94 protein-coding genes and 3 tRNA genes (2 of these 97 running past the window's edge) are annotated in these 115,343 nt (G+C 58.8%); 36 read left to right on the top strand and 61 right to left on the bottom strand.

Annotated elements, in window-relative coordinates:
• From ACZZ0G_RS16290 to mreB, 6 genes are all read right to left on the bottom strand, one after another.
• On the bottom strand, positions 1–2,895 hold the 5' portion of the coding sequence (locus ACZZ0G_RS16290) for a YhdP family protein (protein ID WP_463556807.1). Its footprint begins 912 nt before the window's first position; 2,895 of the gene's 3,807 nt are visible here — the first part of the coding sequence; it begins with the start codon at positions 2,893–2,895; its stop codon lies beyond the left edge, outside the window.
• A gap of 75 nt (positions 2,896–2,970) precedes the next feature.
• Positions 2,971–4,428 (bottom strand): ribonuclease G, encoded by a 1,458-nt coding sequence (gene rng, locus ACZZ0G_RS16285; RefSeq protein ID WP_034154470.1) that lies wholly within the window; start codon positions 4,426–4,428, stop codon positions 2,971–2,973.
• Between the two features lie 58 nt (positions 4,429–4,486).
• Positions 4,487–5,083, bottom strand: a complete 597-nt coding sequence (locus ACZZ0G_RS16280; RefSeq protein WP_463556806.1) for a Maf family protein — start codon at positions 5,081–5,083, stop codon at positions 4,487–4,489.
• 37 nt (positions 5,084–5,120) lie between these two features.
• Positions 5,121–5,612, bottom strand: a complete 492-nt coding sequence (gene mreD, locus ACZZ0G_RS16275; RefSeq protein WP_122597927.1) for a rod shape-determining protein MreD — start codon at positions 5,610–5,612, stop codon at positions 5,121–5,123.
• A complete protein-coding gene (mreC, locus tag ACZZ0G_RS16270) occupies positions 5,612–6,739 on the bottom strand; it encodes a rod shape-determining protein MreC (RefSeq protein WP_122597926.1) in 1,128 nt (375 codons plus the stop codon). The genes mreD and mreC overlap by 1 nt, the downstream gene beginning before the upstream one ends.
• Positions 6,740–6,880: 141 nt before the next feature.
• Positions 6,881–7,918, bottom strand: coding sequence for a rod shape-determining protein MreB (mreB, locus tag ACZZ0G_RS16265; protein ID WP_002555108.1), 1,038 nt, complete (start codon positions 7,916–7,918; stop codon positions 6,881–6,883).
• A gap of 211 nt (positions 7,919–8,129) precedes the next feature.
• Between mreB and gatC the strand changes: the two genes are divergently transcribed.
• The 6 genes from gatC to ACZZ0G_RS16235 all read left to right on the top strand — a co-directional run bounded on the left by gatC (position 8,130) and on the right by ACZZ0G_RS16235 (position 13,343).
• Positions 8,130–8,417, top strand: a complete 288-nt coding sequence (gene gatC, locus ACZZ0G_RS16260; RefSeq protein WP_007915356.1) for an Asp-tRNA(Asn)/Glu-tRNA(Gln) amidotransferase subunit GatC — start codon at positions 8,130–8,132, stop codon at positions 8,415–8,417.
• 16 nt (positions 8,418–8,433) lie between these two features.
• A complete protein-coding gene (gatA, locus tag ACZZ0G_RS16255; protein ID WP_463556805.1) occupies positions 8,434–9,885 on the top strand; it encodes an Asp-tRNA(Asn)/Glu-tRNA(Gln) amidotransferase subunit GatA in 1,452 nt (483 codons plus the stop codon).
• Positions 9,886–9,895: 10 nt separating this feature from the next.
• Positions 9,896–11,341, top strand: a complete 1,446-nt coding sequence (gene gatB / locus ACZZ0G_RS16250; RefSeq protein ID WP_201235380.1) for an Asp-tRNA(Asn)/Glu-tRNA(Gln) amidotransferase subunit GatB — start codon at positions 9,896–9,898, stop codon at positions 11,339–11,341.
• Positions 11,342–11,486: 145 nt separating this feature from the next.
• The gene (locus ACZZ0G_RS16245; protein WP_463556804.1) at positions 11,487–11,858 is read left to right on the top strand and encodes a septal ring lytic transglycosylase RlpA family protein; all 372 of its coding nucleotides are present in this window, start codon (positions 11,487–11,489) and stop codon (positions 11,856–11,858) included.
• A gap of 46 nt (positions 11,859–11,904) precedes the next feature.
• Entirely contained in the window at positions 11,905–12,966 is a 1,062-nt protein-coding gene (locus tag ACZZ0G_RS16240) for a calcium/sodium antiporter (RefSeq protein ID WP_463556803.1), read from the top strand.
• Entirely contained in the window at positions 12,963–13,343 is a 381-nt protein-coding gene (locus tag ACZZ0G_RS16235) for a carboxymuconolactone decarboxylase family protein (RefSeq protein ID WP_016984177.1), read from the top strand. The genes ACZZ0G_RS16240 and ACZZ0G_RS16235 overlap by 4 nt, the downstream gene beginning before the upstream one ends.
• A gap of 117 nt (positions 13,344–13,460) precedes the next feature.
• On the opposite strand, the gene ACZZ0G_RS16230 is transcribed toward ACZZ0G_RS16235, so the two are convergent.
• The 5 genes from ACZZ0G_RS16230 to kdgD form a co-directional block, all read right to left on the bottom strand.
• Complete coding sequence (locus tag ACZZ0G_RS16230) at positions 13,461–14,402, bottom strand: AEC family transporter (RefSeq protein WP_463397677.1); 942 nt, start codon at positions 14,400–14,402, stop codon at positions 13,461–13,463.
• 612 nt (positions 14,403–15,014) lie between these two features.
• The gene (gene garD, locus ACZZ0G_RS16225; RefSeq protein WP_236427649.1) at positions 15,015–16,568 is read right to left on the bottom strand and encodes a galactarate dehydratase; all 1,554 of its coding nucleotides are present in this window, start codon (positions 16,566–16,568) and stop codon (positions 15,015–15,017) included.
• Positions 16,569–16,579: 11 nt separating this feature from the next.
• Positions 16,580–17,944, bottom strand: a complete 1,365-nt coding sequence (locus ACZZ0G_RS16220; RefSeq protein ID WP_463556802.1) for an MFS transporter — start codon at positions 17,942–17,944, stop codon at positions 16,580–16,582.
• Between the two features lie 99 nt (positions 17,945–18,043).
• On the bottom strand, positions 18,044–19,489 hold the full coding sequence (locus ACZZ0G_RS16215; protein ID WP_463556801.1) for an aldehyde dehydrogenase family protein: 1,446 nt from the start codon (positions 19,487–19,489) through the stop codon (positions 18,044–18,046).
• A gap of 75 nt (positions 19,490–19,564) precedes the next feature.
• Positions 19,565–20,476 (bottom strand): 5-dehydro-4-deoxyglucarate dehydratase, encoded by a 912-nt coding sequence (gene kdgD / locus ACZZ0G_RS16210; protein WP_016984321.1) that lies wholly within the window; start codon positions 20,474–20,476, stop codon positions 19,565–19,567.
• A gap of 297 nt (positions 20,477–20,773) precedes the next feature.
• Between kdgD and ACZZ0G_RS16205 the strand changes: the two genes are divergently transcribed.
• On the top strand, positions 20,774–21,154 hold the full coding sequence (locus ACZZ0G_RS16205; protein WP_463556800.1) for a hypothetical protein: 381 nt from the start codon (positions 20,774–20,776) through the stop codon (positions 21,152–21,154).
• Positions 21,155–21,326: 172 nt separating this feature from the next.
• A complete protein-coding gene (locus ACZZ0G_RS16200) occupies positions 21,327–21,674 on the top strand; it encodes a hypothetical protein (RefSeq protein WP_463556799.1) in 348 nt (115 codons plus the stop codon).
• Between the two features lie 7 nt (positions 21,675–21,681).
• On the opposite strand, the gene ACZZ0G_RS16195 is transcribed toward ACZZ0G_RS16200, so the two are convergent.
• The 4 genes from ACZZ0G_RS16195 to ACZZ0G_RS16180 all read right to left on the bottom strand — a co-directional run bounded on the left by ACZZ0G_RS16195 (position 21,682) and on the right by ACZZ0G_RS16180 (position 26,258).
• Complete coding sequence (locus ACZZ0G_RS16195) at positions 21,682–22,428, bottom strand: FadR/GntR family transcriptional regulator (protein WP_422606927.1); 747 nt, start codon at positions 22,426–22,428, stop codon at positions 21,682–21,684.
• 190 nt (positions 22,429–22,618) lie between these two features.
• Positions 22,619–24,346 carry an ABC transporter ATP-binding protein/permease gene (locus ACZZ0G_RS16190; RefSeq protein ID WP_463556798.1) on the bottom strand — a complete coding sequence of 576 codons (1,728 nt, stop codon included), beginning with the start codon at positions 24,344–24,346 and terminating at the stop codon, positions 22,619–22,621.
• Positions 24,347–24,442: 96 nt separating this feature from the next.
• Complete coding sequence (locus tag ACZZ0G_RS16185; RefSeq protein ID WP_003221630.1) at positions 24,443–25,003, bottom strand: response regulator transcription factor; 561 nt, start codon at positions 25,001–25,003, stop codon at positions 24,443–24,445.
• Positions 24,996–26,258, bottom strand: coding sequence for an ATP-binding protein (locus tag ACZZ0G_RS16180; protein ID WP_463556797.1), 1,263 nt, complete (start codon positions 26,256–26,258; stop codon positions 24,996–24,998). The genes ACZZ0G_RS16185 and ACZZ0G_RS16180 overlap by 8 nt, the downstream gene beginning before the upstream one ends.
• A 237-nt stretch (positions 26,259–26,495) precedes the next feature.
• Here ACZZ0G_RS16180 and ACZZ0G_RS16175 point away from each other — a divergent pair, with 237 nt between their 5' ends.
• Positions 26,496–27,212 carry an SIMPL domain-containing protein gene (locus ACZZ0G_RS16175; RefSeq protein WP_463556796.1) on the top strand — a complete coding sequence of 239 codons (717 nt, stop codon included), beginning with the start codon at positions 26,496–26,498 and terminating at the stop codon, positions 27,210–27,212.
• Positions 27,213–27,392: 180 nt separating this feature from the next.
• Here ACZZ0G_RS16175 and ACZZ0G_RS16170 read toward each other — a convergent pair whose 3' ends face one another.
• Complete coding sequence (locus ACZZ0G_RS16170) at positions 27,393–27,749, bottom strand: DUF6124 family protein (protein ID WP_150650068.1); 357 nt, start codon at positions 27,747–27,749, stop codon at positions 27,393–27,395.
• Between the two features lie 1,306 nt (positions 27,750–29,055).
• On the opposite strand from ACZZ0G_RS16170, the gene ACZZ0G_RS16165 reads away from it, so the two are divergent.
• The 9 genes from ACZZ0G_RS16165 to ACZZ0G_RS16125 all read left to right on the top strand — a co-directional run bounded on the left by ACZZ0G_RS16165 (position 29,056) and on the right by ACZZ0G_RS16125 (position 41,687).
• The gene (locus ACZZ0G_RS16165) at positions 29,056–30,657 is read left to right on the top strand and encodes an ABC transporter substrate-binding protein (RefSeq protein ID WP_463556795.1); all 1,602 of its coding nucleotides are present in this window, start codon (positions 29,056–29,058) and stop codon (positions 30,655–30,657) included.
• 260 nt (positions 30,658–30,917) lie between these two features.
• A complete protein-coding gene (locus tag ACZZ0G_RS16160; RefSeq protein WP_463556794.1) occupies positions 30,918–32,543 on the top strand; it encodes an ABC transporter substrate-binding protein in 1,626 nt (541 codons plus the stop codon).
• A gap of 300 nt (positions 32,544–32,843) precedes the next feature.
• Positions 32,844–34,442, top strand: coding sequence for an ABC transporter substrate-binding protein (locus ACZZ0G_RS16155; RefSeq protein WP_463556793.1), 1,599 nt, complete (start codon positions 32,844–32,846; stop codon positions 34,440–34,442).
• Positions 34,443–34,617: 175 nt separating this feature from the next.
• Positions 34,618–36,033, top strand: a complete 1,416-nt coding sequence (locus ACZZ0G_RS16150; protein WP_463556792.1) for an OprD family porin — start codon at positions 34,618–34,620, stop codon at positions 36,031–36,033.
• A 78-nt stretch (positions 36,034–36,111) separates the two neighbouring features.
• Positions 36,112–37,707, top strand: a complete 1,596-nt coding sequence (locus tag ACZZ0G_RS16145) for an ABC transporter substrate-binding protein (protein WP_463556791.1) — start codon at positions 36,112–36,114, stop codon at positions 37,705–37,707.
• A 73-nt stretch (positions 37,708–37,780) separates the two neighbouring features.
• Positions 37,781–38,791 carry an ABC transporter permease subunit gene (locus ACZZ0G_RS16140; protein ID WP_007917620.1) on the top strand — a complete coding sequence of 337 codons (1,011 nt, stop codon included), beginning with the start codon at positions 37,781–37,783 and terminating at the stop codon, positions 38,789–38,791.
• Between the two features lie 10 nt (positions 38,792–38,801).
• Complete coding sequence (locus ACZZ0G_RS16135) at positions 38,802–39,728, top strand: ABC transporter permease subunit (RefSeq protein WP_277760565.1); 927 nt, start codon at positions 38,802–38,804, stop codon at positions 39,726–39,728.
• 10 nt (positions 39,729–39,738) lie between these two features.
• The gene (locus ACZZ0G_RS16130) at positions 39,739–40,707 is read left to right on the top strand and encodes an ABC transporter ATP-binding protein (RefSeq protein WP_463397690.1); all 969 of its coding nucleotides are present in this window, start codon (positions 39,739–39,741) and stop codon (positions 40,705–40,707) included.
• Positions 40,707–41,687 (top strand): peptide ABC transporter ATP-binding protein, encoded by a 981-nt coding sequence (locus ACZZ0G_RS16125; protein ID WP_007917625.1) that lies wholly within the window; start codon positions 40,707–40,709, stop codon positions 41,685–41,687. The genes ACZZ0G_RS16130 and ACZZ0G_RS16125 overlap by 1 nt, the downstream gene beginning before the upstream one ends.
• 214 nt (positions 41,688–41,901) lie before the next feature.
• Here ACZZ0G_RS16125 and ACZZ0G_RS16120 read toward each other — a convergent pair whose 3' ends face one another.
• The 4 genes from ACZZ0G_RS16120 to ACZZ0G_RS16105 form a co-directional block, all read right to left on the bottom strand.
• Positions 41,902–42,165 (bottom strand): hypothetical protein, encoded by a 264-nt coding sequence (locus tag ACZZ0G_RS16120; RefSeq protein WP_463556790.1) that lies wholly within the window; start codon positions 42,163–42,165, stop codon positions 41,902–41,904.
• Positions 42,166–42,321: 156 nt separating this feature from the next.
• On the bottom strand, positions 42,322–43,515 hold the full coding sequence (locus ACZZ0G_RS16115) for an MFS transporter (protein ID WP_463556789.1): 1,194 nt from the start codon (positions 43,513–43,515) through the stop codon (positions 42,322–42,324).
• Positions 43,516–44,167: 652 nt separating this feature from the next.
• Entirely contained in the window at positions 44,168–44,638 is a 471-nt protein-coding gene (locus tag ACZZ0G_RS16110; RefSeq protein WP_463556788.1) for a hypothetical protein, read from the bottom strand.
• 304 nt (positions 44,639–44,942) lie between these two features.
• Positions 44,943–46,526: a peptide chain release factor 3 gene (locus ACZZ0G_RS16105; protein ID WP_095049730.1), complete on the bottom strand. Its 1,584-nt coding sequence runs from the start codon at positions 46,524–46,526 to the stop codon at positions 44,943–44,945.
• A 357-nt stretch (positions 46,527–46,883) separates the two neighbouring features.
• Here ACZZ0G_RS16105 and ACZZ0G_RS16100 point away from each other — a divergent pair, with 357 nt between their 5' ends.
• The 5 genes from ACZZ0G_RS16100 to ACZZ0G_RS16080 all read left to right on the top strand — a co-directional run bounded on the left by ACZZ0G_RS16100 (position 46,884) and on the right by ACZZ0G_RS16080 (position 52,121).
• The gene (locus ACZZ0G_RS16100; RefSeq protein WP_172667905.1) at positions 46,884–47,573 is read left to right on the top strand and encodes an ABC transporter permease; all 690 of its coding nucleotides are present in this window, start codon (positions 46,884–46,886) and stop codon (positions 47,571–47,573) included.
• 21 nt (positions 47,574–47,594) lie between these two features.
• Entirely contained in the window at positions 47,595–48,500 is a 906-nt protein-coding gene (locus tag ACZZ0G_RS16095; RefSeq protein ID WP_463556787.1) for a glycine betaine ABC transporter substrate-binding protein, read from the top strand.
• 13 nt (positions 48,501–48,513) lie between these two features.
• Positions 48,514–49,167: an ABC transporter permease gene (locus ACZZ0G_RS16090; RefSeq protein WP_463556786.1), complete on the top strand. Its 654-nt coding sequence runs from the start codon at positions 48,514–48,516 to the stop codon at positions 49,165–49,167.
• A complete protein-coding gene (locus ACZZ0G_RS16085; protein WP_463556785.1) occupies positions 49,164–50,321 on the top strand; it encodes an osmoprotectant ABC transporter ATP-binding protein OsmV in 1,158 nt (385 codons plus the stop codon). The genes ACZZ0G_RS16090 and ACZZ0G_RS16085 overlap by 4 nt, the downstream gene beginning before the upstream one ends.
• Before the next feature lie 636 nt (positions 50,322–50,957).
• Complete coding sequence (locus ACZZ0G_RS16080) at positions 50,958–52,121, top strand: type III PLP-dependent enzyme (protein WP_010213203.1); 1,164 nt, start codon at positions 50,958–50,960, stop codon at positions 52,119–52,121.
• A gap of 270 nt (positions 52,122–52,391) precedes the next feature.
• Here ACZZ0G_RS16080 and ACZZ0G_RS16075 read toward each other — a convergent pair whose 3' ends face one another.
• Both ACZZ0G_RS16075 and ACZZ0G_RS16070 read right to left on the bottom strand, forming a co-directional pair.
• Positions 52,392–53,147, bottom strand: a complete 756-nt coding sequence (locus tag ACZZ0G_RS16075; protein WP_463556784.1) for a tetratricopeptide repeat protein — start codon at positions 53,145–53,147, stop codon at positions 52,392–52,394.
• Positions 53,144–53,824 (bottom strand): Fe2+-dependent dioxygenase, encoded by a 681-nt coding sequence (locus ACZZ0G_RS16070; protein ID WP_463556783.1) that lies wholly within the window; start codon positions 53,822–53,824, stop codon positions 53,144–53,146. Before ACZZ0G_RS16070 ends, ACZZ0G_RS16075 begins: the two co-directional genes overlap by 4 nt.
• A 207-nt stretch (positions 53,825–54,031) precedes the next feature.
• Between ACZZ0G_RS16070 and ACZZ0G_RS16065 the strand changes: the two genes are divergently transcribed.
• Positions 54,032–56,347, top strand: a complete 2,316-nt coding sequence (locus tag ACZZ0G_RS16065; protein WP_463556782.1) for a TonB-dependent receptor — start codon at positions 54,032–54,034, stop codon at positions 56,345–56,347.
• 235 nt (positions 56,348–56,582) lie between these two features.
• Positions 56,583–59,111 carry a PepSY domain-containing protein gene (locus ACZZ0G_RS16060; protein WP_463558862.1) on the top strand — a complete coding sequence of 843 codons (2,529 nt, stop codon included), beginning with the start codon at positions 56,583–56,585 and terminating at the stop codon, positions 59,109–59,111.
• Between the two features lie 224 nt (positions 59,112–59,335).
• Here ACZZ0G_RS16060 and ACZZ0G_RS16055 read toward each other — a convergent pair whose 3' ends face one another.
• The 4 genes from ACZZ0G_RS16055 to ptsP form a co-directional block, all read right to left on the bottom strand.
• A complete protein-coding gene (locus ACZZ0G_RS16055) occupies positions 59,336–60,877 on the bottom strand; it encodes an alkaline phosphatase D family protein (protein WP_463556781.1) in 1,542 nt (513 codons plus the stop codon).
• 185 nt (positions 60,878–61,062) lie between these two features.
• Entirely contained in the window at positions 61,063–62,796 is a 1,734-nt protein-coding gene (locus tag ACZZ0G_RS16050; protein WP_463556780.1) for a PTS fructose-like transporter subunit IIB, read from the bottom strand.
• Between the two features lie 11 nt (positions 62,797–62,807).
• The gene (pfkB, locus tag ACZZ0G_RS16045) at positions 62,808–63,749 is read right to left on the bottom strand and encodes a 1-phosphofructokinase (protein ID WP_463556779.1); all 942 of its coding nucleotides are present in this window, start codon (positions 63,747–63,749) and stop codon (positions 62,808–62,810) included.
• Entirely contained in the window at positions 63,749–66,610 is a 2,862-nt protein-coding gene (gene ptsP, locus ACZZ0G_RS16040; RefSeq protein WP_463556778.1) for a phosphoenolpyruvate--protein phosphotransferase, read from the bottom strand. The genes pfkB and ptsP overlap by 1 nt, the downstream gene beginning before the upstream one ends.
• A 308-nt stretch (positions 66,611–66,918) precedes the next feature.
• On the opposite strand from ptsP, the gene cra reads away from it, so the two are divergent.
• The gene (cra, locus tag ACZZ0G_RS16035) at positions 66,919–67,914 is read left to right on the top strand and encodes a catabolite repressor/activator (protein ID WP_095119519.1); all 996 of its coding nucleotides are present in this window, start codon (positions 66,919–66,921) and stop codon (positions 67,912–67,914) included.
• Positions 67,915–67,917: 3 nt separating this feature from the next.
• Positions 67,918–68,694 (top strand): TatD family hydrolase, encoded by a 777-nt coding sequence (locus ACZZ0G_RS16030; protein ID WP_463556777.1) that lies wholly within the window; start codon positions 67,918–67,920, stop codon positions 68,692–68,694.
• A gap of 116 nt (positions 68,695–68,810) precedes the next feature.
• Here the strand turns inward: ACZZ0G_RS16030 and ACZZ0G_RS16025 are convergent, their stop codons facing one another.
• From ACZZ0G_RS16025 to ACZZ0G_RS16010, 4 genes are all read right to left on the bottom strand, one after another.
• Entirely contained in the window at positions 68,811–70,841 is a 2,031-nt protein-coding gene (locus tag ACZZ0G_RS16025) for a methyl-accepting chemotaxis protein (protein WP_463556776.1), read from the bottom strand.
• Positions 70,842–71,038: 197 nt separating this feature from the next.
• Entirely contained in the window at positions 71,039–71,878 is an 840-nt protein-coding gene (gene ampE, locus ACZZ0G_RS16020) for a regulatory signaling modulator protein AmpE (RefSeq protein WP_116029442.1), read from the bottom strand.
• A complete protein-coding gene (gene ampD / locus ACZZ0G_RS16015; protein ID WP_463556775.1) occupies positions 71,875–72,435 on the bottom strand; it encodes a 1,6-anhydro-N-acetylmuramyl-L-alanine amidase AmpD in 561 nt (186 codons plus the stop codon). The genes ampE and ampD overlap by 4 nt, the downstream gene beginning before the upstream one ends.
• 64 nt (positions 72,436–72,499) lie before the next feature.
• On the bottom strand, positions 72,500–74,680 hold the full coding sequence (locus ACZZ0G_RS16010; protein ID WP_463556774.1) for a DUF1631 domain-containing protein: 2,181 nt from the start codon (positions 74,678–74,680) through the stop codon (positions 72,500–72,502).
• 386 nt (positions 74,681–75,066) lie between these two features.
• Here ACZZ0G_RS16010 and nadC point away from each other — a divergent pair, with 386 nt between their 5' ends.
• Positions 75,067–75,915 carry a carboxylating nicotinate-nucleotide diphosphorylase gene (gene nadC, locus ACZZ0G_RS16005; RefSeq protein ID WP_463556773.1) on the top strand — a complete coding sequence of 283 codons (849 nt, stop codon included), beginning with the start codon at positions 75,067–75,069 and terminating at the stop codon, positions 75,913–75,915.
• An 89-nt stretch (positions 75,916–76,004) separates the two neighbouring features.
• Here nadC and ACZZ0G_RS16000 read toward each other — a convergent pair whose 3' ends face one another.
• On the bottom strand, positions 76,005–76,304 hold the full coding sequence (locus ACZZ0G_RS16000) for a DUF6388 family protein (RefSeq protein WP_463556772.1): 300 nt from the start codon (positions 76,302–76,304) through the stop codon (positions 76,005–76,007).
• A 277-nt stretch (positions 76,305–76,581) separates the two neighbouring features.
• Between ACZZ0G_RS16000 and ACZZ0G_RS15995 the strand changes: the two genes are divergently transcribed.
• The gene (locus ACZZ0G_RS15995) at positions 76,582–77,076 is read left to right on the top strand and encodes a hypothetical protein (RefSeq protein ID WP_463397709.1); all 495 of its coding nucleotides are present in this window, start codon (positions 76,582–76,584) and stop codon (positions 77,074–77,076) included.
• Positions 77,077–77,214: 138 nt separating this feature from the next.
• Here the strand turns inward: ACZZ0G_RS15995 and ACZZ0G_RS15990 are convergent, their stop codons facing one another.
• The 17 genes from ACZZ0G_RS15990 to rlmE form a co-directional block, all read right to left on the bottom strand.
• Positions 77,215–78,360, bottom strand: a complete 1,146-nt coding sequence (locus ACZZ0G_RS15990) for an acyltransferase family protein (protein ID WP_463556771.1) — start codon at positions 78,358–78,360, stop codon at positions 77,215–77,217.
• Positions 78,361–78,672: 312 nt separating this feature from the next.
• Positions 78,673–78,748: transfer RNA gene (locus ACZZ0G_RS15985), tRNA-Thr, on the bottom strand.
• Between the two features lie 129 nt (positions 78,749–78,877).
• Positions 78,878–80,983: a polyribonucleotide nucleotidyltransferase gene (gene pnp / locus ACZZ0G_RS15980; protein ID WP_007915263.1), complete on the bottom strand. Its 2,106-nt coding sequence runs from the start codon at positions 80,981–80,983 to the stop codon at positions 78,878–78,880.
• Between the two features lie 193 nt (positions 80,984–81,176).
• A complete protein-coding gene (rpsO, locus tag ACZZ0G_RS15975; protein WP_003177875.1) occupies positions 81,177–81,446 on the bottom strand; it encodes a 30S ribosomal protein S15 in 270 nt (89 codons plus the stop codon).
• Between the two features lie 142 nt (positions 81,447–81,588).
• A complete protein-coding gene (truB, locus tag ACZZ0G_RS15970) occupies positions 81,589–82,506 on the bottom strand; it encodes a tRNA pseudouridine(55) synthase TruB (protein ID WP_008088346.1) in 918 nt (305 codons plus the stop codon).
• A gap of 4 nt (positions 82,507–82,510) precedes the next feature.
• Positions 82,511–82,912, bottom strand: coding sequence for a 30S ribosome-binding factor RbfA (gene rbfA / locus ACZZ0G_RS15965; RefSeq protein WP_008088344.1), 402 nt, complete (start codon positions 82,910–82,912; stop codon positions 82,511–82,513).
• 160 nt (positions 82,913–83,072) lie between these two features.
• A complete protein-coding gene (infB, locus tag ACZZ0G_RS15960; protein WP_463556770.1) occupies positions 83,073–85,601 on the bottom strand; it encodes a translation initiation factor IF-2 in 2,529 nt (842 codons plus the stop codon).
• Between the two features lie 27 nt (positions 85,602–85,628).
• Entirely contained in the window at positions 85,629–87,110 is a 1,482-nt protein-coding gene (nusA, locus tag ACZZ0G_RS15955) for a transcription termination factor NusA (protein WP_463556769.1), read from the bottom strand.
• Between the two features lie 47 nt (positions 87,111–87,157).
• Entirely contained in the window at positions 87,158–87,616 is a 459-nt protein-coding gene (rimP, locus tag ACZZ0G_RS15950) for a ribosome maturation factor RimP (protein WP_007915250.1), read from the bottom strand.
• 139 nt (positions 87,617–87,755) lie between these two features.
• Positions 87,756–87,832 (bottom strand) — tRNA-Met (locus tag ACZZ0G_RS15945).
• A gap of 97 nt (positions 87,833–87,929) precedes the next feature.
• Positions 87,930–88,015: transfer RNA gene (locus tag ACZZ0G_RS15940), tRNA-Leu, on the bottom strand.
• 22 nt (positions 88,016–88,037) lie between these two features.
• Complete coding sequence (gene secG / locus ACZZ0G_RS15935) at positions 88,038–88,424, bottom strand: preprotein translocase subunit SecG (RefSeq protein WP_027610782.1); 387 nt, start codon at positions 88,422–88,424, stop codon at positions 88,038–88,040.
• Between the two features lie 4 nt (positions 88,425–88,428).
• Complete coding sequence (tpiA, locus tag ACZZ0G_RS15930) at positions 88,429–89,184, bottom strand: triose-phosphate isomerase (protein WP_016986498.1); 756 nt, start codon at positions 89,182–89,184, stop codon at positions 88,429–88,431.
• A gap of 65 nt (positions 89,185–89,249) precedes the next feature.
• Complete coding sequence (gene glmM / locus ACZZ0G_RS15925) at positions 89,250–90,587, bottom strand: phosphoglucosamine mutase (RefSeq protein WP_064119464.1); 1,338 nt, start codon at positions 90,585–90,587, stop codon at positions 89,250–89,252.
• A gap of 16 nt (positions 90,588–90,603) precedes the next feature.
• On the bottom strand, positions 90,604–91,455 hold the full coding sequence (gene folP / locus ACZZ0G_RS15920) for a dihydropteroate synthase (RefSeq protein ID WP_463397711.1): 852 nt from the start codon (positions 91,453–91,455) through the stop codon (positions 90,604–90,606).
• 8 nt (positions 91,456–91,463) lie between these two features.
• Entirely contained in the window at positions 91,464–93,371 is a 1,908-nt protein-coding gene (gene ftsH / locus ACZZ0G_RS15915; protein ID WP_016986501.1) for an ATP-dependent zinc metalloprotease FtsH, read from the bottom strand.
• A gap of 202 nt (positions 93,372–93,573) precedes the next feature.
• Complete coding sequence (gene rlmE, locus ACZZ0G_RS15910; protein ID WP_008088328.1) at positions 93,574–94,203, bottom strand: 23S rRNA (uridine(2552)-2'-O)-methyltransferase RlmE; 630 nt, start codon at positions 94,201–94,203, stop codon at positions 93,574–93,576.
• 101 nt (positions 94,204–94,304) lie between these two features.
• On the opposite strand from rlmE, the gene ACZZ0G_RS15905 reads away from it, so the two are divergent.
• Positions 94,305–94,613, top strand: a complete 309-nt coding sequence (locus ACZZ0G_RS15905; protein WP_122595207.1) for a YhbY family RNA-binding protein — start codon at positions 94,305–94,307, stop codon at positions 94,611–94,613.
• A gap of 9 nt (positions 94,614–94,622) precedes the next feature.
• Here ACZZ0G_RS15905 and ACZZ0G_RS15900 read toward each other — a convergent pair whose 3' ends face one another.
• The 8 genes from ACZZ0G_RS15900 to grpE all read right to left on the bottom strand — a co-directional run bounded on the left by ACZZ0G_RS15900 (position 94,623) and on the right by grpE (position 105,094).
• Positions 94,623–95,027, bottom strand: coding sequence for an MFS transporter (locus ACZZ0G_RS15900; RefSeq protein WP_150749592.1), 405 nt, complete (start codon positions 95,025–95,027; stop codon positions 94,623–94,625).
• A gap of 28 nt (positions 95,028–95,055) precedes the next feature.
• Positions 95,056–95,532: a transcription elongation factor GreA gene (greA, locus tag ACZZ0G_RS15895; RefSeq protein ID WP_064119469.1), complete on the bottom strand. Its 477-nt coding sequence runs from the start codon at positions 95,530–95,532 to the stop codon at positions 95,056–95,058.
• Entirely contained in the window at positions 95,529–98,750 is a 3,222-nt protein-coding gene (carB, locus tag ACZZ0G_RS15890) for a carbamoyl-phosphate synthase large subunit (protein ID WP_126360072.1), read from the bottom strand. The genes greA and carB overlap by 4 nt, the downstream gene beginning before the upstream one ends.
• 126 nt (positions 98,751–98,876) lie before the next feature.
• Positions 98,877–100,013: a glutamine-hydrolyzing carbamoyl-phosphate synthase small subunit gene (carA, locus tag ACZZ0G_RS15885; protein ID WP_007953761.1), complete on the bottom strand. Its 1,137-nt coding sequence runs from the start codon at positions 100,011–100,013 to the stop codon at positions 98,877–98,879.
• A 257-nt stretch (positions 100,014–100,270) separates the two neighbouring features.
• Entirely contained in the window at positions 100,271–101,077 is an 807-nt protein-coding gene (gene dapB / locus ACZZ0G_RS15880; protein ID WP_038357479.1) for a 4-hydroxy-tetrahydrodipicolinate reductase, read from the bottom strand.
• A gap of 9 nt (positions 101,078–101,086) precedes the next feature.
• Complete coding sequence (gene dnaJ, locus ACZZ0G_RS15875; RefSeq protein WP_463556768.1) at positions 101,087–102,211, bottom strand: molecular chaperone DnaJ; 1,125 nt, start codon at positions 102,209–102,211, stop codon at positions 101,087–101,089.
• Positions 102,212–102,508: 297 nt separating this feature from the next.
• Positions 102,509–104,425, bottom strand: a complete 1,917-nt coding sequence (dnaK, locus tag ACZZ0G_RS15870) for a molecular chaperone DnaK (protein ID WP_007915221.1) — start codon at positions 104,423–104,425, stop codon at positions 102,509–102,511.
• A gap of 102 nt (positions 104,426–104,527) precedes the next feature.
• On the bottom strand, positions 104,528–105,094 hold the full coding sequence (gene grpE, locus ACZZ0G_RS15865; protein WP_007915219.1) for a nucleotide exchange factor GrpE: 567 nt from the start codon (positions 105,092–105,094) through the stop codon (positions 104,528–104,530).
• A 240-nt stretch (positions 105,095–105,334) separates the two neighbouring features.
• Here grpE and recN point away from each other — a divergent pair, with 240 nt between their 5' ends.
• A complete protein-coding gene (recN, locus tag ACZZ0G_RS15860) occupies positions 105,335–107,008 on the top strand; it encodes a DNA repair protein RecN (RefSeq protein ID WP_095049706.1) in 1,674 nt (557 codons plus the stop codon).
• Positions 107,009–107,083: 75 nt separating this feature from the next.
• Here the strand turns inward: recN and fur are convergent, their stop codons facing one another.
• Positions 107,084–107,488, bottom strand: coding sequence for a ferric iron uptake transcriptional regulator (gene fur, locus ACZZ0G_RS15855; protein ID WP_064119476.1), 405 nt, complete (start codon positions 107,486–107,488; stop codon positions 107,084–107,086).
• Between the two features lie 97 nt (positions 107,489–107,585).
• Between fur and ACZZ0G_RS15850 the strand changes: the two genes are divergently transcribed.
• The gene (locus ACZZ0G_RS15850; protein ID WP_007915215.1) at positions 107,586–108,113 is read left to right on the top strand and encodes an outer membrane protein assembly factor BamE; all 528 of its coding nucleotides are present in this window, start codon (positions 107,586–107,588) and stop codon (positions 108,111–108,113) included.
• A 60-nt stretch (positions 108,114–108,173) separates the two neighbouring features.
• Here the strand turns inward: ACZZ0G_RS15850 and ACZZ0G_RS15845 are convergent, their stop codons facing one another.
• Genes ACZZ0G_RS15845 through ACZZ0G_RS15835 form a run of 3 tightly spaced genes read right to left on the bottom strand, consistent with a single transcriptional unit; the run spans position 108,174 to position 110,326 of the window.
• Positions 108,174–108,488, bottom strand: a complete 315-nt coding sequence (locus ACZZ0G_RS15845; RefSeq protein WP_463397717.1) for an RnfH family protein — start codon at positions 108,486–108,488, stop codon at positions 108,174–108,176.
• A complete protein-coding gene (locus tag ACZZ0G_RS15840; protein WP_016986510.1) occupies positions 108,481–108,915 on the bottom strand; it encodes a type II toxin-antitoxin system RatA family toxin in 435 nt (144 codons plus the stop codon). The genes ACZZ0G_RS15845 and ACZZ0G_RS15840 overlap by 8 nt, the downstream gene beginning before the upstream one ends.
• 7 nt (positions 108,916–108,922) lie before the next feature.
• Positions 108,923–110,326 (bottom strand): sodium-dependent transporter, encoded by a 1,404-nt coding sequence (locus ACZZ0G_RS15835; protein WP_463397718.1) that lies wholly within the window; start codon positions 110,324–110,326, stop codon positions 108,923–108,925.
• A gap of 119 nt (positions 110,327–110,445) precedes the next feature.
• Between ACZZ0G_RS15835 and smpB the strand changes: the two genes are divergently transcribed.
• A complete protein-coding gene (gene smpB / locus ACZZ0G_RS15830) occupies positions 110,446–110,928 on the top strand; it encodes an SsrA-binding protein SmpB (protein WP_008088297.1) in 483 nt (160 codons plus the stop codon).
• Between the two features lie 134 nt (positions 110,929–111,062).
• On the opposite strand, the gene ACZZ0G_RS15825 is transcribed toward smpB, so the two are convergent.
• Complete coding sequence (locus ACZZ0G_RS15825; protein ID WP_007915207.1) at positions 111,063–111,830, bottom strand: FCD domain-containing protein; 768 nt, start codon at positions 111,828–111,830, stop codon at positions 111,063–111,065.
• Positions 111,831–112,092: 262 nt separating this feature from the next.
• On the opposite strand from ACZZ0G_RS15825, the gene ACZZ0G_RS15820 reads away from it, so the two are divergent.
• From ACZZ0G_RS15820 to ACZZ0G_RS15810, 3 genes are all read left to right on the top strand, one after another.
• Positions 112,093–113,787, top strand: a complete 1,695-nt coding sequence (locus tag ACZZ0G_RS15820; RefSeq protein WP_463556767.1) for a lactate permease LctP family transporter — start codon at positions 112,093–112,095, stop codon at positions 113,785–113,787.
• A 150-nt stretch (positions 113,788–113,937) separates the two neighbouring features.
• Positions 113,938–114,762 carry a (Fe-S)-binding protein gene (locus tag ACZZ0G_RS15815; protein ID WP_463556766.1) on the top strand — a complete coding sequence of 275 codons (825 nt, stop codon included), beginning with the start codon at positions 113,938–113,940 and terminating at the stop codon, positions 114,760–114,762.
• Positions 114,759–115,343, top strand: the 5' portion of a protein-coding gene (locus tag ACZZ0G_RS15810) for a LutB/LldF family L-lactate oxidation iron-sulfur protein (protein ID WP_007915200.1). Its footprint extends 870 nt past the window's final position; only the first 585 of its 1,455 coding nucleotides appear in the window; it begins with the start codon at positions 114,759–114,761; its stop codon lies off the right edge, out of view. Before ACZZ0G_RS15815 ends, ACZZ0G_RS15810 begins: the two co-directional genes overlap by 4 nt.

Here is a 115,343-nt window from a genome sequence, read left to right as displayed (position 1 = left end):
AATCGGCACGCCTTTGGCGTCCGGCAGGCTCGCCGAGCCTTTGGCCTGCTGGCTGTCGAGGGACAGATTCCACGCGCCCGGCTTGCGATTGACCTGAACCGACGCCTGATCCAGCGTGGTTCCGAATGCCGTGAGCTTGCCGACCTTGAAATCAGCACTGTTGAGCAGTTGCTTGGCGCTGCCCCCCGGATCTTGCCCTGCGTACTTGTTAACCAGATCCTGCCACGGCGCGACGTCCAGTTCCGAAAGCACCCCGCGAATCCGCAAGCCTTTGGCGCCCGGCAGCACCGCTTCGCCGACACCGAGGAACAACTCGCCACGGCCCTCGGCAAAATTGCTCGGCGGTGCCGCAAAGGTGAAATTGGCCAGTTGATCGTAATTGACCCAATAACGCCGTTCCTGCCCCTGCAAGGTCATGCGGAACACGGTATCGCGCCCGACATCCGCCGCCATGCCGAACGGTGCTGGCAGATCCACTGCAACGCCTTTGAGATTGGAACTGACCATCAACTGACTGTCGATGCCGTCCAGATTCAATTGCAGCTGATACGGAATCGTCCCTGACACTGGCAATGGTTGCGTCACGCCCAGCCAGTCGGTGAGTTTCTTCACTTCGACCTGCCCGGACGCCGCGACGCGGGTCTTCAGTTTGCCGGGGCTACCATCGGCGAAGATCTGCGCAGTCACCGGCTTGTCGAATGCGCGCGCGGCGATGTTCTGCCCGCTGAGTCCTTTGGCGCTGTCAAAACGGAAATCGCCTTTGAGCTGAGTCAGCTCCAGCTTAGGCTCAGCCAGTTTCAGGCGGGCATTGGCGGTTTTGAAATCGACGAGGATTTTCGGCTGGTCGCCACCCTTGTCCAACGGGATATCGAGCTTGAGCTTGCCTTGCAGATCCCCCGCCCCTTCCCAACCGGCAAAGGTCTCACCGGTACCGATCGGTGCGTCCTGCAGGATTTTCAGGCCATCACCCAGACCGCCGGCAAAGCCGCCATCGAGATACATGTGCGTGTGTTGCCCGGCCGGCACGTGGGGAATATTGACGAAGACATCGCTGACCTGCGTGTCGAGCAACTGGCCCTTGCTGGCCCAGATCCGCACACCACTGTCCTCGATGAAGACGTCACCACTGACCTTGGTCACGTGCGGCCAACCCGGCTGGAACGCCAACTCTGCGTCGTGCACTTTGAAGAACAGGCTGATGCTGCGATCAGCCTCACCGGCATTCTTGTTCAGCGAACCTTGATACTGGAAGAAGCCCTGATCGACCGCGCCCTTGAGAATTGCCGTGCGCAGCCACTCGTCGAGCGCCGGACTGAGCACCTCGGGCAGGTACTTGGCCGTATAGCGGCCATCGCCATCGACCAGACCGACCCGCAGGTCCATGTAGTCTTCCTGGCTATGATCGAAATGCAGGCGAATCAGAAAGTCGCCGGCAATCTTGCCCTCTTCGCCCAGCACCTTCAGGTAAGGAGCGATCAGGGTGAAACCGTCTTTGTCGAGCTTCCAGGTCAGCCGCGCATTGGCCTGAATGTACTGCCATGGCTTGGCGAAAATCGGATCGAGGTGCAGGACAAAGTCCTTGCTGTCCATGCGCAGCTCGCCACCGTCGAGGTTACCGCTGAGGCTGCCGCTGACGTTTCGAGCCGCCGGTGCGCCGTGATAAGCGTCGAAACCGACATTGTCCAGATTGGTGGCGAAACTGAATTTGTTGCCGTCGGTGGCGTTGGGGCGGAAATCCAGCAGTACGTTACGCAGGCCACCGGTGACCTTCAGGTGATCGACGGCCGTGGCGAAACCTTGCGGCAGCGGCCCCAAGGCGTTCAGCAGTGGAGTGATCGGGGTCAGATCGAGACGATCCGCCTGCAAGTGCCAGACCTCTTCCACCTTGTCGGTCGCCCGGGTCTGCTTCAGTTGTACATGCGATTCCCAACGATTTTCGCCGAAATTCATCGCCAGTGAATCGAGGGTGAGGGTCGCGCCCTCGGCGCTGTTCGCGTAATACGCGTTGAGCGCCAGATTGTTGATCTGGATCGGCTTGCGATCGGCATAGGCGCCGATCAGTTGCGGCGCATTCAAACGGATCGTAGCACTTTGCAGCGTGCCTTTGGCCCAATTGACCCAAAGCTCGCCGCCGGCCTTGATCTCGGAAAAATTCCACTGCTGGGTCAGGCGTTCCGGCAACCACTTCGACCAGTCGCTTTGCGGCAGGCTGGCGTAACCGTCCACCACACTGTCCTGCCATTGCTCGGGACGGATCCGCGTGCGCAGGCTCAGTGCAACGGGCTGGCCATCCGGCAAGGTCAAACGCGCATCGAGCCGCTGACGGCTCGCGCCGGTTTTCAGATTGAGGCCGACATAGGTGAGGGTCAGCGGCGCGTGATCCTGAGGCTGCAAGGTCACCTGACTGTCGAGTACCGACAGTTGCTGAATCATCAGTGAACGATTGAACAGTTGCTGCGGATCGAGTGGCTGATCGTTCTGTACTGGCAGACCTTCCAGCGCCCAACTGCCGTCTTCGGCTTCCTTGAGGCTGATTTTCAGACCATTGAGTTCAAGATGCGCAATTCGGACTTCGCGCGCCAACAGGCTGGCCCAAAGATCCGGTACCGCGCGCACCCGGTCGAGACGCAGCGCATTCGCGCCGTCACCGACCATCACATCATGAGCCAACAGAATCGGCGCAAAACCGCTCCAGTTGCCCTCCAGTTCACCGATCTGCAGGGGCATGCCAAGGTCGGCACTGGCCTTGTCTTCAATGTCGGCGCGATATTCGGCCACCAACGGCGTCAGTTCGCGGCCGAGACTGACGTACAACGCCATCAATACCAAAACCAACGCGCACAGGCCCAGCCCCCAGCGGGTGATTGCGGCCAAAATGCGTGTCAGACGCTCCATGTCAGTCGGCTCCCATGGCAAAAATACTGCGAAAAGCTGAGGCCAGCCGCGGTGGAATAAAGGTGACGCAGGGGATCAGAGCAACACCACGTCATATTGTTCCTGGGAATACATGGTTTCCACCTGGAAGCGTATGGTGCGACCGATAAACCCTTCAAGCTCGGCGACGTTACCGGATTCTTCGTCGAGCAAGCGGTCCACCACTTTCTGGTTCGCCAGCACCCGATAACCCTCGGCCTGATAGGCCCGGGCTTCACGCAGGATCTCACGGAAGATCTCGTAACAGATGGTTTCCGCGGTTTTCAGTTTGCCGCGTCCCTGGCAACTGCTGCACGGTTCGCATAGCACTTGCTCCAGACTTTCCCGGGTACGCTTGCGAGTCATCTGCACCAGACCCAACTCGGTGATGCCGATGATGTTGGTTTTGGCGTGATCGCGCTCCAGCTGTTTTTCCAGGGTGCGCAGCACTTGGCGCTGATGCTCCTCATCTTCCATGTCGATGAAGTCGATGATGATGATCCCGCCCAGATTGCGCAGGCGCATTTGCCGGGCAATCGCCGTGGCCGCTTCGAGGTTGGTCTTGAAGATGGTTTCTTCGAGGTTACGATGACCGACGAAAGCCCCGGTGTTCACATCGATGGTGGTCATGGCTTCCGCCGGATCCACCACCAGATAGCCACCGGATTTCAGCGGCACCTTGCGTTCGAGGGCTTTCTGGATTTCGTCTTCGACGCCATACAGGTCGAAAATCGGCCGTTCACCTGGATAGTGCTCCAGACGATCGGCGATTTCCGGCATCAGTTCGGCGACGAACTGCGTGGTTTTCTGGAACGTTTCCCGGGAATCGATACGAATCTTCTCGATCTTCGGGTTGACCAGATCACGCAGCGTGCGCAGCGCCAGACCAAGGTCTTCGTAGATCACGCTCGGCGCGGAGATGGTTTTGATCTGTTCGTTGATCTGATCCCACAGACGACGCAGGTAACGGATGTCCATGAGGATCTCGTCGGCGCCGGCACCCTCGGCGGCGGTGCGCAGAATGAAACCGCCCGCCTCCTTGATGCCTTCTTTGGCCACGCAATCGCTGACCACCTGCTTGAGGCGTTCGCGCTCGGCTTCGTCTTCGATTTTCAGCGAGATGCCAACGTGGGCAGTACGCGGCATATAGACCAGATAGCGCGACGGAATCGACAATTGCGTAGTCAGGCGCGCGCCTTTGGAACCGATCGGATCCTTGGTGACTTGCACCACCAGGCTTTGGCCTTCGTGCACCAGCGCGCTGATACTTTCGACCGCCGGGCCTTCGCGCAGCGAAATTTCGGCAGCGTGAATGAATGCCGCGCGATCCAGACCGATGTCGACGAATGCCGCCTGCATACCCGGCAGCACACGGACGATCTTGCCTTTATAGATGTTGCCGACGATCCCGCGTTTTTGTGTGCGCTCGACGTGGACTTCTTGCAGCACACCGTTTTCGACCACCGCCACGCGCGACTCCATCGGCGTGATGTTGATCAGAATCTCTTCACTCATGGCAGGATCTCGTTCAGGCGTGTTCACGATAATGGCCGCATCTGGATTCGTACGACGCTTATTGCGCGTTCAGGTTTTGCCAACAGGGTATGCCGAAATGGCCTAACAGTTCTGCGGTTTCGCAAACGGGTAACCCGACCACCGCCGAATAGCTGCCATTGAGCCCGGCGACAAACACCGCGCCGAGCCCCTGAATGCCATAGCCGCCGGCCTTGTCCCGCGGTTCGCCGCTGGCCCAGTAGGCAGCAGCCTCATCCGCGCTGATCGGCCGGAACCGCACCAGACTGCGCACCACCCGCGACTCGCAGCGCTCGCCTTCGAGCACGGCGATGGCGGTCAGCACTTCATGCTCCTTGCCGGACAACATCATCAGCATGGCGCATGCGTCGGCTTCGTCCACCGGTTTGCCAAGAATTTTGCCGTCCAGCACCACAGCGGTGTCGGCACCCAGCACGCAGAATGGCTGCGCGGACACGAGCGTGCGACGCCCGGCCTCGGCTTTGCCACGCGCCAGCCGTTCGACATAAGCCGAGGGCGATTCTTCGGGTAATGGGGTTTCGTCGATATCCGCACTGATGGCGGAGAACGGAATGCCGATCTGCGTGAGCAATTCACGGCGACGCGGCGATCCGGAGGCGAGGTAAAGCGGCTTCATCAAAACATCTCCCTGTTCAGTGCCCAGCTTCACCGGCTCAATTGATTTTGTAGCGTCGGCGCAATCCGCGTAGGGCGAAACTGATCCAGGGCCAGAGCAAGGCGCTGACCAGTGCCGGCAGGACCAACGCCAGCGTGGGCTGACGGTTGCCAGTCAAGGCACTGAGCCATAGCTGCGCGAGTTGCGCGAGGCCGAAGATCACCAGGATTACCAGGCACTGCTGCCACATTGGAAACATGCGCAGGCGCTGTTGCAATGACAGGACGAGGAACGTGATCAACGTGAGGATCAGCGCGTTCTGCCCGAACAGATCACCTTTGAGCACGTCCTCGGCCAGCCCCAGGCAGAACGCCGTGACCATGCCGACGGTGTGCGGCATGTACAAAGCCCAGAATGTGAGCAACAAGGCGAGCCACAGTGGACGCAGGATTTCCATGAATTGCGGCAATGGTGACACGCTGAGCAACAAGCCGACGATGAAGGTCAGCCAGACGATCCAGCCGTTCCGCGATGCGGTAGCCCCGACCATTATTCTTGTCTCCCGGTTGTGGCCGGCGCCGTAGCTGGCGGCTTGGCGGGTGGTTTGCCGGTGGCTGGTGCAGAGGCCGGAGGCTTGGTCGCCGCCGGAGCAGTTGCAGGCGGCTTGCTCGCCCCCGGTTTGACCGGCGTCGCGGCGGGCACTGCAGCGGCAGGTGCCTGCTCGGCAGCTGGCGTTGCAGCCGGCGCCGGCATGACCAGCGGTCGCGAAACGTTGACCGGCTGCATCGGGCCGCCGCCATGTGCGTCGAGATGTTCCTGAGCTATCGCCGCATCGTTGGCGCGCTCTTCGGCGGTGCGACTGTCACTGAACACCAGCAACAGGTAGCGGCTACGATTGAGCGCAGCAGTCGGTACCGCTCGAACGATTGCGAACGGCTGGCCGGAATCGTGGATCACTTCCTTGACCGTGGCCACCGGATAACCGGCCGGGAAGCGCTGGCCAAGACCGGAGCTGACCAGCAGATCGCCTTCTTTGATATCGGCCGTATCGGCAACGTGACGCAACTCCAGACGCTCCGGGTTACCGGTGCCGCTGGCAATCGCCCGCAGACCGTTGCGGTTCACCTGTACAGGAATGCTGTGAGTGGTGTCGGTCAACAACAATACACGGGAGGTGTAAGGCATCAACTCGACCACTTGCCCCATCAGACCGCGCGCATCGAGCACCGGCTGCCCCAGCACCACACCGTCGCGCTCACCTTTATTGATGATGATGCGATGGGTAAAGGGGTTGGGGTCCATGCCGATCAACTCGGCCACTTCGACCTTTTCATTGACCAGCGCAGAGGAATTGAGCAACTCGCGCAGCCGAACGTTCTGCTCGGTCAGTGCGGCAAGCTTTTGCATGCGACCCTGATACAGCAGGTTTTCGGTTTTGAGTTTTTCGTTTTCGGCGACAAGTTCGGTGCGACTGCCGAACTGGCTGGCAATACCTTCCCACAGCCGTCCGGGCAGGTCGGTGATCCAGTAGGCGTCCATCAGCACCAGCGACGCTTGTTTGCGCGCGGGTTTGAGCAGGTCGAAGCGGGCATCGACCACCATCAGCGCGACCGACAGCACGGCCAGCACCAACAGGCGCACACCCAACGAAGGGCCTTTGGCGAAAAGCGGTTTAATAAGCCGCTCCTCCCAGGCAAATGTTCTGTTTATTCATACGGCATCAAACCGGCCTGGATGAAGACTGACAGAAGATAAACGCCAACAGGCAGCACTGCAAAGTGCTGCCTGCGCGCTCACCCACGTATTGCACCCGGCGACTTATTCGCTGGAGAGCAGGTCCATGGTGTGCTTATCCATCATTTCCAATGCACGGCCACCGCCGCGAGCAACACAGGTCAGCGGATCTTCGGCAACGATCACTGGCAGACCGGTTTCCTGGGCCAGCAACTTGTCGAGGTCACGCAGCAGCGCGCCACCACCGGTCAGCACCAGGCCACGCTCGGCGATGTCGGAAGCCAGTTCCGGCGGCGATTGCTCCAGTGCGCTTTTCACAGCCTGAACGATAGTGGCCAGAGACTCTTGCAGAGCTTCCAGGACTTCGTTGGAGTTCAGGGTGAATGCACGTGGAACGCCTTCGGCCAGGTTGCGACCGCGAACGTCGACTTCGCGAACTTCGCCACCCGGGTAGGCCGTACCGATTTCCTGCTTGATGCGCTCAGCGGTGGATTCACCGATCAGGCTGCCGTAGTTACGACGCACGTAAGTGATGATCGCTTCGTCGAAGCGGTCGCCGCCAACGCGCACGGATTCGGCATAGACCACACCGTTCAGGGAGATCAGCGCGATTTCAGTGGTACCACCACCGATATCCACGACCATCGAGCCGCGCGCTTCTTCTACCGGCAGGCCGGCACCGATCGCAGCAGCCATTGGCTCTTCGATCAGGAACACTTCACGGGCACCGGCACCAAGGGCCGATTCACGGATGGCACGACGCTCAACCTGAGTGGATTTGCATGGAACGCAGATCAGCACACGAGGGCTAGGCTGCAGAAAGCTGTTTTCGTGAACCTTGTTAATAAAGTATTGCAGCATCTTTTCGCAGACACTGAAGTCGGCGATCACGCCGTCCTTCATCGGACGAATGGCAGCAATGTTGCCCGGCGTACGGCCGAGCATGCGCTTGGCTTCGGTGCCGACAGCGACGACACTTTTCTGGTTACCGTGTGTCCGAATGGCCACAACCGATGGCTCATTCAGGACGATACCGCGCTCGCGCACGTAAATAAGGGTGTTGGCAGTGCCCAGGTCAATGGAAAGATCGCTGGAAAACATGCCACGCAGTTTCTTGAACATGGGAAAGGGACCCTAGGCAACGCGTGGGTAAAAAAGTGCGGCAAACTCTAACAACGACAGGGATTTTGGGCAAGGCGCCAATATGTTAAATTGGCCGCTTTTCTGTGCACCAAGCCCCACAATCGCGGCCTTATGACCGTAGAAGTGCGGTAGTGTTCCGACAATCTAACACACGGACGCCGTCCGTTCTGTTTTCCACAGGAGAATCCCGATGGCGCTAGAACGCTCCGACGTGGAAAAAATCGCTCATCTGGCCTGCCTTGGCCTCAATGATGCCGATCTTCCACACATTACTTCCGCTCTCAACAGCATTCTCGGTCTGGTCGACGAAATGCAGGCTGTTAATACCGACGGAATCGAGCCTCTGGCCCACCCGCTGGAAGCCAGTCAGCGCCTGCGCGCCGACGTCGTGACCGAGAGCAATCACCGCGAGGCCTACCAGTCCATCGCACCAGCGGTCGAAAACGGCCTGTATCTGGTTCCGAAAGTCATCGACTAAAGGGAAAGAGCCTGCAATGCATCAAATGACTCTGGCCGAGATCGCCCGCGGTCTCGCCGATAAAAAGTTTTCCTCCGAAGAGCTGACCAAAGTCCTGCTGGCGCGTATTACCCAGCTCGATCCGCAGCTCAACAGTTTCATCAGCCTCACCGAAGAGCTGGCCCTCGAGCAGGCGAAAGCCGCCGATGCCCGCCGCGCCAACGGTGAGAGCGGCGCCCTGCTCGGTGCGCCGATCGCTCACAAAGACTTGTTCTGCACTCAGGGCATTCGCACCAGCTGCGGCTCGAAGATGCTCGACAACTTCAAAGCCCCGTACGACGCCACCGTGGTCGCGAAGCTGGCTGCTGCCGGCGCCGTGACCCTGGGCAAGACCAACATGGACGAATTCGCCATGGGTTCGGCCAACGAGTCGAGCTGGTACGGCGCGGTGAAAAACCCGTGGAACCTGGAACACGTACCGGGCGGTTCGTCGGGTGGCTCGGCGGCGGCGGTTGCCGCTCGTCTGTTGCCAGCGGCGACGGCCACCGACACCGGTGGTTCGATTCGTCAGCCGGCGGCATTCACCAACCTCACCGGCCTGAAGCCGACCTATGGTCGCGTTTCGCGCTGGGGCATGATCGCTTACGCCTCCAGCCTCGATCAGGGCGGCCCGTTGGCACGTACTGCCGAAGACTGCGCAATTTTGTTGCAAGGTATGGCCGGCTTCGATCAGAACGACTCGACCAGCATCGATGAGCCGGTGCCGGATTACTCCGCCAGCCTTGGCGATTCGCTGCAAGGCCTGCGCATTGGCGTGCCGAAGGAATACTTCAGCGCCGGTCTCGACCCGCGCATCGCCGAGCTGATCCAGAACAGCATTAAAGAGCTGCAGAAGCTCGGTGCCGTGATCAAGGAAATCAGCCTGCCAAACATGCAGCACGCGATTCCTGCGTACTACGTGATCGCCCCGGCAGAAGCCTCTTCCAACCTGTCGCGTTTCGACGGCGTGCGTTTCGGTCATCGCTGCGAGCACCCGAAAGACCTGATCGACCTGTACAAGCGCTCCCGTGGCGAAGGCTTCGGCCCGGAAGTCCAGCGCCGGATCATGGTCGGTGCCTACGCGCTGTCCGCCGGTTACTACGACGCCTACTACCTGAAAGCGCAGAAGATCCGTCGCCTGGTGAAGAACGATTTCATGGCTGCTTTTAATGAAGTCGACATCATCCTCGGCCCAACCACGCCGAACCCGGCCTGGAAGCTTGGCGCGAAGAACAGCGACCCGGTTGCTGCCTATCTGGAAGACGTCTATACCATCACCGCCAACCTCGCCGGCCTGCCGGGCCTGTCGATGCCGGCCGGTTTTGTCGACGGTCTACCGGTTGGCGTGCAGTTGCTTGCGCCGTATTTCCAGGAAGGTCGCCTGTTGAACGTTGCCCACCAGTATCAGCTCAACACTGACTGGCACACCCGCACCCCAACCGGCTTCTGAGGAGACACACATGCAATGGGAAGTCGTGATCGGGCTGGAGATTCACACTCAGCTCACTACCCGGTCGAAAATCTTTTCCGGTAGTTCCACCACGTTCGGTTCCGAGCCGAACACCCAGGCCAGCCTGATCGACCTGGGCATGCCCGGCGTTCTGCCGGTGCTGAACCAGGAAGCGGTGCGTATGGCGGTGATGTTCGGTCTGGCGATTGACGCCGAGATCGGTCAGCACAACGTGTTCGCCCGCAAAAACTATTTCTACCCGGATCTGCCGAAGGGTTACCAGATCAGCCAGATGGAATTGCCGATCGTCGGCAAGGGCCACCTGGACATCGCCCTGGAAGACGGCACTGTCAAACGTGTCGGCATCACCCGCGCGCACCTGGAAGAAGACGCCGGCAAGAGCCTGCACGAAGAATTCAACGGTGCCACCGGCATCGACCTGAACCGTGCCGGCACGCCGCTGCTGGAAATAGTTTCCGAGCCGGACATGCGCAGCGCCAAGGAAGCCGTGGCTTACGTCAAGGCAATCCACGCGCTGGTGCGTTACCTCGGCATCTGCGACGGCAACATGGCCGAAGGTTCGCTGCGTTGCGACTGCAACGTGTCGATCCGTCCGAAAGGCCAGGTCGAGTTCGGCACGCGCTGCGAGATCAAGAACGTCAACTCGTTCCGTTTCATCGAGAAGGCGATCAACTCCGAGATCCAGCGGCAGATCGAGCTGATCGAAGACGGCGGCAAAGTGATCCAGCAGACCCGTCTGTACGATCCGAACAAGGACGAGACCCGTCCGATGCGTTCGAAAGAGGAAGCCAACGACTACCGTTACTTCCCCGATCCGGATCTGCTGCCGGTGATCATCGAAGAGTCGTTCCTCGGCGAGGTGCGTGCCACCCTGCCGGAACTGCCACCGCAAAAACGCGAGCGCTTCCAGAGCCAGTTCGGTCTGTCGGCCTACGACGCCAACGTGCTGGCCACCAGCCGTGAGCAAGCCGACTACTTCGAGAAAGTCGCAGCCATCGGCGGCGACGCCAAACTGGCGGCGAACTGGGTGATGGTCGAGTTGGGCAGCCTGCTCAACAAGCAAGGCCTGGACATCGACGAGTCGCCGGTTTCGGCTGAACTGTTGGGCGGCATGCTGCAGCGCATCAAGGACAACACCATCTCCGGCAAAATCGCCAAAGTGGTGTTCGAAGCGATGGCCAACGGCGAAGGCAGCGCGGACGAGATCATCGAAAAACGCGGCCTGAAGCAAGTAACCGACAGCGGCGCAATCTCGGCGGTGCTGGACGAAATGCTCGCGGCCAACGCCGAGCAAGTTGAACAATACCGTGCGGCGGATGAAGCCAAACGCGGCAAGATGTTCGGCTTCTTTGTCGGTCAGGCGATGAAAGCGTCGAAAGGCAAAGCCAACCCGCAGCAAGTGAACGAACTGCTGAAAAGCAAGCTCGAAGGCTGATTCTAGCCCCGCGCCCGGGGATCGTTCCCACGCTCTGCGTGGGAATGCCGCCCCGGACGCTCCGCGTCCATTGCGGTGTGACGCAGAGCGTCACGGGATGCATTCCCACGCTGGAGCGTGGGAACGATCACTTTGGAGTATTCGAATGAAACGTCTGCTCGGCGCCTGCGCCCTGCTCTCTTTACTGGCCGGTTGCGCCAGCAACGACATCATCGACCCGCACGGTTATGACCAGACCGGCGTCGCCTCCTATTACGGTGCCAAGCACCACGGTAAACGCACCGCCAGTGGCGAGCCGTTCAACCAGAATTCCCTGACCGCCGCCCACCGCCAACTACCCTTCGGCACACGGGTGAAGGTCACCAACCTGAAAAACGATGAATCCGTCGTGGTCCGCATCAATGACCGTGGCCCGCATACCCGTGGACGCCTGATCGACGTGTCCCGCGAGGCCGCCGAACAGCTCGGCATGCTGCGCAGCGGCACCGCACGGGTTCGCGTGCAGGCCCTCGACTGATGGAGCGCTGACCATTTTCGGATTAGCCGATTTACCCCTGATCAGCGTGATCGAACTGCTCGCCGGCTTGTGCCTGCTGATCTTCGGCGCCGAACTGATGGTGCGTGCGGCGGTGCGTCTGGCCGCGCGTCTGCATGTGCGGCCGCTGATCATCGGCCTGACCATCGTCGCCCTCGGCAGCAGTGCGCCGCAAATGGCGGTCAGCCTGCAAGCCGCGCTGGCGCACAACCCGGACATCGCAGTCGGCAGCGTGGTCGGCAGCAGCATTTTCAATATCCTCGTCACCCTCGGCTTGTCAGCACTGATCATTCCTCTGCGCGTCTCGCGGCAACTGGTGCGACTCGATATTCCACTGATGATCGGCGCCAGTCTGCTGGTGTTCGTATTGGCGTGGAACGAAGAGCTCGGTCGTTTCGACGGCATCCTGCTGCTGGCGGCATTGGCGTTGTATCTCGGTTTACTGTTTCGCCAGTCAAAGCGCTCGGCGCGACCGCATTCGGAACAAGCTGAAACGACACAAGCCTCGTGGTTCAGCAGCCTGCTGATGATTGCCATCGGTCTGACGATGTTGGTGTTTGCCGGGCATTTGCTGCTGGGAGCCGCTGTAGTGGTGGCCACTGACCTTGGATTCTCCGAACGGGTGATCGGCCTGACCGTAGTGGCCGTCGGCACGTCGCTGCCGGAACTGGCGACCTCGCTGATCGCCGCACTGCGCGGGCAACGGGATATCGCCGTGGGCAACGTGATCGGTGCCAACCTGTTCAATCTGCTCGGGGTACTCGGCCTGACTGCACTGATCGCGCCGACACCGCTGTCGGTGTCGCCGAACGCACTGGATTTCGACCTGCCGGTGATGCTCGGCGTCGCCGCGTTGTGCCTGCCGGTGTTCTATTCCGGCTATCGGGTAACGCGCGCCGAAGGTTTGTTGCTGCTCGGTTTGTACCTGGCGTACGGGTTGCACGTGGTGTCATTCACCACCGGCATGCCGCTGGCCGGCAAGCTTGAGCGGTTGATGCTGTTTTATGTCTTGCCGACGCTGTTGACGTTTCTGCTGTTCACGTCGATCCGCGCCTGGCGCCGCCAACACCACAAGAGTGATATGCCATGACCGAATCGAAGAAGTCCGGGGTTGAAGTCCGTCGCCAGGTAATGGGTGATGCGTTTGTTGATCGCGCCTTGGGCAACGCCACCGAATTCACTCAGCCATTGCAGGATTTCGTCAATGAACATGCCTGGGGTGGTGTGTGGAATCGCGAAGGTCTGCCATTGAAAACCCGCAGTTTGATTACCCTCGCCGCACTGACGGCGTTGAAGTGCCCGCAAGAGCTGAAGGGCCATGTGCGTGGTGCGCTGAACAATGGCTGTACGGTGGACGAGATTCGCGAGGCGTTGCTGCATTGCGCGGTGTATGCCGGCGTGCCGGCAGCAATTGATGCGTTTCGCGCGGCGCAGGAAGTGATCGACACCTACCAAAAGCCAGAGTGATTCAGTGCTGCTGAAATAGCTTTCGCGAGCAGGCTCAATCCCACATTGGATTGCATTTCAAATGTGGGAGCGAGCCTGCTCGCGAAGAGGCCCTAAGCAACACCGCAACTCTCAATGCTAGATCCACCCACCCCACTGCAAAACAAAAATCCCGACATTGGTGGTAATCGCCGCCATCAACGTAGTCATCACGATAATCGCCGCTGCCAGCTCATGATTGCCCTGCGCCGCCCGCGCCATGACGAAACTCGCCGCCGCCGTCGGGCTGCCGAAATACAGAAACAGAATCCCGAGCTCCGCCCCGCGAAATCCCCACAGCCACGCTCCCAACGTCGCCAGCACTGGCAGACCGACCATCTTCACCAGACTGGAGCTGAGCGCCATGTTGCCACTCTTGCGCAACGCCGCCAGCGACAAGGTTCCGCCAATACAGATCAGCGCCAGTGGCAAGGTGGTCTGCGCCAGATATTGCCCGGACGTCTCCAGCCACCCCGGCAAACCAATCTTGAAATAGGCAAATGGCGCCGCCGCTATCACGCTGATGATCAGCGGATTGCTGAACACGCTTTTGCAGATGCTCCACGGATCGGACTTGATCACCGGGCTGTATACCGCCAGCACGATGGTCGATAACGTGTTGTAGAACAGGATGACCAGCGCCGCGAGAATCGCCCCGAGGGAAATCCCGTAGTCGCCGTACATGCTCGCGGCCAGTGCCAGACCGATCACACCGTTGTTGCCACGAAACGCGCCTTGGGTGTAGATGCCGCGATCTTCACGCGGACATTTGAAAATCGCCCAGCCCCAGGCCACGGCGAAGCTCACCAGCGTGGCGAGGGAGAAGTAGATCAGCAGAGATGGTTGCAGCGCGGCGTGCAGATCGGCATGCAGAATGCCGAGGAACAGCAGCGCCGGCATGGTGACGTTGAACACCAGCGACGAGGCGGTGTGGATGAAGTTGTCGTTGATCCAGTCGATGCGCTTGAGCAGCACACCGAGAAACAGCATGGCAAACACCGGCGCGGTGATGTTCAGGGTTTCGAGGAAGATTGCCAGCATGCCGGGGAGCCTTGGGTGAGCGTCGTTAGGGGGCTAATGATAAGCCAAAAGCTTGAAAAGCCCCTCACCCTAACCCTCTCCCGGAGGGAGAGGGGACCGATCGGGGGATATTCAGTAAATCCACCGACCTGAAAGGGCACCACTGAATCCAGAACTGCTTGTCGAGTCCATAATCAACTCGGTATTTCAGGTCGATGTACAGCGCCAGACAACTCGGTCGCTCCCTCACCCTAGCCCTCTCCCGGAGGGAGAGGGAACTGACCGTGGGATATCATAGAAACTCATCGACCTGAAAGGGCACCACTGAATCCAGAACTGCTTGTCGAGTCCATATCAACTCGGTATTTCAGGTCGATGTACAGCGCCAGACAACTCGGTCGCTCCCTCACCCTCACCCTCACCCTCACCCTCACCCTCTCCCCGAGGGAGAGGGTGAGGGTGAGGGTGAGGGTGAGGTGTCTGGCGGCATACATCGACCTGCAAGACCGAGTCGATTATGGATTCGGCAAAGCACTTTCAGGTCGATGTACCTCCAAAATATTACCGGATCGGCCCCCTCTCCCTATGGGAGAGGGCTGGGGTGAGGGTAGCTTTTGACTCACCCCCGAACCATCAAGTAATCGGCGCCGGGTTGAACAATGTAATGTCGTTATGCAGCTTGTGCTTCTCCGCCCAGGTCTGCTGTTTGCCGCTGGCAACATCCAGATAGTAGTGAAACAACTCCCAGCCCAATTCCTCGATGGTCGCGCGCCCGGTGGCAATCCGCCCGGCGTCGATATCGATCAGATCCGGCCAGCGCTGCGCCAACTCCGTACGGGTCGAAACCTTCACCACCGGCGCCATCGCCAAACCATACGGCGTGCCTCGCCCGGTGGTGAACACATGCAGGTTCATCCCGGCCGCTAACTGCAACGTTCCGCAAACAAAATCACTCGCCGGCGTCGCGCAGAAAATCAAACCCTTCTGCTTGAAACGCTCGCCCGGACCAAGCACGCCGTTGATCGCGCTGCTGCCGGACTTGACGATCGATCCCAGCGACTTCTCGACAATGTTCGACAGCCCGCCCTTCTTGTTGCCCGGCGTGGTATTGGCGCTACGATCCGCTTCGCCCTTGGCCAGGTAACGGTCGTACCAGTCCATCTCGCGCACCAACTCTTCAGCGACGGTCTTGGTTTCGGCGCGCGAAGTCAGCAGATAAATCGCATCGCGCACTTCGGTGACTTCGGAAAACATCACCGTCGCCCCGGCGCGCAGCAGCAAGTCCGAGGCATAGCCCAGCGCCGGGTTGGCGGTGATGCCGGAGAACGCATCGCTGCCACCGCATTGCATGCCGAGGATCAGCTCGGATGCCGGCACGGTTTCGCGGCGACGCTGGTCGAGTTTCTTCAGACGGACTTCAGCCAGTTCCATGATCTGCTCGATCATCTCGGTGAAACCGTGACTGGAATCCTGCAAGCGATACAGCCACGGATCGCTGAGATCCACAGAAGCATCGTCTTCGTGCATGACCTGCCCGGCCTGCAATTTCTCGCAGCCCAGACTGATCACCAGCGCCTCGCCACCCAGGTTCGGGTTGCGCGCCAGATTGCGCACGGTACGAATCGGAATGTAGGCGTCGGTAGCGGTAATCGCCACGCCGCAGCCGTAACTGTGAGTCAGCGCCACCACATCATCGACGTGCGGATACTTCGGCAGCAGCTCTTCCTTGATGCGTTTTACCGCGTGATCAAGCACGCCGGTGACGCACTGCACCGTGGTGGTGATGCCGAGAATATTGCGCGTGCCGACGGTGCCGTCAGCGTTGCGATAGCCCTCGAAGGTGAAACCTTCCAGCGGTGCCTGCGCGTCCGGTACGTCGGTGGACAGCGGCAAGCTGTCCAGCGGCGGCGCGGTCGGCATGCGCAGTTGATCTTCCTTGACCCAACTGCCGCGGCGAATCGGCTGCAACGCGTAGCCAATCACCTGACCGTAACGAATCACCTGACCGCCCTCGGGAATGTCTTCAAGGGTGACCTTGTGGCTCTGCGGCACAAATTCCAGCGTCACCAGGCCATCGGCAAATTCAGTGCCGGCCGGTGCGCCCTGGTCGTTGACCACTACCACCACATTGTCCCGCTCGTGCAGGCGGATGTGGCGCGGCGAGTCGGAATGTTCAATCAACTGCATGACGCCGCTCCTCAGGAATGCGCTTGGGACAATTTACCGCTGGCTTCAACACCACCGTTGGTTGGCGGCTCTTTGAGTACCACACGTTTGATCGGGCCAACGATGACCAGATAGCTGAACACCGCGACCAGTGCGTTGGCACCGACGAACACCAGCGCCCATTTGAACGAACCGGTGGAGCTGATGATGTAGCCAATCACGATCGGCGTGGTAATCGAAGCGATGTTGCCGAAGGTGTTGAACAGGCCACCGCTCAGACCGGCGATCTGTTTTGGCGAGGTGTCGGAGACCACCGCCCAACCGAGTGCGCCAACGCCTTTGCCGAAGAAGGCCAGGGCCATGAAGCCAACGACCATCCATTCCACTTCAACATAGTTACAGGCAACGATGCTGCTGGAAACCAGCAGGCCGGCAATGATCGGCGCTTTGCGGGCGAAGGTCAGCGAGTGACCCTTACGCAGCAGGTAATCGGAAATCACCCCGCCAAGCACGCCACCGATGAAGCCGCAGATTGCCGGCAACGAGGCGATGAAACCAGCCTTGAGAATGGTCATGCCACGCTCTTGCACCAGGTACACCGGGAACCAGGTCAGGAAGAAATAGGTGATGCCGTTGATGCAGTACTGGCCCAGATACACGCCGAGCATCATGCGATTGGTCAGCAACTGACGGATGTAATCCCATTTCGGGCCGTCAGCCTTTTTGCCCTTCTTCACGTCCATGTCGACCATGCCGCCGTTGTCGGCAATGAACTGCACTTCGGCTTCGTTGGCCAGCGGGTGTTGGCGCGGGCTGTGGATAACCTTCAGCCAGATCCCCGAGAAAACGATGCCGAACAGGCCCATGACAATGAACACGTGCTCCCAGCCGAAGGAGTAAACGATCCAGCCCATCAGCGGTGCGAACAACACGGTGGCAAAGTATTGCGCCGAGTTGAAGATCGCCGAAGCGGTGCCGCGTTCGGCGGTCGGGAACCAAGCGGCGACGATGCGCGCGTTACCGGGGAAGGATGGCGCTTCAGCCAGACCGACCAGGAAGCGCAACATGAACAGCGCAACAATGGCGGTGGACATGCCGAACTCACCGACAAAGCCTTGCAGCACGGTGAACAGCGACCAGGTGAAAATGCTCAGGGCATAGACTTTTTTCGAGCCGAAGCGATCGAGCAGCCAGCCGCCGGGGATTTGCCCGGCCACATAGGCCCAACCGAATGCGGAGAAGATATAGCCGAGGGTGACTGCGTCGATGCCCAGATCTTTTTGCAGGCTGGAGCCGGCGATGGCGATCGTGGCGCGGTCGGCGTAGTTGATCGTGGTCACCAGAAACAGCATGAGCAGGATCAAATAGCGGACGTGAGTCGGCTTGGACGATTGCATGTAGATGTACTCCCACTGATTATTTTTATGCGGGTAAAACATTCTTTGGTCTTGTGCCGCGCAGGGCCTCAGGCGAAGGCCCGGCGCGGGTGCAGCGGGTTACGATCCGATGTAGGCAGTTTTTACCACCGTGTAAAACTCTTGCGCATAGCGGCCTTGCTCACGTGATCCATAGGATGAACCTTTACGGCCACCGAACGGAACGTGGTAATCCACGCCAGCCGTCGGCAGGTTGACCATGACCATCCCGGCTTGCGAATGGCGCTTGAAGTGGTTGGCGTACTTCAGCGAAGTCGTTGCGATACCTGCCGACAAACCGAACTCGGTGTCGTTGGCCATCGCCAGCGCCGCATCGTAATCGGCGACACGAACGATGTTCGCCACCGGGCCGAAGATCTCTTCGCGGCTGATGCGCATCGACGCTTCGCTGTCGGCAAACAGGGTTGGGGCGAGGAAGTAGCCTTCAGTATCGCAGGTCACCACACCACCGCCGCTGACCAGACGTGCACCTTCGGACTGGCCGATGTCGATGTAATTCATGTCCTGTTCCAACTGCGCCTGGGAAACCACTGGACCGATGTCGGTGCCGGATTTCAGCGCGTGGCCGACCTTGATCGACTTCATGCGCTCAGCCATGGCCTCAACGAATTTATCGTGAATCCCGGCAGTGACGATCAAACGGCTGGAAGCGGTGCAACGCTGGCCGGTGGAGTAGAACGCGCTCTGCACCGACAACTCGACCGCTTGCTTGAGATCGGCGTCGTCGAGAATGATCTGCGGGTTCTTGCCGCCCATTTCCAGCTGAACCTTGGCCTGGCGCGACACGCAGTTGACCGCGATCTGACGACCCACGCCCACCGAACCGGTGAAGCTGATGCCGTCGACTTTCGGGCTCTGCACCAACGCATCGCCGACCACGCGACCGCTGCCCATGACCAGGTTGAACACGCCGGCCGGGAAGCCTGCGCGGGAGATGATTTCGGCCAGCGCCCAGGCGCAGCCCGGTACCAGATCGGCCGGTTTCAACACCACGCAGTTGCCGTAGGCCAGCGCCGGGGCGATTTTCCACGCCGGAATCGCGATCGGGAAGTTCCACGGGGTGATCAGACCGACCACACCCAGCGCTTCGCGAGTCACTTCAACATTGACGCCCGGACGCACCGACGGCACATAGTCGCCGGACAGACGCAGGCACTCACCGGCGAAGAATTTGAAGATGTTGCCGGCGCGGGTCACTTCGCCGATGGCTTCGGGCAGGGTCTTTCCCTCTTCCCGGGCCAGCAAGGTGCCGAGCTCTTCGCGACGAGCGAGGATTTCCGTACCGACTTTATCCAGCGAATCGTGGCGAGCCTGAATGCCCGAAGTCGAATACGCCGGGAATGCCGCGCGGGCGGCGTCGATGGCGGCGTGAACCTGAGTCAGATCAGCCTTGGCGTAATCGCCGATGGTATCGCTCAGCTCGGACGGGTTGATGTTGGCCGAGTAGTCGGCACCAGCAACCCACTCACCGTTGATGTAGTTGTCGTAGCGTTTTGCAGTTGTCACAGGGGCAGCCCTCAAATCTCAAAGCCTTTACGCAAAAAGCCGCTGATTACTCAGCGGCCGCGTTTTTGTCGGGTGTTACTGCGCACCTTGCTTGTCGATCAGCGCAGCAAGCATTTCGTACTCTTCGCCGGTCAGGTCGGTCAGCGGTGCCCGCACCGGGCCTGCGTCATAGCCGGCGATTTTCGCGCCTGCCTTGACGATACTCACGGCGTAACCGGCCTTGCGGTTGCGGATGTCGAGGTACGGCAGGAAGAAGTCGTCGATGATCTTGCCAACGGTGGCGTGATCTTCACGGGCAATCGCGTGGTAGAAATCCATCGCGGTTTTCGGGATGAAGTTGAACACCGCCGAGGAGTAGACCGGCACGCCCAGCGCCTTGTAGGCAGCGGCGTAGACTTCGGCGGTCGGCAGACCACCCAGGTAGCTGAAGCGATCACCGAGGCGGCGACGGATCGACACCATCAACTCGATATCGCCCAGACCGTCCTTGTAACCGATCAGGTTCGGGCAGCGCTCGGCCAGACGTTCCAGCAGCGGCGCGGTCAAGCGGCAAACGTTGCGGTTATAGACAACCACGCCAATGTTGACCGATTTACACACGGCTTCAACGTGAGCAGCAACACCGTCCTGGCTCGCTTCGGTCAGGTAGTGCGGCAGCAGCAACAGGCCTTTGGCGCCCAGACGCTCGGCTTCCTGAGCGTATTCGATGGCCTGACGGGTCGAACCGCCGACACCGGCCAGAATCGGTACGCTGGTTTCGCAGGTGTCGACCGCAGTCTTGATGATTTCCGAGTATTCGCTGGCAGCCAGGGAGAAGAACTCACCGGTGCCGCCGGCGGCGAACAAGGCCGAAGCGCCATACGGAGCCAGCCATTCCAGGCGTTTGATGTAGCCCGCGCGGTTGAAATCGCCCTGCGCGTTGAAATCGGTCACCGGGAAAGACAGCAGGCCGGCAGAGAGGATGGACTTCAGTTCTTGTGGATTCATTATTCGAACACCCTGGTAGCAACGTTTTTTGTGATTGGTCCGTTCAGCCTTCGCTGAAGTTGTAGGTCATCGTACAACTTAAAAAATAACCGTCAACTGCATTTCATCGTTGTGGGTGTTTTTTTGTCGGACAAAACTGTTTAAGGCTTGGCAGAAGTCTTCGCAAAAGCCCGTGTTTAAAGGGTTCTAGCGCGGAAATGTCTGGTCAAGATTCGTTTACTGAGCAGTGCGGGAACGCCGGTTAAGGTGTGACGACTGCCACGAAGGATCGTGGCGGACCACTCGAAGGAAACCGAAATGTCCCCGAATTACGCTGCTCCGACCCTGTCGCACATTGCCGCTTCGCCTTCCGCCCCACTCACCCTTCAGCTATCGCTGCTGCCGGATGTATTGATCGTACAAGTGCCCGACTCCAGCGATTTCCCGGCGAACTGGAGCCTCTACCCGATTCTGGGAGACGACCCGGAAGAGCCGGAGTGGGTAGGTGAAGAGGTGAACACTGGCACCTGGGACGATGCTGAAGACGAGATGGAGAAACTGACGGGAATCGAATTGCAACTGCCTAAAGAGGCTCTGCGTCCGTACCTGAACAGGGACGTTGAACTGCGCTACAAGTTTTGTGATGAGTCGAGTATGGAGCCGTTTTCGCAGGTGTTGAGATTGCGGATCGAGGGCTGAACCTGGTCGTGCGGGAGCGGTGACCGTTCGTCGGAACTGGTATTTCTTACAGGTGCCAGCTATTTCCGATTACTCATTTAATTACTGAGGAGTAACGAACCGGCTCCGAAAGCGCAAGCCCTCGCTTGCGCCCATACAACGGTCAGAAGAGATAACGAAAAGGAATTTACTCATGACTGCACAAGTAAAAGCGCTCGCTGCACCAGTACTGCAAGAAGCAGTTAAAGGAGTTCTTTATGTCGGGAAGTTAGAGGGAAAAGCTCACGGCGACGTGACCTACGAAAACCCAGCTGTCGGAGACGTAGTTGCGCTGGATGTAGCAACTTCTACCGGCAACAGCTTCAACGATCAAATCACGTTGACTGCAACGACGGTAGGAACGCCACTCGTCTTCGCCATTCCCAAAGATGTTTTTGAGAAAAAACTCGTTCCAGGTGCAAACGCCAAGCTTCACTATAGCGTTACCCGCGCCGGTAGTACTTCGGTGTCGCCAGTGCTGACAGTTCAACTCGAGCGTTAATTACCCGTCATCCCTGCGCCTGCGCCTCTTCATGGGCCTGGCGCAGTCTTTCGCGGCTGTTGGTCAGGTGCAGACGCATCGCCGCACGCGCTGCATCGGAATCCTGGCGGGCAATCGCTTCATAGATTTCTTCGTGCTCTCGACTCAGACGGCTCATGTAATGCTGTTGATCATCGTGGGCCAGGCGCGCCGAGTTCAGCCGCGTACGCGGAATGATGCTGGTGCCCAGGTGGGTCATGATATCGGTGAAGTAGCGGTTGCCGGTGGACAGCGCGATTTCCAGATGAAAAGCAAAGTCCGACGCGACAGCATCGCTGGCGTGCGCTGCGCTTTCGTTGAGCGCATCGAGGGCGGCGCGCATGGTTGCCAGTTGCTCGGCACTGCGGCGTTGCGCGGCAAGGCCGGCAGACTCGACTTCAAGGCTGATGCGTAATTCGAGAATGGCCAGCACATCACGCAGCGTGACGACGGTGGCCGGGTCGATACGGAAACCACTCGGGCTCGGCGTGTCGAGCACGAAAGTGCCGATGCCATGGCGGGTTTCCACCTGGCCCGCAGCCTGCAAACGGGAAATCGCCTCACGCACCACAGTGCGGCTGACGCCGTGGGCTTCCATGATCGCCGACTCGGTAGGCAGTTTGTCACCGCGCTTGAGCAGGCCATCGCGGATCTGCTCACTCAGCACCGTCACCAATTCCTGGGCCAGGCTGCGGCGCTTGCGCGGGAGACGCGGGGTGTCGATCAGGTTTTCCATGGTGTGTACTTTGTCTCGAAAATTCGGCTTGTGGGCATCATAGCTCAAGCGGGTTGTACGATCACTGACCGGTTCACATGGCTTTATGCAGGAGTGAGCCTGCTCGCGATGACGTCCGCACATTCAGCATCAATGTGACCGAACCAAAGCTATCGCGAGCAGGCTCACTCCTACAGAGGTTTAGCGGTGATCAGGCAGTCACGGTTTGTTCAACCAAATGGCCGCTGTCGATCCGCACATGCCGTGGATGGAAGCGTTTCAAACTGCTGCGATGGCCGACACTGACAATGCTCAGCCCCGGCAATTGGTCGATCAGCGCCTGATACAGCGTCGCTTCGTCTTCCTCATCCATCGCCGAAGTCGCCTCGTCCATGTACAACCACTGCGGTGCATAAAGCATTGCTCGAGCGAAGGCCAAACGTTGCTGCTCGCCCGGCGAGAGCATGCGTTGCCAGTGATTGGCCTCGTCCAGCCGCGCGACCAGATGCGGCAAGCGGCAGGTTTCCAGCACTTGTGCATAACGTTCCGGCGCGTAAGTGTCGCCCGGTTGTGGATAACTCAACGCCTCGCGTAGGGTGCCGATCGGCAGATAAGGTTTCTGCGGCAGGAACAAATAGCGAGCCGCCGGCAGGCGAATGTTGCCGTGCCCCGCCGGCCACAAATGCCCCATCGCCCGCAACAATGTCGACTTGCCGCTGCCGGAACGACCGCTGAGCATGACCCGCTCACCCGGTTCCACGATCATGTCGGCATTGGTCAACAGATGACGACCGTCGGCCAGATCCAGTCCGAGGTTGTGCACCTTCAACGCGCCGCCCTGATTCTGCACATCGATGGCCGGCGTGCGCTCTTCGTTGTCAGTCATGGCCTGACGGAAACTCAACAGTCGATCACACGTAGCGCGCCACGCGGCGAGGTCCGAATACGCGCTGATGAACCAACTGAAATTTTCCTGCACGTTGCCGAATGCCGAGTTGATTTGCATCAGCTCACCCAGTTCGATCTTGCCTGCCAGATAACGTGGGGCTGCGACGATGAACGGGAAGATGATTGCGATCTGGCCGTAGCCGGAAGTGAAGAACGTCAGGCGTTTGGACACGCGCATGATGTCCCAGAAGTTGTGCCAGACCAGCCCGAAGCGGCTGCTCAAACGGCGATTCTCGTTCGGCTCGCCGTTGTACAACGCGATGCTTTCGGCGTTTTCACGTACTCGAACCATGGAGAAACGCAAATCAGCTTCGAAGCGTTGTTGTTGGTTGTTCAAGCCGATCAGGCGTCGACCGATCAAGTGCGTCAGCCAACTGCCGACCGCTGCATAAATCAGCGCACACCAGAACATGTAGCCGGGAATCTCGATGCCGAACACCTCGATGCTGCCGGAAACGCCCCACAAAATGATCGAGAACGACACCAGACTGACCACGGTACGAATCAGCCCGAGGCCCAGGCTCAGAGTGTTGGCGGTAAAGGTATTGAGGTCCTCGGAAATCCGCTGGTCGGGGTTATCGGTGTAACCGCCCTGCTCCAGCTGATAGTAGTTCTTGTGGCCGAGCCAGCGCTTGAAGTGGTTCTCGGTCAGCCACGCCCGCCAGCGAATGGTCAGCATCTGCGTCAGATAGAGGCGATACACCGCCCCAAGGATCGCCACCGTGGCAATCCCGCAGAAATACAGAATCAATTGCCAGAACGCCGCCTCGTCCTTCTTCTGCAGCGCGTTGTAAAAATCCTTGTACCAACTGTTGATCCACACCGAGATCGCCACGCTGAACAGCGACAGCGCGATCACGGCAATCAGCAATATCCAGGCCTTGCCCTTCTCTTCGCTGCGCCAGTACGGCGTGATCATCGCCCACGCCTTGCGAAAAAACTGCCCGCGCACAGCATCGTTGACCGCGGAATATTCAGCGTTCTGATTCATGGATAAGGCTCGATATAGAAAAGAACAGACACGCACCGATCATAGATGATCGGTGCGTTTTATCGCGAGGGCTGGCGATGGTCGTTCAGCGCAGGTTCAGCGACGAACCGGGCGCTTCTGCAGTTTGCGCTGCAGGGTGCGGCGGTGCATGCCCAGGGCACGGGCAGTGGCGGAGATGTTGCCTTCGTGCTCGGTGAGCACGCGCTGAATGTGTTCCCATTGCAGGCGGTCAACCGACATCGGGTTTTCCGGCACCAGACTGTCGAGGTCGGCGTGCTCGGACAGCAGCGCGGCCAGCACGTCGTCGGCGTCGGCGGGTTTGCACAGGTAGTTGCAGGCGCCGCGCTTGATCGCTTCGACCGCCGTGGCAATGCTTGAGTAACCGGTAAGGATCACCACGCGCATTTCCGGGTCCAGCTCCAGCAGTTTGGGCAGCAGCACCAGACCGGAGTCGCCGTCCATTTTCAGGTCGAGCGCAGCGTAATCAGGCAGATCGGCCTGGGCGATGGTCAGGCCTTCTTCAGCGGAACCGGCAGTGCTGACGCGAAAGCCACGGCGAGCCATGGCACGGGCCATCACTCGGGTGAAGGTTGCGTCGTCATCGACCAGCAGCAAATGCGGCAGTTCTTCGCCTTCGACTTGGATTTCGTCACTCATGTTGGTCTCCTCGGGCGCCGTGGGGCAGGCGCAGCTCGGTGAGCGTGCCGCCTTCCTCATGACTATAGAGTTTCACTGAGCCGCCGGCGCGTGTCACGCTGGCCTTACTCAAAAACAGGCCCAGGCCGAAACCTTTGCCCTTGGTGGTAAAAAACGGTTTGCCGATCTGTTCGGCGATGGCCAGCGGCACGCCAGCGCCGTGGTCACGAATGCTGATGGTCACGTTCTCGGCGTCCCAGTCGAGGGTCACCTTGAGATTTTCCGGGCAGGCATCGGCGGCGTTGTTGAGCAGATTGAGCAAGGCCTGGGTCAGATCTGGCGGCGGCGCCATGCGCGGCACCGTGCCTTGGCCGAGACGGTGGAAGCGGTAGCTGGCTTCCGGACGCATCAGGTGCCAGCGGTTCAGCGCTTCATCGAGCCAGTTGGTGACGTCCTGCATCTCAACGGCCAGACGCCGGTTGGCTTCGGCGGCGCGAACCAGTTGCTGCAATGTCTCTTTGCACAATTTGACCTGATCCTGCAGCACCTTCAGATCGTCCTGCAACATCGGGTCGGGATGGTCCTGCTGCATCTCCTTGAGCAACACGCTCATGGTCGCCAGCGGTGTGCCGAGTTCATGGGCGGCGCCGGCGGCCTGGGTGGCAACGGCGAGCAATTGCTGGTCACGCAGGCCTTCTTCACGGCGGATCGCGCGTAATTCTTCCTGACGGCGCAGCTCTTCTGCCATGCGCGCCGCGAAGAAGGTGATCACCGCCGCCGCGAGCGCGAAGCTCAGCCACATGCCGTAGATCTGCAGGTTCTCGCGAGCGACCGGCAAAGTTTCCAGCGGATAGAAACGCGTCAGCATCAAGGTGTACAGCGCCAGCGCGATACCCGACAGGATCACCGAATAGCGCCACGGCAGCGTCACCGCAGCGATGGTCAGCGGCACCAGATAATAGGAAACAAACGGGTTGGTCGAACCGCCGGAGAAATACAGCAGTGCACTGTGGATCACCAGATCACAGGCCAGTTGCAGCGCGTATTCGAGTTCGGTCACTGGCCACGAGGTACGCAAACGCACGGCGGTAAACACGCAGAGCAGCGTCGAGCAGCCGAGGGTCATCGCCAGTTGCACCCACGGCAACGGCAGCAGTTGCAGCCAGTAGGCCAGGCCTACAGAGCCGGCCTGCGCGGCGAGCACCAGGGTGCGGATGAAAGTCAGCCGCCAGAGGTTCTGGCGAGTGGCGGAAGTCAGTTGTACGGGGGCGAGCATGAGCTCTCCTGATGAGCGCTCCAGGCGGATCGCACGGAGTATAACCAAGCCGCGCCCCCGAGAGGCGAAAGTGCGGCAAACGACCACACCGCACAAGCTGCAAGTTTCGAGCAGCAAGCTACAAGTAAAAGCTTTTAGCTTGCAGCTCGACGCTTGCAACTTGAAGCTGCTTTATAGAGTCTGATGGTTTCACGCAGGCCCCCGAACCATCACCTGCGCCCTCATCAAGGAGCTTTCATGCACACATTTCGCCGCAGCGCCGCCCTTCTCGCCCTGACCGTCGGCAGCATCGCCAGCCTTCCAGCCCTGGCCGCCGATGAGCTGCACTACAACCAGATTTCCCTGCGCGCCGAAGTCAGCACGGAAGTCGCCCGCGACCTGATGATCGTCACGCTCTACACCGAAGAGCAAAACACTGACCCGGCCAAACTCGCCGCCGACGTCAGCACCACCATGAACAAGGCCCTGGCCCAGGCCAAGCAAGTCAAAGACATCACCCTGCGCCAAGGCAGCCGCAACAGCTACCCGATCTACGACACCAAAGGCCAGAAGATCACCGGCTGGCGTGAACGCGCCGAACTGCGCCTGGAAAGCGCCGACTTCGCCGCCCTGTCCAAACTCACCGGCGAACTGCTGGGCGACCTGAAAATGGGCGGCATGGACTTCGCCATCGCCGACCCGACCCGCAAGGCCAGTGAAGACAAACTCCTCAAGGAAGCCGTCACCGCCTTCAAAAACCGCGCGCAACTGGCCACCGACGCACTCGGCGGCAAGGGCTACAAAATCGTCAACCTGAACCTCAACAGCAACGGTTATCCACAACCGTACCTGCGCGCACCGATGATGATGAAAGCGGCGGCCATGGATTCGGCGCCAGTGACGCCAGAAGTTGAAGCGGGCACCAGCCAGGTCAGCATGACGGCCGATGGCTCGATTGAAGTGTTGATGCAATGATTTGATCTGGGCTGAATGAAAAACCGCCGATCGGTGAATGATCGGCGGTTTTTTTGTGTCTGGGATTTATAGCGAACAATCCGCCGCCTTCGCGAGCAGGCTCGCTCCCACAGGTTGAACGCATACCAATGTGGGAGCGAGCCTGCTCGCGAAGAACGATAACGCGGTGGAGCAGACTGATTATGTCTGTGGATCAACCCGATCCAGCGCTCGATTCACCGCCAGCTCGGCCAGCATGATGATCTGCTGAATCGCCAACGCCGTATTACGCTCGGGCCGGCCCAACTGATCGGCAAAGTTACCCGTCAGCGTGTTCGCCGACGCCAGTGACTCACAGGCATGCGCCAGCAGGCTTTCGGTGTCGATGTTCGGCTGAATCAGGAACATTGTGCTGGGTTGCCGGGGTTTGACCGGGTCGGGGCTGAGGTAGAAATCCAGGGCGCGTTTGATGGCTTCGCGGGTTTTGATTTGATCGTCGGCGCGGATGGCGTCTTCGAGTGGGGTATCGAGGGGTGGGTCAGGTATCAATTTATCCATGGAAAATTTCCTTATGAACTGACGCCATTCATTTCCGATCTCACTCGAGAAATGAGGTGGCAACTATGTACGGAGTGAGATTACCGGTAAGGAAACCAACCCGGCCGGACAAAAGTCCGCCCGTACATAGCCGCCATAAAAACTGCTGACAGCATGAGCTGGCGGCGATTATGGAGGGGCTTGTGCAGGTTTCCAAATTCAATAACCGGGAATCTCACCTCCCGATCGCTGAGTCTTCAGCGACAGCCAAAGACTAGAGAGCCGACGTCCGACGGACAACCTGAAAACCTTGTGGGAAGATTCTGGTTATTCGACACAGATTTAAACAGCCAAAAGCCAACCCTCACCCTAGCCCTCTCCCAGAGGGAGAGGGGACTGACCGTGGTGTTTGGGAGAGTTACGCCGACGTGCGATACCGAGCCGAACTCAGATTCTGAAACAGATCAAAAGCCCCTCACCCTAGCCCTCTCCCAGAGGGAGAGGGGACTGACCGTGGTGTTTGGGAGAGTTACGCCGACGTGCGATTGCCGTGTTGAATTCAGATTCTGAAACAGATCAAAAGCCCCTCACCCTAGCCCTCTCCCGGAGGGAGAGGGGACTGACCGAGGTGTTTGGGAGAGTTACGCCGACGTGCGATTGCCGTGTTGAACTCAGATTCTGAAACAGATCAAAAGCCCCTCACCCTAGCCCTCTCCCGGAAGGAGAGGGGACTGACCGAGGTGTTTGGGGAAGCTACGCCGACGTGCAATACCGCGTGAACTCAGATTTTGAAAGGCCCACAAATCGGCTCCCTCTCCCTCGGGAGAGGGCTGGGGTGAGGGGAAAATCCACCACAAATCCAAAGCCGACCACGCCCCGCTCTTCACCACTCAATAGGCCGAGTGTCAGCTCGCCTGCTTTTGATCTTGATCCACGGGCGACGTCGGAAGGCTGAGTGGAGGGATTGATCCGGGGGTGGGAGCGCAGCGACCGTTTGGCGCAGCCAAACACAGCGAGAGGAGGTGCAGCGAAGCAAACCGTAGACGCTGCGCCCGGATCGATCCCGGAGCGAAGGAACCCCGAGCCCCAGCGAGCGGGCCGTACGTAGGAGCAAGCCTTTTTGGGTACTTTTTCGGCGTCTGGAAAAAGTGCCTCGCCGTAAGGGCGAAACCCTAAGCAGCCGTTACCGCAGCAACGGATATGTACCCGAAAAAAGCCCCCACATATACCGAGTTAGACGCCTCCCCAAGAAAAACGATATTTCCGAAGCCCCCCAAATCCCCGCTACCCTAAAAACATAACCACCTCCAATCTCCCCGGGGCCCCCATGCCAAGATCCACCCTGAAACCGCTCTTGATCTCCCTCGCTCTAACAGCCATAGCCCCGTTAGCAAACGCCGCCACAACCCTGGTCTACTGCTCCGAAGCCAGCCCCGCAGGCTTCGACCCCAGCCAATACACCAGCGGCACCGACTTCGACGCCTCCGCCGAAACCGTCTTCAACCGCCTCACCCAATTCCAACGCGGCGGCACCGACATCGAACCTGGCCTGGCAACAAAATGGGACATCTCCCCGGATGGCCTGCAATACACCTTCCACCTGCGCCAAAACGTAAAATTCCACACCACCGACTACTTCAAACCCACCCGCGACTTCAACGCCGACGACGTCCTCTTCACCTTCCAGCGCCTCCTCGACCCGGAAAATGCCTTCCGCAAGGCCTACCCCGCCGAGTCCCCCTACTTCACCGACATGGGCCTGAACACCACAATCAAATCGGTAGAAAAACTCGACGAGCAAACCGTGCGCTTCAACCTCAACAACGTCGACGCCGCGTTCGTGCAAAACCTCGCCATGAGCTTCGCCTCCGTGCAGTCGGCCGAATACGCCGCCCAACTGTTGAAGGACGGCAAAGCCGCCGATCTCAACCAGAAGCCGATCGGCACCGGCCCATTCGTGTTCAAGCGCTACCAGAAGGACTCGCAAATCCGCTACGCCGCCAACACGGCCTACTGGAAACCCGAAGACGTGAAGATCGACAACCTGATCTTCTCCATCACCCCGGATGCCGCCGTTCGCCTGCAAAAGCTCAAGGCCGGCGAATGCCAGGTCAGCGGCTATCCACGCCCGGCCGACATCGACGTGATGGAAAAAGACCCGAACCTGCGCGTGCTCAAGCAGGCCGGTTTCAACCTCGGTTTCCTCGCCTACAACACCACCCACGCACCTCTCGATCAGCTTAAGGTTCGGCAGGCGCTGGACATGGCCATCGATAAACCGGCGATCATCAAAGCCGTCTACCAAAGTGCCGGCCAGTTGGCGCAAAACGCCTTGCCGCCGGCGCAATGGTCGTATGACCCGAACATCAAGGACGCTCCCTACGACCCGGCCAAAGCACGGGTGCTACTGAAAGAAGCAGGGGTTGCGCCGGGTACAACCATCAACCTTTGGGCGATGACAGTGCAACGCGCCTCGAACCCGAATGCGCGCATGTCGGCGCAGATGATCCAGCAGGACTGGGAGAAAATCGGCATCAAGGCCAACATCGTCAGCTATGAATGGGGCGAGTACATCAAACGCGCAAAAAATGGCGAACACGACGCCATGATCTATGGTTGGACAGGTGACAACGGTGACCCGGACAACTGGCTTGGCGTGCTCTACAGTTGCGCGGCGGTAAAAGGCAGCAACTACGCCAAATGGTGCGATCCGGCCTACGACAAACTGGTGCAACAAGCCAAGTTGTCCACCGACAAAGCGCAGCGGGTAAAACTGTATCAACAGGCGCAACTGATCCTTAAACAGCAGGTGCCGATCACCCCGATTGCCAACTCCACGGTGTTCCAGCCACTGCGCAAGGAAGTCACCGACTTCCGCATCAGCCCGTTCGGTCTAACCCCCTTCTATGGCGTGGGTATAAATAAGTAACACCGAGCCCCAAGGCGGCGCGCACAACGTGACCAATGCACCGTTTTGGGGCTTCATTTGCACCGTAAAAACCACCCGCAAACGGTCAAATGCGTCAGAAGTTATACAGATGCGACATTAAGGTACGTTCGTGCCACGCTTTGAGGCCGGCAGTCACTCTGGATCTTGCAATGGGTATGGCCCCTGCATAAGTATCCGCAGGCACGACTCACGAGGTCGTACCTCACAACTAAAAAATGACAACAAATCATGAGGCCAACATGCTTAAACACGCGGTCATTCCGTTTTTAGTCGGCGCAGGCTTGTTAGCCTCCGCACCTTTCGCATCCGCTGCGACTAACCTGGTGTTCTGCTCCGAAGGCAGCCCGGCCGGTTTCGACCCAGGCCAGTACACCACCGGAACCGACTTCGACGCCTCAGCCGAAACCATGTTCAACCGTCTGACCCAGTTCGAGCGCGGCGGCACCGCCGTGATTCCTGGTCTGGCGACCAAGTGGGACATTTCCGATGACGGCCTGACGTACACCTTCCACCTGCGTGAAGGCGTCAAGTTCCACACCACCCCGTATTTCAAGCCGACTCGTGAGTTCAACGCCGACGACGTGCTGTTCACCTTCAATCGCATGATTAACAAGGATGACCCGTTCCGTAAGGCGTACCCGACCGAATTCCCGTACTTCACCGACATGGGGATGGACACCAACATCACCAAGATCGACAAAGTCGACGACCACACCGTCAAGTTCACTTTGAAAGAAGTGGATGCCGCGTTCATTCAGAACATGGCCATGAGCTTCGCGTCGGTCCAATCCGCAGAGTACGCGGCCCAACTGCTCAAGGACGGCAAGGCTGCCGACATCAACCAGAAGCCGATCGGCACTGGTCCGTTCGTGTTCAAGAGCTATCAGAAAGATTCCAACATCCGTTACACCGGCAACAAGGATTACTGGAAGCCTGAGGATGTGAAGATCGACAACCTGATCTTCGCTATCACCACCGACCCGTCGGTGCGTATTCAGAAGCTGAAAAAGAACGAGTGCCAGGTCACCCTGTTCCCGCGTCCGGCCGACCTGAAAGCGCTGAAAGAAGACAAAACCCTGAAGATGCCTGACCAGGCTGGTTTCAACCTTGGCTACATCGCCTACAACGTGATGGACAAGGTCAAGGGCAGCAACGAGGCCAACCCGCTGGCTGACCTGCGCGTACGTCAGGCGCTGGACATGGCCGTGAACAAGCCACAGATCATCGACTCGGTTTACCAGGGCGCGGGCCAACTGGCCGTCAACGCCATGCCGCCGACCCAATGGTCTTACGACACCACCATCAAAGATGCCAAGTACGATCCTGAGAAAGCCAAACAGCTGCTCAAGGAAGCCGGCGTCAAGGAAGGTACCGAGATCGTGCTGTGGGCGATGCCGGTGCAGCGTCCGTACAACCCGAACGCCAAACTGATGGCTGAAATGCTCCAGTCCGACTGGGCCAAGATCGGCTTGAAAGTGAAGATCACCAGCTACGAATGGGGCGAGTACATCAAGCGCTCCAAAGGTGGCGAGAACCAGGCCATGATCATTGGCTGGAGCGGTGACAATGGTGATCCGGACAACTGGCTGAACGTGCTGTTCGGTTGCGACTCGCTCAGCGGCAACAACTTCTCCAAGTGGTGCGACAAGAAGTTCGACGGCCTCGTCAAAGAAGCCAAGCGCACGACCGACCAGGGCAAGCGCACCGAACTGTACAAACAGGCGCAACACGTCCTCAAAGATGCAGTCCCGATGACACCTATCGCTCACTCGACGGTGTACCAACCCATGCGCGCCAACGTGCAGGACTTCAAGATCAGCCCATTCGGCTTGAACTCCTTCTACGGCGTCAGCGTCAGCAAATAAGGCACTGCAACGGCGACGTTTTTAACGTCGCCGTTGTTTTACCTGCCGGGAAGTTAGGAAATTGCCTACAGCCAATTCCACTGCGGATTACCGCAGCGGTATAGGACGCGTCGCCTTTTCCTACGAGCTTTAAGGCATTTACGCATTTACTGCCAGGACCGCGGCCCCTACCGTCGGGTACTGACCAGCGTCTGCGTGGGCCACCGGTTAGCTGTACGTACTGGATTGAGCTCGATGCAGCCAAAACGTCTCCGGATGAGGCGACGGCGCATCGAACAACACTAAAAAAGAGGGAGCGTCATGCGCCATACCTTGGTTTTTTCCGCATTGCTGGGCGCTGGCCTGTTGGCCGCCTCGTCCGCCAGTTTCGCCGCCAGCAAAAGTCTGGTGTTTTGCTCCGAAGGCAGCCCGGCGGGCTTTGATACCGCGCAATACACGACGGCCACCGATAACGACGCCGCCGAACCGCTGTACAACCGTTTGGTCGAGTTCGAAAAAGGCGCGACCAATGTCGTTCCGGGCCTGGCAACCACGTGGGATATTTCCGAGGATGGGCTCAAGTACACCTTTCACCTGCGTGAAGGTGTGAAGTTTCATACAACGCCTTACTTCAAACCGACCCGCGACATGAACGCCGATGACGTGCTGTTCACGTTTAATCGCATGCTGGATGCCCAACAACCTTTCCGTAAGGCTTATCCCACCGAATTCCCGTACTTCAACGGGATGAGCCTGAACAAGAACATCGCCAAGGTCGAGAAGACCGGGCCGCTGACCGTGGAGTTCACGCTCAACACCGTCGACGCCGCGTTTATCCAGAACATCGCCATGAGCTTCGCCGCCATCCTGTCCGCCGAATACGCCGACAAGCTGCTGGCCGAAGGCAAGCCGAGCGACATCAACCAGAAACCGATCGGCACCGGGCCGTTCGTGTTCAAGAGTTATCAGAAAGACTCGAACATCCGTTACACCGGTAATAAACATTACTGGGATCCGAGCCGGGTCAGACTCGACAACCTGATCTTCGCGATCAACACCGACGCTTCGGTACGCGTGCAGAAGCTCAAGGCGGGCGAATGCCAGATCACCCTGCATCCGCGCCCTGCCGATGTTGAAGCGCTGAAGGCCGACCCGAAACTGCAACTGATCTCCAAGCCGGGTTTCAACCTTGGCTACATCGCCTACAACGTCCGTCACAAGCCTTTCGACCAGCTCGAAGTGCGCCAGGCGCTGGACATGGCGGTGAATAAACAAGGGATTCTCAACGCTGTTTATCAAGGCGCCGGCCAACTGGCTGTCAACGCCATGCCACCGACCCAATGGTCTTACGATGACACCATCAAGGACGCCGCCTACAACCCGGAAAAAGCCAAAGAGCTGCTCAAGGCGGCCGGCGTCAAGGAAGGCACTGAGATCACCCTGTGGGCGATGCCGGTGCAGCGTCCGTACAACCCGAACGCCAAACTGATGGCCGAAATGCTCCAGGCGGACTGGGCGAAAATCGGTCTGAAAGTGAAGATCGTCAGCTATGAATGGGGCGAGTACATCAAGCGCACCAAGAACGGCGAGCACGACATCAGCCTGATCGGTTGGACCGGTGACAATGGCGATCCGGACAACTGGCTCGGCACGCTGTACAGCTGCGACGCCATCGGCGGCAACAACTATTCCATGTGGTGCGATCCGGCTTACGACAAGCTGATCAAAGAGGCCAAGGTCGTCACCGACCGCGACCAGCGCACCATCCTCTACAAACAGGCTCAGCAATTGCTTAAACAGCAAGTGCCGATCACGCCTGTCGCCCACTCGACGGTCAACCAGCCGTTAAGCGCGAGGATCGAGGGCTTCAAAGTCAGCCCGTTCGGTCGCAACGTGTTCTCGGGTGTCGGTATCGATTAAACCAGACGATTAGCCGCAATGCTGAGGGGAGCTGTCTATCCCCTCACGCAAGCGCTTTGCCGAAATTCGCCAATCCGGCCTTTTGCAAACGTTTGCGATGTGTGAATGAGTTCTAAACCAATAACCGGCATACCAAAAAAAGCCGGCATAAAAAGAAAGTAAAGGAGCTTCACCCATGAAACTGAGCAGCACCGCGATACTGGCCCTGGCCATCAGCAGCATCACCGCCACGGCTTATGCGGAAACCCAAAGTCAGGCGTTCACTCCAGTGACCGTCAACGAGAAAAGCGCCCAGGCCGAAGCCACCGGCTTCCTCGAAGGTCAATCGATCAGCGGCTCGACCCGTAACTGGTACGCCAACGAGCAACTCAAGCGCGGCGGCAAGTTCGCCTATCGCAAGAACGGCCAATCGGCCGAAACCGACCGCCGCATCAACTGGGTGCAAGGCACGATCATCAAGTACAACTCGGGCTTCACCGAAGGTACTGTCGGTTTCAGCACCGAAGTCGCAGCCTACAACGCCATCGCTCTTGAGCGTGACCGCGAGAATCTCGCCTCCAACAACGGCGGCGCACCGGGCACTCGTCCAGGCGCAGGCAACAACCGTACCCTGACCCGTGAAGGCGGCGATGCGGTCGGTCAGTGGAGCAAACTGGGCCTGGCCAACGTCAAGGCACGTATCTCCAATACCACCCTGACCGCCGGCCGCATGAACTTCAGCAGCCCGCAGGTCGACGTGATCGGCAACCGTCCGCTGCCGTCGAGCTTCGAAGGTATCGCGATCCACAGCGAAGAGCTGAACAACCTCTCGTTCGACCTGGCCACTTTCGACCGCGTCTCGCCTCGTACCGAAGAGAGCCTCAGCAAGTTCCGCTCCGAATACGGCAACATCGACGCCGAAGCTGACCACGTGAACACCGCCGGTATCTCGTACCAGCCGTTCGCCAGCCTGACCACCAGCCTGTGGGGTACTCAGGCTGAAGACCTGTGGAACCAGTACTACTTCGGCGCCACCCACGTACTGGGTGACAGCTCGATCCTCAGCCTGACCACCGGCCTGAACTACTACAAGACGGTCGACGAAGGTAAAAAACTGCTGGGCGACATCGACAACGACACCTACTCGCTGTCGTTCGGCCTGACGCACCTGGCACACACCCTGACCTTCTCGTATCAGGAAGTGAACGGTAACGAGTACTTCGACTACCTGCACGAAACCAACGGTATCTACCTGGCCAACTCCCTGCTCTCGGACTTCAACGGCCCGAACGAGAAGTCCTTCCAGGTTTCCTACGGCATCAACATGGCCGAATACGGTGTACCGGGCCTGAAGTTCAACATCTACCAGGCGCGCGGCTGGGGCATCGACGGTACCCACTACAAAGGTGGCGGCTACGACGGCGTGCAATCGATGGATGGCGAGCACCACTATGAATACGGCATCGGCGCAACCTATGCCGTGCAGAGCGGGCCACTCAAAGCCACCACGATTCGCGGCACCTACACCGCTCACCGTGCCAGCGAAAACCAGGCTGACGGCAGCATCAACGAGTTCCGTCTCGTGACCACGATTCCATTCAACATCCTGTAAAAAACGCCAACCGACGGCTGACTCATGATGAGTCGGCCGTTCGGTTTTTTGTCTTCAACCGATTGCAGAGGGTTATCGATGAAAATGCTTCCCCTACGTGCGGCCGTCGCTGCCGCCTTGCTGAGTGCCGCTCTCGGCGTCTCGGCCAAACCCTTGGTGGTCTGCACCGAAGCCAGTCCGGAAGGCTTCGATATGGTCCAGTACACAACTGCAGTCACGGCGGACGCTGTGGCCGAAACCATCTTCAACCGCCTGGTGGACTTCAAGCCTGGCACGACGGAAATCGTTCCGGCCCTGGCAGATACCTGGGAAATCAGCGAAGACGGTCTGACGTACACGTTCCACCTGCGCAAAGGCGTCAAGTTTCACACCACCGAATACTTCAAGCCGACTCGCGACATGAACGCCGACGACGTGCTTTGGAGCTTCCAGCGTCAGCTGGACCCGAATCATCCGTGGCACAAACTGTCGAGCGTGGGCTTCCCGTACTTTGAAAGCATGGGCTTCAAAGAACTGCTGAAAAACGTAGAGAAAGTCGACGACTACACGGTCAAGTTCACCCTGACCCGCCGCGAAGCCCCGTTCCTGGCTGACGTCGCGATGCCGTTTACCGCCATTTACTCCGCCGAGTACGCCGATCAGTTGCTCAAGGCCAACAAGACCGGCGACCTGAACAACAAGCCGGTTGGCACCGGCCCGTTCATCTTCCAGCGTTATGCCAAGGATGCGCAGGTACGTTTCAAGGCCAACCCGGAGTACTTCCGTGGCAAGCCACCGGCCGACGCGCTGATTCTGGCGATCGCCACCGACAACAACGTGCGCCTGCAGAAGCTCAAGGCCAACGAGTGCCAGATCGCCCTGTATCCGAAACCGGATGACATCCCGAGCATCAAGAAAGACGACAAGCTCAAGGTCGATGAACTGAATGCGATGACCGTTTCGTACATCGCCATGAACACCCAGCACAAATACATGAGCGACGTGCGAGTGCGTAAGGCGATCGATATCGCCTTCGACAAAGCCGCTTACGTCAACGCGCTGTTTGGCCCGGGCAATGCCACCGTTGCGGTCAACCCGTACCCGGACACGCTGCTGGGCTACAACCACGACCTGAAGAACCCGCCACGCGACCTCGACAAGGCCCGCGCCCTGCTCAAGGAAGCCGGGGTTCCGGAAGGCACCGTGTTTACCCTGTTTACCCGTAACGGCGGTGGCCCGACCAACCCGAACCCGATGCTCGGCGCGCAAATGATGCAGGCTGACCTGGCGAAAGTCGGGATCAAGATCGACATCCGCGTGATGGAATGGGGCGAAATGCTCAAACGCGCCAAGGCCGGTGAACACGATATGGTCTCGGCCGGATGGGCGGGCGACAACGGCGACCCGGATAACTTCCTGACGCCTATGCTCAGTTGCGAAGCAGCAAAAAATGGCGAGAACTACGCTCGCTGGTGCAACGAGAAATTCCAGGCACTGCTGGATGAAGCACGGGCTAAAGTAGATCCGGCCGAACGCGCCGCGCTCTACGAACAGGCACAAGTATTGTTTAATCAGGATCAGCCATGGATCAGCATGGCCCACACCAGGATGTTTACCGCAATGCGCAACAACGTAGAGGGTTATCACATCAGCCCTCTCACCACTAATAACTTCGCCACTACCCAGGTGAAGTAGATAAGAAACTCCCGGCGTCCCTGACCCCAGGGATGCCGGGCACGCCTAACCGGCTGATGAGGTACCACACACGATGTTTAGTTTTATTGCCCGCCGACTGGGGTTGTTGATCCCCACGTTTTTCGGCATCACCTTGCTGACTTTCGCGTTGATTCGCATGATTCCGGGCGACCCCGTGGAAGTGATGATGGGCGAACGTCGGGTCGACCCCGAAATGCACGCTCAGGCAATGGAACGCCTAGGTCTGAACAAACCGCTGTATGCCCAGTATCTGGACTACATCGGCAAACTGGCTCAAGGCGATCTCGGCGAATCCCTGCGTACCCGTGAAAGCGTATGGACCGAGTTCACCTCTCTCTTCCCCGCGACCCTGGAACTGTCCATGGCCGCCCTGCTGTTCGCCGGCATTCTGGGCCTTCTGGCCGGGGTGATCGCGGCACTCAAGCGAGGATCGCTGTTCGACCACGGGGTGATGGGCATCTCCCTCGCGGGCTATTCGATGCCGATCTTCTGGTGGGGCCTGATCCTGATCATGTTCTTCTCGGTGAGCCTGGGCTGGACCCCGGTTTCCGGACGGATCGACCTGCTCTATGACATCGAGCCGCGCACCGGTTTCATGCTGATCGACACGCTGCTGGCCGATGACGTCGGTGCGTTTTTCGATGCGCTGCATCACCTGATCCTGCCGGCCATCGTGCTCGGCACCATCCCGCTGGCAGTGATCGCGCGGATGACCCGTTCGTCGATGCTCGAAGTGCTGCGTGAAGACTACATCCGCACCGCCAAGGCCAAAGGCCTGTCGCCATCGCGCGTGGTGTTCGTCCACGGTCTGCGTAACGCGCTGATTCCGGTACTCACCGTGGTCGGCCTGCAAGTCGGCACCCTGCTGGCCGGTGCGGTTCTGACCGAAACCATTTTCTCCTGGCCCGGCATCGGTAAATGGCTGATCGAAGCCATCGGCGCCCGGGACTACCCGGTTGTGCAAAACGGCATCCTGTTAATCGCCTGCCTGGTGATTCTGGTCAACTTCGTAGTGGACATCCTCTACGGCTTTGCCAACCCACGCATCCGTCATCAGCGCTGAGGTCCATACCATGAGCACTCCAACATCCTCAGTAGCCACGTCCGCCGCAAGCGCGGATCAAAGCCTGCTGTACCCGTCACCGTACAAAGAATTCTGGCAAGCCTTCTCCAAGAACAAAGGCGCGGTTGCCGGCCTGCTGTTCATGCTGCTGATCATCTTCTGCGCGATTTTCGCGCCGTGGGTCGCGCCGCATAACCCGAGCGAGCAATACCGTGACTTCCTGCTGACGCCACCGGCATGGCTGGAAGGCGGGCAGATGCAATTCCTGCTCGGCACCGATGAACTCGGTCGTGACCTGCTGTCGCGTCTGATCCAGGGTTCGCGCCTGTCGCTGCTGATCGGCTTGTCGTCGGTGGTGATGTCGCTGATTCCGGGGATTCTGCTCGGTCTGTTCGCCGGTTTCTTCCCGAAGATGATCGGCCCGACCATCATGCGTCTGATGGACATCATGCTCGCCCTGCCGTCGCTGCTGCTGGCTGTGGCGATCGTCGCCATCCTCGGCCCGGGCCTGATCAACACCGTGATCGCCATTGCTGTGGTTTCGCTGCCGTCCTACGTGCGTCTGACCCGTGCCGCCGTCATGGGCGAACTGAACCGCGACTACGTGACCGCCGCGCGCCTGGCCGGTGCCGGTCTGCCACGTCTGATGTTTATCACCGTGCTGCCGAACTGCATGGCGCCGCTGATCGTTCAAGCGACCTTGAGCTTCTCCTCGGCGATTCTCGACGCTGCGGCACTGGGCTTCCTCGGCCTTGGCGTACAACCGCCAACCCCTGAGTGGGGCACCATGCTGGCTTCGGCCCGCGACTACATCGAACGCGCCTGGTGGGTGGTGAGCCTGCCTGGTTTGACCATTTTGCTCAGCGTGCTGGCAATCAACTTGATGGGCGACGGCCTGCGCGATGCGCTCGACCCGAAACTCAAGAACGCCGCCTGAGGAGATTCCCATGTCACTGCTAGAAATCAAGAATCTCAACGTTCGCTTCGGCGACAAGACCGCGACCCCGGTGGTCGACGGCCTCGACCTGAAAGTCGACAAAGGCGAAGTACTGGCCATCGTTGGCGAATCGGGTTCGGGTAAATCCGTGACCATGATGGCGCTGATGGGGCTGATCGAGCATCCCGGCATCGTCACCGCCGACTCGCTGAGCTTTGACGGCAAAGACATGCTCAAGCTGAGCAACCGTCAGCGTCGGCAGATCGTCGGCAAAGACTTGTCGATGGTGTTCCAGGACCCGATGACCGCGTTGAACCCGAGCTACACCGTCGGTTTCCAGATCGAAGAAGTGCTGCGCCTGCACTTGAAAATGTCCGGCAAGCAAGCGCGCAAACGTGCGATCGAACTGCTGGAAAAAGTCGAAATCCCGGGCGCCGCCAGCCGTATGGACGCCTACCCGCATCAACTGTCCGGCGGTATGAGCCAGCGTGTTGCGATCGCCATGGCGATTGCCGGCGAGCCGAAACTGCTGATCGCCGACGAACCGACCACTGCTTTGGACGTAACCATTCAGGCGCAGATCATGGATCTGCTGCTGGCGTTGCAGAAAGAACAGAACATGGGCCTGGTGCTGATCACTCACGACCTCGCGGTCGTGGCCGAAACCGCTCAGCGCGTCTGCGTGATGTACGCAGGGCAAGCCGTTGAAGTCGGTCAGGTGCCGCAGCTGTTCGACGTCCCGGCGCATCCGTACAGCGAAGCCCTGCTCAAGGCGATTCCCGAGCACAGCCTCGGCGCCTCACGTCTGTCGACCCTGCCGGGCATCGTTCCGGGCCGCTACGACCGTCCGCAGGGTTGCCTGCTGTCGCCGCGCTGCCCGTACGTGCAAGACAGCTGCCGCGCGCAGCGTCCAGGTCTTGATCCGAAAAGCCACAGCCTCGCCCGCTGCTTCTTCCCGCTGAACCAGGAGGTGGCGTAATGGCCGTCGTACTTACCGCCCGCGACCTGACCCGTCACTACGAAGTCTCCCGTGGCCTGTTCAAGGGCCATGCGACCGTGCGCGCACTCAATGGCGTGTCGTTCGAACTGGAAGCCGGCAAGACCCTCGCCGTAGTAGGCGAGTCGGGCTGCGGCAAATCCACCCTCGCCCGTGCGTTGACGCTGATTGAAGATCCGTCTTCCGGCTCGCTAAAAATCGCCGGCCAGGAAGTCGCTGGTGCCGACAAGGCCCAACGCAAGCAACTGCGCAAAGACGTGCAGATGGTCTTCCAAAGCCCGTACGCGTCGTTGAACCCACGGCAGAAAGTCGGTGACCAGCTCGGCGAGCCGCTGCTGATCAACACCAACCTTTCCGCCGCCGAGCGTCGCGAGAAAGTCCAGGCAATGATGAAACAGGTCGGCTTGCGTCCTGAGCACTATCAGCGCTATCCGCACATGTTCTCCGGTGGTCAGCGCCAGCGTATCGCCCTGGCCCGGGCGATGATGTTGCAACCGAAAGTGCTGGTGGCGGATGAACCGACCTCGGCGCTCGACGTGTCGATTCAGGCGCAGGTACTCAACCTGTTCATGGATCTGCAGCAGGAGTTCAACACCGCCTACGTGTTCATCTCGCACAACCTAGCGGTAGTGCAACACGTGGCCGATGACGTGATGGTGATGTACCTCGGTCGCCCGGTGGAGCTGGGCCCGAAGAACGACATCTACGAGCGTCCGTTGCACCCGTACACCCAGGCGCTGCTGTCGGCGACCCCGACCATTCACCCGGACCCGAACAAGCCGAAAATCAAGATCGTCGGCGAACTGCCTAACCCGCTCAATCCGCCGCCAGGCTGTGCCTTCCACAAGCGCTGCCCGTACGCGACCGAACGTTGCAGCACGGAAGAGCCGGCGTTGCGCCAGCTCGACAGCCGGCAGGTGGCTTGCCACTACGCCGAGCAATTCCTCGACGGCGCAGCGTAAACAAATCTGGAGAGCGATACAAAACACTGTGGGAGCGAGCTTGCTCGCGAAGGCGCTGGATCATTCAACATAGATGTCGCCTGATACGCCGCTTTCGCGAGCAAGCTCGCTCCCACAGGGATCGCATTTTCAAACAGAGTGACGTGTTAACCAAACCCCTTCCACCTCGATTGCGCATCAGTCGAGGCAGAAGGGGTTTTCTTTTGCCTGCGATTTATGTCTGGCTATCGCCTTCATCATCCGGATCATCAGAGTCCGGCTCATCGGTGGTCGAGTCGTCATCATCGGCGCTGCCACCCTGCCCCTGATCGCCCGGCTCTGACTCGGATTTCGCGAGCATCAAGCTGACGTGCCCGACCTGTCCGTTGAACGCCTGAGAATCGTGATCCTCGCACTCTGCCCAAGCCGTCGCGGTGCCGAGGGACAGCATGACCATCACTTTCAACAGCAATAAAACCCGTAGCAACCTGCTTTTCATAGCCGACTCCATCCATTTTCAGGTGAGACATTCGTGCCGGACTGGCGCTGTGTGAAATCTAGTTCCGATCAGCCGGGCTCACCAGTTAGGACGCTAACGAGCGCGCAGAAATGCCCTTCGCAAACAGACGGGTTTCGAATAACACCTATAGCAGGATCAGCTAAGCGGACGGGTCGCTTGCCAGGTCAAGGGAATCGACATCAGCACCAACACGGTGCTGGCCAGCCAGACACTGTGGCCTCCGAAATTGCCGTACAACTGACCGCTGAGCACCGGCGACAACAATGCGCTGGCACTCCAGCTCATGAAAAACAGGCCAAAGTACTGACCACTTTTGCCACTCTGCGCAAACTGCATCGCCAGCACATTCAGCGGCGGCATGAACAACGCCTCGCCCAAGGTCCAGATCAGCGTCGACAGACAAACGAACGCTAGCCCGGATCCAAACGGCAACATGCCCAGCCCGCCGGCCAGCAGCAAACTGCCCGCGAGCATTTGCCGGCGCGTGCCCCAGCGCTCCCCCCAGTGCGACAGCGGAATTTGCAGCGCGATCACCAGCAACGCGTTGAGCCCGAACTGCCAGCCGATCGCCTCGGTGCTCAGGTGGTAGTAATCACGCAGATAATTACCCAGGGTGCTGTAGACCGTATCGAAGGCAATGCCGAGCACGGCGGTTGCCGCCAGCAACCACAGGAACGGTTTATCGCGATACGGCGCACCCGATCCACCGGCAGCGGTCGTGGAGAACTCATCAATGATCAGCACCGGACGCTGCCACGTGGTCCGGACAAACCACAGCAGCGCCAGCAACGTCATCGCCGCACTGCCGAAAAATACCCAACGAAAATCCGTCTGCGCCAAAACCCCGCCCGCCACCCCGGCAGCGGCCATGCCGAGATTGCGCGCCACCCGGCTCAAGGCTTGCGCACGCGAACGTTGAGCGACTTCGCAATATTCCATGATCAGGCGTTGGTGCAGAGTGCGAATAGCCCCATCGATGGTGCCGCTGAGCAATAGCAATGCAGCGAGCAACGGCACCTGCGTGACCAGCCCCAGCAGCATCAGCACCCACACCGAAACAAAGAACAACGCCGCCGTCAGCCGCGCCGTACGCACATGGTCACTGAGCCAGCCACCGAGCATCGAACCGACCAGCAAACCCGCACCATACGCCGACAGTAACCAGCCCACCGTCTCGATCGCCAGGCCCAGCTCCTGACGCAGGTACAGCGCCATGAACAGCTTGACCATGCTGCTCAGGCGATTGATGAACAGCAGCGCCGCGAGCACCCAGGCCATCATGCTGAAATAACTGCTGAGGTGCAGCAGGTGAGCCAGTCGACTCGTCATTCCATTGATCTCTCAAAACGACTTGCGTGGAGCTGGAACACTAACGGCCGGCAGGCTGGTTGTCGCGTTCAAGTACATCGAGATCACGAAAAACGGAGTCGTACTACAGCCATTGCGCGCGATAAAACCGTGCCGAAGATCAAAAGCCCCTCACCCTAACCCTCTCCCGGAGGGAGAGGGGACTGACCGCGTGGGCTGGAAGAGATACGCCGACGTGCGATTCCGCGTTGAACTCAGATTTTGAAAAGCACAAAAAATCGGCCCCCTCTCCTTGGGGAGAGGGCTGGGGTGAGGGGTAAATCCACCACAAATCCAAAGCCGAATCCCCGTGCTCTTCGCCACTCACTAGGCCGAGTGTCAGCTCGCCTGCTCTTGATCTTGATCCACGGGCGACGTCGGAAGGCTGAGTGGAGGGATTGATCCGGGCGCGGGAGCGCAGAAACAGTCTGGCGCAGCTAAACGCAGCGGGAATAAGTTTAATCAAGCAAACAGCAAGAAACTGCCCGGAGCTCCGGCGGATTGAAGAAAACCTGCGAGCAGGTCCAGACGTATTCATTGTTAACGGTAAATACCCAACGTTGATGCACTCATACAAGCCTGCGGCTGACCACACTAAGCCGCAGGCATAAAACCGATGAGTTTCTTTCATTGATTATTTCTTACGACGAAAATCTCGCTCGGATGATTTGTTCGCGGGCTCGTTGAACCTGAATTTCATTGATGCTGTTATTTCGCTTTGCCGTTCAGAATTCGCGGCCTTTGCAGTAAATTCAAAGTCCATTTGAACTAAACGCTCTTCCAGATTGATCACGCCTTTGTAATGGCCCGAGACCGCTTCCCATGTCTCCAAAGGATCGTGAGGATTGAAAAACGCGTGGAACTTCGGATCTGTACCAAACTTCCCCTCGACATCTTGACTTTGTTCAATACCATCGAACTCAAAAAAAACAGAATCATCATTTCGAATTCCCCCCCCCACCTGGCCTCGACCATATGGGGCGATTGCAAACCAGCCCGCGCCTACTACTGGATCGTATGCAACTCCATCGATGGTGATTTTCATTTGACCAATTGGTTTAAGATTCAAAGGTAGTTCATTGATGTTAGATGTAGTGACTTTCATGGTGCTTCTCCGGATAGTTTCAGGGGCAATACCCCTAGATGCTTATAAGCGCTATACCGTATCAGCGCCACTGTAAGAGCTGACAGTTGACATCTCATTTGAAACATGCAGAAGGCACTAAATCAAATGCCCGGTTGACTGCTTTATTTTTTGTTTCCACGCTAACTTCAAAGTCGAAAGTTTCTCTTTGGAACACCGATGAAGACCCGCTCTCTGAGGTAGCGGGACAATGCCGCCAAAACCAACAGACAAAAAAACCCCCAAGGCCTACACCTCAGGGGCTTCGATCAAACCAGCTCAGCGCTTAATGATGCTCACGCGTCGCGCGGAATTTCACATCCGGCCAGCGCTCTTCCATCAACGCCAGGTTAACCCGAGTCGGCGCAAGGTAAGTCAGGTGACCACCGCCATCGACCGCCAGGTTCTCCACAGCCTTGTTAGAGAATTCCTCAAGCTTTTTCTTGTCACTGCATTCAATCCAGCGCGCGGAATACACAGTAATCGGCTCATAAGAGCACTCAACCTTGTATTCCTCCTTCAAACGGCTCGCGACCACATCAAACTGCAGCACACCCACAGCGCCAAGAATGATGTCGTTGCTGCGCTCCGGGAAAAACACCTGCGTCGCGCCCTCTTCGGCCAACTGCTGCAGACCCTGACGCAACTGCTTGGACTTCAGCGGATCACGCAGACGCACGCGACGGAACAGTTCCGGGGCGAAGTGCGGGATGCCGGTAAAGCCCAGGGTTTCACCTTCACTGAAGGTGTCGCCGATCTGGATGGTGCCGTGGTTGTGCAGACCGATGATGTCGCCGGCAAAGGCTTCTTCCAGCTGCTCACGCTCGGAGGAGAAGAACGTCAGAGCATCGCCGATGCGCACGTCCTTGCCGGTGCGCACGTGGCGCATCTTCATGCCTTTCTCGTACTTGCCGGAGCAAATGCGCATGAAGGCGATGCGGTCACGGTGTTTCGGGTCCATGTTCGCCTGGATCTTGAAGATGAAGCCCGAGAACTTCTCTTCGACCGGCTCGACGGTACGCTCGTTGGCCACACGGGCCAATGGACGCGGCGCCCAATCAACAACGGCGTCGAGCACGTGGTCAACACCGAAGTTGCCCAATGCCGTACCGAAGAACACCGGAGTCAGCTGACCGTCGAGGAATTCCTGCTGGTTGAATTCATGGCAGGCGCCCTGAACCAGTTCCAGCTGCTCGATGAAGCGGTCGTACTCGTCACCCAAGTGCGCGCGCGCCTCGTCGGAGTCGAGCTTCTCGATGATCTTGGTTTCGGTGCGTTCGTGACCGTGACCGGCGGTGTAGACAATGATGTAGTCGTCGGCCAGGTGGTACACGCCCTTGAAGTCGCGGTAGCAACCGATCGGCCAGGTGATCGGCGCCGCCTTGATCTTAAGAACGGCTTCGATTTCGTCGAGCAGTTCGATCGGGTCGCGGATGTCACGGTCGAGTTTGTTGATGAAGCTGACGATCGGCGTGTCACGCAGACGGCAGACGTCCATCAGCGCAATGGTCCGTGGCTCGACACCTTTACCGCCGTCGAGAACCATCAATGCCGAGTCCACCGCCGTCAGGGTGCGGTAGGTATCTTCGGAGAAGTCTTCGTGGCCCGGGGTGTCGAGCAGGTTGATCATGTGTTCGCGATACGGGAACTGCATGACCGACGTGGTAATGGAAATACCCCGCTGTTTCTCCATCTCCATCCAGTCGGATGTCGCATGGCGATCGGATTTACGGGATTTCACCGTACCGGCCACTGCAATCGCCTTGCCCATCAACAGGAGCTTTTCGGTGATCGTGGTTTTACCGGCATCGGGGTGGGAAATAATGGCGAAAGTGCGGCGTTTCGCGACTTCGGCGGCCTGGTTGGTCATGGGAAATCGCCTGGCGGTGATTCAAAAAAGGGCCGCGATTATAGCCCAACTCGATGCAATAACCGAACCGTTGAGCACATTAGGGGTGGCCAAATGCTGCCTCAGATGGGAACCTTTTAAAGCACGGAGACGTCCATCCCCTGTTACGACATTTCGTCAGGGGCTGAAAAATCAGCAAGTTAGCCTGACGAGGCTGCGCTCATGGCTCGCTTTCAGACCGCTTTTCCGGTCCTGAAAAACGGCTACTTTTCGCGAACGACGCTCTCGGCGGCCAAGGTTTGGCATGCCACTCGGGAGTGCGCTCGCCGACTACAAAAAAGGAGTCCGCCTGTGGCTATCCGCTATGGCAAAGGGCTGATGGGAGGTGCGGTGGTGATCGCGCTCCTGGCCCTGCTGGTCCACTGGATCGGCATCAACACGATCGAACACTACCGCGACGATTTGTTGTTTTACCTGCAAGCTCATCTGATTCTCGTCCTCGCTTCAATGCTGGCCGCCCTTGTCGTGGGCATCCCCGCTGGCATCTTCCTCAGTCGCCCGACCATGGTCGGACGCGCCGAACGCTTCATGCAGATCTTCAACATCGGTAACACCGTGCCTCCGTTGGCCGTGCTCGCGATTGCCCTGGGCATCCTCGGCATCGGCAGTGGCCCGGCGATCTTTGCTTTGTTCCTCGCTTCCTTGTTGCCGATTGTGCGCAACACCTACGAAGGCCTGAAAAATGTCCAGGGCTCGCTGAAAGAAGCGGCCGTCGGCATTGGCATGACCCCGCGCCAAGTGCTGTGGAAAGTCGAATTGCCTAACGCCGTGCCGATCATCGTCGGTGGTGTGCGCGTGGCGTTGGCGATCAACGTCGGCACCGCGCCGCTGGCCTTCCTGATCGGTGCCAACAGCCTCGGCAGCCTGATCTTCCCCGGCATCGCCCTGAACAATCAGCCGCAACTGCTGCTCGGCGCCGCGTGCACCGCGCTGCTGGCCTTGCTGCTCGATGGCGTCGTCACCCTCGCCAGCCGCCTCTGGCTGGAACGTGGTCTGCGCCCGTCTTAAGGCTTTTGTGAAGGAATGAATATGAAACGACTTAGCTTGATCTTAAGCCTGATGCTGAGCAGTGCCCTGCTGTTCGCAGGCATCGCACAAGCCGCTGAAAAACCGGTTATCCGCCTCGGTGCCCGGGTATTTACCGAGCAAACCCTGCTCGCGGAAATCACCGCGCAATACCTGCGCAGCAAAGGTTACGACGCGCAGATCACCGGAGGTCTGGGCAGCAATCTCGCCCGCAGCGCCCACGAAAGTGGACAACTGGACATGCTCTGGGAATACACCGGCGTGTCGCTGGTGGCTTACAACCATGTCACCGAAAAGCTCGACAGCGCCCAGTCCTACGCTCGGGTGAAAGAACTCGACGCGAAAAAAGGCCTGATCTGGCTGACCCCGTCGAAGTTCAGCAACACCTACGCCCTCGCGCTGCCGAAAAAAGTGGCTGAGGAATATCCGCAGATCAACAACATCAGTCAGCTCAATGAAGTGCTGCGCGCTGAAGCCAAGACCAATCATCTGGTCGCTTTGGACACCGAGTTTGCCAACCGTTCCGACGGGCTGATCGGCATGGTCGATCTCTACGACATGAACCTGAGCCGCAAGAACATCCGCCAGATGGACGCGGGCCTGGTCTACACCGCGCTGCGCAACGGTCAGGTGTTTGCCGGTCTGGTCTACACCACCGACGGTCGCCTCAACGCCTTCGGCCTGAAGTTGCTGGAAGACGATAAGCACTACTTCCCCGACTACACCGCCGCGCCGGTGGTGCGTCAGGCAACGCTGGACGCCAACCCGAAACTGGCCGAGCAACTCAAGCCGCTGGCCGAACTGTTCGACGACGAAACCATGCGCCAGCTCAACGCGCGGGTCGATGTCGATCATGAAAGCCCATCGTCCGTTGCCGCCGATTTCCTGCGCCAACATCCGCTGAATTAAAGGAGGAAAAGTCATGGAATTCTTCAACGCCTTTTCCCATCTCGACTGGCAGCAGGTGATGCACCTGACCTGGCAGCACATCACCCTCGTCGGCATCGCCGTGACTCTGGCGATCCTCATCGGTGTGCCGCTGGGCATTCTGATGACACGCTTCCCGAGCCTCGCCGGGCCTTTACAGGCCAGCGCCACGGTGCTGCTGACCGTGCCGTCGATTGCCCTGTTCGGGCTGCTGCTGCCGTTCTACTCCAAGTTCGGCCAAGGCCTTGGCCCGATGCCAGCGATCACAGCGGTGTTCCTTTATTCGCTGCTGCCGATCATGCGCAACACCTACCTCGCCTTGACCGGTGTAGAGCCGGGCATCCGTGAAGCCGCACGCGGCATCGGCATGACCTTCGGCCAGCGCCTGCGCATGGTCGAGTTGCCGATCGCCGTGCCGGTGATCCTCGCCGGTGTGCGCACCGCCGTGGTGATGAACATCGGCGTAATGACCATCGCCGCGACCATCGGCGCCGGCGGCCTCGGTGTGTTGATCCTCGCTTCCATCAGCCGCAGTGACATGTCGATGCTGATCGTCGGCGCGCTGCTGGTCAGTCTTCTGGCCATTTTCGCTGACCTGTTTCTCCAATGGCTGCAACGCTCGTTGACTCCAAAAGGACTCCTCAAATGATCGAACTTCAAAACCTCAGCAAAACTTTCCAAAGCAACGGCAAAGACGTCAAAGCCGTGGACTCGGTAAGCCTGACCGTCAATGAAGGCGAAATCTGTGTGTTCCTCGGGCCATCGGGTTGCGGCAAAAGCACCACGCTGAAAATGATCAACCGCCTGATCAAACCGACCTCGGGCAAGATCCTCATCAACGGCGAAGACACCACCGATCTCGACGAAGTGACCCTGCGTCGCAACATCGGCTATGTCATCCAGCAGATCGGTCTGTTCCCGAACATGACCATCGAAGAGAACATCGTCGTCGTGCCGAAACTGCTCGGCTGGGACAAACAGAAATGCCACGACCGCGCCCGCGAATTGATGAGCATGATCAAGCTGGAGCCCAAACAGTATCTGCATCGTTACCCACGCGAACTGTCCGGTGGCCAGCAACAGCGCATCGGCGTGATCCGCGCACTGGCCGCCGACGCACCGCTGTTGCTGATGGACGAACCGTTCGGTGCGGTCGACCCGATCAACCGCGAGATGATTCAGAACGAATTCTTCGAAATGCAGCGCGCGCTGAACAAGACCGTGATCATGGTCAGCCACGACATCGACGAAGCGATCAAACTCGGCGACAAGATCGCGATCTTCCGCGCCGGCAAACTGTTGCAGATCGATCACCCGGACACCCTGCTGGCGCACCCGGCGGACGACTTTGTCAGCAACTTCGTCGGCCAGGACAGCACGCTCAAGCGCCTGCTGTTGGTGAAAGCCGAAGATGCGGCGGACAACGCGCCGTCGGTGAGCCCGGAAACTTCAGTGGCCGATGCGCTGGAGTTGATGGACGAGCATGACCGCCGTTATGTCGTGGTCACCTGTGCCGAGAACAAGGCGTTAGGCTATGTCCGTCGTCGTGATCTGCATCGCCAGACCGGCACCTGTGCGCAGTTCCTGCGCGAGTTCAACGCCACCGCCGCGTATGACGAGCATTTGCGCATTCTGTTGTCGCGCATGTACGAGTTCAATCGCGCGTGGCTGCCGGTGATGGATGCCGAGCGGGTGTTCCTCGGCGAGGTCACGCAGGAGTCGATTGCGGCGTATCTGAGCTCGGGGCGTTCGCGCGGGATGAAGACCAGTATCGTCTCGCCGGCTGAGGCTGTGGTCGCGTAAAACACGAAACCTGTGGGAGCGAGCTTGCTCGCGAAAGCGGAATATCAGTCAACAACGATGTCGACTGTGAAAAAGCCTTCGCGAGCAAGCTCGCTCCCACAGGGTCGTGGTGATTCTTTGCTCATTCACAGGGCGGAAAAGAATCTCAACACCTGACAACAGCACAGTCTGTCTCAAGCAGCCTGCGTAGCAGCCAAAATCCCCCTCACACCCTCCTCTCGCCGCCAACGTCGCCGATGTTGCCGCCATCACACTTACCCGCGAATTCGCCGACATAATCCGCGAACGTGCAGGTATTTTTAACACTGGAAAATTCTCGGGGAACATCTGCCCGTCATCTCTGTCGGCTACAAAGAGTGCTGAACGCGACGCACGTCAAAAGCGTGCAAAAACGCGACATTTTTAGTTGATCTCACGCCCCTCACGCCCTAAAGTTCGCGCCGAACGTCCATGCTGGAAACGATCCATCCGGCTCAAGTACTGACGACGAGACAGCAAGGCCAAGGGAAGCTTCACACCCGTGGCCTTTTTGCTTTCGGCGACATGCCTTGGGAAGTAGGCGAACCAAAGTGGGGATACGGAGGGCGTTCATTTGCACCCATTGTTTTTACGAGTTTGCCCATAGGAGCTCCCAGCATGTCGATCAATGTCGAAGACTATTTCGCGCGCGCCACTTTTGACAAAATGAAGGCGTTCGCCGACAAACAGGAAACCCCGTTCGTGGTGATCGACACCGCGATGATCAGCCAGGCCTACGATGACCTGCGCGCCGGTTTCGAATTCGCCAAGGTCTACTACGCGGTCAAGGCCAACCCGGCCGTCGAGATCATCGACCTGCTCAAAGAGAAAGGTTCGAGCTTCGACATCGCCTCGATCTACGAGCTGGACAAAGTGATGGATCGTGGCGTCAGCGCCGACCGTATCAGCTACGGCAACACCATCAAGAAATCCAAGGACATCCGCTACTTCTACGAGAAGGGCGTGCGTCTGTTCTCCACCGACTCCGAAGCCGACCTGCGCAACATCGCCAAGGCTGCACCGGGTTCGAAAGTCTATGTGCGCATCCTCACCGAAGGCTCGACCACGGCTGACTGGCCACTGTCGCGCAAATTCGGCTGCCAGACCGACATGGCCATGGACCTGCTGATCCTCGCTCGCGACCTCGGCCTGGTGCCTTACGGCATCTCCTTCCACGTTGGCTCGCAACAACGCGACATCAGCGTCTGGGACGCGGCGATCGCCAAGGTCAAAGTGATCTTCGAGCGTTTGAAAGAAGAAGACGGCATTCACCTCAAGCTGATCAACATGGGCGGTGGCTTCCCGGCCAACTACATCACCCGCACCAACAGCCTGGAAACCTACGCCGAAGAAATCATCCGCTTCCTCAAGGAAGACTTCGGTGATGATCTGCCGGAAATCATTCTCGAGCCGGGCCGTTCGCTGATCGCCAACGCCGGTATTCTGGTCAGCGAAGTGGTACTGGTTGCACGCAAGTCGCGCACTGCCGTCGAGCGTTGGGTGTACACCGATGTGGGCAAGTTCTCCGGCCTGATCGAAACCATGGACGAAGCGATCAAGTTCCCGATCTGGACCGAGAAGAAAGGCGAGATGGAAGAAGTCGTGATCGCCGGCCCGACCTGCGACAGCGCCGACATCATGTACGAGAACTACAAGTACGGTCTGCCGCTGAACCTGGCGATCGGTGATCGTTTGTACTGGTTGTCGACCGGTGCGTACACCACCAGTTACAGCGCGGTTGAGTTCAATGGCTTTCCGCCGTTGAAGTCGTTTTACGTGTAAGAGCAGTTGCGAGTTTCAAGCTGCTAGCTGCAAGTGAAAAGCCCATGACGTGTCATGGGCTTTTTTGTACCTGTGTGTTCGAGAGCCCCTCACCCCGGCCCTCTCCCAAGGGAGAGGGAGCCGACCGAGGTGTCGCGCGTCATTCACCGACCGGAGAGACCGTGTCGATTATGGATTCGGCAAAGCACTTTCAGGTCGGCGTAACTCTTCAATATCCCCCGGTCAGTCCCCTCTCCCTCCGGGAGAGGGTTAGGGTGAGGGCTTGCGAATTCAGACGCGCTGCAAGTCTGTGAATCGAAGCGCGAACCGAGCAGCCATCCCCTTAATCCTGGGATCTGTCGCACCTGACAGCGTCTGACTCGCCACCCGCAAAAAATTCAGATTGCCGCCGGCCAAAGCTCTCTCAAGCCAATCAACCGCCTCATCAATCCGCCCCTCATCCGCTAAAACTGCAGCAAAACTGAACTGCCCACGAAAATCCCCAGCCTCCGCCGAACGCCGATACCAATCGCGCGCCGCAACCGGATCCGCCGGGCACACCTGCCCTTCCTCCAAATAGCGCCCCAGCAGATTCATCGACTTCGCATGACCGATTTCCGCTGCACGCCGATACAACGCCAACGCCTGCAGATGATCCACCGCCACCCCGCGCCCGGTCGCCAGCAGATTGGCGAGGTTGTACATCGCCCAATCCAGCCCGGCATTCGCAGCGATCCGATAATGCTGCGCAGCAATCGTCGCATCCGCCGCAACGCCCCAGCCATGCTCATGACAACGCCCGAGCATGTTGCGCGCCATCAAATGCCCGCGTCCGGCAGCGATGCCGAACCAACGCAGCGCCAGCGCTTGATCCTGGGCGATGCCCTGACCATCCAGAAGAATCTGCCCAAGCAACGCCTGCGCTTCAACTTCACCCTCACCCGCCGCCAGCAAAATCGCCTGCGCCGCGCGTGCCGGGCTTTCTACAAGCATGGCGCTGAGCTGCTCGCCGCTGAGGACTTCCTCGCGACGCAGTAGGAAACTCATACCTCGACCCAGCGCCGCAGCAAGTTGTGATACGTGCCAGTGAGGCGAATCAGTGAAGGATGCTCAGGCATGTCCTGAGTGAGCTGCTGGATCGCCCCGTCCATCTCGAACAGCAACGCACGCTGGCTGTCTTCGCGTACCAGACTTTGCGTCCAGAAGAACGACGCATAGCGCGCACCGCGAGTGACCGCGTTGACTTTATGCAGGCTGGTGCCGGGGTACAACACCATATCCCCGGCCGGCAATTTCACTTGCTGAGTGCCGTAGGTGTCCTGGATCACCAGTTCGCCGCCGTCGTAGTCCTCGGGCTCGCTGAAGAACAACGTCGCCGACAGATCGGTGCGCACCCGCTCGATGCTGCCCTTGGGCTGGCGCACGGCGTTGTCGATATGGAAGTCGAAGCTGCCGCCGGCCGTGTAACAGTTCACTAACGGCGGGAAGACCTTGTGCGGCAGTGCGGCGGACATGAACAGCGGATTTTTCCACAACCGTTCCAGCATCGCCGCGCCGATTTCCTTGGCCAGCGGATGACCTTCAGGCAACTGCAGATTGTGCTTCGCCTTCGCCGACTGAAATCCGGCAGTGATCTTGCCATCAGCCCAATCGGCCTGCTCCAGCGCCTCGCGAATACGCTGCACTTCGTCTTTCGCGAACAGTGCGGGGATGTGCAACAGCATGGCAATGACACCTGATGGCAAAGAGGCGGCAATGGTATTGATTCTTATTGACCGTGTAAAACCCGGGAGACGAATGAACTGGCAAAAACCGTAAGGTTAAATTGTAAAGAATGTAAATTCAGTGCGAATAACAATGTTTCGCAATTGATACGAATACCTGTTTACCCTATATTCCGCCGCCTCAAATCCTTGGGGAGGGGAATAAAAATGGCACGTCAACACACACAATTACCGGTCAGTTCACCACGTCTGCTCGCCTCTGCAATTGGTGTGGCAATCACCGCCGGCTCCGCTGGCCAGATGGTGTTCGCTGCCGAAAAAACCGACAGCAAAGCCACCGGCAATGCCATCGCCCTGGACGCCACCGCCATCACCGGCGAAGCGCAGGACCCAACGTCCTACCAGGTCGAAAAAGCCTCCTCGCCCAAGTACACCGCGCCGCTGGTCGACACGCCGCGCTCGGTCACCGTTATTCCGCAACAGGTTCTGAAAGACACCGGCGCCCTGAACATGCAGGACGCGCTACGTACCGTGCCGGGCATCACCTTCGGTGCCGGTGAAGGTGGTAACCCACAGGGCGACCGTCCGTTCATTCGCGGTTTCGACGCGCAGGGCGACACCTACCTCGACGGCGTGCGCGACACCGGTTCGCAGAGCCGCGAGATCTTCGCCGTGGAAAACATCGAAGTCAGCAAGGGCCCGAACTCCGCCATTGGCGGTCGTGGCGCAGCGGGCGGCAGCATCAACCTGGTGAGCAAGAAAGCGCACTTGGGCAACTCGTTCGATGGTGGTTTCACTTGGGGGTCCGATCAGACCCAGCGTTACACCCTCGACGGCAACTACCAGTTCAGCGACACCGCTGCCGGCCGTCTGAACCTGATGAGCCACGAGAGCAACGTCGCCGGTCGCGACAAAGTCGACTACGACCGTTGGGGTATCGCCCCGTCCCTGGCCTTTGGCCTGGGCACCGATACCCGCGTCAACCTCGACTACTACCATCTCGAAAGCAACGACACCCCGGATTCGGGCGTGCCGTACACCATTCCAGCCGGCGGTTCGGCTGCGCGCACCAAGTCCAACCCGGACAAGCCTTACGCTGGCGGCGACCACAGCAATTTCTACGGTCTGGATCGCGATTTCCGCAAGGGCCGCACCGACACCGCGACCTTCGCCATCGAACACGACCTGAGCGACTCGCTGACGATCAAGAACACCCTGCGCCACGGCACCAGCATGCAGGATTACATCCTGACCCAGCCGGACGACAGCAAGGGCAACGTCAACAACGGTAGTGTCTGGCGTCGTGCCAATACGCGGGTGAGCAACACCGAAACCACCACCAACCAGACTGATCTGTTCGGCAACTTCTACGTTGCCGGCTTCAAGAACAGCTTCTCCACTGGCGTTGAATACACCCGTGAGGAAAGCCAGAAATCTTCGTACAACGTCAACACCGACACCACGCCGCGTACCTCCGCAGCGACCACTAACTGCAACCCGGGCCTGATCGGCGCGGCCAGTGGCTACAACTGCACTTCGCTGTCGAACCCGAACCCGAACGATCCGTGGAACGGCGCGATCTCGCGCAACTACGCCGGCACCGACACCCAGGCCAACACCTACGCACTGTATGTCTTCGACACCCTGGAGCTGAACGAGCAGTGGCTGGTGAACATGGGTCTGCGCTACGACCACTTCGACACCGACTACAAGAGCTACAACGCCGCTGGCACCACCACGTCCAAGGGTGATGACACCAGCGAGTTCGTCACCGGTCAGTTCGGCGTCGTCTACAAGCCTGCGGAAAACGGCAGCATCTACGCCTCCTACGCCACCTCGGCCACACCGCCGGGCAACACGCTGGGTGAAGGTCAGGAAGGCAACCCGTTGGGCGGCACCCCGGATCGCAGCGGCAACCTGTTGAGCAGCGACATGGAGCCGGAAACCACCAAGAACTACGAAATCGGCACCAAATGGGATCTGCTTAACGATCGCCTGTCGCTGACCGCTGACATCTTCCGCACCGAGAAAGAAAACGCTCGCGTGCAAGTCGACACCACCTCGTACGAAAACGCCGGCAAGACCCGCGTGCAAGGTATCGAACTGTCGGCCAGCGGCAAGATCACCGACAAGTGGCAAGTGTTCGCCGGTTACGCCTTCATGGACAGCGAACAAGTCGATGGCGGTCCACTGGGCCGGGCCAACGATGGCAACGAGCTGCCTAACACGCCGAAAAACAGCGCCAGCCTGTGGACCACTTATCAGGTCACGCCGAAGCTGACCATCGGTGGCGGTGCGTTCTACGTCGACGACGTGTACGGCAGCGTGGCCAACACCACCATGGTCGACTCGTACGTTCGTTACGACGCGATGGCAGCGTACAAGCTGACCAAGAACGTCGACCTGCAACTCAACGTGCAGAACCTGACCAACGAAACCTACTACGACAAAGCCTTCTCGACCCACTTCGCCAACCAGGCGGCGGGCCGTACGGCGCTGTTGAGCACCAACTTCCACTTCTGACCGATGTGGGAACCTGTGGGAGCGAGCCTGCTCGCGAAAGCGCTGGGTCAGTTAAGTGGAGGCTGACTGACACGACGCCTTCGCGAGCAGGCTCGCTCCCACAAGGAATGCGCCGCAAGGCTTGGCCCCGTTCATTCAATTGAACGGGGCTTTTGTGCGTAAGAAAGAACGCTTCTCGATAACCCACGGCATAATGCGCGCCGTGAAGACAATTTCCGAACGGACGGCGAGTGACGTGTTGAAGAAAACCCTGTTCCAGTTGCACTGGTTTTTTGGCATCACCGCAGGCCTGGTGCTGGCGTTGATGGGCATCACTGGCGCGGCCTATTCGTTTCAGGACGAGATCCTGCGGGCGCTGAATCCCTCCGTTCTGCAGGTGGAAAAACAGGTGGCCGGGGTGCTGCCGCCCGTCGAACTGGTCGAGCGCATCGAAGCCACGTCGGGAAAAAAAGTCTCGATGCTCTGGGTCGAGACCGACAGCGGCAATGCTGCACGCGTGTACTTCACGCCGCCCAAAGGCGAACGTCGCGGCGAGATGCGCTACTTCGATCCGTACACCGCCAAGTTCATGGGCGATGCCGTCGGCCAGGACTTCTTCGGCCTGATGCTGCAACTGCACCGCTTCCTCGCCATGGGCGATACCGGGCGCAACATCACCGGCGCCTGCACGCTGATTCTGTTGTTCTTCTGCCTCTCCGGTCTGTACCTGCGCTGGCCGCGTCAGTGGAACAGCTGGCGGGTATGGCTGACGCTGGACTGGAAGAAAAAGGGCCGCGCCTTCAATTGGGATCTGCACTCGGTGGCGGGCACCTGGTGTCTGCTGGTGTATCTGCTGCTGGCGCTGACCGGGTTGTCGTGGTCGTACGAGTGGTACAACAAAGGCCTGACCAAGTTGCTCTCCGACGCGCCACAAAACGAGCGCGTGCGCGGCGGTCGTGGCCCGGCGCCAGAAGGCCCGGCACCGACCGCCGATTACGCGGCGATGTGGAGCAGCATCTACAGCGCTGCCGGCCCGGGTCTGGCCGCGTACAACATCCGCATGCCGGCCGTCGCTGGCCAACCGGCAACCGTGTTCTATCTACTCGACAGCTCGCCGCATGACCGGGCGCTGAACCAGATCACCCTCGACCCGGCCACCGGCATCGTCAAACGTGTCGATCGCTACGCCGACAAGAGCTTCAAGGCGCAACTGCTGACCAGCATTTATGCGCTGCACGTCGGCAGTTATTTCGGTCTGGTCGGACGGATCATCATCACCGTTGCGGCGGTGTGCATGCCGCTGTTTTTCATCACCGGATGGCTGCTGTACCTCGATCGTCGGCGCAAGAAAAAGCAGATCAAGGATGCCCGTAAAGGCCTCGAGCAACCGGCCGGCGATGCGTCGGCATGGCTGATCGGTTTCGCCAGCCAGAGCGGTTTCGCCGAGCAACTGGCCTGGCAGACCGCCGGGCAATTGCAGGCCGCCGGACTGCCGGTGAAAGTGCAGCCGCTGGCGAATGTCAGCGAACAGGATCTGCAAGAATCGAACAACGCACTGTTTGTCGTCAGCACCTTTGGCGACGGCGAAGCGCCGGACAGTGCGCGTGGATTCGAACGCAAAGTGTTGAGCAAGGCGGCAACCTTCGACAGTCTGAATTACTCGGTTCTCGGCCTCGGCGATCGTCAATATCAGCACTTCTGCGGCTTCGCCAAGCGCTTGCATCAGTGGCTGAGCGAGCACGGCGGCAAGACCCTGTTCGCGCCCGTAGAAGTCGATAGCGGTGATCCGTACGCCCTGCGTCACTGGCAGACACAACTCGGCCTGCTCACCGGACAAGCCCCCGTCGATACCTGGCAGGCACCAAGCTACGAAAACTGGACGCTGACCCGCCGCGCACTGATGAACCCGGACAGCAGCGGTTCGCCGGTGTATCTGCTGGGCCTGAGCGCACCGAACACCAGCAGTTGGCTGGCCGGTGATCTGGTCGAAGTGCTGCCGCGCAACTGCCCTTGGGCCATCGAACATTTCCTTGATGGCCTCGGTATTCGTGGCGAGACCACGGTGAAAATCAACGGCCTCGACGAGCCGCTGGAAGTCGCGCTGGCCTCACGGCAATTGCCCGAGCACCGCGCACATCTGGTCGGTCTGCATGCGCAATCACTGGTCGACGCGATGGTGCCGTTGGCCATGCGCGAATACTCGATCGCCTCGATTGCCGCCGACGGTGTGCTGGAGTTGATCGTGCGTCAGGAGCAGCATTCGGATGGCAGCCTGGGCATTGGCTCTGGCTGGCTGACCGAACATGCGCCGGTTGGCAGCAGCATCAGTTTGCGCGTGCGGCGCAACAGTGGCTTCCACCTGCCGAACGAACCGCTGCCAATGATTCTGCTGGGCAACGGCACCGGTCTGGCCGGGTTGCGCAGTTTGCTCAAGGCGCGGATTGCCGATGGTCAGCAGCGCCAGTGGTTGCTGTTCGGCGAGCGTAATCGTGAGCACGATTTCCTCTGCCGCGCGGAACTGGAAGAGTGGTTGGTCAATGGTGATCTGGAACGGCTGGATCTGGCGTTTTCGCGGGATCAGGCGGAAAAGGTTTATGTGCAGGATCGCTTGCGTGAGTCGGCGGGAGAGTTGAAGAAATGGTTGGCAGATGGGGCGGTGATTTATATCTGTGGCAGCTTGCAGGGGATGGCTTCGGGGGTTGATCAAGTGCTTAACGACATCCTCGGTGCCGCTGAAGTCGAACGCCTGATTGAGCAGGGCCGCTATCGGCGTGATGTCTATTAAGAGCCCCTCACCCTAGCCCTCTCCCGGAGGGAGAGGGGACTGATTGGGGGATGCTTGAGAAGTACGCCGACCTGAACGTGTGCACCGAATCCAGAATCGAGAGAGGGTTTTGTACCTGATCTCATAATCGACTCGATCTTTCAGGTCGACGTACCTCTTCAGACACCTCCGTCGGCCCCCTCTCCCTCCGGGAGAGGGCTGGGGTGAGGGTCTGCCCTTGATCTTTAAGCGGGCTGCAATTTTTTCTCAAAAACCGCCACCCCATTCAAATCCCGCAACACCACACTCATCTCCCCACTCCCCCCTTCAATATTCACCTCGCCAAAAAACTGAAACCCGGCAAACGGCGACGTGTTCTGCGCCGGCGGCGCCTTCTCGAAGACAACCTCCGGGCCAAAGGTTTTATCCAGCGGATTAGGCCCAAAGCTCCCGGCATTCAACGGCCCGGCAACAAACTCCCAGAACGGTTCGAAATCCTGAAACGCCGCGCGATCCGGGTGATAGTGATGGGCTGCGCAGTAATGCACGTCCGCCGTCAGAAAGACAAAATTGCGTACCTGCTGCGCGCGCAGATAACCGAGCAATTCGGCGATTTCCATCTCGCGCCCCTGCGCCGGTCCCGGATCACCGTTGGCCACCGCTTCCCAACGCGCCACACCCGGGCTGACCTCACCATCCGGCACGCCCAGACCAATCGGCATGTCGGCGGCGATGACCTTCCACTGGGCTTTGGATTTCTTCAAACCGCGCTTGAGCCAGTCCAACTGCTCACGCCCCAGAAACGCTTTCGCCGCGCCGAGGTTGTCGTCATTGGCACCGCGATAACTGCGCATGTCGAGCACGAACACATCGAGCATCGGGCCATAGCTCAACTTGCGATAAATCCTTCCGCCAGCGTCGGCAGCCTGCAAACGCATCGGTGAATATTCCAGCCACGCCTTGCGTGCGCGCCCGACCAGGGTGTGGATATCTTTTTCCTGATAGCGCTCATCGAGCTGCTTGCCCGGTGACCAGTTATTGACCACTTCATGGTCGTCCCACTGCCAGATCTGCGGCACTTCGGCGTTGAAGCGGCGGATGTTTTCGTCCAGCAGGTTGTAGCGGTAGTTGCCGCGATAGTCGTCGAGGGTCTGCGCGACTTTGCTCTTGGCTTCGGTGGTGAGGTTGCGCCAGATGCGGCCGTTTTCCGTGGTGAGCTGAGCAGGCACCGGGCCGTCGGCGTAGATGGTGTCGCCGCTGTGGATAAAGAAGTCCGGCAGGCGCAGGCGCATGGCTTCGTAGATGCGCATGCCGCCGATGTCCGGGTTGATGCCGAAGCCCTGGCCGACGGTGTCGCCGCTCCAGACGAAACGAATATCGCGCCGCGCCGTCGGAGCGCTGCGCAGGTGACCCAGCCACGGTTCGCTGGCGACGCCGCTGCGGGCGTCCTTGAAATACACGCGATAGAAAATCGCCTGATCGGCAGGCAGCCCGGTCAGTTCAACGCGGGCAGTAAAGTCGCTGCGGGCATCGGCGAGGGCCGAGACCAATCGGCGTGGATGGCGAAACTGGCTGCGGGTGTCCCACTCGACCACCATATGCGCGGGGCGATCGCTGCGGCTCCAGATCATTGCGCGATCGCCTTGCAGGTCGCCGGACTGCACGCCATCAGTCAGTTGCGGACGGTCCTTGACCGAGGCAATCACCGCCGGCGCCAGGCTTGGCATCAGCAGACCGGCGCCGACAACCTGCATGACACGCCGGCGACCGGGGTTGAAATCGCTCATGGTGTTCTCCCTGGAAAAAGGAAAACTTAAGCACGCCTATATGAACTCGCCATGACACCAGAAACACCACACAACCAATGTGGGAGCGAGCTTGCTCGCGAATGCGTCCTATCAGTCGAAATCTTCTTCGCTGACACACCGCTTTCGCGAGCAAGCTCGCTCCCACAGGGGCTTTGTGGAGCCAGTTAAGCCTTCGCCGGTTCCAGCGCCAGCTCAACGGCCTCCGGGCGTTTGACCGTCGCGTAGACAACGGCGGTCAAGAGGCTCCCCGCCACAATCGCCAGCAAATACAGCAACGCATGATTGATCGCATTCGGAATCGCCAGCACAAACAAGCCACCGTGTGGCGCCATCAACTTGCAGCCGAAATACATCGACAACGCACCGGTCAATGCACCGCCAGCAATGCTCGCCGGAATCACCCGCAACGGGTCTTTCGCAGCAAACGGAATCGCCCCTTCCGAGATAAAGCACAGCCCCAACACCAGCGCCGCTTTCCCGGCCTCGCGTTCAGTCTGAGCGAACTTTCTCCGCGCAATAAACGTGGCGATGCCAAGCCCGATTGGCGGCACCATGCCCGCCGCCATGGTTGCCGCCATCGGTGCATAACTCTGCGACGCCAGCAGCCCCACCGAAAACGCATACGCGGCTTTGTTGATCGGCCCACCGAGGTCGACGCACATCATGCCGCCAAGCACCACTCCGAGCAGGATCGCGTTGGTGGTGCCCATGCTGTCGAGAAAATTGGTCAGCGCCAACAGCATCCCGGCGACGGGTTTGCCGACCACGTAAATCATCACCAGACCGGTGAACAGACTGGCAAACAACGGGATGATCAGAATCGGTTTCAGCGCTTCAAGGCTTTGCGGCAAGGCGACATAACGGCTGATCGCTTTCGCCGCGTAACCGGCGATAAAACCGGCAACGATACCGCCGATAAATCCGGCGCCCAGCGTGCTCGCCAGCAAACCACCAATCATCCCCGGCGCCAGGCCCGGACGGTCGGCGATCGAATAAGCAATGTAACCGGCCAGCAGCGGCACCATCAGTTTGAACGCGGTCTCGCCGCCGATCTGCATCAGCGCAGCGGCCAGCGTGCCCTCTTCCTTGAACGCAGTGATACCGAACACGAACGACAGCGCGATCATCAAACCGCCGGCCACGACCATCGGCAGCATGAACGACACGCCCGTCAGCAGGTGTTTGTAGACGCCAGTCTTCTCCTGCTTGGCCGGTGCTTTGCCGTCAGCCGCCGCGCTTTCCACAACAGCTTCGGCCAGCGCTTTTTTCAGCGTGGCTTCGGACTGTTTCAACGCGATGCCAGTACCGCAACGATAAATTTTCTTGCCGGCAAAACGCTCGGTGGCGACTTCGATATCCGCCGCCAGCAACACCACGTCGGCCTCGGCAATCGCCGTTGCGCTCAACGGGGTCTTCGCGCCCACCGAGCCTTGGGTTTCTACTTGCAAGTCATAGCCCAGACGCTTGGCGGTTTGCTGCAAGGCTTCGGCGGCCATGAAGGTGTGGGCGACACCGGTCGGGCATGCGGTGATGGCGACGATGCGTGGCGCACGCGGCGCATCAGCAACCGGTTCAGCCGCGCTGGCGACGTAAACTTCAGCCTCTTCAGCGCCACGACGCAGCACCGCTTCGACATCCTGCAGCGCCTGCGCCGGGGCAATCTGGAAAACCCGTTTGCCGACGAAGCGCGTCATGTCGACCGCGCCGGTGGCGACCAGCAAAACCCACTCCGCTGCTGCAATCGTCGCCGCCGACAATTCGCGCTCAGGGTGCGCCGCATCGACCACTTCAACGCTGGTGCTCCAGCCCTGACGCTGCGCCGCCGCATCGAGCAAACGTGCGCACAGCACACTGGTGACCATGCCGTTCGGGCAAGCCGTAACAATGGCTAATTTCATGACAAACCCTCTTATTGTTCTGTCAGGGGACGCACGCGCACGCCCTGTTCGAGCTGCGCCAGTTGCGCAGCATCGTTGATGCCGAAACCGATCTGGGTCACCGCCATCGCCGCAATCGCGGTGGCCGTGCGCAGGGTTTGTTCAGGCGTGTCGGCGCTGAGCAAACCGTGGAGCATGCCGGCCAGCAACGAATCGCCGGCACCGACCGTGCTGGCAACGCTGACCTTCGGCGGCGTGGCGTGCAGCGCCGAACCGACGCTGAACCAGTTCACGCCGTCAGCACCGTGGGAAATCACCACGTGCTCGATGCCTTGCGCATGCAAGCGCGCCGCTGCTTGCGCTTCCGCCGCGTGCGAAACCACGTCGCAACCAAGTGCGTCGGCGAGTTCTTCAGTGTTCGGTTTGATGAGCCATGGACTGGCTTTCAATGCTTCGCGCAACGCTTCGCCGCTGGAGTCGAGGGCGACTTTCAAACCGAGCTGGTTGAGCCGTTCGATCAGTTCACGCAACCACTGCGCCGTGACGCCACGGGGCAAACTGCCGGCGACCACCACGGCGTCGTGACCCGGTGCAATCTGCACCAGTCGATCCAGCAACGCCTGCTGCGCGGCGGCATCGACCACCGGTCCAGGGCCGTTGATGTCGGTGATGCGACCGTCCTGTTCAGCGACCTTGATATTGCTGCGCGTCTCGCCCGGCACGCGGATAAACGCATCGACAAAGCCACGCTTGGCGAACAGAGTTTCGAACGCTTGCAGGTTGTCCTCGCCGAGAAAGCCGCTGACCGTCACCTGATGGCCGAGGTCAGCCAGCACCTGCGCGACGTTCACGCCTTTGCCGGCGGCGTGGGTGTGCATCTCGTCGCTGCGATTGACCTGACCGGCTTCCAGGCGTGGCAGCTCGACAGTGAGGTCGAGCGCCGGGTTGAGGGTCAGGGTAAGAATCTTGGCCATTACAGGGCCTCCACTAATGCGCGCACTTCATTCGCGCTACCCACGGCCAGGGCCTGTTGAGCAAGGGTTTGCGCCTGAGTCAGGCTGAGTTCGCGGATGCGTGCCTTGACTTCGGCAATGCTGCGACCGGACACACTGAGTTCATCGACCCCGAGGCCGACCAGCACCGGCACCGCCAGCGGGTCCGCGGCCAGTTCGCCACAGACGCCGACCCATTTGCCATGGGCATGGGCCGCGCGCACGGTAATGTCGATCAGTTGCAGTACCGCCGGGTGCAAGCCATCCGCCTGCGCCGACAGGGTCGGGTGACCACGGTCGATGGCCAGGGTGTATTGCGTGAGGTCGTTGGTGCCAACGCTGAAGAAATCGACTTCCTTGGCCAGCACCGGCGCGAGTAACGCGGCGGACGGCACTTCGATCATGATCCCCAGTTGCAGATCGGCGACCGGGATTTCCAGCCGTAGACGTTCGGTCATGTCGCGGGCCTGACGCCACTCTTCGACGCTGCCGACCATCGGGAACATGATCCGCAACGGACGGTTATCCGCCGAACGCAGCAACGCGCGCAATTGCGCTTCCATGATCTGTGGGCGCTGCAAGGTCAGGCGAATGCCGCGCACGCCGAGGAACGGGTTTTCTTCCTTGGCGATCGGCCAATACGGCAGCGGTTTGTCGCCGCCAACATCCAGCGTGCGCACCACCAACGGGCGACCGGCTAGGCCGTCGAGGACGCGGCGGTATTCGGCTTCTTGCGTGGCTTCGTCCGGCGCTTGCGGATGGGCCATGAAAATCAGTTCGGTGCGCAGCAGACCGATGCCTTCGGCGCCCTGCTCCACCGCGCTGATCACGCCAGCGCTTTCGCCGATGTTGGCGAACACTTCAACGGCGTGGCCGTCGGTGGTGTGTGCCGGTTGATGACGTTGCTCAGCGGCAATCTTCAGGCGTTGCTCGCGGGTGTCGCGCTCTTCGGCGGCGCGTTGCAGGGTCGCCGCATCGGCGTCAACGTGCAGACGACCGCGCTGGCCGTCGAGCAGCAACGGCGTGCCCGGTTTCAGCAACAACACTGCCGCACCAGCGCCGACCAGCGCCGGAATGCCGAGGGCTCGCGCAACGATTGCACTGTGCGCCGTGGCGCCACCGCGTGCGGTGAGAATCCCCGCCACGCGCGCCGGATCCAGCCGCGCGACGTCAGACGGGCCGACTTCGTCCATCACCAGAATGTATGGCTGCTCAGGCTCGCTCGCGGTCTGCACGCCACACAGTTGCGCCAGCACGCGGCGGCCGATGTCGCGCAAGTCCGCCGCACGCTCGGCGAGCAACGCATCCTGTAGCGATTCCTGTTGTTTCGCCGCCGCTTCGATCACCGCCATCCATGCCGCTTCGGCGCTTTCGCCCTGCTTGAGGCGGGTATCGACTTCGTCGGTGAGTTCCGGGTCGTCGAGCATCTCCTGATGGGTGATGAAGATTTCGCGGATGGCTTTGGCTTTGCTGCGTTCGATCAGGCCTTGAATGTCGTTACGCACATCGCTGAGCGCTTGTTTGAGGCGCTCGCGCTCAACGGCGGCGGACTCGCCACGCAGCGGATAATCGATGGTTTGCTGAACCTGAATATGCGCCGGGCCGATGGCAATGCCGGGTGCCGCCGGGATTGCTTGCAACTGAGTGCCGGCCGCCGGAGCGATGAGCACTTCGGCGATGTCGGCGATGACTTCGCGTTGCTGACTCACTGCTGGCAGCGGTTCGACTTCTTCACCGAGGCCTTCTTCGATAGCAGCCAAGAGTGCCGGCAAGGCATCAGCGGCGATACTTGGTTCAGCGATCAGCTCCAGCACCTGACCACGTCGGGCGCCGAGGCTGAGCAATTTGCTCAGGCTCTTCACCGACACGGCGCTGTCCTGACCGTCAACGATGCGCACGCGAATTTCGCCGTCAAAACTCTTCGCCAGTTGCGCGAGGATCTTCGCCGGGCGCGCATGCAGACCGTGGGCGTTGGCCAAAGCAATGCGCGCACTCGGCCAGTCGGCGGGCAATTCACCGCCAAGGACTTCGAGGACTTTACGACTGCTGGTGGCGCGGCCCAGTTCATGGCCGCGACCTTCGATCAGCAACGCACAAAGACGTTCGAGCAACGCCTGATGCGCTTCGCCAAGACTGGCGAGGCAGAACAGACCGCTGAGCGGCTGACCGAGGTAGCGCATCGGTTTGTCCGGCGTCACGAATGCCAGCCCCGGACGCTTCACGGTTTGTTCGCTGTGCAACCACCACAAACCATCGCCCAGGGGCAGCGCTTCGACTTGTTGCAGCACCGCAGAGAAACCGTTGCTCACACAATCGGCCTGACGCAACAGACGCGCACCACGCCAGACCAGTTCTTCGAAATCATCGGCGGAGACACCGAGGCCAATCATCTGCGCGTCCAGCGCCAGTTCCTGCGGCGCGCCTTGCAGCAATTTCAGCAGCGCCTCAGGTGAACTGGCGCGACGCAGGGCCTGGCCCAGATCGGTCTCGCCGAGGGCACGGGTCAGCAGTTGCAGCAGGCGCAAATGTTCGTCGGATTTGGCGGCGATACCGATCGCCAGATAAACGATCTGACCATCGCCCCAATCCACGCCTTCCGGGAACTGCATCAGGCGCACGCCAGTGGCAAACACCTGATCGCGGGTTTCCGGGGTGCCGTGGGGAATGGCAATACCTTGACCGAGAAAGGTCGAGCCCTGGGCTTCCCGTGCCTGCAATCCGGCGAGGTAGCCGTCGGCGACCAGACCATCGGCCACCAGGTGATTGGCCAGCAGTTGCAGGGCAGCGGGTTTATCCACAGCCGATTGGCCCATGGATATCTGCTCTATAGTGAGCTCGAGCATGCGATCTCCTTTTTGGCGCTGTATGAGTGCCAGGTATTGTTTTGGATGGTTTGCAGCTTAGGCGCTTTACCGCTTTGCTTTTCAGCGGCAGTTTTGGCGGTTTCACGGCAGAACCGGCCAAAGACGTCTAAAACGTAGAAAATACGCTTGCTGAAACGTTTAATCTAGATTGATCGGCACGTTACTCGATAATGTCCCATCCTTGAAGTCCAACTTGTCGGATGCGTTGCGACAATAGTCGCCTGCCCTAATCGGGTAGGATTGGCGAAAATGTTGCGGCAAGCTCGCAAAAACAAGGAAATCCCGGGTTGAAACTCAGTGATATCGCGCGGTTGGCCGGAGTGTCCGTGACCACCGCCAGCTACGTCATCAACGGCAAGGCCGAACAGCAACGCATCAGCACCGCCACCGTCGAGCGGGTGCGGGCAGTGGTCGATCTGCACGGCTTCACGCCAAACCCTCAAGCGGCCGGGCTGCGCAGTCGGCATACGCGCACCCTGGGCTTTATTCTGCCGGATCTGGAAAATCCCAGTTACGCGCGGATCGCCAAACTGCTCGAGCAAGGTGCGCGGGCGCGCGGCTACCAACTGCTGATCGCCAGTTCCGACGATGCACCGGATAGCGAACGGCAACTGCTGCAACTGTTCCGCGCACGGCGTTGCGATGCGCTGATCGTCGCCAGTTGCCTGCCGGCCGGCGATGACAGCTATCGGCAGTTACAGGCCAAAGGTCTGCCGATCATCGCCATCGACCGGGTCATGGAACCCGAGCATTTCTGCTCGGTGATCAGTGACGACCGCGAAGCCAGCCTGCACCTGACCCAGAGCCTGCTCGATCCGCAACCGAAGCAGATCGTATTGCTCGGCGCCCGTCCGGAACTGAGCATCAGCCAGGAACGTGCTGCCGGTTTCAAAGAGGCGCTGGTCGATTTCAAAGGCGAAGTGCTGGTCGAACACGCCGAGTCTTTCAGTCGTGAATGCGGCAAGCAGCTGATGGAAGAACTCCTGCAACGTCTGGGGCATTTGCCCGACGCGCTAGTCACAACTTCCTACGTGCTGTTGCAGGGCGTGTTCGATGCGCTGCATGACTTCCCGCTGAAATCGCGGCCGCTGCGCCTCGGCACCTTTGGCGACACGCAGTTGCTGGATTTCCTGCCGCTGCCGGTCAACGCCATGGCCCAGCAGCACCAATTGATAGCGGACAAGGCGCTGGAACTGGCGCTGGCCGCTGTCGAGCAGTCGGAATACAAGCCCGGCGTGCAGGCCATTGCGCGGACCTTCAAGCAGCGTATTCACCAGGACTGAGCCGTGGAGCTGATCGACAGCCACACCCACCTCGATTTCCCCGACTTCGACGCCGATCGCCCGACATTGCTCGCCGAAAGCCGTGCCCTCGGGGTGCGGCGGATGGTGGTGTTGGGGGTTTATGAAGGTAACTGGCAACGGGTGTGGGATCTGGTGCAGAGCGATGCGGATTTGTACGCGGCGTTTGGTCTGCACCCGGTGTATCTCGATCAGCATCGTCCTGAGGATTTGTCGGCGCTGGGTGATTGGCTGACGCGGCTGCACGGCCACCGGCAGTTGTGCGCGGTGGGCGAAATCGGCCTGGATTACTTCATCGAAACGCTGGACCGCGAGCGGCAACAGGCGCTGTTCGAGGCGCAGTTGCAATTGGCGGCTGACTTTGAATTGCCGGCGCTGATCCATGTGCGGCGCAGTCACGCAGCGGTGATCGCCACGCTTAAACGCTTCAAACTGAAACGCGCGGGCATCATCCACGCCTTCGCCGGTAGCCGTGAAGAAGCGCAGGAATACATCAAACTCGGATTCAAACTGGGCCTGGGCGGCGCACCGACCTGGCCGCAGGCGTTGCGTATGCATCGGGTACTGGCGGAACTGCCGCTGGAGTCGATCGTGCTGGAAACCGACTCACCGGACATGGCGCCTGCGATGTTTCCCGGCGTTCGCAATTCACCGGCGCACTTGCCAGCGATTTGCGCGGCGCTGGCGGAACTGATGAAGATCAGCCCCGAACAACTGGCCGCCACCAGCACCGCCAACAGTTGCGAAGTATTCGGCTGGTAAAAAACAACCATTGTGGGAGCGAGCCTGCTCGCGAAAGCGTTGTGTCAGGTGACAAAGATGTCACTGGCAGATTGCATTCGCGAGCAGGCTCGCTCCCACAGTTTTTCGTGCGTGCTTCAGACGCGGAATGCGCTGATCAACTGCTTAAGCTCGACGACTTGGGCTGACAACGCCCGGCTGGCATCTTCAGTCTGGTGCGCACCTTGCGCCGTGCGCTCTCCGGCGCGGTTGATTTCGACGATGTTCTGATCAATGTCATGGGCCACCGCCGTTTGCTGCTCCACCGCAGCGGCGATCTGCTGGTTCTGATCGACGATCATGCCGACCGCGCCGAGGATGTTTTCCAGCGCCTGCTGAACCTTCTCCGACTGCCCGACCGTGCCGTTGGCCATCTGATGGCTGACACCCATGGCTTTCACCGCCGCGCCGACACCGCCGTGTAACTTGGCGATCATCTGCTCGATTTCTTCGGTCGATTGCTGAGTGCGTTTGGCCAAAGTGCGCACTTCGTCTGCGACCACCGCAAAACCGCGTCCCTGCTCGCCGGCCCGCGCCGCTTCGATCGCGGCATTGAGCGCCAGCAGATTGGTTTGTTCGGCGATGCTTTTGATCACTTCCAGTACGCGGCTGATCGACTGGCTGTCGCTGGCCAACTGGTTGATCACCAGCACCGACTGGTCGATTTCGCTGGCCAGTGCGGCGATGCTGCCCTGTTGCGATTCGACCAGGCCACGGCCACTTATGGTTTCGTCATTCACGCTGTGGGCGCTGCTCACCGCTGCCGCCGCACTGCGCGCGACTTCCAGTGAGGTCGCCGACATCTGGTTCATCGCCGTCGCCACTTGCTCGATCTGCGTGCGTTGCCCGGCGACCGCCTGATTGCTCTGCGCCGAAACGTTTTCAACCTGCCCGGCCTGTCGCTCGACCTCGCTGACGGTCTGGCCTACCCGCTCGATCAAGTCGTGAATCTTGCGCACCGTGCCATTGAACACTTCGCCCAACTCACCCAATTCATCGCGACTGTTGGCCTTGAAGTTGACCGTCATGTCACCGGCCGCAACCTTGTCCATCATCGCGCCCAAGCGTTTAAGCGTGGTGCGGGTCGAGGCATAGAAACCGCCGTAGAGGTAGAAAATCAATACGAACACCACCGACAGGGCCACAGCCTGCAGAACCATGTGTGTGCGGTTCTGCGCCAAACGCTGCTGCAATTGAGTGTCGAGGAATTTCAGCGTGGCTTCGTTGAGCTGGTAAGTCCGGTCGATCAGCCCGGTGACCTGATCGTAAAACGCCTGCCACGGCGCATCGAGGGTGTCGGCCATGACGACCTGCTCTTCGAACAGTTCGCTGGCCTGTTTCAGCGAGGCCTTACTGCTGTCAGCCGCAACGTTGAGCGTATCCCGCGCGGCTTTGCTGGAACCGAGGGCATCCTGCAATTTCAGAGCGTACTCGGCCTGGAGTTTTTCGATCTGCACCAACAGCTCATCGAAACGCGTACTCGAAGAACTGTTGAGAAAACCCTGGCCCAATGAGTACGAGCCCATGGCCCGACCTTCGCCGAGGGTTTGCGTGACGGTTGGGGTGATCAGGGTGACCAGTTCGCTGAGCTGGCGGATGTCGCTCTGGTTGTCGCGGCTCAGCCCGGCCTGACTGGTGATGATCTGGCTGAAAATCTGCGCACTGGCCAGCAGTTTGCCGATCAATGCGCTTTTGCTTTGCAGCGAACTTTCCGTTTGCTGCGCCTTGAATGCGGCGATCATTTCGTCGCGTTTACCATCGAATACCTTGATCTGCTCGGGATCGTCGGTCATCGCTGTCAGCCCTTGCAGGCGGGCCAGTACCGCTTGTTCGAGGGTGGTGATCTGCGCCTCGACATTCCCGGCCTTGCCAGACTGGCCGAGGGTGACGTTGATCTGCACCAGGTTATTCAGGGTTTCCAGATCCCGGCGCAGGGCGAGGCTGCTGCCCAGCAGATCAAGGCTTTGCAGCTCGACGCGGGTGCCCTGGAATTCGCGATAGGAATCGCGCACCAGGTAGAAATTGGTCACCAGCATCGGCACCAGAAACAGCACGCTGATCAGGCTGAACTTCATGCCGAAGCTCAGTCGGTTCATCAGCGAGACGGCGGGATAGAGCAAGCTCTTCACTGGAAGTCTCCCTTGGTTTTTCTTGTTTTTATTGGCAGGCGCAGGGCGACAGCAGATAGCCACTATCGAGCGCCATCTCTGTATAGCTCAAATCGGAGGGAGGTTTTGTAACTTAAGGTTAACGACATCGCAGCCCGCGAAACACAGATCCCCTGTAGGAGCTGTCGCAGACTGCGATCTTTTGATCGTTCCTGAAATCAGTGGATAAGAACTGTCCACAAAGCAAACCCGGCATACCACAGCACCGCCGCACGCAGCAGCAGCTCCCACAGGCAATCGAGGGTGTTGATGCCTTCCGGCCCGACCACGGGAGGTGGAATCTCGCCCGCCGCCAAACCGACCCGATTGATCAGTTGCGCAGCGCTGATGTTCCAGTTCAGCAGTTCATGCAGCATCACCCGGCTGACCGCGACAAAGTTGCCGACCAGCGCCAGACTCGCCGCCAACAAGCGTACCGGCAGCCAGTCAAACGCGTGCCGCAGTTGCGCGGCGCGCTCGACCAGCGCCGGGTTCTGCCCGTGTTCTTGCGCCAGCGCCAACAGGCGATACGCCAACGCCGCCACCGGGCCAAGTACGAAATACCAGAAGATCACCGCAAAAAAGCTCTGATAGGCCTGCCACAGCAGATGGCCCTGCACGCTTTCAAGCAACTGCTCGCCGCTGTCGGCGCAGATATTCAGGTCGCGCTTGGCCACATGGGCCGCTGCTTGCAGGTCCTCACGGCGCCACGCATCACGGAACGGCCCGAGACCGCCGAGCAAGTCGCCGCGCCCCAGGCTGTAAATCACCACCAGCAGGTGCACCGGCAAGGCCAGCAAGCCGTAGGCCACCGGCTCCAGCACCACCAGCAACAGCGCCAGCAAAGCCACCGGAAACAGCACCAGAATGCTTAGCACCAGCCACGGCTGTTTCGCCAGCCGCTCGCTGCTTTCGAGTTTGTTCAGTTCGCGGATCCATCCGCCATCGCGTTGAACCCGATGACGCAGGGCCGAAAACTTCTCGATCCACAGCGCCAGCAGTAACACCAGAAAACTCATTGTCCTTCCTCTTGTGCCAGGGCTGCGCGGTAACGCGCCCAGTCGAATGCCGGGCCAGGATCGGTCTTACGCCCGGGTGCTATGTCGCTGTGCCCGCAAATACGGGCGCCGGTAATGGCCGGAAATGCTGCTTGCAACTGGCGGGTCAGCGCCGTCAACGCTTGATACTGCGCATCGGTGAACGGCAAATCATCGGTGCCTTCGAGCTCGATACCCACGGAAAAATCGTTACAGGTTTCCCGCCCTTCGAACACCGACACGCCTGCATGCCATGCCCGTTCAAGACAGGAGACAAACTGGGTGACCTTGCCGTCACGTTCAATCAGAAAGTGCGCTGAAACGCGCAGGTCGGCAATCCCTGCAAAGTAGGGATGTTCGGTGACATCCAGACGATTCTGGAAAAATTCCTGAACCTTGCCCGTGGCGAACTGCGCCGGCGGCAGGCTGATGTTGTGAATCACCAACAGGGAAATTTCGCCCGCAGGGCGTTCATTGAAGTTGGGCGATGGGCAGACCTGCACCCCGTGACACCACCCGCTAGCGGGATCCAACTGCATACCGATTCCTTCAACGCCGACTGTGTTGGCGCCCAGTATGCCGTGATCGGCCCCCGGCGCGCGATCACTTGGCGCGATTGAGTCGCCGCAGATTGCCCAGCACCGACTCCAGCGCCCGGTCGAACAGCAAGGTGTCATCCAGTGCACGCACCGCCCCGCGCTCGAATTCCAAGGCCAGCGCAACGCGGCTGCGCTCCAGCACCTTCATGCCAGTGCGATCGACAAATACATACTTGCCCGTGGCCTCGATGATCGCCGCCAGTTTGCAGCGCAGGCTATGGTCATCGTCTTCCTGAAACGCCACCCAACTGCCCAGGCGCAGTTGCTCGACCTGGCGCAGACCGACGGCATCGTGTGGCAAGCGTACCGACGCCAACGCCGCGCTGCCCTCATCAGCGGTTTGCAGGATGATCTGTTGCGACACCTCGACCATTGGCAACCCCTGATCGACCTGTTCGGACCGCTCCAGCACTCGCACATGCAGGGCTTCAAGCTCACTGAAAAATTCGCTGGTGGCGAATGGATCGAACGCTGAACTGGTCAGGCCATCACGCAGCGATTTGAGCAAGCCCGGCACCAGTGCCAGCAAGCGCAGGCTGGATTCAGTGTCTTGATGACGCTGCACACTCCAGATCAATTGCTCCATGGTGTGCACATCGGCCTGCCATTCAGCGGACTGGTCGCCATGCTTGAGACAGGTCAGCAGCAGCACTTTGCTCCAGGCATCCTGAACGAAGGTGACTACCGACGGCGGCAAGGTTTTGCCCAGCAGCGCTTGATTCAGCGCCCGCTCGACCCGGCGCCGCGCCAGCTCGGTTTTTGCCCGCCCCTCTTCGGCGTCACGCAAACGTTGCTCAAGCAACTCACTGCGCCGGCGTTCGTCGCTGGTGAACGCGAGAAAATCGGCCAGTAACTCGGAAAAAATCGCCGGATCATCGACAAAATCGCTCAGCAAACGCTGCACCACTTGTTCGATGCGCAGGTACAAGCTGTCGCGCGCCTCACTGTCGCAATCGCCCCAGCCCATGGCCGCCTCGGCGATTTCGTTGAGCAGGCGCCGCGCCGGATGGGTGCTGCGGCTGAAGAAACTCTTGTCGAGTACCGCCACCTTGAGCATCGGAATCTGCAATCGAGCGATCAGAGCCTTGAGCGAATCCGGCACATTGCGGTCTTCAAGAATGCAGTCGAAGACCATCGCGATCAGGTTGATCACGTCTTCATCCGCATCGCCGACGATCCGCGATTTACCACTTCTGACGCTGACCCGGGTCAGCAGTTGTTCAAGCTGATTGCGCAGATCGAAGTCGTCCTGCGCCGTCAGTGCCGGTACGTATTGTTGCAAGTGCGAGAGCAGACGCAGCAGGTCGCGGGTGGAAATCGGTTGCGCCGCAGCACTGGACTCCAGCGTCGGTGCGACGCTGCCGCGCACATGCAAAAGCAACTCCTGCAACGCCGCGAAAACTTCCTGGACACCCTCGTCGACTGGCGCCGGATCGTCGCCTTCCTCGCGGTCGACATCGGCTACCGCACGATCAATGGCGCGACGTGCCGGGGCGGTTTTCAATTCAGGCAACACACCGGTGGCGAGCAACAATTGATTGGCTTCGGCGTAAAGCTGTTCGGTGTCAGCCAGAACATAACGCTCGAACAGTTTCAGCAGGATCAGCTTGACCTTGATCTCCACGCCCAGGTTGCGCCCGGCCTGCAGGAAAAACTCGCAGAGCAGCGCCGGGCCGAGCGGGTTGTGCTGATCATTGAGGGTATTGCCGAGCAGCGCGTTGAGCCGCGCAGTCAGTTGATCGAGGGCGAAGCCGTCACGCTTGAGTACGCGACCGACCATGGTCTCGACCGCCACACTGCGCTCCATGTCGTCGCTGCGCGGAGCGAACTCGTCGTACATGAGGGCGTGCGGCAGTGTGCTGTGCGTGGGATCGTATTGAGTCAGACCGACGAAGGCTTCGAAGAATTGCTCGAGAAAACCGCGTTCGATATTTTTGCGTTTCAGACGCAGGTCGCGCATGGCTTCGAAGAAGATGTTCTGCTCGACGTCGTTGCGCGCCCGGTCGGCCATTTCAAACAGCGTGTCGTCGGCGTTATCGAACAGTTCCTGCAAACCGTGGCGCAGTTGTTGGGCAGCCTTGTCGCGAACCTGAAGCAGAATCACAGGCAGGCGGGCGAGCGGCGAGTGATTTGCCTGATCGGTAGCGCCCTTGTGCAAAGGCACCACTTTCCCGTCGTTGTGCATCCAAGCCTCCTGAAACGGTGATTCGTTCGGTCACTTTCAACGCAAGTCCGCTGTGGGAGCGAGCCTGCTCGCGAAGACGGTCTGTCAGTGACATTGCGGGTAACTGACACTGCGCATTCGCGAGCAGGCTCGCTCCCACAAGTCTCAACAACGTTGGCTGCATTACACGTCAAAGCTATGACGTCAAATGCAAGGCGGATTATCTTTCATAACTTGTCCACGGCGCCATAGTCGTCAGGGTTTCCCCTATGCCCTGTCAGTGACCTTGTACGGGCGCGGTTTGCTCAAAGAAAATCGACCGGATGCAGGCAAGCACGCGCGTTCTCGCCTTGGGTTGGCTCACGCCATGCCCCTATAATCGAACCACTTTGTTTGTGGAGCCCGTTATGCCGAATCTACGTCTCGCCGATTTGACCGCCGAAATCGAAGCCAACGTGCGCCGTGCGTTGCTCGAAGACATCGGCAGCGGCGACATCACCGCGCAATTGATCCCCGCCGAACGTCTGGCCAAAGCCACCATCATCACCCGCGACGCAGCCGTCATCTCTGGCACGGCCTGGGTCGATGCGGTGTTTCGTCAGCTTGATCCGCGGGTCGCGGTGCATTGGCAGGTTGTCGACGGCGAACGGGTGAAACCCAATCAACCGTTGTTTCACCTGGAAGGTCCGGCCCGTTCGCTGCTCACCGGTGAGCGCAGCGCGCTGAACTTCCTGCAACTGCTTTCCGGCGTGGCGACGCGCGCGCAGTACCTGGCCGATTTCGTCGGCGCCACTCAGGTCAAGCTGCTCGACACCCGCAAAACCCTGCCGGGCCTGCGGCTGGCGCAGAAATACGCGGTGACCTGCGGCGGCTGCCACAACCATCGCATCGGTCTGTACGACGCGTTCCTGATCAAGGAAAACCACATCGCCGCCAGCGGTGGGATTGCGCAAGCCATTGCCGCCGCGCACAAGATTGCGCCGGGTAAACCGGTGGAAGTCGAAGTGGAAAGTCTGGATGAGCTGAAGGAAGCTCTAGCCGCCGGCGCCGACATCATCATGCTTGATGAGTTGAGCCTGGACGACATGCGCGAAGCCGTGCGCCTGAACGGCGGCAAGGCAAAGCTGGAAGCCAGCGGTGGCATCAACGAAAGCACGTTGCTGCCGATCGCCGAGACCGGCGTGGATTACATCTCGATTGGTGCGATGACCAAGGATGTCAAAGCGGTGGATCTGTCGATGCGTCTCAGTCTTTAAACAGCAGCGACAAGATGCGAGCTACAAGCTGCAAGCCACAACGCTTTTGCTTTGACTTGCAGCTTGCCGCTTGAAACTCGTAGCTGCTCTTATACGACGAGATTATTCATCTCGCAGTACTCGTCCCACTCGACACCCAGCACTTCGGCCGCCTCTTTGTGCAGCACGAGGCGCTGCGCCTCGAACTCCTCCGGCGTGCTCGTGTACTTGAGTGTCAGCTCCCACGGCTGCAGGCCCTGGGCTTCAGCCTCGTCTTCGAAAGCCCACTGAATCTGATCTTTCTGATCATCGGAACTCAGATCCTTGATCTCTTCCAGCAGCTGCGGCGCGTCGAGTTTGTACTTTTCCAGCGCTTGTTCGTGACGTTGCTCTTGAGTTAATTCGGTCATGGCGTTCTCGCTGATCGTAAGAATGGAGGATGGATCTGGATCATCAAGGATCTCTCTGACGCGGATTTGTCCGGCCTTCGGAACCATTCGGGATCATCTGAAAACTGCTGGGCGATGCTCATGCAGGCTCCGAATATAGGACGTTTGCATGACGAATTACACGGCTCTTTACATCTCTCCCACAAAAAGCTGACCTGCGGAACATAAATAGCAATTTCGAGTCATAGCGATGTGCCACTTCGGCACACCTCTTCGCTGTTCACAAGGATACCCAGTGATGCGCAGCTTCTCGAAAATCTCTTCTGTTGTGTCTGCCACCGCTCTGATCGCCGCTTTGGTTCTGCCGGCCAGTGCAATGGCTGTTGAATTGAGTAACAGCAGCGCTTCCTACGGCGACAAGGTTTCGCTGATTCACAACGACTACGGCAAAGACGTGGTGATCAGAAGCGATGTCAGCATTGATGACCTAAGAAAAATGCGCGATACGATCAGCGAGCAATCGCGCCAGATCGAAGAACTGAAACGCAGCAGCGGTTCGAGCTCAAGCTCCAGTGGCAAGGAAATCGATGATCTGAAAAACAAGGTCAAAGACCAGGACCGTGAACTGGACACGCTCGGTCGTCAGGTCGAAGACCTCAAGCGTAACAGTGGCTCCAGTTCCAACTCGAACAGCAGCGAGATTTCCAATCTGAAGCAGAAAATCAACGATCAGGATCGGGCGATGGATCAGCTCAAACGTACCGTCGAGGATCTGAGCCGCAAGGTAAAGTAGAGAAAATGGTGTTGAGACAGGACCCCAACCCAGACGGAAAACCCCAGCACTATCCTGAATAAATAGAGCTGAGATTTTCTTCTGGCTAAACGATGTACTTTTTGTGAAGTGCTGGCCCTCTTTGCGAGGGCCAGCGGCTCAATTGACAGACTCGGACGGTTTGAGCTTCGGGCGAGTTAAATCGTAGAACCGCATGATCCCCTTCTGGCACGGTTTCTCTACGAACTTCCAGATGAGCGCCGCACAGGCGATGGACGTGATCGCTACAAACCAAAACCGAGTGTAGGGGCCGTAGTCAGACAGTAACTGTTCCTGTGTCGTCAGACGGATTACGACTTGGTGAATCAAGTAAACAGAGAAACTGATTTCGCCAAGGAACACTAGGGGCCGCCACGACAAGGCGCGCGACACGATACCTTTGTCCATATAGAAGCATGTGATGACGGCGGCAAAGAGCAACGCCATCGATGAGTGCCGAAAAAACTCAGATAACGCAATATGCGAAGCCCCAACGATCACAGACGCTGAAGAGCTTAGGAATGGTGTAACAAAGATAATCGACAGAATTGCCAGAATTTCTAGAACAGTAGCCGGACCTTTCTTGACTGCATCCAGTTGGGCACCAGACAAAAGCCGCTGACAAACAATGCCAAGCATGAACTCTTGAATTCGACTAACCGGACTGATGTAAACCAAACCGTGCGATGAAATCTGATTAAGTTTATCTGCTGCGTAATAGACAACGCCGAGCGCGTCCAGCGCGTACGCGAACAACCCGCCAAAAGCTATTGCCGCACAAAGCTTCAACACTGGCTTGCTGGAGAACCACAGCAGCAACAGCGGGAACGCCATGTAAAAGAATATCTCTGTGGAAATACTCCAAGAGACAGCGTTGAACGAGAAGTAGACATCAGGAATTGGAACTGCTGCGTGCAGCATCAACAAGTTCAGAATCAGTGTATAGACGTTATTGGCTGACTCTAACAACTCGCGCTGATAGGGAATGCAGGCCAGTAGCATCAATGTGCAAAATGCATGTGCTGGCCAAAGCCGTGCAAACCGAGCAACATAAAACCTCGACAGTCCTCCGCGAATTCCTTTTTCCGAATAAACGTGAGAAAGAATAAAACCGGACAACACGAAGAAAAAAGTCACTCCAGCATCAAGCGGAAGTCCTGCCAGAAATTCCGGTGGAAAAAAATTCCCTTTGGCGTGGTGAATAAGAATCGCGAATGCCGCAAAAAATCGGAGGGCCGTTAGCCCTCCAATCTGTCTTGTGCTCATTTTGTGACATACCCTGTCGACTGAAATTTTCGGGATACTATCACGATTGCATCTGGCCACTGGTCACTACGCGAACAGGTGCTTGCCTGGGGACCAACCGTTTAGCGATTAGGCTGTGCCGTTGGCACTAGCGCCCAGGCGCGATTTTGCAGGTCGCGGGCTTCCTTAAGGTAATTTCCTGGTAAATGCCTAGCGACATACGGCGCCACTTGCCATGCCGATAGAATCTGAAGAACCAGGACTTGGTGATATTGGTGGCGACGGCATAGGAATGATGGTGTGAAAGTCGCCGAACGCCGACGAACGTTGATGTGGTGCCCGAGACAGGAATCGAACCTGCGACCTTCGCGTTACGAGTGCGCTGCTCTACCGGCTGAGCTACACGGGCGGTGGGCTAAACCTAGCACCGGTTCTGAAGTCCGGCAACTTCGCAGAATGTCTCGATATTTCCCGGTCAAAAAAATGCCCCGCCGTTTTCACGGCGGGGCATTTTTATTGCGCTAACGCTTTGGGCTGATTAAACGCCCGAAGCCTTGGCAGCTGCCACGTCTTTGATAGACAGCTTGATACGGCCGCGGTTGTCCACGTCCAGTACCAGTACTTCCACTTCCTGGCCTTCTTTCAGGATGTCGGTCACTTTCTCTACGCGAGCGTCGCTCAGCATCGAGATGTGCACCAGACCGTCCTTGCCCGGCAGGATGTTGACGAATGCGCCGAAGTCGACGATACGCTCAACTTTACCCACGTAGATCTTGCCGATCTCGGCTTCAGCGGTGATGCCCAGAACGCGCTGACGTGCTGCTTCAGCCGCTTCCTTGGTTTCGCCGAAGATCTTGATCGAACCGTCGTCTTCGATGTCGATCGAAGCCTTGGTTTCTTCGCAGATCGCACGGATGGTCGCGCCACCTTTACCGATAACGTCACGGATCTTGTCGGTGTCGATCTTCATCGCGATCATGGTCGGAGCGTTGGCCGACAGTTCGGTACGCGACTGGCCAATGATCTGGTTCATCTGGCCGAGGATGTTCAGGCGCGCTTCCAGGGCTTGGCCCAGAGCGATTTCCATGATTTCTTCGGTGATGCCCTTGATCTTGATGTCCATCTGCAGCGCAGTAACGCCTTTGGCGGTACCGGCTACTTTGAAGTCCATGTCGCCCAGGTGGTCTTCGTCACCGAGGATGTCGGTCAGGACGGCGAATTTCTCGCCTTCTTTAACCAGACCCATGGCGATACCGGCAACCGGAGCCTTCATCGGCACACCAGCGTCCATCAGGGCCAGGGAAGCGCCGCAAACGGAAGCCATCGAGCTCGAACCGTTGGATTCGGTGATTTCCGAAACCACACGGATGGTGTACGGGAACACGTCAGCGGCTGGCAGCATGGCCGAAACCGAACGACGGGCCAGACGGCCGTGACCGATTTCACGACGACCAGCACCACCCATGCGACCACACTCGCCTACCGAGAACGGCGGGAAGTTGTAGTGCAGCATGAACGGGTCTTTTTTCTCGCCTTCCAGGGTGTCCAGCAGCTGTGCGTCACGGGCGGTACCCAGCGTCGCGACCACCAGTGCCTGGGTTTCACCACGGGTGAACAGCGCCGAACCGTGAGTCTTCGGCAGCACGCCGACTTCGATGTTCAGCGGACGTACGGTTTTGGTGTCGCGACCGTCGATACGTGGCTTGCCGTTGACGATGTTTTCGCGAACGGTGCGGTATTCGATTTCGCCGAAAGCGGCTTTGACTTCGCTGGACGAAGGCTGGCCTTCTTCACCGGACAGCTTGGCAACCACCTGATCCTTCAGCTCACCCAGGCGAGCGTAACGGTCGGCCTTGACGGTGATGGTGTAAGCCTGGGAGATCGCTTCGCCGAACTCGGCACGGATAGCGCCCAGCAGTTCGGTGGCTTCTGGAGCCGGAGCCCAGGTCCAGGTTGGCTTGGCAGCTTCAGCGGCCAGTTCTTTAACGGCGTTGATCACAACCTGGAATTCGTCGTGAGCAAACAGTACCGCGCCCAGCATCTGGTCTTCGGTCAGTTCTTTGGCTTCCGACTCAACCATCAGAACGGCGTCGGAAGTACCGGCCACGACCATGTCCAGGCTCGAAGCAGCTTGCTGCTCGTAAGTCGGGTTCAGCAGGTAGCCGGTGCTTTCGTGGAACGCTACGCGAGCGGCGCCGATCGGGCCGTCGAACGGAATGCCCGAGATGGCCAGGGCAGCCGAGGTACCGATCATCGCAGCGATGTCCGGATCGGTCTTTTTGCTGGTGGAAACGACGGTGCAGACAACCTGCACTTCGTTCATGAAGCCTTCCGGGAACAGCGGACGGATCGGACGGTCGATCAGTCGGGAAGTCAGGGTTTCTTTCTCGGAAGGACGGCCTTCACGCTTGAAGAAACCGCCAGGGATCTTACCGGCAGCGTAAGTCTTTTCCTGGTAGTGAACGGACAGAGGGAAGAAGCCCTTGCCTGGATCAGCCTGTTTTGCACCGACTACAGTCACCAATACGCTGACGTCGTCGTCAACGGTGACCAATACTGCGCCGGAGGCCTGACGGGCGATACGGCCAGTCTCGAGGGTAACGGTCGATTGACCGAACTGGAATTTTTTGATTACCGGGTTCACGGTGTCCTACCTTCTTTGTGGCTCTTGGGGGAACTGGTTTCTTGCGAATTCTTGGGCAATGTCGGGAATCGGCCCAACGCCTGTCCAGGGTAAAACGTGTATCCAGATAAAACTTGAGGCTGGGAGCCTGCAAGGCGCCGGCGGTAAACCGCAGGCGTCCGACAGACAACCAACCTCATAGCGCAATCGCTGATTAGCGACGCAGACCCAGGCGACCGATCAGAGTCTGATAACGACCCAGATCCTTGCCTTTCAGGTAGTCCAGCAGCTTGCGACGCTGGTTTACCATGCGGATCAGACCACGACGGGAGTGGTGATCTTTACCGTTGGCCTTGAAGTGACCTTGCAGCTTGTTGATGTTGTGGGTCAGCAGTGCAACTTGCACTTCTGGCGAACCGGTGTCACCAACAGCTTGCTGATAGTCAGCAACGATTTGAGCTTTTTCTTGAACGTCGAGAGCCATGAGGCAATCCTTTTATCAGGAAACTGTTTCAAGGAAACAGCTTCAACAGGCCAGGGACAAATCCCTGTATCTATAAATGAGTAGTGACCGTGCCTGTTAACAGCCACCCTCGCCAGCCTGCTTTGACACAGACCGGTTTCGGTCATTCCGACCGAATCAGTCGACGTGGCGCGATGCGCCCGTCTTCGCTCACTTCACCGATACCGATGAAGCGACCATTGTGATCCTGTACCCGCACCATGCCGAACTTCGGAGCATCCGGGGCACGCACCGGCTGGCCGTTGAGCCAGTAGAACGCGCTCGCTTCGGAGAAGTGCAGCAGCGGCCAATCCTGCAGGCCGCTGTCCGATGGCATCAGGAAGCGATCAACCGCCTCATTGCCGCCTTCGGCATGTACCGCTTCCAGCTCTTCGAGGGTCACGGTCTGCGCCAGGGTGAAAGGCCCGGCCTGGGTACGGCGCAATTCAGCGACGTACGCACCACAACCGAGTTGCTCACCGATATCCTCCACCAGGGTGCGAATATAGGTGCCCTTGCTGCAATCCACCGCAAGTCGCGCAGTATCGCCTTCGAAGGCCAGTAATTCCAAGCGCGCAATAGTAACAGAACGCGGTTCGCGCTCCACTACTTCGCCTGCACGGGCCAGCTTGTACAGCGGCTGGCCATCACGCTTGAGCGCCGAGTACATCGGCGGTATCTGACTGATTTGCCCGCGAAATTTCGGCAGAGCCGCTTCGACATCGGCGCGACCAACGGTCACCGGGCGTTCCTGCAAAACCTCACCTTCGGCGTCCGCCGTGGTGGTGGTCTTGCCTAGCTGCGCCAGGGTTTCATAGGCCTTGTCGGAATCGAGCAGGTATTGCGAAAACTTGGTCGCCTCGCCAAAGCACAGCGGCAATACGCCGGTGGCCAGCGGATCGAGACTGCCGGTGTGACCGGCCTTCTCGGCATTGAGCAGCCAGCGAACCTTCTGCAACGCAGCGTTGGAGGTGAACCCCAACGGCTTGTCGAGCAGGATGATGCCGCTGACGTTACGACGGATACGTTTGACCTGAGCCACCGAATTACTCCTTGGTGTCTTCAGGTTCAGCAGCGACCGGATGCTGATTGTCTTCAGCAACAGCACGCTCGATCAGCGCCGACAGGTGCGCACCACGCACGACGGATTCGTCGTAGTGGAAGTGCAGTTGCGGCACGCTGCGCAGTTTCATTTCACGGGCCAATTGCATGCGCAGGAAACCTGCGGCGGAATTGAGCACCTTGATGCTTTGCGCGATGTCTTCTGCGTTGTCCTGGCCCATCACGGTGATGAAAATCTTTGCGTGACCGACGTCACGGCTGACTTCCACAGCGGTAATGGTGACCAGACCCACACGTGGATCCTTGACTTCACGACGGATCAGTTGGGCCAGCTCGCGCTGCATCTGATCGCCGATACGTTGGGTACGGCTGTATTCTTTTGCCATGATTTTGTTACCTGTTACTGCCCGACGGTGAAACCCGCCAGGTCTGAAAGCGGCAAACGCCCGGCCTGACAAAAGCCAGACCGGGCGTTGCGTTTAGAGTCCGGGTGATGCGCCACACTGTTGAGTGCGGCCGACCATCACGGCTCCTGAAGTGCGCGAGTTAGAGGCTGCGAGCAACCTGAACCTTCTCGAAGACTTCGATCTTGTCGCCGACTTTGACGTCGTTGTAGCTCTTCACGCCGATACCGCATTCCATGCCGGCACGTACTTCGGAAGCGTCATCCTTGAAGCGGCGCAGGGATTCCAGCTCGCCTTCGAAGATAACGATGTCTTCACGCAGTACACGGATCGGACGGTTACGGTGCACAACACCTTCGATCACCATGCAACCAGCGATCGCGCCAAACTTCGGCGAGCGGAACACGTCACGCACTTCGGCCACACCCAGGATGTTCTCGCGAACATCGCTGCCGAGCATACCGGTCAGGGCTTTCTTGACGTCTTCGATGATGTCGTAGATCACGTTGTAGTAACGCATATCCAGACCTTCCTGCTCGACGATCTTCCGTGCGCCAGCATCGGCACGCACGTTGAAGCCGAACAGTACAGCGTTGGAAGCCAGTGCCAGGTTAGCGTCGGACTCGGTGATACCACCCACGCCGCCGCCGACTACGCGCACTTGTACTTCATCGTTGCCCAGGCCATTCAAGGCACCGTTCAACGCTTCCAGCGAACCACGGACGTCGGATTTGAGGACGATGTTGAGCGTCTTCTTCTCGGCCTGACCCATGTTTTCGAAGATGTTTTCCAGCTTGCCGGCGTGAGCGCGAGCCAGTTTGACTTCGCGGAACTTGCCTTGACGGAACAGAGCCACTTCACGGGCTTTCTTCTCGTCAGCAACCACGCTCATCTCGTCGCCAGCGTCCGGGGTACCGTCCAGGCCGAGGATCTCGACTGGGATGGAAGGACCGGCTTCTTTGATTGGCTTGCCGTTCTCGTCGAGCATGGCGCGCACGCGGCCATAGTTCGAACCGACCAGGACCATGTCGCCTTGGCGCAGGGTACCGTCTTGAACCAGAACGGTTGCCACCGGGCCACGACCTTTGTCGAGACGCGATTCAACCACAACGCCACGGCCAGGAGCCGATGGAGTCGCTTTCAGTTCGAGAACTTCAGCCTGCAGCAGAACGGCTTCGAGCAGCTCGTCGACGCCTGTACCGACTTTCGCCGACACCGGTACGAACGGCGTATCACCGCCCCACTCTTCGGAAGTCACGCCGTGAACCGACAGTTCGCTACGGATGCGATCGAGATCAGCGCCCGGCTTGTCGATTTTGTTCACCGCTACAACCAGTGGAACGCCAGCCGCTACTGCGTGCTGAACAGCTTCAATGGTCTGCGGCATCACGCCGTCGTCCGCTGCAACCACCAGGATCACGATGTCGGTCGCCTTGGCACCACGAGCACGCATTGCGGTAAACGCGGCGTGACCCGGGGTGTCGAGGAAGGTGACCATGCCGCGTTCGGTTTCAACGTGGTATGCACCGATGTGCTGGGTGATACCACCGGCTTCGCCAGCAGCTACCTTGGCACGACGGATGTAGTCGAGCAGGGACGTTTTACCGTGGTCAACGTGGCCCATTACGGTCACGACTGGCGCACGGGAGAACGACTCACCTTCAAACTTCAGGGACTCGGCCAGGGAATCTTCCAGGGCGGTGTCGCTGACCAGGGTCACTTTGTGGCCCAGTTCTTCGGCTACCAGTTGAGCAGTTTCCTGATCAAGCACCTGGTTGATGGTCGCTGGAGTACCCAGTTTGAACATGAACTTGATGATTTCAGCAGCCTTGACCGACATCTGATTGGCGAGATCGCCAACGGTGATGGTCTCGCCGATCTGCACATCACGCACGACAGGGCCGGTTGGGCTCTGGAAACCGTGGGCGTTGCGCTTCTTCAGCTTGGCCTTGCCGCGACCACCGCGACGGAAGCCATCGCTTTCTTCGTCGGTAGTGCGTGGCGCCACACGTGGCGCCGGCGCTTTTTCTTTGACCGAAGCGCGATGCGGAGCGTTTTTGCGCTCGCCATCACCACCACCGCTACGACGATTGTTATCGTCGGCACGTGGCTTGTCCGGACGGCGCTGTTCGTTCTGCTTGTTGCGAACTTCAGCAGACGGTGCTGGAGCAGCAGCCACCGGCGCGCTTTCGCGAACAGGTTCGGCAGCTGCAGCCGGCGCCGCAACGGCGTCGCTGGTCGCGGTCTGCGCAGCAGCAGGCTGGTTACGCGCTTCTACTTCGGCGCGCTGCTTGGCTTCTTCTTCAGCCTTCTGACGAGCAGCATTTTCTACTGCGCGACGCTCATCCAGTTCACGCTTGCGCTCGGCTTCGATTTCTTCCGGGCTACGCTGTACGAAAACTTTCTTTTTGCGAACTTCTACGCTGATGCTTTTGCTACCAGCCACACGCAGGGTGCTGGTGGTTTTACGCTGCAGCGTGATCTTGCGTGGTTCTTCCACTTTCGCCTTGTGGCTGCTTTTCAAGTGAGTCAGCAGGGACTGCTTCTCACTGTCAGTCACATTTTCTTCGGCGGCGGTGTGCGGCAGACCTGCCTCACGCATCTGCTGCAACAGGCGCTCTACCGGTGTTTTGACCTCATCGGCCAGTTGTTTCACCGTGACTTGCGTCATGCACTTCTCTCCTCAGGCCGCGCCTAATTACTCGAACCAGTGGGCTCGGGCGGCCATGATCAACTTGCCGGCACGATCATCGTCAATGCCGTCGATGTCGAGCAGGTCGTCAATAGACTGCTCGGCCAGGTCTTCGCGGGTAATTACGCCGCGCACCGCCAGTTCCATCGCCAAATCCTTGTCCATACCCTCAAGCGAGAGCAGGTCTTCGGCCGGATGGGCGTCTGCCAGCTTTTCCTCAGTAGCGATGGCTTTGGTCAACAAACGATCCTTGGCACGAGCGCGAAGCTCGTTGACGGTATCTTCGTCAAAGCCGTCGATGTTGAGCATTTCTTCCAACGGTACGTAGGCAATCTCTTCCAGGCTGGTGAAGCCTTCATCTACCAGCACCTGTGCAAGGTCTTCGTCGACTTCCAGCTCGTCGATGAAGTTGCGCAGGATGTCGCCGGTTTCTGCTTGCTGCTTAGCCTGGATGTCCGATTCGGTCATCACGTTCAGTGTCCAGCCAGTCAACTGGCTGGCCAGACGCACGTTCTGACCACCGCGACCGATGGCCTGAGCCAGATTGTCTGCGCCAACGGCGATGTCCATGGCGTGGGCATCTTCGTCAACGATAATTGCCGCAACCTCAGCCGGGGACATGGCGTTGATCACGAACTGAGCCGGGTTGTCATCCCAGAGGACGATATCAACACGCTCACCGCCCAACTCACCCGACACTGCCTGGACGCGCGAACCGCGCATACCAATGCAAGCGCCCTGCGGGTCGATGCGTTTGTCCTTGGAGCGGACGGCGATCTTGGCGCGCGAACCCGGATCACGGGACGCTGCCATTACTTCGATCAGGCCTTCGGCAATTTCCGGCACTTCGATACGGAACAGCTCGATCAGCATTTCCGGCGCGGTACGCGACAGGATCAACTGCGGGCCGCGGTTCTCGGTGCGGATTTCCTTGAGCAGCGCACGCAGACGCACGCCGACACGGAAGGTTTCGCGAGAAATGATGTCTTCACGGGCCAGCAACGCTTCAGCGTTGTTACCCAGATCGACGATCACGTTGTCGCGGGTGACTTTCTTCACGGTGCCGGAGATGATTTCCCCCAGGCGCTCGCGATAAGCGTCGACCACTTGAGCGCGCTCGGCTTCACGCACTTTCTGCACAATCACTTGCTTGGCAGTCTGTGCGGCAATGCGGCCGAACTCGATGGATTCGATTTTTTCTTCGACGACGTCGCCAACGTTGGCACCAGGATGCGTTTCGGCAACCTTGCTTGGCCAGGTTTCGATGGCCGGATCGTCGAGATCATTCTCTTCAACGACCGTCCAGCGACGGAAAGTTTCGTATGAACCGGTGTGGCGGTTAATTTCCACACGCAGGTCAACTTCGTCTTCAAAGCGTTTTTTGGTAGCAGTGGCCAAAGCCAGCTCCAGCGCTTCAAAAATTACGCTTGCCGGTACGCCCTTTTCATTGGATACCGACTCAACAACCAGCAGTACTTCTTTGCTCATCGTACGCCTCGCCTTTCGCAAGCCATTGGATCCGCGGGATCCGCGTCTCAGTCAAAACTGGGAATAATGTTGGCCTTGTCGATCATATCGATCGGCAACAGGAATTCATGGTCGTCTACCTGCACCACGACGTCCTGCTCTTCTACACCGCGCAGAAGGCCCTGAAAGTTGCGTCGCCCTTCAAAAGGCGAACGCAGCTTGATCTTCACTTGTTCACCGGCAAACTTTGCAAACTGCTCAAGAGTGAACAGTGGGCGCTCCATGCCAGGCGAGGAAACTTCAAGGGTGTATTCAACGGAGATTGGATCTTCAACATCCAGCACACCGCTGATCTGGCGGCTGACAATGGCGCAATCGTCCACCAGCACGCCGCCCTCTTTATCGATATAAACGCGCAACATCGAGTGACGACCCTGAGCCGAAAACTCGATACCCCAGCATTCATAGCCCAGGGCCACGACCACCGGGGCCAGCAAGGCCTGCAACTCTTCTAGCTTGCTCGACACCTGAACCCCCTAGTGCATGATATGTGCATGCTTTGCAAAATAAAAAAATGGGCATAACGCCCATCCTTGAAACGCCGTCGAACAGCGGCGTTGAAAGTGTCCAGCTAACAAAAAGCCCCTTAAAAGGGGCTCCTTAAACTGGTTGCGGGGGCCGGATTTGAACCGACGACCTTCGGGTTATGAGCCCGACGAGCTACCAGACTGCTCCACCCCGCGACAAAGCTGGGGCGGAAGTATACGACCGATCCCTTATAGGGTCAATGTAACCTTCCACCTGCAAGAAAGCCCGCAACAGCGGGCTCTCCTGACTAATTGGTACCGAGAAGGGGACTCGAACCCCTACACCCTATGGGCACAACCACCTCAAGGTTGCGTGTCTACCAATTCCACCACCTCGGCAAAACTACGTTTGAAACCCTTCTTACTTCTGCTCTTGAGCTGGAGGTACGTCAGTCGCTGGAGTAGCCGACTTTTGCTCTTGAAGCACCGGGACATCATCAGAAGCCGGTTGTTGTTGCTTAGGTACTTCCAACACTGCTGGATCTGGTAATCCTGCTTGAGTCAGCTGATGAGCCTTCTCTTTAGCAAAGTAACCTAACCCCAAGCTGGTTATGAAGAAACCGGCGGCAAGTATAGCAGTAAACTTACTAAGAAAGGTAGAGGAACCTTGGCTTCCGAACACAGTATTTGAAGCACCTGCTCCGAAAGACGCGCCAGCGTCCGCACCCTTACCCTGCTGCAGCAAAACCAGAGCAACTACGCCCAATGCACCCAGCAGATGAAAAACGACTACGACTGTTTCCAGCATTTTTTCAGTTTCCCGCGGCGCGACAAATCGCACCGAACTCATCTGCATTCAGGGAAGCTCCACCAATGAGCCCCCCATCGATATCCGGCATGCCGAACAGTTCGACCGCATTGGCCGCCTTCACGCTGCCGCCGTATAGAAGCCGCACACCTCGTGCGACTTCAGAATTCTCTGCCGCCAGCTGCTCGCGAATGGCTTTATGCACATCCTGAGCTTGCTGCGGCGTCGCAGTCAGTCCGGTACCAATAGCCCAGACCGGCTCGTAAGCTATGACTGCCTTGGCAAAAGCACCGACACCCAGCTCCTCGATGATACTGCCCAGCTGACGCCCGACAACCTCAAGAGTTTTTCCAGCTTCGCGCTGCTCAAGGGTTTCCCCTATACACAACACCGGAATCAAGCCACATGCTTGCGCAGCTGCAAACTTGCGATTCAGCATCCCGTCCCGCTCGCCCATTATCTGGCGGCGCTCGGAGTGCCCGACAAGCACCAGGGAACAGCCTGCATCCACCAACTGACTCGGTGCAATCTCACCGGTCAATGCACCTTGCATGGATTCCACCGCAGAATTCTGCGCACCGACCGAAATCGATTTACCTTTCAAGCCATCAATCACTTGATTGATATACAAGCAAGGCGGGAATACCGCGACATCAACACCGCTTGGCAAGGCCAGATGACGAAGGCCGTTGATCAGCTCAGCGACGCTGGCGCGGGTACCGTGCATCTTCCAGTTACCAGCTACCATAGGGCGACGCATGCTGTACCTCGTCGGTCAAAGTGGGCGCAGATGTTACCCAACACAATCATGGCTTGCAAGCCGTATCAGGCAGAAACTTCAGTTACCAGTTTTGCCAGCTCTTCGGCATAGTTGCGAACCTGGGTTTCGTCCTCGCCTTCGACCATTACGCGCACCAGAGGCTCTGTCCCGGACTTGCGCAAAAGCACGCGACCGCGCCCTGCCATTGCCTGGGTTACACGCGCACTGGCTTCCTTGACAGCCGGGTGTTCCAGCGGACTTTCGCCACCACCGAAACGCACATTGATCAGTACCTGAGGGCACTTGCGCAATGCCTGACGCGTTTGCGCCAAACCTTCATTACGAGTCTTCAGCGCCATCAGCACCTGCAGCGCAGCAATGATCGCATCACCGGTCGTGGTGTGATTGAAGCAAACGATATGCCCCGAATTCTCGCCACCGACCAGCCAATTGCGCTCAAGCAACTCAGCGATCACGTAGCGGTCGCCGACATTGGCACGAATGAACGGGATCGACAGATCCGCCAGCGCGAGTTCCAGCCCCAGATTACTCATCAGAGTGCCGACGACGCCGCCCTGCAATTTGCCACGCTCATGCAGATCACGGGCGATGATGAACAACAACTCATCACCATCGACAATGGCGCCCGTGTGATCGACCATCAAAACCCGATCACCATCACCGTCGAAGGCGATACCCAGATCGGCGTGTTCAGCCAGCACCGCTGCCTGCAACTGCCCCATATGGGTCGAGCCACAATTTTCGTTGATGTTCAGACCATTTGGCTGCGCCGACAGCACAACCACTTCTGCACCCAACTCACGAAAAACGCTCGGAGCAACCTTGTAGGTCGCACCATGCGCACAGTCGATAACGATCTTGAGCCCAGAGAAACTGGTGCCCGTTGGCACGCTGCTTTTGCAGAATTCGATGTATCGGCCCGACGCATCGTTGATTCGCGACACTTTGCCGATCTTGCTCGACTCGACCACGGTCATCGGGGTATCGAGCAACTCTTCGATCATCAACTCCAGCTCATCGGGCAGCTTGGTGCCTTTACCAGAGAAAAACTTGATGCCGTTGTCGTCATGCGGGTTATGCGAAGCACTGATCACGATACCGGCTTCAGCCTGGAACGTGCGCGACAGATAGGCGATCGCCGGCGTCGGCATAGGACCGAGCAGCATCACATCGGCACCCGCCGATGTCAGACCGGCCTCCAGAGCAGACTCGAACATGTAACCGGAAATCCGCGTGTCCTTGCCGACCAGCACCTTGCAGGCGCCCATCTTGCGAAAGGCCATGCCAGCAGCCCAGCCGAGCTTGAGCATGAAGTCAGGAGTAATCGGGTATTCACCGACGCGACCACGAATGCCGTCAGTACCAAAATATTTCTTGCTCATAAGTGCTCCATCATTCTTATTCGGCTGATTCCACTGCCGCGATCATCCGCACCACGTCTACTGTTTCTGCAACATCATGGACGCGCAATATACGCGCACCTTTCACCGATGCCAGCGCCGCCAGCGCCAATCCGCCATGCAGCCGCTCCCCAACAGGACGATTCAAGGCATGCCCGATCATGCTCTTTCGAGAAACACCAACAAGCAGAGGCCGACCTAACGCATGCAGGGCCTCCATGTGCTTGAACAAGCTTAGATTGTGCTGCAGGGTTTTGGCGAAACCGAAGCCCGGATCAAGGATGATGCGCTCAGCGGGAATACCTGCTGATGCACACACCGACATCCGCTCCGCGAGAAATTCACCAACCTCGCGAGTGACATCCTGATATTGCGGATTGTCCTGCATATCGCCTGGCTCACCGAGCATATGCATCAGACATACTGGCAAGCCTGTCGCCGCCGCTGCATCCAGCGCACCATCGCGCTGTAGCGATCGCACATCATTGATCAACCCGGCACCCAATCGCGCGGTTTCGCGCATCACCGCAGGCGTAGAAGTGTCCACCGAGATGATCACATCAAGTTCGCGATTGATCAGCTCGACGATCGGCGCGACGCGCTCAAGCTCCTCCAGCGGAGAAACTGCGCGCGCGCCGGGCCGGGTCGACTCGCCACCAACATCAATCAGTGTTGCACCGGCCGCCACCATGGCTTCGGCGTGGCGCAGGGCCGCGTCGAGCTGGCTGTATCGGCCGCCGTCGGAGAAAGAATCAGGGGTTACATTGAGAATACCCATGACATGCGTCTGGGCCAAATCAAGAACCCGGTTGCCGCAAGGCAACCGGGTCAGGGACTGTACAGAAGTCATTTCAAACCTTAAACGTCAGCAGCCGGACCGCCGATCGGTGTTTCCGGACGCTCGTCCCGCACCACTGGAGGTGGCGGTGTACCTGTGCCACCTGACCAGTCACGGGGCTCGCGAGGCGTACGACCGGCCATGATGTCGTCGATCTGTTCAGCATCGATCGTTTCGTACTTCATCAAGGCATCAGCCATGGCATCAAGCTTGTCACGGTTGTCCGTAAGGATCTGCTTTGCCGTGCCGTAGCACTGGTCAATGATGCTGCGCACTTCGGAGTCGATCAGCTTGGCCGTCTCGCCAGAGAAGCTGGCAGCCTGACCGCCACCGCCGCGACCGAGGAACACTTCACCCTCTTCTTCGGCGTACATCAACGGGCCGAGCTTTTCCGACAGACCCCACTTGGTCACCATGTTCCGCGCAATCTGACTGGCACGCATGATGTCGTTGGAAGCACCGGTGGTGACACCATCGAAGCCCAGTGTCATTTCTTCAGCTATACGGCCGCCATACAGCGAGCAGATCTGGCTGATCAAGGCACGTTTGGACAGGCTGTAGCGATCCTCTTCCGGCAGGAACATCGTCACACCCAGCGCACGACCGCGCGGAATGATCGATACCTTGTAAACCGGATCATGCTCAGGCACGACGCGACCAACGATAGCGTGACCCGCTTCGTGATATGCAGTGTTCTGTTTCTCTTTCTCGGACATGACCATGGATTTGCGCTCGGCACCCATCATGATCTTGTCTTTGGCCAGCTCGAATTCTTTCATTTCAACGATGCGCTTGCCGCTGCGCGCAGCGAACAGAGAAGCCTCGTTGACCAGGTTGGCCAGGTCAGCGCCCGAGAAGCCCGGAGTACCACGTGCAATCACCGCCGGAGCGACGTCGTCACCCATTGGCACTTTACGCATGTGGACCTTGAGAATCTGCTCACGACCACGGATATCCGGCAAACCAACCACAACCTGACGGTCGAAACGGCCCGGACGAAGCAGCGCAGGGTCGAGTACGTCTGGACGGTTGGTTGCAGCGATAACAATGATGCCGTCGTTCATTTCGAAGCCATCCATCTCAACCAGCAACTGGTTGAGAGTCTGCTCGCGCTCGTCGTGACCGCCACCCATGCCAGCGCCACGATGGCGACCAACGGCATCGATTTCGTCGATAAAGATGATGCAAGGCGCGTGCTTCTTCGCCTGCTCGAACATGTCGCGAACACGGCTGGCACCAACGCCGACAAACATCTCGACGAAGTCAGAACCGGAAATAGTGAAGAAAGGTACCTTGGCTTCGCCAGCAATCGCCTTGGCCAGCAAGGTTTTACCGGTACCCGGTGGACCAACCATCAGCACGCCGCGAGGAATGCGGCCGCCCAGACGCTGGAACTTGCCCGGATCACGCAGGAACTCTACCAACTCACCGACTTCTTCCTTGGCTTCGTCGCAACCGGCAACGTCAGCCAATGTGGTTTTCACCTGATCTTCGGAAAGCAGGCGCGCCTTGCTCTTGCCGAAGCTCATCGGTCCGCCCTTGCCGCCGGCACCGCCCTGCATCTGGCGCATGAAGAACATGAACACCGCGATGATCACCAGGATCGGGAAGCTGGCTACCAGCAACTGGGTCCAGATGCTCTGCTGTTCAGGCTGCTTGCCTTCAACCACAACGTGGTTGTCGACCAGATCGCCAATCAGGCCATTGTCCTGAATTGCCGGACGAATGGTCTTGAAGCTGTCGCCATCATTGCGTTTGCCGGTGATTACATAGCCATCAACGGCTACGCGCTCGACCTTGCCATCCTTGACCTGCTGGATGAAGTCGGAATAGTTGAGGGTCTGCGGCTCGTTAGGGCTGGAGAAGTTGTTCATCACCGTCACCAGGACAGCTGCGATGATCAACCACAGGATCAGATTCTTTGCCATATCGTTCAATTAACTACCCTCTGAAGCAAGCTCCGCTACTGGCGCGCGCTTCGCATGATATTCACCGGCCTAACTTACTACATTACCTACAACTCTGGCAGGCGCCGTCTGTAACCCTTTGTGAAACACTTTCTACACAATATTCGTTAATGCTAGCCGGGCGAAATACTAAAAACCTATCACCCCGCACAAAAACCTCGTTTTACTCACTACGCCCGCGATAACCCCAAGCCAGCATGTACTGCTCGCGAGAGCTGCCACGAGAGGAGTCCGGCTTGATCATCTGGATCTTGTCGAACTTCTTGCGGGCATCCTTCAGGTAGACATCAAAGCCTTCGCCCTGAAAAATCTTGATCACGAAATTGCCACCCGGCTTGAGGATCCGCTCTGCCAGATCAAGTGCCAGCTCGCAAAGGAACATGGCTTTGGGCATATCCACTTCAGGCGTACCACTCATATTGGGGGCCATATCGGAAATCACAAGGTCTACCTGCGAATTACCGACGGCTTCCAGGATCTGCGCGAGCACTGCGTCCTCGGTGAAGTCACCTTGAATAAAGGTCACATCAGGGATGCTGTCCATTTCCAGAATGTCCGAAGCGATCAAACGCCCCTGACCGCCAATCAGACGACTGGTGACCTGCGACCAGCCACCGGGCGCTGCACCCAGGTCGACAACGCTCATGCCAGGGCGGATCAGCTTGTATTTCTCCTGAACCTCCAGAAGCTTGTAACTCGCACGCGAGCGGTAACCATCCTTTTGCGCTTGTTTCACATAAGGATCATTGACATGTCTTTTCAGCCAACCAAGGCTTGTCTTGGAACGCGCCATTGGGCACCTCGATGATTAGGGTCGTGATTAATTGGGCGGATCCACGAGCCCTCGGGTAAAATGGCCGCCATTTTATAGAATCCAGACGAAAGGGTCAGATTATGCCGCTCACTCCAGAGCAGAAGAAACAGTACAAATCCATTGGCCACCACCTGAAACCGGTTTTGACGGTGGCTGACAACGGTTTGACTGAAGGTGTCTTAGCCGAACTTGAACGCGCTTTGGCGGATCACGAGCTGATCAAGATCAAGCTCAACATCCTTGATCGCGAGTCGCGCCTGGCGCACATCGCAGAACTGTGCAAGGTTGGCAAAGCGGATCTGGTGCAGGTCATCGGCAAGATGGCACTGGTTTACCGTCGGAACTTCAGCGCCAACAAGCAGCTGTCGAACATTCATCGCTTCAAGTGATGAAAAGGGTCAAGGGTGTGCTTCGCGCACCCTGCCACTCCATCCCGGTACAGGTTGCATCACCAGCACCAGCCCGGAAAATCCCAGAACCAGATAACTGAACACCTGCCAGCGCTGCGCATCCGGCCAGCCGACACGCACTGCGACATACATCGCACACGCATACAACGCCATCAGCAGCACCTGCCCGCGAAAATCCCGCCATAGACTGGCGAGGCCTTCGGCCTGTACCAGCACCAAAGCCTGAAAAATAACGCATGCGGCGGCAAACCCCACCACCAGCACTTCAAATGCACTGGCCACTTCATCGATCAGCAGTGGCGCCAGGCCAATCTTGCCCAGCGCCGGCTGCAAACCGAGATGTATCAGCCATAGACCGCCGACCCAAAGCATCTGGGTCAGCTGCCAAAGCATGGCGCCCGCATGCAGCGGGCGCCCTTTTTCAGATGTGACGGACTTCGACAATCTCGTACTCGATAACGCCGCTCGGCGTTTTCACGGCGACCACATCGCCCTCTTCCTTGCCAATCAAGGCACGGGCCAAAGGCGAGCCGACCGAAATCTTGCCGAGTTTGAAGTCAGCCTCATCCTCACCCACGATGTGGTAAGTGACGCTTTCATCGGTTTCGACGTTAGCGATTTCGACGGTGGTACCGAAAATCACTTTGCCGGTGTGCGGAATCGACGTGACGTCGATGATGACCTGATTCTGAATCCGGCCTTCGATATCGCGAATCCGCGCTTCGACCATGCCCTGCTGTTCGCGGGCGGCATGGTATTCAGCGTTTTCCTTCAAGTCACCCAACTCGCGGGCCGTACCGATGTCCTGGCTGAGCTTCGGACGAACGACCTTGGTCAGGTGAGCGTGTTCTTCTTCCAGGGCTTTAGCGCCCTGGACGGTCATTGGGTATTTGATCATGCCTTCAATCCTGCGTGTAGATCCTGCAAGCGGCGCACGGTCTTTTCCGGACCGAACTTCAGCGCTTCACAGATAGCTTCGCCAGCAGCAATGGTGGTGGTGCAGTAAATCTTGTGCTGCAAGGCATTACGACGAATGGAGTACGAATCGGCGATCGACTGACGGCCTTCGGTGGTGTTGATGATCAGCGTGACTTCGTCATTCTTGATCATGTCGACCACGTGCGGACGACCCTCGGTCACCTTGTTCACACGGCGAACTTTCAGGCCTGCCGCTTCGATCAGCTTGGCAGTACCGGCAGTGGCAACCACTTCGAAGCCCAAGTTGATCAGATCACGGGCCACGCCTGCAACCAGAGGCTTGTCATCGTCACGCACGCTGATGAACGCAGTACCGCCGGTCGGCAGCACTTCGCTGGCGCCCATCTGGGCTTTGGCGAATGCTTCACCGAAGGTGTCACCCACGCCCATCACTTCACCGGTCGACTTCATCTCTGGGCCGAGGATCGGGTCAACGCCAGGGAATTTGGCGAATGGGAATACCGCCTCTTTCACGCTGTAGAAGTTCGGGATGATTTCTTTGGTGAAGCCGATTTCCTTGAGGGTCTTACCAGCCATCACGCGGGCAGCGATCATGGCCAGGGAGACACCGATGCACTTCGACACGAACGGTACGGTACGCGACGCGCGCGGGTTGACTTCGATGACGTAGATGTCTTCGCCTTGCAGCGCCAACTGCACGTTCATCAGGCCGACAACGCCCAGCTCCAGGGCCATTTTCTTGACCTGTTCGCGCATTTCGTCCTGGATGTGCGCCGGCAGCGAGTACGGCGGCAGCGAGCACGCGGAGTCACCGGAGTGAACCCCCGCCTGTTCGATGTGCTGCATGATCGCGCCAATCACCACGTCTTTGCCGTCGCAGACCGCATCCACGTCCATCTCGATGGCGCAGTTGAGGAAGTGGTCGAGCAGCACCGGGCTGTCATTGGACACTTGCACCGCGTCACGCAGGTAACGCTTGAGTTCGTCTTCTTTGTAAACGATTTCCATCGCACGGCCGCCCAGTACATAGGACGGACGCACCACCAGCGGATAACCGATTTTCGCGGCAGCACGAACCGCTTCGTCTTCGCTGCGCACGGTGGCGTTAGGCGGCTGACGCAGGTTCAGACGCTCAACCATTTGCTGGAAACGCTCACGGTCTTCAGCGCGGTCGATTGCGTCAGGGCTGGTGCCGATGATTGGCACGCCAGCGGCTTCCAGAGCACGGGCCAGTTTCAGCGGGGTCTGGCCGCCGTACTGGACGATCACGCCTTTTGGCTTCTCGACGCGGCAGATTTCCAACACGTCTTCCAGGGTTACCGGCTCGAAGTACAGACGGTCGGAAGTGTCGTAGTCAGTGGAAACAGTTTCCGGGTTGCAGTTGACCATGATGGTTTCGTAGCCGTCTTCGCGCAGTGCGAGGGCGGCGTGAACGCAGCAGTAGTCGAACTCGATGCCCTGGCCGATACGGTTCGGACCGCCACCCAGAATCATGATCTTGTCGCGACCCGACGGCGCGGCTTCGCACTCTTCCTCGTAGGTCGAGTAGAGGTAAGCGGTGTCGGTGGCGAACTCGGCGGCGCAGGTATCAACGCGCTTGTAGACCGGGAACACTTCCAGCTTCTGACGGTGCGTACGCAGGTTCTTCTCGGTCACGCCCAGCAGCTTGGCCAGACGCTGATCGGAGAAGCCTTTGCGCTTGAGCTTGAACATCAGGTCGCGGTCGATGGAGGACAGACCGAGGGTCTTGACCTTCTCTTCTTCCTTGATCAGATCTTCGATCTGCACCAGGAACCACGGATCGATCATGTTCATGCCGAAGATGTCTTCGACCGACAGGCCAGCGCGGAAAGCGTCCGCCACGTACCAGATGCGCTCGGCGCCCGGCACGGTCAGTTCACGCTTGAGCACGCTCATGCTTTCCGGGTTACTCAGGTCGAGCTTCTCGTCCAGACCGCAAACGCCCACTTCCAGACCGCGCAGGGCTTTCTGCAGGGATTCCTGGAACGTACGGCCGATGGCCATGACTTCACCGACCGACTTCATTTGAGTGGTCAGACGCGCGTCAGCCTTGGCGAATTTCTCGAAGGCGAAGCGTGGAAGCTTGGTGACTACGTAGTCGATCGATGGCTCGAAGGACGCCGGGGTCTTGCCGCCGGTGATGTCGTTCGACAGTTCGTCGAGGGTGTAACCCACAGCCAGTTTGGCCGCGACTTTGGCGATCGGGAAACCGGTGGCTTTCGAAGCCAGCGCAGAGGAACGCGATACACGCGGGTTCATTTCGATCACGACCATGCGCCCAGTGTTCGGGCAGATACCGAATTGAACGTTGGAACCGCCCGTCTCGACGCCGATCTCGCGCAGTACCGCCAGCGAGGCGTTACGCAGGATCTGATATTCCTTATCGGTCAGGGTTTGTGCTGGAGCCACGGTGATCGAGTCACCGGTGTGCACGCCCATCGGGTCGAAGTTTTCGATCGAGCAGACGATGATGCAGTTGTCCTTTTTGTCGCGGACAACTTCCATTTCATATTCTTTCCAGCCGATCAGCGATTCGTCGATCAGCAGCTCTTTGGTCGGCGACAGGTCCAGACCACGGGCGCAAATTTCTTCGAACTCTTCACGGTTGTACGCGATACCGCCACCGGTGCCGCCCATGGTGAAGGACGGACGGATGATGCACGGGAAGCCCAGGGTTTCGAGAACCGCGTTGGCCTCTTCCATGCTGTGGGCGATACCGGAACGTGGGCACGCCAGGCCGATGGACTTCATCGCCTTGTCGAAGCGCGAACGGTCTTCAGCCTTGTCGATGGTGTCGGCGTTGGCGCCGATCATTTCTACGCCGAACTTCTCCAGAACGCCTTCGCGTTCCAGGTCCAGGGCGCAGTTCAGAGCGGTCTGGCCGCCCATGGTTGGCAGCACCGCGTCCGGACGTTCTTTCTCGATGATCTTGGCAACGGTCTGCCACTTGATCGGCTCGATGTAGGTCGCGTCGGCCATGTCCGGGTCGGTCATGATGGTGGCCGGGTTGGAGTTCACCAGGATGACGCGGTAACCCTCTTCGCGCAGGGCTTTACAGGCCTGGGCGCCGGAGTAGTCGAATTCGCAGGCCTGGCCGATAACGATCGGGCCAGCGCCGAGAATCAGGATGCTTTTAATGTCTGTACGTTTTGGCATGGGTTTGTCACTCAAATCCGCAGGTCAGTCGGCAAGCCGTCTTGATCGATTTCTGAAGTCTCGAAGGGGCCGCCGGTGCCGGGGCCGCCCTCGAGGGGCTTCTCTCTACAGTCTCAAGGCGAACGCTTAGCGTCGCTTGGCCATCTCGTTGATGAAGCGGTCGAACAGTGGCGCGACGTCGTTCGGGCCCGGGCTCGCTTCAGGGTGACCCTGGAAGCTGAACGCGCTCTTGTCGGTGCGCTCGATGCCTTGCAGGGTGCCGTCGAACAGCGATTTGTGGATCGCACGCACGTTGGCTGGCAGGGTTTCTTCGTCTACCGCAAAACCGTGGTTCTGGCTGGTGATCATCACAACGCCAGTGTCCAGATCCTGCACCGGGTGGTTGGCACCGTGGTGGCCATGGCCCATTTTCAGGGTCTTGGCGCCGGATGCCAGGGCCAGCAGTTGGTGACCGAGGCAGATGCCGAATACCGGAATTTCGGTTTCCAGCACTTCCTTGATCGCCTTGATCGCGTAGTCGCATGGCTCCGGATCACCAGGGCCGTTGGACAGGAATACGCCGTCCGGCTTCAGTGCCAGTACATCAGCGGCCGGGGTTTGAGCCGGCACCACGGTGACGCGGCAGCCGCGCTCGACCAGCATGCGCAGGATGTTGACCTTGACGCCGTAGTCGTAGGCAACCACGTGGTAAGGCAGCTCGGAAGCTTCGATGGTCGCGTGGCTGTCGGTCTTCAGATCCCAGACAGTCGAGCGCCATTCGTATTGGGTCTTGGTGCTGACGACTTTCGCCAGATCCATGCCCTTCAGGCCCGGGAAGCCTTGCGCAGCAGCGATTGCGGCTTCCTCGGAGATGTTGTCGCCGGCCATGATGCAGCCGTTCTGTGCGCCTTTTTCACGCAGGATGCGGGTCAGGCGACGGGTGTCGATACCGGCGATTGCCACAACGTTGTTGGCTTTCAGGTAGTCGGAAAGGGACATCGTGTTACGCCAGTTGCTCGCTACCAGCGGCAGGTCACGGATGACCAGGCCAGCGGACCAGACGCGGTCGGACTCGGCATCTTCCGGCGTGGTGCCGGTGTTGCCGATGTGCGGGTAAGTCAGGGTAACGATCTGTTGGGCGTAGGAAGGATCGGTAAGGATTTCCTGATAGCCGGTCATTGCGGTGTTGAACACCACCTCACCAACGGTTTGACCGTCGGCACCAATGGCTTCGCCGCGAAAAATGCTGCCATCAGCAAGGGCAAGTATGGCTGGCTTAGTCAAGAAGACCTCCCGTAAATAACGCATGAAAGGGCGATCGCAGGTTGTAAAAAAGCGGAGTGACGTATGGACACGTCACCCCGCTTCTTCACTGAATTATTCTGCGCGCTTTTAGTGGACACACTAAAGCTGTAGCTTACAGAAAAAGGCTTTTTTGGTCCACCGCTAAAGAGCCTAAAAGGCCGGAGAATGCGACAGGACGTCGCCAAGCGGAGAAAAACCGGCGCAAACAGGGCGTTTGCGCCGGGTTCAGCAGTGAATCAACGCAGGTCGAGCACGTCTTGCATGTCGTACAGACCCGGCTCGCGACCGTCCAGCCACAACGCCGCACGTACCGCGCCCTTGGCGAACGTCATGCGGCTCGACGCCTTGTGCGTGATCTCCAGACGCTCACCTTCGCAGGCAAACAGTACGGTGTGATCACCCACCACATCACCGCCGCGCACGGTTGCAAAACCAATGGTTTCACGCTCACGGGCGCCAGTGTGACCCTCGCGACCGTAGACCGCGACTTTCTGCAAATCACGATCCAGCGCACTGGCGATCACTTCACCCATGCGCAACGCCGTACCCGACGGCGCATCGATCTTATGACGGTGATGCGCTTCGATGATTTCGATATCTGCATCATCACCCAGCACGCGCGCCGCCATATCGAGCAATTTCAGTGACAGATTGACGCCGACACTGAAGTTGGCCGCGAAGACGATAGGAATATCCTTGCCCGCCTCGACCAGCAACTGCTTCTGCGCGGCGTCCAGCCCAGTAGTGCCGATGACCATGGCCTTGCCTGCCTTGCGGCAGAACGCCAGATTCTTCAGCATCACTTCGGGCAGGGTGAAGTCGATCAATACATCGAACTCTTCAGCCACGGCTTCGATATGCCCGGACAACGGCACGCCGATGCGACCCAGCGAGGCCAGCTCACCGGCATCGACGCCGATCAGCGTGCTGCCAGGACGAACCACGGCCGCAGTCAAACCAGTCAGCGGCGCGCGCTGCTGCACGGCCTCGACCAGAATCTTGCCCATGCGCCCAGCAGCGCCCATCACAGCTATACGTCGCATGCCGACTCCTTACAGATCGCCGAAGAAGCGCTTCACACCGTCGAACCAACCGGTGGTTTTTGGCGAATGGCTGTTGTCGTCCGCCAGCAAGCTGCGGAATTCTTCCAGCAGTTCGCGCTGACGACGGTTCAGATTGACCGGAGTCTCGACTGCCACACGACACATCAAGTCACCCGCACCGCCGCCACGCACCGGCGCCACGCCTTTACCGCGAACACGGAACTGCTTGCCGGTCTGAGTGCCTTCGGGGATTTTCAGTTTGACGCGACCGTCGAGGGTCGGAATTTCCAGCTCGCCGCCCAGCGCTGCGTCGACGAAGCTGATCGGCACTTCGCAGAACAGATGCTTACCGTCACGCTGAAAGATGTCGTGCTCGCGGACATTGATGACCACATACAGGTCGCCAGTCGGGCCGCCCTGCGTACCCGCCTCGCCTTCGCCGGACAGACGAATGCGGTCGCCGGTATCGACGCCGGCCGGCACTTTGACCGACAGGGTTTTGTACTCTTCAACGCGGCCGTCACCGTGGCAGGAGTCGCACGGATCGGAAATGATCTTGCCTTGGCCATGGCAACGCGGGCAGGTCTGCTGCACCGAGAAGAAGCCCTGCTGCATGCGCACCTGACCGATGCCGCCACAGGTCGGGCACGTCGATGGCGACGAGCCTTTCTTGGCACCCGAACCGTCGCACGGCTTGCAGTTGACCAGTGTCGGAACGCGGATATTCACCGACGTGCCGCGCACCGCCTCTTCCAGATTCAGCTCAAGGGTGTAGCGCAAGTCGCTGCCACGCTGAGCGCCGCCACGGGAACCGCCGCGACCGCCGCCGAAGAAATCACTGAAGACATCACCGAAGATGTCCGAGAAGTTCTGACCACCGAAACCGGCGCCACCGCCGCCCATGCTCGGGTCGACGCCGGCATGACCGTACTGGTCGTACGCCGCGCGCTTGCTGGAATCGGACAGCACTTCGTAGGCCTCGTTGGCCTCTTTGAACATTTCTTCCGACGCTTTGTCATCGGGATTACGGTCCGGGTGGTGCTTCATCGCCAGACGACGGTAAGCCTTCTTCAGGTCCGCATCGCTTGAGCCGCGCTCAACACCCAACACTTCGTAATAGTCACGCTTTGCCATAAGTCTTCTGCACTCTTGAGGACGTTCGGCAAACCCCTCCTGAGGATGGCCAAACTCGTTGAGCCCCAATACAGGCCCGGACCCAACTCACGTCAATTCAACGATCCTGGTCTTTGTTTCTTGCGGTACTTTCAGCGCGAAAAGCAGGAGCATTCCCGGCCATACCGCCAACACGCGAGGCTTGTCGCATGCTGTATAAATTCGCGTATTCCAGATACGCCAACGCGGGAGCTAGCTCCCGCGCGGCGACATCCTACCAGTCACTGCCTGAAGGCAGTCAACCGGCCGACCAACAACTTACTTGTGGTCTTTGACTTCTTCGAACTCTGCATCGACAACGTCGTCAGCCTTCTCAGCCGATTCGCCTTGCGGGGCTGCGCCATCAGCTGGCTGAGCCTGTTCGGCGTACATCTTCTGAGCAACCGGAGCGGAGACTTTCGACAGCTCTTCAACCTTCGCTTCGATAGCAGCCTTGTCGTCGCCTTTGACAGCGGCTTCCAGAGCAACCACAGCGGCTTCGATCGCAGTCTTCTCTTCGGCGGTGACTTTGTCGCCCGCGTCGGCAATCATCTTGCGAGTCGAGTGAACCAGTGCGTCGCCCTGGTTACGGGCAGCAGCCAGTTCTTCGAACTTGCGATCTTCCTCAGCGTTGGCTTCGGCGTCACGCACCATGCGCTCGATTTCTTCGTCGGACAGACCGGAGTTGGCCTTGATCACGATCGACTGAGTCTTGCCGGTGGCCTTGTCTTTCGCGCCAACGTGCAGAATGCCGTTAGCGTCGATGTCGAAGGTCACTTCGATCTGCGGCACACCACGTGGAGCTGGTGGAATGTCGGCCAGGTCGAACTTGCCCAGGGACTTGTTCTGAGTGGCTTGCTTACGCTCGCCCTGCAGCACGTGAATGGTCACAGCGCCCTGGTTGTCGTCAGCAGTCGAGAACACTTGCGATTTCTTGGTAGGAATCGTGGTGTTTTTCTCGATCAGCGCGGTCATCACGCCACCCATGGTTTCGATACCCAGGGTCAGCGGGCTGACGTCGAGCAGCAGAACGTCTTTCACGTCACCGGCCAGAACAGCGCCCTGAATCGCGGCACCCATGGCAACAGCTTCGTCCGGGTTAACGTCTTTGCGAGCTTCTTTACCGAAGAAATCAGTAACCAGCTTCTGCACCAGCGGCATACGGGTCTGACCACCGACCAGAATCACGTCGTTAATCGCGCCAACGTCCAGACCTGCGTCTTTCATGGCGATGCGGCAAGGCTCGATGGTGCGCTGAACCAGGTCTTCAACCAGTGCTTCGAGCTTGGCACGCGAGATCTTCACGTTCAGGTGCTTAGGACCGGTTGCATCTGCAGTGATGTACGGCAGGTTGACGTCGGTCGACTGAGCGGACGACAGTTCGATCTTGGCTTTCTCAGCGGCTTCTTTCAGGCGCTGCATGGCCAGCGGATCACCTTTAAGGTTCATGCCGCTTTCTTTCTTGAATTCGTCAACGAGGTAGTCGATCAGACGAATATCGAAGTCTTCACCGCCGAGGAACGTGTCACCGTTGGTGGCCAGTACTTCGAATTGGTGCTCACCATCGACTTCAGCGATCTCGATCACGGAAACGTCGAAAGTACCGCCACCCAGGTCATAAACGATCACGGTGTGATCGCCCTTGGCCTTGTCCATACCGTAAGCCAGAGCGGCTGCGGTTGGTTCGTTGATGATACGTTTTACGTCCAGACCGGCGATGCGACCGGCGTCTTTGGTCGCTTGACGCTGGCTGTCGTTGAAGTAGGCCGGAACGGTGATCACCGCTTCAGTCACAGTCTCGCCGAGGTAGTCTTCGGCGGTCTTCTTCATCTTTTTCAGAATTTCAGCCGAGATTTGTGGCGGTGCCATTTTCTGGCCGTTCACTTCTACCCAAGCGTCGTTGTTGTCAGCCTTGACGATCTTGTAAGGGACCATCTGGATGTCTTTCTGCACAACTTCTTCGTCGAAACGACGACCGATCAGACGCTTAACCGCGTACAGAGTGTTGTGCGGGTTGGTCACTGCCTGACGCTTGGCCGACTGACCTACCAGGATTTCGCCATCGTTGGCGTAAGCGATGATCGACGGCGTGGTACGCGCGCCTTCAGCGTTTTCGATAACTTTTGCTTTGCCGTTTTCCAGCACGGAGACGCAGGAGTTGGTGGTCCCCAGGTCGATACCGATAATTTTGCCCATATTAACTCTCCCGAAACTTTGGATTTTTTTGCCGCAGCAGTGGTGGCTAACTGCGGTAATACTTAAACGCTTGACTTCTAAATGGGGGCCTTGCGGCTAATTTCAAGCCTTCTCGTCAATCGAAGGCGAAATCGGCGCAGGCGCCTTGCTGACCACAACCATGGCCGGACGCAACAGGCGACCGTTGAGCTGGTAGCCCTTCTGGAACACCTTCAGAACGCTGTTCGGTTCTACGTCGGCGCTCTCCTGCATGGCCATCGCCTGATGCTGAACGGCATTGAACGGTTCGCCATGCGGGTCGATCGCTTCCAGCTGATAACGCTTGAGGGTGTCGTGGAACATTTTCAGCGTCAGCTCGATGCCTTCACGCATCGGACGGATGCTTTCGTCGTCCGGGTTCGACAGCTCAAGGCCGCGCTCCAGACTGTCGACGATCGGCAGCAAGTCGCCAGCGAATTTTTCCAGGGCAAACTTGTGCGCCTTCTCGACGTCCTGTTCGGCACGGCGACGGACGTTCTGCAGATCGGCAGCAACACGCAGAGATTGATCCTGCGCGGCGGCCAATTGCTCTTCGAGCACTTGTACACGGGTCGCCAGGTCATCACCCGAACCTTCGGGCGCCTGATTGGCTTCTGGGTTTTGCGTATCTACTGTCTGTTCGTCAGCCATAGAATTCTCCTTTCAATTTCGTCCGCGAGCCTGACTCGCGCTTCTGCCCCGATATATGGGGCCGCAAAATCAGGCTTCAAGGGCCTTCAAGCATTAACCCTACAAAAAAGTGCCGCATTGTCATTCCTCGATGCGCTAAGCAGATTTGCCGTTCAAGCAAATCGAGCTAAGGGAGGGCATTGTCAGCCTGAAACAAAACACTGTATAAATAACCAGACCTAAAGCCTGGGAGCGGCCTTTATGCTGGTGCACCTGTCCGTACATAACTACGCCATCGTTGAACATCTCGATCTCGAACTCGATCGCGGGATGAGCGTGATCACAGGGGAAACCGGCGCCGGCAAGTCGATCATGCTCGATGCGCTGGGCCTGACCCTTGGCGATCGTGCCGACAGCGGTGTGGTTCGTCCCGGCGCCGACAAAGCCGATATCCTCGCGACCTTCGATCTGGCCGACATCCCCGAAGCGAGCACATGGTTGGCCGAGCGCGATCTGGAGACTGACGGCCCGTGCATCTTGCGGCGGGTGATCACGTCGGAGGGTCGCTCGCGCGGTTACATCAATGGCACCCCTTGCCCACTCGGTGACCTCAAGTCGCTGGGCGAGTTGTTGATCGATATCCACAGCCAGCACGAACACCAATCCCTGCTGAAGACCGATACCCATCGTCGCCTGTTGGACGAGTACGCCGGCGCTACCGACCTGGCCCGCCAGGTTCAGCTCGCCGCCCAGCGCTGGCGCCAGACTCGCCAGGAACTCGAGCGCCTCTCCAATTCCGGCGACGAACAACGTGCGCGCCATCAATTGCTCAGCTATCAACTAGAAGAGCTGGAAAACCTCGGCCTCGGTGACAACGAACTGGAGCAACTGGAGCAGGAACACAAAAACCTGACCAACGCCGAGACGCTGCTGGGCATTTGCCGGCAAGTGGTCGAGCAATGCAGCGAGAGCGATTCCGGCAATGTTTTGAATGCGCTGACCGCCAGCCTCAATCGCCTATCGAGCGTGAATAACTCCGTCGGCGCTCTGGGCGAAGCCAGCAGCCTGCTGACCAGCGCACAGATTCAGGTTGAAGAGGCCGTTGGCGAACTCAACCGCTTCCTCGACAACTTCGATGCCGATCCGGCACGCCTGCAATATCTGGAAGAACGCCTCGACGCGATCTACACCCTGGCGCGCAAGCACCGGATCCAGCCGACCGAAGTGGGTGAGATGCAGCAGAAGTTGCTGGATGAAATCGAAACCCTCAACGCCAACGACGAATCCATCGAACGCCTCGGTGAAGAACTGGCCTCCTATGCCCGCCACTATCAAGAGAAGGCGCGAGAACTGAGCGATTTGCGTCATCAGGCTGCCGGCAGTCTCGCCAGTGCGGTTGAACAGGAAATTCAGCGTCTGGGCATGCCTGGTGGTCGATTCACCATCGAATTGAAGGCAAACAGCAGTGACGAGCTATTGCCCAACGGGTTGGAACAGGTTGAATTGCTGGTCAGCGCCAACCCGGGCCAGCCGCTGAAGGCACTGGCGAAAGTCGCTTCCGGTGGTGAGCTGTCAAGGATAAGCCTGGCGATTCAGGTGATCACCGCGCAGACATCCCGCGTTCCGACCCTGGTATTCGACGAAGTGGACGTCGGCATTGGTGGCCCGACCGCTGAAATTGTCGGCCAACTGTTGCGCCGTCTCGGGGATCGCGGCCAAGTGCTAACTGTCACGCACTTGCCGCAGGTGGCAGCGCAGGGCCATCAACATCTGTTCGTGCATAAGGTGCGCGGTGAAGAGGCGACTCATACTGCCGTCTCCAAACTGAGCAAGAACGACCGCATAGAAGAAGTGGCGCGGATGCTCGGCGGCATTGATCTGACCAAAGAGTCCCTGGCTCACGCGAAAAAAATGGTCGTCACCGCCAAGGTTTGACGAAAACAGAAAGCACGAAGGCGACCCTTGGGTCGCCTTCGTTCGTTTCGCGAATGTGAAATTCGCGCGACATGCTTACTTTTTCTTGCGGACGTACAGCACCAGGTTGTGATCAACCAACTCGACACCGTGCTCCTCGGCAATTGCCTTCTGGAGCTTTTCGATTTCAATGCTGACGAATTCGACGACTTCACCGGTTTCCACGTTGACCATATGGTCGTGGTGGCCACCGTCAGCCAATTCGAACACCGCGTGGCCACCGTCGAAGTTGTGACGGACCACGAGGCCAGCCGCTTCGAACTGGGTCAGTACACGGTAAACCGTGGCCAGACCGACGTCCTCGCCAGCTTCCATCAACGCCTTGTAGACGTCCTCGGCACTCATGTGACGCTGCTCGGTAGAGTCGAGCATTTGCAGGATCTTGACCCGTGGCAGGGTCACTTTAAGGCCGGCTTTGCGTAGTTCGCTATTTTCAACCATGGTCAGCTTTCTCGCGATGCTGCTTCGCAGCTTCTCTTAATGCGGGTATGATCGGCGTTTACGTTGTCCCAGCCAAGATAGTGGAAGTCGCCCACCGATGCAAAACACCAAGCTCTTGCTAACCAGTTTCACCTTTGTGGGACTGCTCGCACTCGCCGGTTGTTCATTCCCCGGGGTTTACAAAATCGACATCCAGCAGGGCAATGTCGTCACGCAGGACATGATAGACCAGTTACGCCCGGGAATGACCCGGCCGCAAGTACGGTTTATCATGGGCAACCCTCTGCTTGTCGACACGTTCCATGCCGATCGCTGGGATTATCTGTACAGCCTGCAACCGGGTGGCGGTGAACGCCAACAGGAACGCATCAGCGTTATTTTCAACTCAAACGACCAGCTTGTCAGCCTGTCCGGTGACTTTATGCCGGGCGTAAGCCGTGACGAAGCCATTCTCGGCAAGGACAGTGGCACTACGGTGACCGCTCCTGCTGAAAACGCCGAGAAGCCAACACCGGAAAAACCGGTCAAGCCAGGTTCCTTGCTGGATCAGATCCAGAAGGACGTCGATGGTGTAGAAACCGTTCCGGTTCCGACACCAGAGCCGCTGGACACTTCGCCGCAATAATTTGCGACGCAATAAAAAACCCGGAAATTCCGGGTTTTTTATTATCTGCGATTTGGCTCTTTACGCGTTTCGGGCCTTGGCTTCGGCAGCTTTGGCCGCACGCAAGCGTCGAACCTCTTTTGGATCGGCGAGCAATGGGCGGTAAATCTCGATGCGCTCCCCCGCCTGAATTACTCGTGAATCCGCGTCGGCGACCACTTTGCCAAAGATACCCAGCGGAGACTCCGCCAGATTCAGCTCAGGGAATTCGCTACCGATGCCTGACGCCAGAACCGCAGCGCGAACCGTCGCGCCCTGTTTTACGCTGACAGTGCGCAATACCTGACGATCCACGGCCGCGTATACCACCTCTATCTGAATCACCGGCTCAACCATGCATCTGCTTGGCGCGCTGGCAGAATGCGTCCACCAGCGTATTGGCGGCCTGATTGAACAGCGGCCCCAACGTCGCGCGCACCAGCGGCCCGGCATAGTCGAACGACAAATCCAGACTGATCTTGCAGGCCTTCTCGTTCAACACCTTGAACACCCAGACGCCGTGCAACTGATTGAACGGCCCCTCTTCCAGGTTCATCTCGATCGACTGCCCCGGCACCAGCGTATTACGCGTCACGAAATGCTGACTGAGCCCGCCCTTGGCTACGCCAACACTGGCGCGCATATGTTCCGGCGAACTTTCCAGCACTTCAGCGGACGAGCACCATGGCAGAAATTCCGGGTAACGCGCCACGTCGTTGACCAGGTCGTAGAGAAATTGCGCCGGGTACGGCAGCAATGCCGATCGTTGAATATGTGTCGTCATGTGAGCGTTACTTCCAGAGCTGAGCGGCAAACACTACAAGAATGCCGATGGGCGCCACGTAGCGCATCAAGAACAAAGACAGGCCGAACAGTAGCGGATTGCGGATCGACAACTCGTCGCGTACCGCTTCACGCCCCATCACCCATCCGGCAAACAGCACAAAACACAGGCCACCGAGCGGCAACATGATCCGCGAAGTGAAGAAATCGATCACGCCAAAAAAGTCCAGACCGCTCTGCGCACCCCATTGGTAGAGATGGAACATCCCGCCTTCGTTCACGAAAAATTTGGCTTCCTTCCAGATATTGAAAGAGAACACCGTGCCCAGACCGACGAACCAGCAAGTGAAAGCAAGCCAGAAAGTCACCCACGCGCGGCTGACTTTAGTGCGTTCAACCAGATAGGCAACCATCGGTTCCAGCAAGGAAATCGCCGAACTCCAGGCCGCGATCGCCACAAGAACAAAGAACACCACGCCCATCAACTGACCGAACGCCACGTTACCAAAGGCAAATGGCAGGCTGACGAACATCAGGCCAGGCCCTTCGCTAGGGTTCAGGCCTCCGGCAAACACAATCGGGAACAGGGCCAGGCCGGCGACCAACGACACAAAGGTATCGAGCAGTGCCACGCCGACAACCGTGCCGGACAACGACGAACTCTTCGGCATGTAAGCGCCGTAGATCATGATCGAGCCGACACCGACGCTCAGCGAGAAGAACGCGTGCCCCATCGCCGGCAACAGACCGTCGAGGACTTTTTCCGGGTGGAAGTCGAACATGAAATGCACGCCTTCCATGAAATGCCCGGTGGTCATGCTGTAACCCAGCAGCACCAGAATCATCACGAACAGCAGCGGCATCATGATGCGCAGGCTGCGTTCAAGCCCGGCGACCACGCCTTTGGCGATGACGAAGGCCGACAGCAGCATAAAAATCGTATGCCAAAGTGTCAGACGCCATGGATTGGAAATGACATTGCCGAAATACGCACCGACCTGATCGGCCGTCGCCCCCTGGAAGTCACCGCGGCCCATGTCGACGATGTAGTCCAGCGACCAACCGCCGACCACACTATAGAAAGACAGGATCAACAATGCCGTGATCATTCCGGCAAACGCTCCCCACGACCACTTGCCAGAGTGCCCGGCTTCCAGCGCCAGCACCTTCAAGGCGTTCGCCGGGCTTTGCCGAGCGCGCCGGCCGATCAGGGTTTCAGCGAGCATGACCGGGATGCCGATCAACGCGATGCACGCCAGAAACATCAGCACAAAGGCGCCGCCGCCGTAGACCCCGACCATGTAGGGGAACTTCCAGATACTACCCAGTCCCACGGCCGAACCGGTCGCGGCGAGTATGAAAACCCAGCGGCTAGCCCAACTGCCGTGGACAGAAACCTTGTCTGTCGACATCGTTTATCACGCCCAAGCGTTAGAAAAAGAGGCCGCATTGTCCGGGATTCACTCAACCTGCTCAAGCACGCAGCATCACCGTAGCCGACAGCCGTTTATCTCCATATAATGCCGCCCCTATGGCTAAACAGAAGAAACACCCAACAGGGACCATCGCGCAGAACAAAAAGGCGCGACACGATTACTTCATCGAGCACAAGTTCGAGGCTGGTCTGGTCCTGGCCGGCTGGGAAGTAAAAAGTCTGCGGGCAAGCAAGCTACAGCTGGTCGACAGCTATGTCCTGCTCAAGGATGGCGAAGCGTGGTTGCTCGGCAGCCACATCACGCCTCTGATGACCGCAAGCACCCACGTCATCGCCGACCCGGTGCGCACACGCAAATTGCTGCTCAACCGCCGCGAGCTGGAAAAGCTTGCCGCGATGGTGCAGCAAAAGGGTTACGCCTGCGTCTGCCTGTCCTGGTACTGGAGCAAGCACATGGTCAAGTGCGAAATCGCTCTGGGCAAGGGCAAGAAGGAATACGACAAGCGTGACACCGAGCGCGAACGCGACGCCGGTCGTGAACTGCAGCGTGCGGTGCGCAACAAGGGCAAGGAAGATTAATTTCTTCTGCCTTCAAAGCGTATTCGCGAGCAGGTCGAATCGTCGCACCGTCGCTCCCACATTTGGAATGCATTTCAATGTGGGAGCGAGCTTGCTTGCGAAAGCTATTGCCGCATCAATGCAGAAATAACTGATCACATCCCCTTGCGCCGCTCCGCCCGAGCCATGCGCTGAACCTCCTGACGAACCTCTTCCAGCACTTCCTGCACATACAAAATGTGTCGGCTGGAGACTTCCCGCGCCTGCTCCGCGCGACCTTCAATAATCGCCAGATACAATTCCCGATGCTGGGTAATCAGCATGTCGCGAGTTTCCGTGCGCTGTTTGTACATGCCGCCAATGTTGGTCACGACGTTGCGCTTGAGCAAATCGAACAAGCCACGAATGGTGTGCAGCAACACCGCGTTATGGCTGGCCTCGGCAATCGCCAGATGAAATTTCGCATCCGCCGCGCCCTCCTCCGCCCGGCTCACTTCGTCGTGGCGTGAATAGCAATCCTGCAGTTCTTCGAAGGCTGCGGTGAGCCTTTCACGATCGACATCAGTTGCGCGCAATGCAGCGTAATAGGCGCACGATGCCTCCAGAGTGTGTCGAAATTCCAGGAGATCGCGCTGTGCCTCGGGATTGCTTTCGAGCAGTTGTAGCAGCGGATCACTGAACGTCGAACCCAGACTTTCCACCACATAATTGCCGCCACCCTGACGACTGACCAGCAAGCCTTTCGCCGCCAGTTTCTGAATCGCCTCACGTAGCGACGGCCGTGATACGCCAAATTGTTCGGCCAACGTGCGCTCCGCCGGCAGCCGCTCACCGGACTTCAGCGTGCCCTCAAGGATCATCCCCTCAAGTCGCTCGACAATGTCGTCAGACAAACGGCGCTGACGTATCTGATCAAACCCCATAACTCATTTCTCCACGATCCCGACCGCTCGCCGGGCTCTCTATTCTGGCCTATCGGCGCCTTGTCGACACCTACCAGACGCCACTTGCCGAAACCGGATCAGATGCGCTCTGCACCGCTTGTTCGACGAAAGTTTCAGGGCGACAAATTGACACACCGACATCAAGGCTTTTACCCTAGCCAACAGCGATTGTAAATTGGTCTTACCAATTATCCAAGAACGCTGACAGTGCCTGACCAACAACAATTAGGGGCCACCCCATATGCAAACCTGGCAACAGCTCTACAGCCCGCTCGGCAGTCTCGGCGTGTCCGCACTCGCGGCCGTCATCCCCATCGTGTTCTTTTTCCTCGCGCTGGCGGTGTTCCGCCTCAAAGGCCATGTGGCCGGGAGCATCACCCTCGCCCTGTCGATTGCCGTAGCAATCTTCGCGTTTCAGATGCCAGTCGACATGGCCTTCGCCGCCGCCGGGTATGGCTTCGCCTACGGTCTGTGGCCGATTGCCTGGATCATTGTCGCGGCGGTGTTCCTCTACAAACTGACGGTTAAAAGTGGTCAGTTCGAGGTCATCCGCAGTTCGGTGTTATCGATTACTGACGACCAGCGCCTGCAAGTGCTGCTGATCGGCTTCTGCTTCGGTGCGTTTTTGGAAGGTGCCGCCGGTTTCGGCGCACCCGTGGCGATTACCGCCGCACTCCTTGTAGGACTGGGCTTTAATCCGCTGTACGCCGCCGGTCTGTGCCTGATTGCCAACACCGCACCAGTTGCGTTTGGCGCATTGGGGATTCCGATCATTGTTGCCGGTCAAGTGACCGGGATTGACGCGTTCAAGATCGGCGCCATGACCGGCCGCCAACTGCCACTGCTGTCGCTGTTCGTGCCGTTCTGGCTGGTGTTCATGATGGACGGCTTACGCGGCGTGCGTGAAACCTGGCCGGCCGCACTGGTTGCGGGTCTGAGTTTCGCCGTCACTCAGTACTTCACCTCGAACTTCATCGGCCCAGAACTGCCGGACATCACCTCGGCGCTGGCCAGCCTGATTTCCCTGACTCTATTCCTGAAAGTCTGGCAGCCAAAACGCGCCGCCGGCCAACACATCGCCGGTGCCGTTTCCGCCTCGGTGGTGACCGCCAGCGTCGGCGGTTTCGGTCAGAAACGCACCACTGTGGCTTCGCCTTACAGCCTTGGGGAAATTTTCAAAGCCTGGTCGCCGTTCCTGATCCTCACCGTACTGGTGACCATCTGGACGCTGAAGCCTTTCAAAGCGATGTTCGCCGCCGGCGGCTCGATGTATAGCTGGGTGTTCAACTTCGCGATTCCGCACCTTGATCAACTGGTGATCAAGACCGCGCCAATCGTGGCCACTCCGACCGCCATTCCCGCCGTGTTCAAACTCGATCCGATTTCGGCGACCGGCACAGCAATTTTCTTCTCCGCACTGATTTCGATGCTGGTGCTGAAGATCAATTTCAAAACTGGTCTGACCACTTTGAAAGAGACCTTCTACGAACTGCGCTGGCCAATCCTGTCGATCGGCATGGTCTTGGCGTTCGCCTTCGTTACCAACTATTCCGGCATGTCTTCGACCATGGCTCTGGTATTGGCCGGTACGGGCGCGGCGTTTCCGTTCTTCTCGCCCTTCCTCGGCTGGCTGGGCGTGTTCCTCACCGGTTCGGATACTTCCTCCAATGCGCTGTTCAGTTCACTGCAGGCGACCACCGCGCACCAGATCGGCGTCAACGACACCCTGCTGGTCGCAGCGAACACCAGCGGCGGCGTCACCGGCAAAATGATCTCGCCACAATCGATCGCCGTAGCCTGCGCCGCGACCGGTCTGGTAGGCAAGGAATCGGATCTGTTCCGCTTCACCCTCAAGCACAGCCTATTCTTTGCAACGATTGTCGGTCTGATCACCTTGGCCCAGGCCTACTGGTTCACCGGCATGCTGGTGCACTAAACCTACAAGAAACACAGAAAAAACCGACGCCGGTTGGTGATGCCGGCGTCAGTAATTCACAACCCGGTCTGTAAGGCTGCTGAAAGCATTGCTCTCTATATTCAGCAGCCGCAACAGACGGATAACCGGGCCCACCCGGAGACACGCCTGATGAGCGAGCTTTTTTACAACGCTGTGCCAAACGCGACCCGCGTGGCACCGCCACTGCCCGAACCTCGGCAATACCCCAGCGAGAAACCGGCGCGGGTCTATCTGTTCGGGACGTGTGTGGTCGACCTGTTCTACCCCGAAGCCGGGATGGACGCGATCCACTTGCTGGAACGCGAAGGCATCCGGGTCGAGTACCCGCAAGGGCAGAGTTGCTGCGGTCAACCGGCCTACACCTCGGGTTACACCGAGCAGGCGCGGACCGTGGCGCGCTCGCAACTGGCGCTGTTTGCCGGGGATTATCCGGTGGTGGTGCCGTCGGGTTCCTGCGCCGGCATGCTGCGCGAGCATTACGCCGACTTGTTCAAGGACGAGCCGCAAACGCTGAAACAGGTTCAGGCCCTCGCCGCGCGTACCTATGAACTGGCCGAGTTTCTGCTGTTCGTCTGTAAGGTGCAGCTCAAGGACAGCGGCGAACCGGTCAAAGTCGCGCTGCACACCTCGTGTTCGGCACGCCGCGAAATGAACACCCACCTGCACGGCCGCGAGTTGTTGGCGCAGTTGAGCAACGTGGAACGGGTCAACCACGACCACGAAAGCGAGTGCTGTGGCTTCGGCGGAACATTCAGCGTCCGTATGCCAGACATTTCCGGCGCGATGGTGGCTGACAAGACCCAAGCGTTGAAGGATTCCGGCGCGCACAAGGTGTTGAGCGCCGACTGTGGCTGTTTGATGAACATCAACGGCGCATTGGAGAAACAAAAAGAGGCGCTGCGCGGGCAACATCTCGCCAGCTTCTTGTGGCAACGAACCGGAGGTGCGCAATGAGCACTTCCGCGATTATTCCTACGGTCGCCGTAGAAGAAGATTTCCGCACCCGGGCACACAACGCCCTGGGTGATCAGCAACTACGGAACAACTTCCGCACGGCGATGGATTCATTGATGGTCAAGCGGGCAGCGGCTTTCAGCGATGCCCACGAAAGAGAACATTTGCGCGCACTGGGCAATTCGATCAAGGCCCGCGCGCTGTCCAAGTTGCCCGACCTGCTCGAGCAACTGGAACAGAACCTGACCCGCAACGGTGTGACAGTGCACTGGGCGGAAACGGTGGACGAGGCCAATGGCATCGTCTTATCGATCATCCGCGCTCACGAGGCGCGGCAAGTGATCAAGGGCAAATCGATGGTCAGCGAAGAGATGGAGATGAACCATTTCCTCGAGGCTCGGGACATTGAATGTCTGGAGTCCGACATGGGGGAATACATCGTCCAGCTCGACCACGAGAAGCCTTCACACATCATTATGCCGGCGATCCACAAGAATGCCGGTCAGGTCGCGTCCTTGTTCCACGACAAACTTGGCGTGGAATACACCAAGGACGTTGACCAACTCATTCAGATCGGTCGC

The sequence above is a fragment of the Pseudomonas sp. AC169 genome, assembly GCF_979258515.1.
Note: the sequence above shows the minus strand (reverse complement) of the source record. Positions and strands in the feature narration are given on the sequence as shown.

Excerpts from the sequence above, each read along its gene's own strand:
- rng (WP_034154470.1), bottom strand. The coding sequence starts at position 4,428 with ATGAGTGAAGAGATTCTGATCAACATCACGCCGATGGAGTCGCGCGTG.
- ACZZ0G_RS16280 (WP_463556806.1), bottom strand. The coding sequence starts at position 5,083 with ATGAAGCCGCTTTACCTCGCCTCCGGATCGCCGCGTCGCCGTGAATTG.
- mreD (WP_122597927.1), bottom strand. The coding sequence starts at position 5,612 with ATGGTCGGGGCTACCGCATCGCGGAACGGCTGGATCGTCTGGCTGACC.
- mreB (WP_002555108.1), bottom strand. The coding sequence starts at position 7,918 with ATGTTCAAGAAACTGCGTGGCATGTTTTCCAGCGATCTTTCCATTGAC.
- gatC (WP_007915356.1), top strand. The coding sequence starts at position 8,130 with ATGGCGCTAGAACGCTCCGACGTGGAAAAAATCGCTCATCTGGCCTGC.
- gatA (WP_463556805.1), top strand. The coding sequence starts at position 8,434 with ATGCATCAAATGACTCTGGCCGAGATCGCCCGCGGTCTCGCCGATAAA.
- gatB (WP_201235380.1), top strand. The coding sequence starts at position 9,896 with ATGCAATGGGAAGTCGTGATCGGGCTGGAGATTCACACTCAGCTCACT.
- ACZZ0G_RS16245 (WP_463556804.1), top strand. The coding sequence starts at position 11,487 with ATGAAACGTCTGCTCGGCGCCTGCGCCCTGCTCTCTTTACTGGCCGGT.
- ACZZ0G_RS16235 (WP_016984177.1), top strand. The coding sequence starts at position 12,963 with ATGACCGAATCGAAGAAGTCCGGGGTTGAAGTCCGTCGCCAGGTAATG.
- ACZZ0G_RS16230 (WP_463397677.1), bottom strand. The coding sequence starts at position 14,402 with ATGCTGGCAATCTTCCTCGAAACCCTGAACATCACCGCGCCGGTGTTT.
- garD (WP_236427649.1), bottom strand. The coding sequence starts at position 16,568 with ATGCAGTTGATTGAACATTCCGACTCGCCGCGCCACATCCGCCTGCAC.
- ACZZ0G_RS16220 (WP_463556802.1), bottom strand. The coding sequence starts at position 17,944 with ATGCAATCGTCCAAGCCGACTCACGTCCGCTATTTGATCCTGCTCATG.
- kdgD (WP_016984321.1), bottom strand. The coding sequence starts at position 20,476 with ATGAATCCACAAGAACTGAAGTCCATCCTCTCTGCCGGCCTGCTGTCT.
- ACZZ0G_RS16205 (WP_463556800.1), top strand. The coding sequence starts at position 20,774 with ATGTCCCCGAATTACGCTGCTCCGACCCTGTCGCACATTGCCGCTTCG.
- ACZZ0G_RS16200 (WP_463556799.1), top strand. The coding sequence starts at position 21,327 with ATGACTGCACAAGTAAAAGCGCTCGCTGCACCAGTACTGCAAGAAGCA.
- ACZZ0G_RS16195 (WP_422606927.1), bottom strand. The coding sequence starts at position 22,428 with ATGGAAAACCTGATCGACACCCCGCGTCTCCCGCGCAAGCGCCGCAGC.
- ACZZ0G_RS16190 (WP_463556798.1), bottom strand. The coding sequence starts at position 24,346 with ATGAATCAGAACGCTGAATATTCCGCGGTCAACGATGCTGTGCGCGGG.
- ACZZ0G_RS16185 (WP_003221630.1), bottom strand. The coding sequence starts at position 25,003 with ATGAGTGACGAAATCCAAGTCGAAGGCGAAGAACTGCCGCATTTGCTG.
- ACZZ0G_RS16180 (WP_463556797.1), bottom strand. The coding sequence starts at position 26,258 with ATGCTCGCCCCCGTACAACTGACTTCCGCCACTCGCCAGAACCTCTGG.
- ACZZ0G_RS16175 (WP_463556796.1), top strand. The coding sequence starts at position 26,496 with ATGCACACATTTCGCCGCAGCGCCGCCCTTCTCGCCCTGACCGTCGGC.
- ACZZ0G_RS16170 (WP_150650068.1), bottom strand. The coding sequence starts at position 27,749 with ATGGATAAATTGATACCTGACCCACCCCTCGATACCCCACTCGAAGAC.
- ACZZ0G_RS16165 (WP_463556795.1), top strand. The coding sequence starts at position 29,056 with ATGCCAAGATCCACCCTGAAACCGCTCTTGATCTCCCTCGCTCTAACA.
- ACZZ0G_RS16160 (WP_463556794.1), top strand. The coding sequence starts at position 30,918 with ATGCTTAAACACGCGGTCATTCCGTTTTTAGTCGGCGCAGGCTTGTTA.
- ACZZ0G_RS16155 (WP_463556793.1), top strand. The coding sequence starts at position 32,844 with ATGCGCCATACCTTGGTTTTTTCCGCATTGCTGGGCGCTGGCCTGTTG.
- ACZZ0G_RS16150 (WP_463556792.1), top strand. The coding sequence starts at position 34,618 with ATGAAACTGAGCAGCACCGCGATACTGGCCCTGGCCATCAGCAGCATC.
- ACZZ0G_RS16145 (WP_463556791.1), top strand. The coding sequence starts at position 36,112 with ATGAAAATGCTTCCCCTACGTGCGGCCGTCGCTGCCGCCTTGCTGAGT.
- ACZZ0G_RS16140 (WP_007917620.1), top strand. The coding sequence starts at position 37,781 with ATGTTTAGTTTTATTGCCCGCCGACTGGGGTTGTTGATCCCCACGTTT.
- ACZZ0G_RS16135 (WP_277760565.1), top strand. The coding sequence starts at position 38,802 with ATGAGCACTCCAACATCCTCAGTAGCCACGTCCGCCGCAAGCGCGGAT.
- ACZZ0G_RS16130 (WP_463397690.1), top strand. The coding sequence starts at position 39,739 with ATGTCACTGCTAGAAATCAAGAATCTCAACGTTCGCTTCGGCGACAAG.
- ACZZ0G_RS16125 (WP_007917625.1), top strand. The coding sequence starts at position 40,707 with ATGGCCGTCGTACTTACCGCCCGCGACCTGACCCGTCACTACGAAGTC.
- ACZZ0G_RS16120 (WP_463556790.1), bottom strand. The coding sequence starts at position 42,165 with ATGAAAAGCAGGTTGCTACGGGTTTTATTGCTGTTGAAAGTGATGGTC.
- ACZZ0G_RS16115 (WP_463556789.1), bottom strand. The coding sequence starts at position 43,515 with ATGACGAGTCGACTGGCTCACCTGCTGCACCTCAGCAGTTATTTCAGC.
- ACZZ0G_RS16110 (WP_463556788.1), bottom strand. The coding sequence starts at position 44,638 with ATGAAAGTCACTACATCTAACATCAATGAACTACCTTTGAATCTTAAA.
- ACZZ0G_RS16105 (WP_095049730.1), bottom strand. The coding sequence starts at position 46,526 with ATGACCAACCAGGCCGCCGAAGTCGCGAAACGCCGCACTTTCGCCATT.
- ACZZ0G_RS16100 (WP_172667905.1), top strand. The coding sequence starts at position 46,884 with ATGGGAGGTGCGGTGGTGATCGCGCTCCTGGCCCTGCTGGTCCACTGG.
- ACZZ0G_RS16095 (WP_463556787.1), top strand. The coding sequence starts at position 47,595 with ATGAAACGACTTAGCTTGATCTTAAGCCTGATGCTGAGCAGTGCCCTG.
- ACZZ0G_RS16090 (WP_463556786.1), top strand. The coding sequence starts at position 48,514 with ATGGAATTCTTCAACGCCTTTTCCCATCTCGACTGGCAGCAGGTGATG.
- ACZZ0G_RS16085 (WP_463556785.1), top strand. The coding sequence starts at position 49,164 with ATGATCGAACTTCAAAACCTCAGCAAAACTTTCCAAAGCAACGGCAAA.
- ACZZ0G_RS16080 (WP_010213203.1), top strand. The coding sequence starts at position 50,958 with ATGTCGATCAATGTCGAAGACTATTTCGCGCGCGCCACTTTTGACAAA.
- ACZZ0G_RS16075 (WP_463556784.1), bottom strand. The coding sequence starts at position 53,147 with ATGAGTTTCCTACTGCGTCGCGAGGAAGTCCTCAGCGGCGAGCAGCTC.
- ACZZ0G_RS16070 (WP_463556783.1), bottom strand. The coding sequence starts at position 53,824 with ATGCTGTTGCACATCCCCGCACTGTTCGCGAAAGACGAAGTGCAGCGT.
- ACZZ0G_RS16065 (WP_463556782.1), top strand. The coding sequence starts at position 54,032 with ATGGCACGTCAACACACACAATTACCGGTCAGTTCACCACGTCTGCTC.
- ACZZ0G_RS16055 (WP_463556781.1), bottom strand. The coding sequence starts at position 60,877 with ATGAGCGATTTCAACCCCGGTCGCCGGCGTGTCATGCAGGTTGTCGGC.
- ACZZ0G_RS16050 (WP_463556780.1), bottom strand. The coding sequence starts at position 62,796 with ATGAAATTAGCCATTGTTACGGCTTGCCCGAACGGCATGGTCACCAGT.
- pfkB (WP_463556779.1), bottom strand. The coding sequence starts at position 63,749 with ATGGCCAAGATTCTTACCCTGACCCTCAACCCGGCGCTCGACCTCACT.
- ptsP (WP_463556778.1), bottom strand. The coding sequence starts at position 66,610 with ATGCTCGAGCTCACTATAGAGCAGATATCCATGGGCCAATCGGCTGTG.
- ampE (WP_116029442.1), bottom strand. The coding sequence starts at position 71,878 with ATGAGTTTTCTGGTGTTACTGCTGGCGCTGTGGATCGAGAAGTTTTCG.
- ampD (WP_463556775.1), bottom strand. The coding sequence starts at position 72,435 with ATGCAGTTGGATCCCGCTAGCGGGTGGTGTCACGGGGTGCAGGTCTGC.
- ACZZ0G_RS16010 (WP_463556774.1), bottom strand. The coding sequence starts at position 74,680 with ATGCACAACGACGGGAAAGTGGTGCCTTTGCACAAGGGCGCTACCGAT.
- nadC (WP_463556773.1), top strand. The coding sequence starts at position 75,067 with ATGCCGAATCTACGTCTCGCCGATTTGACCGCCGAAATCGAAGCCAAC.
- ACZZ0G_RS16000 (WP_463556772.1), bottom strand. The coding sequence starts at position 76,304 with ATGACCGAATTAACTCAAGAGCAACGTCACGAACAAGCGCTGGAAAAG.
- ACZZ0G_RS15995 (WP_463397709.1), top strand. The coding sequence starts at position 76,582 with ATGCGCAGCTTCTCGAAAATCTCTTCTGTTGTGTCTGCCACCGCTCTG.
- ACZZ0G_RS15990 (WP_463556771.1), bottom strand. The coding sequence starts at position 78,360 with ATGAGCACAAGACAGATTGGAGGGCTAACGGCCCTCCGATTTTTTGCG.
- rpsO (WP_003177875.1), bottom strand. The coding sequence starts at position 81,446 with ATGGCTCTCGACGTTCAAGAAAAAGCTCAAATCGTTGCTGACTATCAG.
- rbfA (WP_008088344.1), bottom strand. The coding sequence starts at position 82,912 with ATGGCAAAAGAATACAGCCGTACCCAACGTATCGGCGATCAGATGCAG.
- infB (WP_463556770.1), bottom strand. The coding sequence starts at position 85,601 with ATGACGCAAGTCACGGTGAAACAACTGGCCGATGAGGTCAAAACACCG.
- nusA (WP_463556769.1), bottom strand. The coding sequence starts at position 87,110 with ATGAGCAAAGAAGTACTGCTGGTTGTTGAGTCGGTATCCAATGAAAAG.
- secG (WP_027610782.1), bottom strand. The coding sequence starts at position 88,424 with ATGCTGGAAACAGTCGTAGTCGTTTTTCATCTGCTGGGTGCATTGGGC.
- tpiA (WP_016986498.1), bottom strand. The coding sequence starts at position 89,184 with ATGCGTCGCCCTATGGTAGCTGGTAACTGGAAGATGCACGGTACCCGC.
- glmM (WP_064119464.1), bottom strand. The coding sequence starts at position 90,587 with ATGAGCAAGAAATATTTTGGTACTGACGGCATTCGTGGTCGCGTCGGT.
- folP (WP_463397711.1), bottom strand. The coding sequence starts at position 91,455 with ATGACTTCTGTACAGTCCCTGACCCGGTTGCCTTGCGGCAACCGGGTT.
- ftsH (WP_016986501.1), bottom strand. The coding sequence starts at position 93,371 with ATGGCAAAGAATCTGATCCTGTGGTTGATCATCGCAGCTGTCCTGGTG.
- rlmE (WP_008088328.1), bottom strand. The coding sequence starts at position 94,203 with ATGGCGCGTTCCAAGACAAGCCTTGGTTGGCTGAAAAGACATGTCAAT.
- ACZZ0G_RS15905 (WP_122595207.1), top strand. The coding sequence starts at position 94,305 with ATGCCGCTCACTCCAGAGCAGAAGAAACAGTACAAATCCATTGGCCAC.
- ACZZ0G_RS15900 (WP_150749592.1), bottom strand. The coding sequence starts at position 95,027 with ATGCTTTGGCAGCTGACCCAGATGCTTTGGGTCGGCGGTCTATGGCTG.
- greA (WP_064119469.1), bottom strand. The coding sequence starts at position 95,532 with ATGATCAAATACCCAATGACCGTCCAGGGCGCTAAAGCCCTGGAAGAA.
- carB (WP_126360072.1), bottom strand. The coding sequence starts at position 98,750 with ATGCCAAAACGTACAGACATTAAAAGCATCCTGATTCTCGGCGCTGGC.
- dapB (WP_038357479.1), bottom strand. The coding sequence starts at position 101,077 with ATGCGACGTATAGCTGTGATGGGCGCTGCTGGGCGCATGGGCAAGATT.
- dnaJ (WP_463556768.1), bottom strand. The coding sequence starts at position 102,211 with ATGGCAAAGCGTGACTATTACGAAGTGTTGGGTGTTGAGCGCGGCTCA.
- dnaK (WP_007915221.1), bottom strand. The coding sequence starts at position 104,425 with ATGGGCAAAATTATCGGTATCGACCTGGGGACCACCAACTCCTGCGTC.
- grpE (WP_007915219.1), bottom strand. The coding sequence starts at position 105,094 with ATGGCTGACGAACAGACAGTAGATACGCAAAACCCAGAAGCCAATCAG.
- recN (WP_095049706.1), top strand. The coding sequence starts at position 105,335 with ATGCTGGTGCACCTGTCCGTACATAACTACGCCATCGTTGAACATCTC.
- fur (WP_064119476.1), bottom strand. The coding sequence starts at position 107,488 with ATGGTTGAAAATAGCGAACTACGCAAAGCCGGCCTTAAAGTGACCCTG.
- ACZZ0G_RS15850 (WP_007915215.1), top strand. The coding sequence starts at position 107,586 with ATGCAAAACACCAAGCTCTTGCTAACCAGTTTCACCTTTGTGGGACTG.
- ACZZ0G_RS15845 (WP_463397717.1), bottom strand. The coding sequence starts at position 108,488 with ATGGTTGAGCCGGTGATTCAGATAGAGGTGGTATACGCGGCCGTGGAT.
- ACZZ0G_RS15840 (WP_016986510.1), bottom strand. The coding sequence starts at position 108,915 with ATGACGACACATATTCAACGATCGGCATTGCTGCCGTACCCGGCGCAA.
- ACZZ0G_RS15835 (WP_463397718.1), bottom strand. The coding sequence starts at position 110,326 with ATGTCGACAGACAAGGTTTCTGTCCACGGCAGTTGGGCTAGCCGCTGG.
- smpB (WP_008088297.1), top strand. The coding sequence starts at position 110,446 with ATGGCTAAACAGAAGAAACACCCAACAGGGACCATCGCGCAGAACAAA.
- ACZZ0G_RS15825 (WP_007915207.1), bottom strand. The coding sequence starts at position 111,830 with ATGGGGTTTGATCAGATACGTCAGCGCCGTTTGTCTGACGACATTGTC.
- ACZZ0G_RS15820 (WP_463556767.1), top strand. The coding sequence starts at position 112,093 with ATGCAAACCTGGCAACAGCTCTACAGCCCGCTCGGCAGTCTCGGCGTG.
- ACZZ0G_RS15815 (WP_463556766.1), top strand. The coding sequence starts at position 113,938 with ATGAGCGAGCTTTTTTACAACGCTGTGCCAAACGCGACCCGCGTGGCA.